At 55.4% G+C, this 110,776-nt stretch carries 115 protein-coding genes, 1 other RNA gene and 1 other annotated feature (2 of these 117 running past the window's edge); of the genes, 58 read left to right on the forward strand and 58 right to left on the reverse strand.

Going from position 1 to position 110,776, the window contains the following annotated elements; translation table 11 throughout:
• The 3 genes from ACNQ0T_RS08445 to phoP all read right to left on the reverse strand — a co-directional run.
• Positions 1 to 525: the beginning of a cupin domain-containing protein gene (locus tag ACNQ0T_RS08445; RefSeq protein WP_022647767.1), read on the reverse strand. It extends 597 nt beyond the left edge of the window; the window shows 525 of its 1,122 coding nt (coding positions 1-525); its start codon is at positions 523 to 525; its stop codon lies beyond the left edge, outside the window.
• A gap of 91 nt (positions 526 to 616) precedes the next feature.
• The gene (gene phoQ / locus ACNQ0T_RS08450; protein ID WP_320679217.1) at positions 617 to 2,080 is read right to left on the reverse strand and encodes a two-component system sensor histidine kinase PhoQ; all 1,464 of its coding nucleotides are present in this window, start codon (positions 2,078 to 2,080) and stop codon (positions 617 to 619) included.
• Entirely contained in the window at positions 2,081 to 2,752 is a 672-nt protein-coding gene (gene phoP, locus ACNQ0T_RS08455; protein WP_026094318.1) for a two-component system response regulator PhoP, read from the reverse strand.
• 475 nt (positions 2,753 to 3,227) lie between these two features.
• Between phoP and ACNQ0T_RS08460 the strand changes: the two genes are divergently transcribed.
• Positions 3,228 to 3,620 (forward strand): hypothetical protein, encoded by a 393-nt coding sequence (locus tag ACNQ0T_RS08460; RefSeq protein ID WP_022647769.1) that lies wholly within the window; start codon positions 3,228 to 3,230, stop codon positions 3,618 to 3,620.
• Between the two features lie 84 nt (positions 3,621 to 3,704).
• On the opposite strand, the gene purB is transcribed toward ACNQ0T_RS08460, so the two are convergent.
• From purB to rluE, 5 genes are read right to left on the reverse strand one after another with little or no spacing between them, the layout of a single operon-like run.
• Positions 3,705 to 5,075 (reverse strand): adenylosuccinate lyase, encoded by a 1,371-nt coding sequence (gene purB, locus ACNQ0T_RS08465; protein ID WP_058676827.1) that lies wholly within the window; start codon positions 5,073 to 5,075, stop codon positions 3,705 to 3,707.
• A gap of 19 nt (positions 5,076 to 5,094) precedes the next feature.
• Positions 5,095 to 5,724 carry a high frequency lysogenization protein HflD gene (gene hflD, locus ACNQ0T_RS08470; RefSeq protein ID WP_006809213.1) on the reverse strand — a complete coding sequence of 210 codons (630 nt, stop codon included), beginning with the start codon at positions 5,722 to 5,724 and terminating at the stop codon, positions 5,095 to 5,097.
• A gap of 27 nt (positions 5,725 to 5,751) precedes the next feature.
• Complete coding sequence (gene mnmA / locus ACNQ0T_RS08475) at positions 5,752 to 6,864, reverse strand: tRNA 2-thiouridine(34) synthase MnmA (RefSeq protein ID WP_032103856.1); 1,113 nt, start codon at positions 6,862 to 6,864, stop codon at positions 5,752 to 5,754.
• A 40-nt stretch (positions 6,865 to 6,904) separates the two neighbouring features.
• Positions 6,905 to 7,378 carry an NUDIX hydrolase gene (locus ACNQ0T_RS08480; protein ID WP_046618326.1) on the reverse strand — a complete coding sequence of 158 codons (474 nt, stop codon included), beginning with the start codon at positions 7,376 to 7,378 and terminating at the stop codon, positions 6,905 to 6,907.
• Positions 7,378 to 8,040: a 23S rRNA pseudouridine(2457) synthase RluE gene (rluE, locus tag ACNQ0T_RS08485; protein ID WP_022650805.1), complete on the reverse strand. Its 663-nt coding sequence runs from the start codon at positions 8,038 to 8,040 to the stop codon at positions 7,378 to 7,380. The genes ACNQ0T_RS08480 and rluE overlap by 1 nt, the downstream gene beginning before the upstream one ends.
• A 117-nt stretch (positions 8,041 to 8,157) precedes the next feature.
• Between rluE and icd the strand changes: the two genes are divergently transcribed.
• Positions 8,158 to 9,408 (forward strand): NADP-dependent isocitrate dehydrogenase, encoded by a 1,251-nt coding sequence (icd, locus tag ACNQ0T_RS08490; protein ID WP_003857898.1) that lies wholly within the window; start codon positions 8,158 to 8,160, stop codon positions 9,406 to 9,408.
• A gap of 76 nt (positions 9,409 to 9,484) precedes the next feature.
• A complete protein-coding gene (locus ACNQ0T_RS08495) occupies positions 9,485 to 9,730 on the forward strand; it encodes a DUF2543 family protein (RefSeq protein WP_022647773.1) in 246 nt (81 codons plus the stop codon).
• Positions 9,731 to 9,734: 4 nt separating this feature from the next.
• Here the strand turns inward: ACNQ0T_RS08495 and ACNQ0T_RS08500 are convergent, their stop codons facing one another.
• Together ACNQ0T_RS08500 and yncL (ACNQ0T_RS08505) are read right to left on the reverse strand one after the other, a co-directional pair.
• Complete coding sequence (locus ACNQ0T_RS08500; RefSeq protein WP_022647774.1) at positions 9,735 to 11,234, reverse strand: cyclic diguanylate phosphodiesterase; 1,500 nt, start codon at positions 11,232 to 11,234, stop codon at positions 9,735 to 9,737.
• A 123-nt stretch (positions 11,235 to 11,357) separates the two neighbouring features.
• Entirely contained in the window at positions 11,358 to 11,450 is a 93-nt protein-coding gene (yncL, locus tag ACNQ0T_RS08505) for a stress response membrane protein YncL (protein WP_071524166.1), read from the reverse strand.
• A gap of 371 nt (positions 11,451 to 11,821) precedes the next feature.
• On the opposite strand from yncL (ACNQ0T_RS08505), the gene ACNQ0T_RS08510 reads away from it, so the two are divergent.
• Positions 11,822 to 12,070, forward strand: a complete 249-nt coding sequence (locus ACNQ0T_RS08510; RefSeq protein ID WP_022647775.1) for a GlsB/YeaQ/YmgE family stress response membrane protein — start codon at positions 11,822 to 11,824, stop codon at positions 12,068 to 12,070.
• Positions 12,071 to 12,123: 53 nt separating this feature from the next.
• Here the strand turns inward: ACNQ0T_RS08510 and yoaJ are convergent, their stop codons facing one another.
• The 3 genes from yoaJ to ACNQ0T_RS08525 are packed head-to-tail and all read right to left on the reverse strand — an operon-like array spanning position 12,124 to position 13,371.
• A complete protein-coding gene (gene yoaJ, locus ACNQ0T_RS08515) occupies positions 12,124 to 12,198 on the reverse strand; it encodes a protein YoaJ (protein ID WP_071785224.1) in 75 nt (24 codons plus the stop codon).
• A complete protein-coding gene (locus tag ACNQ0T_RS08520) occupies positions 12,199 to 12,297 on the reverse strand; it encodes a YoaK family small membrane protein (RefSeq protein ID WP_015570793.1) in 99 nt (32 codons plus the stop codon). It lies immediately after the preceding gene.
• Between the two features lie 45 nt (positions 12,298 to 12,342).
• The gene (locus tag ACNQ0T_RS08525; RefSeq protein ID WP_022647776.1) at positions 12,343 to 13,371 is read right to left on the reverse strand and encodes a sensor domain-containing diguanylate cyclase; all 1,029 of its coding nucleotides are present in this window, start codon (positions 13,369 to 13,371) and stop codon (positions 12,343 to 12,345) included.
• 313 nt (positions 13,372 to 13,684) lie between these two features.
• Between ACNQ0T_RS08525 and ACNQ0T_RS08530 the strand changes: the two genes are divergently transcribed.
• Positions 13,685 to 13,939, forward strand: coding sequence for a DUF333 domain-containing protein (locus tag ACNQ0T_RS08530; RefSeq protein ID WP_022647777.1), 255 nt, complete (start codon positions 13,685 to 13,687; stop codon positions 13,937 to 13,939).
• 80 nt (positions 13,940 to 14,019) lie between these two features.
• The gene (locus ACNQ0T_RS08535; protein WP_023299820.1) at positions 14,020 to 14,325 is read left to right on the forward strand and encodes a hypothetical protein; all 306 of its coding nucleotides are present in this window, start codon (positions 14,020 to 14,022) and stop codon (positions 14,323 to 14,325) included.
• On the opposite strand, the gene ACNQ0T_RS08540 is transcribed toward ACNQ0T_RS08535, so the two are convergent.
• Positions 14,326 to 14,670, reverse strand: a complete 345-nt coding sequence (locus ACNQ0T_RS08540; protein WP_022647779.1) for a DUF488 domain-containing protein — start codon at positions 14,668 to 14,670, stop codon at positions 14,326 to 14,328. It abuts the gene before it with no gap.
• 150 nt (positions 14,671 to 14,820) lie between these two features.
• Here ACNQ0T_RS08540 and ACNQ0T_RS08545 point away from each other — a divergent pair, with 150 nt between their 5' ends.
• Entirely contained in the window at positions 14,821 to 15,528 is a 708-nt protein-coding gene (locus ACNQ0T_RS08545) for a CTP synthase (protein WP_022647780.1), read from the forward strand.
• Between the two features lie 31 nt (positions 15,529 to 15,559).
• Here the strand turns inward: ACNQ0T_RS08545 and ACNQ0T_RS08550 are convergent, their stop codons facing one another.
• A complete protein-coding gene (locus ACNQ0T_RS08550) occupies positions 15,560 to 16,747 on the reverse strand; it encodes a CynX/NimT family MFS transporter (RefSeq protein ID WP_105322653.1) in 1,188 nt (395 codons plus the stop codon).
• 99 nt (positions 16,748 to 16,846) lie between these two features.
• On the opposite strand from ACNQ0T_RS08550, the gene ACNQ0T_RS08555 reads away from it, so the two are divergent.
• Entirely contained in the window at positions 16,847 to 17,638 is a 792-nt protein-coding gene (locus tag ACNQ0T_RS08555; protein WP_048965702.1) for an AraC family transcriptional regulator, read from the forward strand.
• Here the strand turns inward: ACNQ0T_RS08555 and ACNQ0T_RS08560 are convergent.
• The 3 genes from ACNQ0T_RS08560 to ACNQ0T_RS08570 form a co-directional block, all read right to left on the reverse strand.
• Positions 17,622 to 18,068, reverse strand: coding sequence for a DUF441 domain-containing protein (locus tag ACNQ0T_RS08560; protein ID WP_003857881.1), 447 nt, complete (start codon positions 18,066 to 18,068; stop codon positions 17,622 to 17,624). The genes ACNQ0T_RS08555 and ACNQ0T_RS08560 overlap by 17 nt on opposite strands.
• Before the next feature lie 106 nt (positions 18,069 to 18,174).
• Positions 18,175 to 20,211 (reverse strand): TIM-barrel domain-containing protein, encoded by a 2,037-nt coding sequence (locus tag ACNQ0T_RS08565; RefSeq protein ID WP_199134275.1) that lies wholly within the window; start codon positions 20,209 to 20,211, stop codon positions 18,175 to 18,177.
• Between the two features lie 15 nt (positions 20,212 to 20,226).
• Positions 20,227 to 21,558, reverse strand: a complete 1,332-nt coding sequence (locus ACNQ0T_RS08570) for a glycoside-pentoside-hexuronide (GPH):cation symporter (protein ID WP_023305891.1) — start codon at positions 21,556 to 21,558, stop codon at positions 20,227 to 20,229.
• A 285-nt stretch (positions 21,559 to 21,843) separates the two neighbouring features.
• On the opposite strand from ACNQ0T_RS08570, the gene yoaI reads away from it, so the two are divergent.
• Positions 21,844 to 21,945 carry a small membrane protein YoaI gene (gene yoaI / locus ACNQ0T_RS08575; protein ID WP_017384693.1) on the forward strand — a complete coding sequence of 34 codons (102 nt, stop codon included), beginning with the start codon at positions 21,844 to 21,846 and terminating at the stop codon, positions 21,943 to 21,945.
• Between the two features lie 20 nt (positions 21,946 to 21,965).
• On the opposite strand, the gene ACNQ0T_RS08580 is transcribed toward yoaI, so the two are convergent.
• The 3 genes from ACNQ0T_RS08580 to yeaG all read right to left on the reverse strand — a co-directional run bounded on the left by ACNQ0T_RS08580 (position 21,966) and on the right by yeaG (position 25,873).
• Entirely contained in the window at positions 21,966 to 22,466 is a 501-nt protein-coding gene (locus tag ACNQ0T_RS08580; protein ID WP_022647787.1) for a YbaK/prolyl-tRNA synthetase associated domain-containing protein, read from the reverse strand.
• A 99-nt stretch (positions 22,467 to 22,565) separates the two neighbouring features.
• Complete coding sequence (locus ACNQ0T_RS08585; RefSeq protein ID WP_017384692.1) at positions 22,566 to 23,849, reverse strand: YeaH/YhbH family protein; 1,284 nt, start codon at positions 23,847 to 23,849, stop codon at positions 22,566 to 22,568.
• 89 nt (positions 23,850 to 23,938) lie between these two features.
• Entirely contained in the window at positions 23,939 to 25,873 is a 1,935-nt protein-coding gene (gene yeaG, locus ACNQ0T_RS08590) for a protein kinase YeaG (protein ID WP_006809140.1), read from the reverse strand.
• Between the two features lie 432 nt (positions 25,874 to 26,305).
• Between yeaG and ACNQ0T_RS08595 the strand changes: the two genes are divergently transcribed.
• Positions 26,306 to 27,052: a MipA/OmpV family protein gene (locus tag ACNQ0T_RS08595; protein WP_032676322.1), complete on the forward strand. Its 747-nt coding sequence runs from the start codon at positions 26,306 to 26,308 to the stop codon at positions 27,050 to 27,052.
• A gap of 66 nt (positions 27,053 to 27,118) precedes the next feature.
• On the opposite strand, the gene ACNQ0T_RS08600 is transcribed toward ACNQ0T_RS08595, so the two are convergent.
• Both ACNQ0T_RS08600 and gapA read right to left on the reverse strand, forming a co-directional pair.
• The gene (locus tag ACNQ0T_RS08600) at positions 27,119 to 28,003 is read right to left on the reverse strand and encodes a D-hexose-6-phosphate mutarotase (protein ID WP_022647789.1); all 885 of its coding nucleotides are present in this window, start codon (positions 28,001 to 28,003) and stop codon (positions 27,119 to 27,121) included.
• A gap of 74 nt (positions 28,004 to 28,077) precedes the next feature.
• Positions 28,078 to 29,073, reverse strand: coding sequence for a glyceraldehyde-3-phosphate dehydrogenase (gapA, locus tag ACNQ0T_RS08605; protein ID WP_006809136.1), 996 nt, complete (start codon positions 29,071 to 29,073; stop codon positions 28,078 to 28,080).
• 341 nt (positions 29,074 to 29,414) lie between these two features.
• Here gapA and msrB point away from each other — a divergent pair, with 341 nt between their 5' ends.
• Positions 29,415 to 29,828: a peptide-methionine (R)-S-oxide reductase MsrB gene (gene msrB, locus ACNQ0T_RS08610; protein ID WP_022647790.1), complete on the forward strand. Its 414-nt coding sequence runs from the start codon at positions 29,415 to 29,417 to the stop codon at positions 29,826 to 29,828.
• A gap of 41 nt (positions 29,829 to 29,869) precedes the next feature.
• Complete coding sequence (locus ACNQ0T_RS08615) at positions 29,870 to 30,142, forward strand: YeaC family protein (protein WP_022647791.1); 273 nt, start codon at positions 29,870 to 29,872, stop codon at positions 30,140 to 30,142.
• A gap of 51 nt (positions 30,143 to 30,193) precedes the next feature.
• Here the strand turns inward: ACNQ0T_RS08615 and ACNQ0T_RS08620 are convergent, their stop codons facing one another.
• The 4 genes from ACNQ0T_RS08620 to sppA form a co-directional block, all read right to left on the reverse strand.
• Entirely contained in the window at positions 30,194 to 31,447 is a 1,254-nt protein-coding gene (locus tag ACNQ0T_RS08620) for a glycoside hydrolase family 18 protein (RefSeq protein WP_193132072.1), read from the reverse strand.
• 224 nt (positions 31,448 to 31,671) lie between these two features.
• Positions 31,672 to 32,313 carry a bifunctional nicotinamidase/pyrazinamidase gene (gene pncA / locus ACNQ0T_RS08625; protein ID WP_023305944.1) on the reverse strand — a complete coding sequence of 214 codons (642 nt, stop codon included), beginning with the start codon at positions 32,311 to 32,313 and terminating at the stop codon, positions 31,672 to 31,674.
• Positions 32,314 to 32,322: 9 nt separating this feature from the next.
• Positions 32,323 to 33,339, reverse strand: a complete 1,017-nt coding sequence (ansA, locus tag ACNQ0T_RS08630) for an asparaginase (RefSeq protein ID WP_023305945.1) — start codon at positions 33,337 to 33,339, stop codon at positions 32,323 to 32,325.
• A 62-nt stretch (positions 33,340 to 33,401) separates the two neighbouring features.
• Positions 33,402 to 35,258, reverse strand: coding sequence for a signal peptide peptidase SppA (sppA, locus tag ACNQ0T_RS08635; RefSeq protein ID WP_417929888.1), 1,857 nt, complete (start codon positions 35,256 to 35,258; stop codon positions 33,402 to 33,404).
• Positions 35,259 to 35,425: 167 nt separating this feature from the next.
• Between sppA and ACNQ0T_RS08640 the strand changes: the two genes are divergently transcribed.
• The 3 genes from ACNQ0T_RS08640 (at position 35,426) to ACNQ0T_RS08650 (ending at position 39,064) form a co-directional block, all read left to right on the forward strand.
• Positions 35,426 to 35,977, forward strand: coding sequence for an NAD(P)H nitroreductase (locus ACNQ0T_RS08640; protein WP_045621414.1), 552 nt, complete (start codon positions 35,426 to 35,428; stop codon positions 35,975 to 35,977).
• Positions 35,978 to 36,093: 116 nt separating this feature from the next.
• On the forward strand, positions 36,094 to 37,137 hold the full coding sequence (gene selD, locus ACNQ0T_RS08645; protein WP_155024219.1) for a selenide, water dikinase SelD: 1,044 nt from the start codon (positions 36,094 to 36,096) through the stop codon (positions 37,135 to 37,137).
• A gap of 4 nt (positions 37,138 to 37,141) precedes the next feature.
• Positions 37,142 to 39,064, forward strand: coding sequence for a DNA topoisomerase III (locus ACNQ0T_RS08650; protein ID WP_417929967.1), 1,923 nt, complete (start codon positions 37,142 to 37,144; stop codon positions 39,062 to 39,064).
• Between the two features lie 114 nt (positions 39,065 to 39,178).
• On the opposite strand, the gene gdhA is transcribed toward ACNQ0T_RS08650, so the two are convergent.
• Positions 39,179 to 40,522, reverse strand: coding sequence for an NADP-specific glutamate dehydrogenase (gene gdhA / locus ACNQ0T_RS08655; protein ID WP_022647798.1), 1,344 nt, complete (start codon positions 40,520 to 40,522; stop codon positions 39,179 to 39,181).
• A 225-nt stretch (positions 40,523 to 40,747) separates the two neighbouring features.
• Between gdhA and ACNQ0T_RS08660 the strand changes: the two genes are divergently transcribed.
• Positions 40,748 to 41,020 carry a YnjH family protein gene (locus ACNQ0T_RS08660; RefSeq protein ID WP_022647799.1) on the forward strand — a complete coding sequence of 91 codons (273 nt, stop codon included), beginning with the start codon at positions 40,748 to 40,750 and terminating at the stop codon, positions 41,018 to 41,020.
• Here the strand turns inward: ACNQ0T_RS08660 and ACNQ0T_RS08665 are convergent.
• Entirely contained in the window at positions 40,980 to 41,396 is a 417-nt protein-coding gene (locus ACNQ0T_RS08665; protein WP_022647800.1) for a pyrimidine (deoxy)nucleoside triphosphate diphosphatase, read from the reverse strand. The two genes, ACNQ0T_RS08660 and ACNQ0T_RS08665, sit on opposite strands and share 41 nt — an antisense overlap.
• Positions 41,397 to 41,471: 75 nt before the next feature.
• Here ACNQ0T_RS08665 and ACNQ0T_RS08670 point away from each other — a divergent pair, with 75 nt between their 5' ends.
• Both ACNQ0T_RS08670 and ACNQ0T_RS08675 read left to right on the forward strand, forming a co-directional pair.
• Positions 41,472 to 42,044: a carboxymuconolactone decarboxylase family protein gene (locus ACNQ0T_RS08670; protein WP_023299893.1), complete on the forward strand. Its 573-nt coding sequence runs from the start codon at positions 41,472 to 41,474 to the stop codon at positions 42,042 to 42,044.
• Positions 42,034 to 42,651: a CDP-alcohol phosphatidyltransferase family protein gene (locus tag ACNQ0T_RS08675; RefSeq protein ID WP_023299894.1), complete on the forward strand. Its 618-nt coding sequence runs from the start codon at positions 42,034 to 42,036 to the stop codon at positions 42,649 to 42,651. The genes ACNQ0T_RS08670 and ACNQ0T_RS08675 overlap by 11 nt, the downstream gene beginning before the upstream one ends.
• Here the strand turns inward: ACNQ0T_RS08675 and ACNQ0T_RS08680 are convergent.
• From ACNQ0T_RS08680 to xthA, 6 genes are all read right to left on the reverse strand, one after another.
• Positions 42,648 to 43,955, reverse strand: coding sequence for a sulfurtransferase (locus ACNQ0T_RS08680; RefSeq protein WP_161177319.1), 1,308 nt, complete (start codon positions 43,953 to 43,955; stop codon positions 42,648 to 42,650). The genes ACNQ0T_RS08675 and ACNQ0T_RS08680 overlap by 4 nt on opposite strands.
• Positions 43,956 to 44,028: 73 nt before the next feature.
• Positions 44,029 to 44,649, reverse strand: a complete 621-nt coding sequence (locus ACNQ0T_RS08685; protein WP_161177320.1) for an ATP-binding cassette domain-containing protein — start codon at positions 44,647 to 44,649, stop codon at positions 44,029 to 44,031.
• A complete protein-coding gene (locus ACNQ0T_RS08690; protein ID WP_161177321.1) occupies positions 44,649 to 46,178 on the reverse strand; it encodes a thiamine ABC transporter permease in 1,530 nt (509 codons plus the stop codon). Before ACNQ0T_RS08690 ends, ACNQ0T_RS08685 begins: the two co-directional genes overlap by 1 nt.
• Complete coding sequence (locus ACNQ0T_RS08695; RefSeq protein ID WP_192935506.1) at positions 46,151 to 47,320, reverse strand: ABC transporter substrate-binding protein; 1,170 nt, start codon at positions 47,318 to 47,320, stop codon at positions 46,151 to 46,153. Before ACNQ0T_RS08695 ends, ACNQ0T_RS08690 begins: the two co-directional genes overlap by 28 nt.
• 6 nt (positions 47,321 to 47,326) lie before the next feature.
• Positions 47,327 to 48,010, reverse strand: coding sequence for a TVP38/TMEM64 family protein (locus ACNQ0T_RS08700; protein ID WP_045621419.1), 684 nt, complete (start codon positions 48,008 to 48,010; stop codon positions 47,327 to 47,329).
• A 6-nt stretch (positions 48,011 to 48,016) separates the two neighbouring features.
• Positions 48,017 to 48,823, reverse strand: coding sequence for an exodeoxyribonuclease III (gene xthA / locus ACNQ0T_RS08705; RefSeq protein WP_023299900.1), 807 nt, complete (start codon positions 48,821 to 48,823; stop codon positions 48,017 to 48,019).
• A gap of 433 nt (positions 48,824 to 49,256) precedes the next feature.
• Here xthA and ACNQ0T_RS08710 point away from each other — a divergent pair, with 433 nt between their 5' ends.
• The 7 genes from ACNQ0T_RS08710 (at position 49,257) to ves (ending at position 56,836) form a co-directional block, all read left to right on the forward strand.
• A complete protein-coding gene (locus ACNQ0T_RS08710) occupies positions 49,257 to 50,477 on the forward strand; it encodes an aspartate aminotransferase family protein (RefSeq protein ID WP_022647809.1) in 1,221 nt (406 codons plus the stop codon).
• Entirely contained in the window at positions 50,474 to 51,508 is a 1,035-nt protein-coding gene (astA, locus tag ACNQ0T_RS08715; protein WP_022647810.1) for an arginine N-succinyltransferase, read from the forward strand. Before ACNQ0T_RS08710 ends, astA begins: the two co-directional genes overlap by 4 nt.
• Complete coding sequence (astD, locus tag ACNQ0T_RS08720) at positions 51,505 to 52,992, forward strand: succinylglutamate-semialdehyde dehydrogenase (RefSeq protein WP_417929894.1); 1,488 nt, start codon at positions 51,505 to 51,507, stop codon at positions 52,990 to 52,992. Before astA ends, astD begins: the two co-directional genes overlap by 4 nt.
• Complete coding sequence (gene astB, locus ACNQ0T_RS08725; protein ID WP_045307971.1) at positions 52,979 to 54,304, forward strand: N-succinylarginine dihydrolase; 1,326 nt, start codon at positions 52,979 to 52,981, stop codon at positions 54,302 to 54,304. The genes astD and astB overlap by 14 nt, the downstream gene beginning before the upstream one ends.
• A gap of 9 nt (positions 54,305 to 54,313) precedes the next feature.
• Entirely contained in the window at positions 54,314 to 55,279 is a 966-nt protein-coding gene (gene astE / locus ACNQ0T_RS08730; RefSeq protein ID WP_417929896.1) for a succinylglutamate desuccinylase, read from the forward strand.
• A 337-nt stretch (positions 55,280 to 55,616) separates the two neighbouring features.
• On the forward strand, positions 55,617 to 56,111 hold the full coding sequence (spy, locus tag ACNQ0T_RS08735) for an ATP-independent periplasmic protein-refolding chaperone Spy (protein WP_022647814.1): 495 nt from the start codon (positions 55,617 to 55,619) through the stop codon (positions 56,109 to 56,111).
• Positions 56,112 to 56,278: 167 nt separating this feature from the next.
• Positions 56,279 to 56,836, forward strand: coding sequence for an environmental stress-induced protein Ves (ves, locus tag ACNQ0T_RS08740; protein ID WP_022647815.1), 558 nt, complete (start codon positions 56,279 to 56,281; stop codon positions 56,834 to 56,836).
• Here ves and cho read toward each other — a convergent pair.
• Positions 56,814 to 57,692, reverse strand: coding sequence for an excinuclease Cho (cho, locus tag ACNQ0T_RS08745; RefSeq protein WP_074133504.1), 879 nt, complete (start codon positions 57,690 to 57,692; stop codon positions 56,814 to 56,816). The genes ves and cho overlap by 23 nt on opposite strands.
• Before the next feature lie 115 nt (positions 57,693 to 57,807).
• Positions 57,808 to 58,635: an ammonia-dependent NAD(+) synthetase gene (nadE, locus tag ACNQ0T_RS08750; protein WP_022647817.1), complete on the reverse strand. Its 828-nt coding sequence runs from the start codon at positions 58,633 to 58,635 to the stop codon at positions 57,808 to 57,810.
• A 231-nt stretch (positions 58,636 to 58,866) separates the two neighbouring features.
• Between nadE and osmE the strand changes: the two genes are divergently transcribed.
• The 7 genes from osmE to chbG all read left to right on the forward strand — a co-directional run bounded on the left by osmE (position 58,867) and on the right by chbG (position 64,718).
• Positions 58,867 to 59,211: an osmotically-inducible lipoprotein OsmE gene (osmE, locus tag ACNQ0T_RS08755; RefSeq protein ID WP_022647818.1), complete on the forward strand. Its 345-nt coding sequence runs from the start codon at positions 58,867 to 58,869 to the stop codon at positions 59,209 to 59,211.
• 275 nt (positions 59,212 to 59,486) lie between these two features.
• Positions 59,487 to 59,810: a PTS N,N'-diacetylchitobiose transporter subunit IIB gene (gene chbB / locus ACNQ0T_RS08760; protein ID WP_225303350.1), complete on the forward strand. Its 324-nt coding sequence runs from the start codon at positions 59,487 to 59,489 to the stop codon at positions 59,808 to 59,810.
• Between the two features lie 80 nt (positions 59,811 to 59,890).
• Positions 59,891 to 61,249 (forward strand): PTS N,N'-diacetylchitobiose transporter subunit IIC, encoded by a 1,359-nt coding sequence (gene chbC / locus ACNQ0T_RS08765; RefSeq protein ID WP_320684125.1) that lies wholly within the window; start codon positions 59,891 to 59,893, stop codon positions 61,247 to 61,249.
• Positions 61,250 to 61,296: 47 nt separating this feature from the next.
• Positions 61,297 to 61,644, forward strand: coding sequence for a PTS N,N'-diacetylchitobiose transporter subunit IIA (gene chbA / locus ACNQ0T_RS08770; RefSeq protein WP_022647820.1), 348 nt, complete (start codon positions 61,297 to 61,299; stop codon positions 61,642 to 61,644).
• A 2-nt stretch (positions 61,645 to 61,646) separates the two neighbouring features.
• Entirely contained in the window at positions 61,647 to 62,492 is an 846-nt protein-coding gene (chbR, locus tag ACNQ0T_RS08775) for a transcriptional regulator ChbR (RefSeq protein ID WP_255248587.1), read from the forward strand.
• A 109-nt stretch (positions 62,493 to 62,601) separates the two neighbouring features.
• Complete coding sequence (locus tag ACNQ0T_RS08780) at positions 62,602 to 63,957, forward strand: 6-phospho-beta-glucosidase (RefSeq protein ID WP_417929898.1); 1,356 nt, start codon at positions 62,602 to 62,604, stop codon at positions 63,955 to 63,957.
• 11 nt (positions 63,958 to 63,968) lie between these two features.
• On the forward strand, positions 63,969 to 64,718 hold the full coding sequence (chbG, locus tag ACNQ0T_RS08785; RefSeq protein ID WP_154848674.1) for a chitin disaccharide deacetylase: 750 nt from the start codon (positions 63,969 to 63,971) through the stop codon (positions 64,716 to 64,718).
• Between the two features lie 92 nt (positions 64,719 to 64,810).
• On the opposite strand, the gene katE is transcribed toward chbG, so the two are convergent.
• Positions 64,811 to 67,060 carry a catalase HPII gene (gene katE / locus ACNQ0T_RS08790; protein WP_417929900.1) on the reverse strand — a complete coding sequence of 750 codons (2,250 nt, stop codon included), beginning with the start codon at positions 67,058 to 67,060 and terminating at the stop codon, positions 64,811 to 64,813.
• 201 nt (positions 67,061 to 67,261) lie between these two features.
• On the opposite strand from katE, the gene cedA reads away from it, so the two are divergent.
• Entirely contained in the window at positions 67,262 to 67,501 is a 240-nt protein-coding gene (gene cedA / locus ACNQ0T_RS08795; RefSeq protein ID WP_022647825.1) for a cell division activator CedA, read from the forward strand.
• Positions 67,502 to 67,549: 48 nt separating this feature from the next.
• Here the strand turns inward: cedA and tcyP are convergent, their stop codons facing one another.
• The 4 genes from tcyP to hxpB form a co-directional block, all read right to left on the reverse strand.
• Positions 67,550 to 68,941 (reverse strand): cystine/sulfocysteine:cation symporter, encoded by a 1,392-nt coding sequence (gene tcyP / locus ACNQ0T_RS08800; RefSeq protein WP_022647826.1) that lies wholly within the window; start codon positions 68,939 to 68,941, stop codon positions 67,550 to 67,552.
• 127 nt (positions 68,942 to 69,068) lie between these two features.
• Positions 69,069 to 69,659, reverse strand: coding sequence for a metal-dependent hydrolase (locus ACNQ0T_RS08805; RefSeq protein WP_015570742.1), 591 nt, complete (start codon positions 69,657 to 69,659; stop codon positions 69,069 to 69,071).
• A gap of 95 nt (positions 69,660 to 69,754) precedes the next feature.
• Positions 69,755 to 70,516, reverse strand: coding sequence for a 2-dehydro-3-deoxy-D-gluconate 5-dehydrogenase KduD (gene kduD / locus ACNQ0T_RS08810; protein ID WP_022647827.1), 762 nt, complete (start codon positions 70,514 to 70,516; stop codon positions 69,755 to 69,757).
• Positions 70,517 to 70,644: 128 nt separating this feature from the next.
• On the reverse strand, positions 70,645 to 71,316 hold the full coding sequence (hxpB, locus tag ACNQ0T_RS08815) for a hexitol phosphatase HxpB (protein ID WP_022647828.1): 672 nt from the start codon (positions 71,314 to 71,316) through the stop codon (positions 70,645 to 70,647).
• A 141-nt stretch (positions 71,317 to 71,457) separates the two neighbouring features.
• Here hxpB and ACNQ0T_RS08820 point away from each other — a divergent pair, with 141 nt between their 5' ends.
• The gene (locus tag ACNQ0T_RS08820) at positions 71,458 to 71,994 is read left to right on the forward strand and encodes a YniB family protein (RefSeq protein WP_015570741.1); all 537 of its coding nucleotides are present in this window, start codon (positions 71,458 to 71,460) and stop codon (positions 71,992 to 71,994) included.
• 32 nt (positions 71,995 to 72,026) lie between these two features.
• Here ACNQ0T_RS08820 and ACNQ0T_RS08825 read toward each other — a convergent pair whose 3' ends face one another.
• The 3 genes from ACNQ0T_RS08825 to pfkB form a co-directional block, all read right to left on the reverse strand.
• Entirely contained in the window at positions 72,027 to 72,887 is an 861-nt protein-coding gene (locus ACNQ0T_RS08825) for a fructosamine kinase family protein (protein ID WP_022647830.1), read from the reverse strand.
• Between the two features lie 105 nt (positions 72,888 to 72,992).
• A complete protein-coding gene (gene ghoS / locus ACNQ0T_RS08830; protein WP_003857822.1) occupies positions 72,993 to 73,283 on the reverse strand; it encodes a type V toxin-antitoxin system endoribonuclease antitoxin GhoS in 291 nt (96 codons plus the stop codon).
• Between the two features lie 91 nt (positions 73,284 to 73,374).
• Positions 73,375 to 74,307: a 6-phosphofructokinase II gene (pfkB, locus tag ACNQ0T_RS08835; RefSeq protein ID WP_022647831.1), complete on the reverse strand. Its 933-nt coding sequence runs from the start codon at positions 74,305 to 74,307 to the stop codon at positions 73,375 to 73,377.
• 17 nt (positions 74,308 to 74,324) lie between these two features.
• Between pfkB and ACNQ0T_RS08840 the strand changes: the two genes are divergently transcribed.
• From ACNQ0T_RS08840 to ACNQ0T_RS08850, 3 genes are all read left to right on the forward strand, one after another.
• Entirely contained in the window at positions 74,325 to 74,597 is a 273-nt protein-coding gene (locus tag ACNQ0T_RS08840; RefSeq protein WP_022647832.1) for a hypothetical protein, read from the forward strand.
• Between the two features lie 5 nt (positions 74,598 to 74,602).
• Positions 74,603 to 75,361: a DUF481 domain-containing protein gene (locus ACNQ0T_RS08845; protein WP_022647833.1), complete on the forward strand. Its 759-nt coding sequence runs from the start codon at positions 74,603 to 74,605 to the stop codon at positions 75,359 to 75,361.
• Positions 75,362 to 75,625: 264 nt separating this feature from the next.
• The gene (locus ACNQ0T_RS08850) at positions 75,626 to 75,859 is read left to right on the forward strand and encodes a hypothetical protein (RefSeq protein WP_032622263.1); all 234 of its coding nucleotides are present in this window, start codon (positions 75,626 to 75,628) and stop codon (positions 75,857 to 75,859) included.
• 149 nt (positions 75,860 to 76,008) lie between these two features.
• Here ACNQ0T_RS08850 and yniD read toward each other — a convergent pair whose 3' ends face one another.
• Both yniD and yncL (ACNQ0T_RS08860) read right to left on the reverse strand, forming a co-directional pair.
• Positions 76,009 to 76,116 carry a small membrane protein YniD gene (yniD, locus tag ACNQ0T_RS08855; protein WP_003857815.1) on the reverse strand — a complete coding sequence of 36 codons (108 nt, stop codon included), beginning with the start codon at positions 76,114 to 76,116 and terminating at the stop codon, positions 76,009 to 76,011.
• Between the two features lie 98 nt (positions 76,117 to 76,214).
• On the reverse strand, positions 76,215 to 76,307 hold the full coding sequence (gene yncL / locus ACNQ0T_RS08860; protein WP_071785204.1) for a stress response membrane protein YncL: 93 nt from the start codon (positions 76,305 to 76,307) through the stop codon (positions 76,215 to 76,217).
• A gap of 323 nt (positions 76,308 to 76,630) precedes the next feature.
• Here yncL (ACNQ0T_RS08860) and thrS point away from each other — a divergent pair, with 323 nt between their 5' ends.
• From thrS to selO, 14 genes are all read left to right on the forward strand, one after another.
• Entirely contained in the window at positions 76,631 to 78,559 is a 1,929-nt protein-coding gene (gene thrS, locus ACNQ0T_RS08865) for a threonine--tRNA ligase (RefSeq protein WP_006809077.1), read from the forward strand.
• A 3-nt stretch (positions 78,560 to 78,562) separates the two neighbouring features.
• Positions 78,563 to 79,105 carry a translation initiation factor IF-3 gene (infC, locus tag ACNQ0T_RS08870; RefSeq protein ID WP_059443439.1) on the forward strand — a complete coding sequence of 181 codons (543 nt, stop codon included), beginning with the start codon at positions 78,563 to 78,565 and terminating at the stop codon, positions 79,103 to 79,105.
• Between the two features lie 97 nt (positions 79,106 to 79,202).
• Complete coding sequence (gene rpmI / locus ACNQ0T_RS08875) at positions 79,203 to 79,400, forward strand: 50S ribosomal protein L35 (protein WP_001124225.1); 198 nt, start codon at positions 79,203 to 79,205, stop codon at positions 79,398 to 79,400.
• A gap of 50 nt (positions 79,401 to 79,450) precedes the next feature.
• Positions 79,451 to 79,807 carry a 50S ribosomal protein L20 gene (rplT, locus tag ACNQ0T_RS08880; RefSeq protein ID WP_000124850.1) on the forward strand — a complete coding sequence of 119 codons (357 nt, stop codon included), beginning with the start codon at positions 79,451 to 79,453 and terminating at the stop codon, positions 79,805 to 79,807.
• Between the two features lie 117 nt (positions 79,808 to 79,924).
• Positions 79,925 to 80,049 (forward strand) — a sequence feature (Phe leader region).
• Positions 79,930 to 79,974, forward strand: a complete 45-nt coding sequence (gene pheM, locus ACNQ0T_RS08885; RefSeq protein WP_001386830.1) for a pheST operon leader peptide PheM — start codon at positions 79,930 to 79,932, stop codon at positions 79,972 to 79,974. (Overlaps the previous feature by 45 nt.)
• Positions 80,050 to 80,111: 62 nt before the next feature.
• On the forward strand, positions 80,112 to 81,095 hold the full coding sequence (gene pheS / locus ACNQ0T_RS08890; protein WP_022647837.1) for a phenylalanine--tRNA ligase subunit alpha: 984 nt from the start codon (positions 80,112 to 80,114) through the stop codon (positions 81,093 to 81,095).
• A 15-nt stretch (positions 81,096 to 81,110) separates the two neighbouring features.
• Entirely contained in the window at positions 81,111 to 83,498 is a 2,388-nt protein-coding gene (gene pheT / locus ACNQ0T_RS08895) for a phenylalanine--tRNA ligase subunit beta (RefSeq protein WP_417929901.1), read from the forward strand.
• 4 nt (positions 83,499 to 83,502) lie between these two features.
• Positions 83,503 to 83,802, forward strand: coding sequence for an integration host factor subunit alpha (gene ihfA, locus ACNQ0T_RS08900; RefSeq protein ID WP_003857805.1), 300 nt, complete (start codon positions 83,503 to 83,505; stop codon positions 83,800 to 83,802).
• A 103-nt stretch (positions 83,803 to 83,905) separates the two neighbouring features.
• Positions 83,906 to 84,886 carry a vitamin B12 ABC transporter permease BtuC gene (btuC, locus tag ACNQ0T_RS08905; RefSeq protein ID WP_023305965.1) on the forward strand — a complete coding sequence of 327 codons (981 nt, stop codon included), beginning with the start codon at positions 83,906 to 83,908 and terminating at the stop codon, positions 84,884 to 84,886.
• 33 nt (positions 84,887 to 84,919) lie between these two features.
• Positions 84,920 to 85,471 (forward strand): glutathione peroxidase, encoded by a 552-nt coding sequence (locus ACNQ0T_RS08910; RefSeq protein WP_417929902.1) that lies wholly within the window; start codon positions 84,920 to 84,922, stop codon positions 85,469 to 85,471.
• Complete coding sequence (btuD, locus tag ACNQ0T_RS08915; RefSeq protein ID WP_417929904.1) at positions 85,471 to 86,226, forward strand: vitamin B12 ABC transporter ATP-binding protein BtuD; 756 nt, start codon at positions 85,471 to 85,473, stop codon at positions 86,224 to 86,226. Before ACNQ0T_RS08910 ends, btuD begins: the two co-directional genes overlap by 1 nt.
• 72 nt (positions 86,227 to 86,298) lie before the next feature.
• Positions 86,299 to 86,763 (forward strand): NlpC/P60 family protein, encoded by a 465-nt coding sequence (locus ACNQ0T_RS08920; protein WP_015570730.1) that lies wholly within the window; start codon positions 86,299 to 86,301, stop codon positions 86,761 to 86,763.
• 292 nt (positions 86,764 to 87,055) lie between these two features.
• Entirely contained in the window at positions 87,056 to 87,769 is a 714-nt protein-coding gene (locus tag ACNQ0T_RS08925) for a cyclic di-GMP regulator CdgR (RefSeq protein WP_063149520.1), read from the forward strand.
• A gap of 61 nt (positions 87,770 to 87,830) precedes the next feature.
• Positions 87,831 to 89,273, forward strand: coding sequence for a protein adenylyltransferase SelO (selO, locus tag ACNQ0T_RS08930; protein WP_417929907.1), 1,443 nt, complete (start codon positions 87,831 to 87,833; stop codon positions 89,271 to 89,273).
• Here selO and ACNQ0T_RS08935 read toward each other — a convergent pair.
• From ACNQ0T_RS08935 to ppsR, 8 genes are all read right to left on the reverse strand, one after another.
• Positions 89,270 to 90,049: a heme ABC transporter ATP-binding protein gene (locus ACNQ0T_RS08935; protein ID WP_417929909.1), complete on the reverse strand. Its 780-nt coding sequence runs from the start codon at positions 90,047 to 90,049 to the stop codon at positions 89,270 to 89,272. The two genes, selO and ACNQ0T_RS08935, sit on opposite strands and share 4 nt — an antisense overlap.
• A complete protein-coding gene (locus ACNQ0T_RS08940; protein WP_023299913.1) occupies positions 90,042 to 91,034 on the reverse strand; it encodes a FecCD family ABC transporter permease in 993 nt (330 codons plus the stop codon). The genes ACNQ0T_RS08935 and ACNQ0T_RS08940 overlap by 8 nt, the downstream gene beginning before the upstream one ends.
• On the reverse strand, positions 91,034 to 91,852 hold the full coding sequence (locus tag ACNQ0T_RS08945; RefSeq protein WP_022647847.1) for a heme/hemin ABC transporter substrate-binding protein: 819 nt from the start codon (positions 91,850 to 91,852) through the stop codon (positions 91,034 to 91,036). The genes ACNQ0T_RS08940 and ACNQ0T_RS08945 overlap by 1 nt, the downstream gene beginning before the upstream one ends.
• A complete protein-coding gene (gene chuS / locus ACNQ0T_RS08950; protein WP_038417025.1) occupies positions 91,849 to 92,877 on the reverse strand; it encodes a hematinate-forming heme oxygenase ChuS in 1,029 nt (342 codons plus the stop codon). The genes ACNQ0T_RS08945 and chuS overlap by 4 nt, the downstream gene beginning before the upstream one ends.
• A gap of 35 nt (positions 92,878 to 92,912) precedes the next feature.
• Positions 92,913 to 94,895, reverse strand: coding sequence for a TonB-dependent hemoglobin/transferrin/lactoferrin family receptor (locus tag ACNQ0T_RS08955; protein ID WP_417929911.1), 1,983 nt, complete (start codon positions 94,893 to 94,895; stop codon positions 92,913 to 92,915).
• Positions 94,896 to 94,971: 76 nt separating this feature from the next.
• On the reverse strand, positions 94,972 to 95,160 hold the full coding sequence (gene hemP, locus ACNQ0T_RS08960; protein ID WP_022647850.1) for a hemin uptake protein HemP: 189 nt from the start codon (positions 95,158 to 95,160) through the stop codon (positions 94,972 to 94,974).
• A gap of 209 nt (positions 95,161 to 95,369) precedes the next feature.
• Positions 95,370 to 96,416 carry a 3-deoxy-7-phosphoheptulonate synthase AroH gene (aroH, locus tag ACNQ0T_RS08965; protein ID WP_063146063.1) on the reverse strand — a complete coding sequence of 349 codons (1,047 nt, stop codon included), beginning with the start codon at positions 96,414 to 96,416 and terminating at the stop codon, positions 95,370 to 95,372.
• Positions 96,417 to 96,566: 150 nt separating this feature from the next.
• Positions 96,567 to 97,400 (reverse strand): posphoenolpyruvate synthetase regulatory kinase/phosphorylase PpsR, encoded by an 834-nt coding sequence (ppsR, locus tag ACNQ0T_RS08970; protein WP_017384644.1) that lies wholly within the window; start codon positions 97,398 to 97,400, stop codon positions 96,567 to 96,569.
• Positions 97,401 to 97,735: 335 nt separating this feature from the next.
• Between ppsR and ppsA the strand changes: the two genes are divergently transcribed.
• The 4 genes from ppsA (at position 97,736) to ACNQ0T_RS08990 (ending at position 104,694) form a co-directional block, all read left to right on the forward strand.
• Positions 97,736 to 100,114, forward strand: coding sequence for a phosphoenolpyruvate synthase (ppsA, locus tag ACNQ0T_RS08975; RefSeq protein ID WP_046620285.1), 2,379 nt, complete (start codon positions 97,736 to 97,738; stop codon positions 100,112 to 100,114).
• Positions 100,115 to 100,349: 235 nt separating this feature from the next.
• Positions 100,350 to 101,750 (forward strand): MFS transporter, encoded by a 1,401-nt coding sequence (locus tag ACNQ0T_RS08980; protein WP_417929913.1) that lies wholly within the window; start codon positions 100,350 to 100,352, stop codon positions 101,748 to 101,750.
• Positions 101,751 to 101,753: 3 nt separating this feature from the next.
• Positions 101,754 to 104,129, forward strand: coding sequence for a glycoside hydrolase family 3 N-terminal domain-containing protein (locus ACNQ0T_RS08985; protein WP_417929915.1), 2,376 nt, complete (start codon positions 101,754 to 101,756; stop codon positions 104,127 to 104,129).
• 358 nt (positions 104,130 to 104,487) lie between these two features.
• The gene (locus tag ACNQ0T_RS08990; protein ID WP_022647855.1) at positions 104,488 to 104,694 is read left to right on the forward strand and encodes a hypothetical protein; all 207 of its coding nucleotides are present in this window, start codon (positions 104,488 to 104,490) and stop codon (positions 104,692 to 104,694) included.
• 186 nt (positions 104,695 to 104,880) lie between these two features.
• Here the strand turns inward: ACNQ0T_RS08990 and rprA are convergent.
• Together rprA and ydiK are read right to left on the reverse strand one after the other, a co-directional pair.
• An RNA gene (gene rprA / locus ACNQ0T_RS08995) (antisense sRNA RprA) lies at positions 104,881 to 104,988 on the reverse strand.
• 209 nt (positions 104,989 to 105,197) lie between these two features.
• On the reverse strand, positions 105,198 to 106,313 hold the full coding sequence (ydiK, locus tag ACNQ0T_RS09000) for an AI-2E family transporter YdiK (RefSeq protein WP_022647856.1): 1,116 nt from the start codon (positions 106,311 to 106,313) through the stop codon (positions 105,198 to 105,200).
• A gap of 199 nt (positions 106,314 to 106,512) precedes the next feature.
• On the opposite strand from ydiK, the gene ACNQ0T_RS09005 reads away from it, so the two are divergent.
• The 3 genes from ACNQ0T_RS09005 (at position 106,513) to ACNQ0T_RS09015 (ending at position 110,256) form a co-directional block, all read left to right on the forward strand.
• The gene (locus tag ACNQ0T_RS09005) at positions 106,513 to 109,569 is read left to right on the forward strand and encodes an FAD-binding and (Fe-S)-binding domain-containing protein (protein WP_417929916.1); all 3,057 of its coding nucleotides are present in this window, start codon (positions 106,513 to 106,515) and stop codon (positions 109,567 to 109,569) included.
• Positions 109,566 to 109,976 (forward strand): 1,4-dihydroxy-2-naphthoyl-CoA hydrolase, encoded by a 411-nt coding sequence (menI, locus tag ACNQ0T_RS09010; RefSeq protein WP_023305978.1) that lies wholly within the window; start codon positions 109,566 to 109,568, stop codon positions 109,974 to 109,976. The genes ACNQ0T_RS09005 and menI overlap by 4 nt, the downstream gene beginning before the upstream one ends.
• Before the next feature lie 85 nt (positions 109,977 to 110,061).
• Entirely contained in the window at positions 110,062 to 110,256 is a 195-nt protein-coding gene (locus ACNQ0T_RS09015; protein ID WP_003857766.1) for a YdiH family protein, read from the forward strand.
• Positions 110,257 to 110,302: 46 nt separating this feature from the next.
• Here the strand turns inward: ACNQ0T_RS09015 and ACNQ0T_RS09020 are convergent, their stop codons facing one another.
• Positions 110,303 to 110,776, reverse strand: partial view of a helix-turn-helix domain-containing protein gene (locus tag ACNQ0T_RS09020; RefSeq protein ID WP_108367686.1) — the 3' portion only. Its footprint extends 156 nt past the window's final position; only the last 474 of its 630 coding nucleotides appear in the window; its start codon lies off the right edge, out of view; it ends in the stop codon at positions 110,303 to 110,305.

Below are 110,776 nucleotides of genomic sequence, written 5' to 3' on the forward strand. Positions count from 1 at the left end.
TGGCTCCAGCTCTTCATCAATGATCCCTTCAAACGGATCAACCTGAAGCAGATCCGGGTGCGGGCAGTGCTGCTTCATTGGCACTTTTTCGCCCACTCGCCAGCGACGGCGACCTGTACCCTGAATGATAAACACGTCGTACTGATCAAGATGCGGACCCACGCCGCCACCGGGAACAGAGAAGGAGATCATCAGATCGTCCATTCGCCAGTCTGGGAGGGCGCGGAAGGGACGCATCAAGGCTGCGGTGGGTTCGTGCCAGTTGTTGACCGCCTGCACCAGTAAAGACCAGTTGCTTTCGCCCAGGTGATCGTAGCTTTCAAAGGGACCGTGGCTGACCTGCCATTTCCCGTCCTGATGGCTCACCAGACGGCTGTCTACCTCGTTTTCCATCGCCAGACCAGCGAGTTCGTCAGGAGATATAGGGTCGATAAAATTGCTGATCCCGCGTTTAAGAACGACCGGGCGTTTTTGCCAGTAACGTTCAATAAATTCGGGCCAGTTAAGCGTTAATTGATAATCCATATTTTTGTATTCCGCAGGCTCTTACTGAGACGGATTATAACGGAAGCACCGACCCCTGGCTGCGAGATCCGCGTATTTTTCACATTTCGGGTTAACTATCGTTCAATACGGGCTGTTGGCGGCCAAAAATGACTTCCATACGGGCACCGCCCAGCAGACTTTCGCCGGTTTCAATCTTGCCCTCGTACTGATCGACAATTTCCCGGGCGACGGATAATCCGACACCCTGGCCCGGGCGCAGCGTATCGGCGCGCTGACCGCGATCGAATACCACTTCGCGTTTATTATGGGGAATGCCAGGACCATCATCCTCAACGATAATATGCAGTTCGTTATCCGTTACGCGCGCGGACACCTCGACAAACTCCAGACAATATTTGCAGGCGTTATCGAGCAGATTTCCCATCACTTCCATAAAGTCATTCTTCTCGCCAACAAAGCTTATTTCCGGTGAGATATCCAGACTGATGTTTACCCCTTTACGCTGGTAAACCTTGTTCAGCGCAGAGGTGAGGTTATCCAGCAGCGGGGCTACCGGGTGCAGTTCACGGCTCAATAAGGCGCTTCCGGAACGCATGCTCGCGCGGTGCAGGTAATAACCAATCTGCTGTGAAATACGGCTGATTTGCTCCAGCATTACCGGCTCGGCGTCATCCACGCTCATTTTCGAACTGCGCATTGAACGCAGTGTACTTTGCATCACTGCCAGCGGGGTTTTCAGGCTGTGCGTAAGATCGGTGAGCGTCGTGCGATACTTGTCGTAACGTTCACGTTCGCTTTTCAGCAGGCGGTTGAGGTTGCGCACCAGGCTGGTCAGTTCGCGCGTAGTTTCAGGGTTAAGCTTCTCGCGGTGATGTTCCTCCAGCTCGCGCACCTCTTTGGCAAGGGATTCAATCGGGCGGAGGCTCCACCACGCAGCAACCCACAGGAGAGGGATCACCAGCAGCAGGTTGGCAGCCAGAACGTACACGAACCAGTTCCAGACCATATACGAACGTTTTAGCTCAACCGGTATGGTATCGATCACTACAATGGTCAGCTGCGGCATGTTCAGAGTGGCGGGATACAGGTTGATGGCCACCGAGTGGGTCATCTCCGTGTCGTCATCTTCAGCGCGGATCTCATTGAGCTTGTTCTGTAACGCCAGATCGTCTCGCAGCAGGATGCTGGTCGAGTTGAGGTCGGCTTCTATTTCGTGAAATCCGTTGGTTTTCAGCCATTCCGGACGGATGCGTTTTTTCAGCCAGGGAACATCACGCTGCGCCCACAGCAGTTTTCCTTTTTCATCGTAAATGAGTGCCAGCGTTGGGCTCTGCTGGTTCAGGTTTTCCGGCATCTCGACGGTGATTTGGTTGTTCTCCCATTTCGCCAGGGTATAGAACAGATTACTTTCGCCGCGAAGCAGGCGGAAGGTGGTTTTATCGAAGCTTACGCTGTACCCGACCAACGCCACCATTCCGTAAGAGAGGGACAGCACGAGCACGACGGCGGCGGTTGCCAGCAGAAAGCGAACCCGCAGTGAAAGGGGTAAAATGTGGCGCAAAATCCCTTTCATTTAGCGTAATTCGAACAGGTAGCCCTGACCACGCACGGTGGTAATCACGTCGTGCGGGTACTGTGCCTGAATTTTTTTGCGCAGGCGGCCCATCAGCACGTCAATGGTGTGGCTTTCGCGCAGTTCGGCATCCGGATAAAGCTGAAGCATCAGGGAATCTTTGCTCACCACTTTACCGTTGTTACGGATCAGCGTTTCCATGATGGTGTATTCGAATGCGGTCAGCTTGATTACTTCATCATTTATTGAAAATTCGCGGCGGGAGAGATCCACCTGGAACGGCGGCAGAGAGATCACCTGTGACGCCAGCCCGCTGTTGCGGCGCAGCAGCGCCTGCATACGCGCGGCGACTTCTTCAATATGGAAGGGTTTGGTCACGTAGTCATCTGCGCCTGCGCTCAACACTTCAACCTTGTCCTGCCAGCCTTCGCGAGCAGTCAGCACCAGTACCGGCAGGGAAACGTCATGGCTACGCCAGCGGCGGATAAGAGATAATCCGTCTTCATCCGGCAGCCCTAAATCGACAATGGCGATATCCGGCAGGTGTTCATTGAGATAATAATCGGCCTCTTTTGCGTCTTCAGCATCGTCCACCTGATGACCCATCTCCTGAAGTTGAACTTTCAGGTGATGACGTAGCAATGCGTTATCCTCAACAACCAGTACGCGCATCATCATTTCTCCCTTTATAAATGGTATGAATAGTTTAACGCTGATTATCCAGGTTGACACCAGCGTTATGAAATTAAATGATTTTTTTCATGCTTCTGAAGACAGGTGGCATTACGCCAGGCATCTGATTATTAAGTATGTTGACCTGATCCTGTTTCATATCGCCCACCCACCTCACATAAGCCTCATACGCCCCCAGAAGGCGCGGGTAATATAAACTGACTTGTTTTCGCACGCTTCCGCAATCCGGATAAAACATCCATCCGTTTATGAACGGTTGAAGGCGAGTCGCTTTTTTGACAGAACGGGCACGCCAGTTTTGTAAAGATTGCCCTTTTTTTTGTAAGGATGTTCTCACTATGTCTGTCTTTGTCTACGCTTATTTTATGGTGCGAAATTAGATTTGCATAAGATGTGCCAGAAAATCAGCATTTTTACACAACAAAACAGCAATATAGCGAGTAAAGAGGATTCTATGGAATGGAAGGTTGTTGAGACTATTGCGAGCCCGGAAAGTGGAACCATCTTTTGCAAAGTTGAAACACAATATGGCCTGAATTATATCCTTTGGCTAAAAGGGGATTATTACGTTCGTGCCGGTGAAATCATCACCACCTCAAACCAGGGTATCCTGATTAACGATCGGCGGCGTAGGGTATGGATAGCGCAGGCAATGCCCTATACATCAATAGGCTGGATGGGGTTCAAACAGAAAAACGCGTGTCCAGGTAACCGGCAGGAGATGGATCGTCCATGCACGGTTGAGACCCCGTGCCAGTTCAGGCTGTGCCCGTTCGGCTTAAAACGATATATTCCGGAAAGTTATTCCACGGCGAAAAATAACAACCAGCCTGACAACAGGTTGTAATCCCGGAAGAGCCTGTAACGGGGTGTGAACGTCGACACGATGATGAAAAGCAGCCCCCTTTCCGGGTGGAAAGGGGGAGGGTGATTACTTCAGCTCGTCAACCATTGTAATGGCGCGGCCAATATAGTTTGCCGGGGTCATCTCTTTCAGGCGCGCTTTTTCTTCTTCGGGCAGCGCCAGACCATCGATAAACTGTTTCATACCCTCAGCATCAACGCGTTTACCGCGGGTCAGCTCTTTGAGTTTCTCGTACGGTTTTTCGATGCCATAACGACGCATCACGGTCTGAATCGGCTCCGCCAGCACTTCCCAGTTGTGATCCAGCTCGTCCAGCAGACGGTCGCGGTTCACCTCCAGCTTGCTCACACCCTTCAGGGTGGACTGGTAGGCGATCAGCGCGTAGCCAATACCCACGCCCAGGTTACGCAGCACCGTGGAGTCAGTCAGGTCGCGCTGCCAGCGGGAGACCGGCAGCTTACTCGCCATATGCTGCAACACGGCATTCGCCAGGCCCAGGTTACCTTCGGAGTTTTCGAAGTCGATTGGGTTCACTTTGTGCGGCATGGTGGACGAACCGATTTCCCCGGCGATAGTCTTCTGCTTGAAGTGGTTCAGGGCGATGTAGCCCCAGACATCACGATCGAAGTCGATCAGGATGGTGTTGAAGCGCGCAATGCAGTCAAACAGCTCGGCGATGTAGTCGTGCGGCTCAATCTGGGTGGTGTACGGGTTCCACTGGATCCCCAGAGACGTCACGAACTCTTCACTGAACTGGTGCCAGTTCACTTCCGGGTACGCCGCGATGTGGGCGTTGTAGTTACCCACCGCGCCGTTGATTTTGCCGAGGATCTCAACCTGCTCCAGCTGACGATACTGGCGTTCCATGCGGTACGCCACGTTTGCCATCTCTTTACCCATGGTGGATGGGGTTGCTGGCTGGCCGTGAGTACGGGACAACAGCGGAATATCGCGGTACTCCACGGACAGCGCTTTCACCGCATCGATGATTTTACGCCAGTAAGGGAGTACCACCTCTTTGCGTGCAGTACAGAGCATCAGCGCGTGAGACAGGTTGTTAATATCTTCAGAGGTACAGGCAAAGTGAATAAATTCAGATACCGCGTGCAGGGCAGGGACGCCTGCCACTTTCTCTTTCAGGAAGTATTCAACCGCTTTCACGTCGTGGTTGGTGGTGCGTTCGATGGTTTTAATACGCGCGGCATCTTCTGCGCTGAACTCAGCAACGATTTTATCAAGGTAATCGTTTGCCTTTGCGTCAAAAGCAGGAACTTCCTTGATTGCTGTCTGGGCGGCCAGCTTTTGCAGCCAGCGCACTTCAACCTGAACACGGAACTTCAGCAGGCCATATTCGCTGAAGATCCCGCGCAGCGCGCTGACTTTATCGCCGTAGCGTCCATCGACAGGGGATACGGCGGTCAGTGAGGATAATTCCATAATTCGCAACTCCGGGAGGTTAACAATGAGCAAGAATTTGTTTTGCCTGAGTCGTCAGGCGATGACGAGAAAACATGAGCTGTAGGCGGCCACCGCCGACCTGTTGCCACAGCACGGCGGCACGGATACCTGCCAGCAGCGAAGCGCGTACCTTCGCCTGTACCTGTGGGCTTTGCAATACGGCAGGCGAACCGGTGACCTGAATACGCGGGCCGAGCGGGCTAATTACGTCGACGTAGATACCGGCCATCGCGCTCAGCAGGGTCTCAGACTGGAGGTCAAAGTGGTCGAGCTGGCGCTGTAGCCCGGCGATGCGATCGCCCAGGGTATTCATTGCGCCTTTCGCCGCGTTCAGCTTACGTTCCAGCACCATCAGGCTTAAGGTGTAGCGGGTCAGTTCCGCATTCAACCCCTGACGGTTACTGGCGTTGAGCACGCCGAGCAGGGTTTCAAGACCGAGACGAAGATTGGTTTCACTGCCGCCAAAGACGCCCAGCGTGGAGCCTGGGTTAAGATCGATAACGCTGTTGAGTGAAACGTGCAGGGCATCAGCGTCGCAATGACCCTGATGCGCCAGCTGTTGCACCAGACGGGCTGACTGGCAAATTCCCGCCAGCGCCAGGGTGATGTCGTAATAGTTCTTCGCCACACGGTCTCCTTTATGTGTGCAAACGGTTTAAACAGCAGGCAGCGGCAGGCGCTGTTCAATGATCCCACCGCCGAGGCAAATTTCGCCGCTGTAGAAAACAGCAGACTGGCCAGGGGTAACGGCGGAAACCGGTTCGTCGAAACGCACGTCAATGCGATCGTCATCCAGTGCGGTGACGGTGCAAGGGATGTCCGTCTGGCGGTAGCGCGTTTTCACGGTGCAGCGCAGCGTGCCTTTCAGCGGCTCGCGATCGACCCAGTGCAGCTGTTGCGCGATAAGTCCAACGGACATCAGGCGCGGATGGTCGTGACCCTGAGCCACCACCAGAATATTGTTTTCGACATCTTTGTCGACCACGTACCACGGATCTTCGCTGCCCTCTTTGGTGCCGCCGATACCCAGACCTTTACGCTGGCCGAGAGTGTGGTACATCAGCCCCTGGTGCTGACCAATCTCATCACCGTCAACGGTGACGATTTTGCCCGGCTGTGCAGGCAGGTAGCGCCCCAGGAACTCGCGGAATTTACGCTCGCCGATAAAACAGATACCGGTGGAGTCTTTTTTCTTCGCGGTGATCAGATCCAAATCTTCAGCAATCTTACGCACTTCCGGCTTTTCCAGCTCGCCGACCGGGAACAGACTTTGGGCAATCTGTTCATGGCTCAGCGTGTAGAGGAAGTAGCTCTGATCTTTATTGCCATCCAGACCGCGCAGCAGCTGGCTTTTACCATTCACATCCGCGCGACGCACGTAGTGGCCGGTCGCAATGTAGTCTGCGCCCAGATCTTCCGCGGCGAATTCCAGGAAGGCTTTGAATTTGATCTCTTTGTTACACAGGATATCCGGGTTTGGCGTGCGGCCCGCTTTGTACTCTTCGAGGAAGAGTTCAAAAACGTTGTCCCAGTATTCTGCGGCAAAGTTAACGGTGTGCAGTTCGATGCCGAGCTTATCGCACACGGCCTGCGCATCGGCGAGATCCGCAGCGGCAGTGCAGTATTCCTCGCCATCGTCTTCCTCCCAGTTCTTCATGAACAGGCCCTCCACCTTATAGCCCTGTTGCTGCAACAGGTAGGCGGAAACGGAGGAATCGACACCGCCGGACATGCCGACGATCACTTTTTTCTGGCTGTTATCTGACATGGAATACTCACGACATTGAACTTCAAGGCGGCGTATTCTATCACGCCCCCCCACCATTGACACCCTCTGTAAACGGCCAGTTAAATTCTGCAATGACATCCAGCGGCAGGCGCGCCGCAGACTGCCAGCAGCGGATGCTTTCCGCAACCAGCGGCGAGCGCAGGTTTGACGCGTTCATGATCTCGTCTGCGGTCATCCACAGGCAGCGATCGATATCGTCGTCGTGCGGTTCAGTGGCGCACGTTTCGTTAAGCTCAACGGCGAATAAAAAGCGCAGGAAAGGTGTCTGGTCAGGCGCTATCCACTGATGCATACGGATAAAGTGCTGCGGTTCGGCGCGGATACCCGTCTCTTCCCAGAGCTCGCGTTTCGCTGCCTGCAATAAGGTTTCGTTGGCTTCAAGATGCCCGGCTGGCTGATTCCAAAGCGCTTTGCCGTTGATGGTCTCTTCCACCACCAGGAATTTCCCCTGCGCGTGGACCACGCAGGCGACCGTAACATGGGGTTTAAACATCAGTTCTCCTTAGGGGTAACATCCCGCCATTCCCCGTTAGCCAGCGAGTCCAGCGTGTAGCTGCCCATGGCGTAGCGAATGAGTCGCAGGGTAGGGAAGCCCACATGCGCAGTCATGCGCCTGACCTGTCGGTTGCGGCCTTCATAAAGGGTGATTTTAAGCCAGCTGGTGGGAATCGATTTGCGCTCACGAATCGGCGGGTTGCGCGGCCACAGCCACTCGGGTTCATTCACGCGCTCAATACCAGCTGGCAGGGTAGGACCATCGTTCAGCGTTACGCCGTTGCGCAGCTTTGCCAGCGACGCGTCGTCCGGCTCGCCTTCAACCTGCACATAGTAAATTTTTCCGGTACGTTTGCCCGGCTGAGTAAGCCTGGCCTGGAGCACGCCGTCATTGGTAAGCACCAGCAGCCCCTCGCTGTCGCGATCCAGACGCCCGGCCGCGTAGACCCCCTGAACGGGGATAAAATCCTTCAGCGTGCTGCGCCCGGCCTCGTCGGTAAACTGCGGCAATACATCGTAGGGTTTATTGAACAGTATGACCCGCGTTGGCTGGGGTTCTGGCGTTCTTCTGGTGGCTTGTCGTGAGCTGAATCGCTCAACCCGGTGTTTTCTAAAAGAAGTTTTCGTCATGGTATTTTCAGGCGTTATCAATTGCCGCATTATAGCCTAATAACGAAGACCTTTCATGGCGTCGGACAATCAGGTACTATCGGAAGGCTCATTACAATTTATTAACATAAGATCAGTAACAACCAGAAGCGCTCGAAGGAGAGGTTAATGGAAAGCAAAGTAGTTGTTCCGGCGGAAGGTAAAAAGATCACCCTGCAAAACGGCAAGATTAACGTTCCTCACAACCCGATTATCCCGTTCATCGAAGGTGACGGTATCGGTGTAGACGTTACCCCGGCAATGCTGAAAGTGGTTGATGCCGCTGTTGAGAAAGCCTACAAAGGCGAGCGTAAAATTTCCTGGATGGAAATTTACACCGGTGAAAAATCGACTCAAGTTTATGGCCAGGACGTCTGGCTGCCAGCCGAAACGCTGGACCTGATCCGCGACTATCGCGTTGCTATCAAAGGCCCTCTGACCACGCCAGTTGGCGGCGGCATTCGCTCCCTGAACGTGGCGCTGCGTCAGGAACTGGATCTGTATGTGTGTCTGCGTCCGGTGCGTTACTACCAGGGCACTCCAAGCCCGGTTAAGCACCCGGAACTGACCGACATGGTCATCTTCCGTGAAAACTCTGAAGACATCTACGCCGGTATCGAATGGAAAGCGGATTCTGCTGATGCAGAAAAAGTGATTAAATTCCTGCGCGAAGAGATGGGCGTGAAGAAAATTCGCTTCCCTGAGCATTGCGGCATCGGCATCAAGCCGTGCTCCGAAGAAGGGACCAAGCGTCTGGTGCGTGCCGCCATCGAATACGCTATCACCAACGATCGTGACTCTGTGACCCTGGTTCACAAAGGCAATATCATGAAGTTCACCGAAGGCGCGTTCAAAGACTGGGGCTACCAGCTGGCGACCGAAGAGTTCGGCGGTGAACTGATCGACGGCGGCCCATGGCAGAAAATTAAAAACCCGAACACCGGTAAAGAGATCATCATTAAAGATGTGATCGCCGATGCGTTCCTGCAACAGATCCTGCTGCGTCCTGCTGAATATGACGTGATCGCCTGTATGAACCTGAACGGCGACTACATCTCTGATGCGCTGGCAGCGCAGGTCGGTGGTATCGGTATCGCCCCGGGCGCGAACATCGGTGACGAGTGCGCCCTGTTCGAAGCAACTCACGGTACTGCACCGAAATATGCAGGCCAGGACAAAGTCAACCCAGGCTCTATCATTCTGTCCGCAGAGATGATGCTGCGTCATATGGAATGGTTCGAAGCCGCAGACCTGATTGTTAAGGGTATGGAAGGCGCAATTAACGCGAAAACCGTCACCTATGACTTTGAACGTCTGATGGAAGGCGCTAAACTGCTGAAATGCTCAGAGTTTGGCGACGCGATTATCGCAAACATGTAATCCACTCGCTGGGTTAAATGACAACGGGAGCCTGAGGGTTCCCGTTTTTTATGCACACAAGACGGAAAACAACGCTATGACCCATGATATCCCGCTCAAGTATTATGACATCGTCGACGAGTATGCGACTGAAACGGCAAAACCGCCAGAAGAGGCGGAGCGTACGCCACTGGCACACTATTTTCAGCTGCTGCTCACTCGCTTATACAACAATGAGGAAATCAGTGAAGAGGCGCAGCGGGAGATGGCTGTCCAGGCGGAGATAGATGAAGCGCGCATTGACGATATTGCGAACTTCCTGAATCAATGGGGCAATGAATAACGCGTCATCGCGCTGAGTAAGCCAGCAGGCTGGCGAGGTCGTGCCGGGTTAGTGATTTTGAAAAGTACCAGCCTTGCACGAGGGCATCGGGGTATCTCTGCGCGATGAACTGATATTGCGTTTCGCTTTCGACTCCCTCAAACACCAGGGTTTTGTGCAGTTTAGCGAGCGCGTCGCTAAAGATCACCAGGATATCCTGTTTATAATGCTCGTTGATGCCATCCACTAACGACTTATCCACTTTGATTTCGTCATATTTGAGATTGGACAGCCTTGCCAGATTAGAGTTTTGCACGCCAAAATCGTCTATTGAAATTTTGACGCCTGCCGATTTGAGATCCTCACAAAACTCTTCAAGGATGGCCGAGGTGGAAACGCCATTCTCGGATAACTCAACTTTGATTAACGATAAGGGAATAGCGTTCTCTAAGCATGCATGACGTAATACCGCCAGAAATTTGCCGTCTTCAATTTCCGTCCGGCCAACGTTCAGTGAAATCATTAACTGATGTTCGGCCGCCAGAGCGGCAATTTCCGCCAGGGATTTCTTTATCATGTTCTGATAATAAACGTTATACAGACCAATTTTTTTAATTAACGGGATAAACAGCTCAGGAGAAACCTCTTTGTGATTGTTATCCTGCCATCTTGATAAGACTTCAACCCCGACGATTTTCTTATCAGCAACCCGAATTATGGGCTGAAAATGAACGCTGATAGTATTCGCTATCACCGCCTTGACCAGCGTTCGCTCAAGAGAAAGTCGATCTTCATAAAGTCGAAGAGAAAACAGCGTCAGGGATACCCAGATAAAGTATAAAAACAGGCACAGGAGCACCATCACTACGCGGGAGAGCGATGCCAGTCCGGCATTGTGGTGGGTGACGGTAACGCACAAATCCCAGCGCGTGCTGCACTGCGTCACGGTCTGCGTGAATAACAGTGACGACAAGCGGCTAAGGTTTTCTGTAGGTGACGTAACGGTAAAAAAGGTTCGGTCGAAATCTTTCGTGGTAGAACGAAGTGAATAGTTGGCGGTGACCGGAGAGAATTTATCGTAGGCTGAACGTGATGTGAAGATAATAAGATGGTTATAAATTGTCGCATTGCCTACAAAAAAATCTTTCTGTGAAAATTGCGCCAGACTGAATCCGTTCAGGGTGTTGTGAAGCTCAGAGGGAAGGGCGATGGGATTTGCCAGCTTGCCCCAAAATGCGGTGCAGGTGATTTTCCCATTTTCAATAAACCCCACATCGGCGAAATAGAGACTCTGCATCTTTAAATTACGGTAGACGTTCAGGCTGGCGCTATCGCATCCCTTCGCGGAGGTATTTTTAAGCGTACTGGCGATATTTTGCGTCAAGTCTTCGGAATAGCGTAAGAGCGTGTGGGAGATCTCCCTCTGCCGGTCCTTTTGCTGCTCAACGATAATGGCGTTAACCGCATACAGCGACAGGACGACCATAAAGGTTGAGATGATAGCAACGGCAATGGCCTTGTTCATTTTCCTGCTGTCCCGCCACGTCCTGAGGTGCAGGGATCTTAACACAGGTCATTAAAGCTACAAGTATGCGCGTTGAGCCCGCACGTGATTGAAAGGAAAGCCACCATGCCGACTCATTACATCTCAGAACCACTCAAACCGTGTTGAGAGCAGTAACAGTAGCGTACTGGCAGAAACAAGATTAAGGCAGATGACGAACTTGCTCGATACGTTCATGTTATCAGATTCACTTTGCTGTTCAGTAGCCACAGAGAATAGCGGTTCACCTCCTGGGAAAAAACGCCAGATTTTGGTGGGGTGAGGCAAAAAAAAAGCCCACTAAAAAGTGGGCAAGAAATACTGGAAGCAATGTGAGCAATGTCGTACTGAATACCTGAGTGATTTGCTCAACTATTCAGTAATGAGAAAGATAATCTTTCTCAGTAAAAGATGCAACCCCACGATGAGTGTGGAACGGCAATTTTTATTGCTCAGATTTTACTCAAACGAACCGTGTGATTCTTATCACAAATTTCCTTTCTCAGATCCTGTGCTATCCTTTTCTGTGTCGTTGATTTAATGACAAAAACCATACAGAGAGGAAAGCTATGGGAATTTTATCCTGGATTATCTTTGGGCTGATTGCGGGGATCCTGGCGAAGTGGATTATGCCGGGCAAAGATGGCGGCGGTTTCATCGTCACGATCGTTCTGGGGATTGTGGGTGCAGTCGTCGGTGGCTGGATCAGTACCCTGTTCGGCTTTGGCAGAGTTGATGGCTTCAACTTCGGCAGCTTTGTCGTCGCGGTGATTGGCGCGCTGGTTGTTCTGTTTATCTACAGAAAAATCAAAAGCTAAATCTGACCTGTGTTAAAAAAGGCTGCCTGAGGGCGGCCTTTTTACTTTGGGCGTTACCACCAGCCTAACTGCGTACCGGCGACGGCCACGATGGCGACAATCAGCATGATGAGGGTCGTTTTTCTCATTTATGCCCCCGGCGCGGCGTAACCGCCAAGGAAAAACCAGCCTAAAAACACGACTGCCGTGATAAAAATAACCACCGGAAAGAGGATCCCTATTCTCATGCCATCACCTGTTTGAGTTTGTATAAGGCCGTAGAGTGTACGGTTTTAATCTAACGCGACAAAGCCTGTTTTGTTTTTTCCTTTTTTATCCTGATACATCGCGAGGTCTGCGGTGCGCAGGGCACTATCTTCATCCGTGCAGTGAGGATCAACAATAACGACGCCATAGCTTGCACCGGGATAGAGAATAGTGACATTACCTAACCCATATTCACCCGCGATACGGCCGTTGAGGCGGGTTTTGATAGCGTTGACCTCTGTGCTGGCGTCGCCATCATCGCTGTGACTCAGGCTGGCAACCAGAAATTCATCGCCGCCGAGCCGGCCGATAATTTCGTCCTGCGTTTGCTGGTGAGTCAGTCGATTGCCGACCTGAACGAGGAACCGATCGCCCGCTTCATGACCGTACTGATCATTGATTCGCTTGAAATCATCGAGATCAATAAAGGCAATCATGACGTTGCGGTTAAGATGGCGCGCCAGTGAGAACAGGGTGGTAAGGTTTTCAAAAATGGCGCGACGATTCGGCAGGCCGGTAAGGGCGTCGGTGTAAGAGTGGGCAATGAGCGCCGCATTTGCTTCACGAAGCTGAAGCACAAGCGACTCTTTCTGAATGTACTGACCAATTAACCCGGCAAAGAGCCTGATCACCTGCTCGCCACGCTCGCTGAACTGTTTCTGTGCGGTGCTGGCAGCGCAAAGCGTGCCGTACAGAGAACCGTCAGCCAGGTGAACCGGCACGCTCATATAGGTTGTAATACCCAGTGCTTTTGCCGCTTCACACTCCGGCCAGCGGTCGGGCACCTCGTTACTGAACAAGGTGTCGCTATCCATGGCGCGCTTACAGAGCGTTTCGTCCCAGGGCACGCTGAACCCTTCCGGGATCTGCATTTGCTTGCTGTTACGGGCATATAAAATGTGCTGCAAACGCGCGTTGATATCGATTTTGGTCAGGTAGGTTGATTCCATATCCGTCACAATTTCCAGCATTTCCAGTAGCTGACGCACCAGACTGTCGAGAGATTGCTCGGTGGAGAGGGTTTCTGAAACACGGGCAAGAATGATATCTGACATGAGGCAGGTTGACTCCCATGCAGAAGACCTCTGTATCTGCATGTTATGCTGAAAATATAGACTCCGGTCATAGTAAAACATGAACAGGATTAATTTTATAGATTCTTCTGAAAGCGGATGAAGGAGAGGCTAAAAAAAAGCCCCGATGTTGAGATCGGGGCAAAACATCTTGATTACGGAATGATGTTCTCTGGTCAGAGTGAGAACAGACACCACTATAGGGATGAATCGTGCAGGTTTAATGGAGAAATCATGGAGAAAACGGCGATGACCCGTTACTCTGACGTTTTCAACACCCTGAAGGATCATGATAATGAAATATCTTCTCCTGGCGCTGGTTTTACCGCTGGCCGCATGCTCAACAAAGACACCTCCTCCCGATGCGCCTCAACCGCCGCACGCTATTGGTATGGCAAATCCGGCGTCAGTGTACTGTCTGGAGAAAGGGGGAGAGCAAATCCCTGTACAAAGCCCGCAGGGCGTACGTACCGAGTGCAAATTGCCAGGCGGGGAAGTGATCGATGAATGGGATCTCTATCGCCGCGATCACCCGCAACCGACCAGATGACAACGGCAATAAAACTGCGATACACTTCTCTTTAGGATTATTCTTAGCCAGTTTCTGGCGGTACGTTTGCGAGAAGAAGTATGTTTCAGTTAAAACCGGGCAGCATGGCGATAATTGTGGGTGCGCGTACGACGGCGGGCCGTCGAAATATCGGTAAATCCGTGGAGCTGTTTGGCCTTTGTCAGCCGGGCCAGCGTTTTGTGAACCCGGTTAACGGCGTCATGACGCATTTACCTGATACATCAGCGCGTGCGCTGTGGCTGGTCACCGGTGATGTTTACGCCTTTGATAATCAGCACGGTTTTGCGTTTGTTCGCCCGGAACATTTGATGCCGCTTACTCCTGACGAGATGCCACACAACGTGGATGAGCTGGCAATCGGTTAATCACAGTTCACGCAGCCAGTCCGCCAGTACCCGCGCGTGATTCTGCTCCGTATTTTTCGCCCCATAGAGTAGCGTCACGGTCTGCTGTCGGGCGAGGGCCGCCAGGCGTTTGCCTTCATCCTGCTGCTGCGCCAGCTCTTTACGATAGGCTTCACTGAACGCGGTGAAATCGATCGTTTCACTGTGAAAGGCTTTCCGCAGTTCGCTGGACGGCGTTAGCGCTTTACACCACTCATCACAGGCGAGGTCGGTCTTTTTTATCCCTCGCGGCCAGAGTCTGTCTACCAGCACCCGGTAACCATCGTCTGATGTTGCCTGTTCATAGACGCGCTTACATTGAATCATCCGTTTTCCTCCTACCGTGCGACGTTCGGCAAGAACACTATAGCACCCGGCGTTTAAGCACCCAATTTAAGGTATTGTGATAATTGCAAAAGATCGGTAGTCTGAGGTTCCTTATGTTATCTGAAAATCCTCCGGCATAAGGAATCTCTCATGGAACTCTCCCCGGTTAAAACGACGCTGCGCATTGCGCTGGTTGGTGATTACAATCCCGATGTTATTGCGCACCAGGCGATCCCGCTGGCGATTGACGACGCCGCTGCGGTTCTGGATCTCACCGCTGATTATGACTGGCTCGCCACGCCTGAGCTGACCAACCCCGAAGACCTGGTCGGGTACGATGCCATCTGGCTGGTACCGGCAAGCCCGTATAAAAACACCGAGGCGGCGTTTATTGCCGCGCGTTACGCGCGTGAAAACAGCATCCCTTTTCTCGGCACCTGCGGCGGGTTCCAGCATGCGCTGATTGAGTATGCCCGTAATGTGCTGGGCTGGCACGATGCAGGCCATGCCGAAACCGATACCGAGGGGAGGATGGTGATTGCGCCGCTGGCCTGCTCGCTGGTGGAAAAAACCGACGCGATTGAGCTGCGGAACAACACGCTGATTGCCAAAGCGTACGGCAAGCCGGAAATTCAGGAAGGTTATCACTGCAATTACGGCGTCTCGTCTGAGTTTGCCAGCCAGCTTGAGCGGGGCGACATGCGCGTAACGGGCTGGGACGAGCAGGGCGAGATCCGCGCGGCAGAGCTGCTGACCCATCCTTTCTTTGTCATCACCCTGTTCCAGCATGAGCGGGCTGCGCTTCAAGGGCGCCCAGTCGTGCTGGTGCAGGCCATGCTGCGGGCGGCGCAGGGATAAAAAAAGCAGACCGTCAGGTCTGCCTTGAATGTCAGCGGGGTGTGATCTCCCGGTCACGCCCGGCCAGCATGCCGCACAGGGCCATCACTACCGCAGCCAGCGCGCAGGCCAGCAGCGGAATGCGCCAGTCTCCGGCGGTATCGTGAATTTTCCCCATCAGCGGTGGGCCACAGGCCGCCAGCAGATAGCCAATCGACTGTGCCATGCCGGAGAGCGCGGCGGCCTGATGGGCCGAGCTGGCGCGCAGTCCGATAAACGTCAGGCCGAGGATCATGGTGGCGCCGGATCCAAAGCCAAACACCAGCGTCCAGACGACGGCCAGCCCCGGCGCGAACCAGAACCCGGCCGCACTGACGGCGCACATCAGAGCGACAAGCCCGGCTATGCCACGCTGATCGTTAAGACGGTGCAGGATCAGCGGAATGGCGAGACCGGGAACAGCGGTTGCCAGCTGGAGAAGTCCGTGCATGGAGCCAGCCTGCGTTTCGCTGTAGCCGTGGCTAAGTAAAATCGCGGGTAACCAGCCGATAATGACGTAGTAAATCAGCGAGTTGATGCCCAGAAAAAGCGTCACCTGCCAGGCGAGTGCGGAGCGCCAGATTGCCCGATTGTGCAACGCGCCCGCGCCGGTCAGGGTGGCGGCCGGCCTCTGGCGCCATTGCGGTAACCACAGCAGCAGCGCCACCAGCGGGAAGAACATCAGCATCAACAGCGCCCCGTGCCAGCCACCACTCCCCAGCGACAGCGGAACGATCAGCGCAGACCCTGCGGCAGCGGCGGCCCCCATCGTCAGCGAATAAGCCCCCGTCAGTTTTGCGACCTGGCCCGGAAAATCACGTTTGATTAATCCGGGTAACAGGACATTGCCCAGCGCAATCCCACAGCCCACGATCGCCGTACCGATAAACAGCAGCGAGGCCGACGGCAGCGAACGTACGCCAATCCCGATGCAAATCAGCAGCAGAGCGATAAAAAGGCTGCGCTCCATGCCCAGGCGCCGGGCGACGCCTGCGGCAAGGGGAGAGATAAAGGCGAAGGCCAGCAGAGGCAGCGTTGTGAGCAGGCCGGTTTGCGCCGTGCTTAAGCCATAGTCCTGTCGGATGGTGTCGAGCAGGGGGGCGACCCCGGTAAAGGTGACGCGCAGCGTCGTGGCGATCATCAGGATGCCTGCAACCAGCAGCGCGCCCTGTTTACCGGAAGGATGAATAGCAGTAGTCATTATTGTCTCTTACGTTCAGGCGAGCGCATACCATACCGATTTAAGTCGTGGTTGAAATCAGGCTAAAATGACAGTTTATCGCTAATATCGGACTACTTTATGTATGGACTGGGACTCGACGGCTACGATCCCGATAGCCAGCACGACGCGGCGGTGGCCTTTCGCATCCGCGTGGTGGCACAAGAACAATACATTCCGCTGCATCAGCACCGCAAAGGGCAGCTGATTATGGCGCTGGGAGGAGCGATCACCTGTGAAGTAGAGAACGCGATGCTGATGGTGCCGCCCCAGTATGCGGTGTGGATCCCGGGTCAAACGCCGCACAGCAACAAGGCGACGCCCGGCGCGCAGCTCTGCCTGCTGTTTATTGAACCCGGCGCGCTCGAATTGCCGACGCGTACCTGTACGTTGAAAATATCGCCCCTGGTGCGAGAGCTGGTGCTGGCGCTCGCGGACAGGTCACAGGAGGAACTGCCTCTTCCCGCTACCGGAAGGCTGGTTGACGTCCTGTTTGATGAACTGCCCCTGCAACCGCAGGAGCATCTCCAGCTGCCGGTATCTCCGCATCCGAAAATTCGTCTGATGAGTGAGACCATGGCAAACGAACCTGCCGCCTGGCAGACGCTGGCGCAGTGGGCCAGCCACTTTGCCATGAGCGAGCGCAATCTGGCGCGACTGGTGGTGAAAGAGACCGGCTTAAGCTTTCGCCGCTGGCGACACCAGCTCCAGCTGATTGTCGCATTGCAGTTTTTGATCGGCGGGAAGTCGGTCCAGCAGGCGTCGCAGGCGCTGGGGTATGACTCCACCACCGCCTTTATCACCATGTTCAAGAAAGGACTGGGACAGACGCCCGCCCGCTATATCGCCAGCCTGACTACGACTTCCCGATAAACAGCGAAACCAGTCCGGCAGCAATCAGCGGGCCAACCGGCACGCCACGAAATAGCGCCACGCCTAACACGGTGCCCACCAGCAGCCCGGCCACCAGAGAAGGCTGGCTGCTCATCAGCGTCACGCCGCGCCCGCCAAGCCATGAGACAAAAACGCCCACTGCAATCGCCACCAGCGATTTCCAGTTCACAAAGGAGTGCAGCAGCGTTGAGGCCGGTAGCGTTCCGCTGGCAATCGGGGCCATCACACCGATGGTCAAAATAATGATCCCGATGGTAAGCCCCTGTTTTTCTATCCACGGGAAGAAGGTGTTCAACGGTGTGACGCGAACGATGATCAGGACCAGAATGGAAATCGCGACGGTGGTATTGTGGCTGACAAAACCCAGAGCAGCCAGGGCCAGAAGTATGAGTAGTGTAGGGTCGAACATGACGGGATCCTTGCCAAAAATAGTAAGCCTGCTTACTTTACGCGCAAACGCGACGGCAGGCAGGCTTTACTGAAAAAATTGTCTATTTTTGGGCACTTGCCTGACGTCAGTCCACCAGTTGCTGGATAAGCGGACTCCCTTCGCGGATAAACACCGGGATGGTTTCCAGCGCCGCAGGCACCCGGATATGCTCCCCACCGGCGTAGCGCTCACCGTTGAGGGCGATCCAGCTATTGCCCGTCGGCAGCCAGACATCGCGCTCACGCTGACCGGCCTGCATAACCGGCGCCACCAGAAGATCTTCACCAAACAGATACTGATCTTCACACGCCCAGCTCTGCTTATCCTTCGGATAGTGCCAGAACAGCGGACGCATGAGCGGGTCTCCGTGCAGATGCGCCTGCTGGTACAGCGCGTCAATATATGGGCGCAGGGTTTCGCGCACGGTAAGCCAGTGCTGCATGATGGCGTAATTCTCTTCTCCGTAACTCCACAGCTCATTAGGCGAACCGCTGTTACACTGAGGAATGCCGTCACGGTAGCGCTCCGGGGGCTGGATCTGCGGTTCGCGATAGCCGTGCATGCGCAGAACCGGTGTAAACACCGCCCACTGGAACCAACGGATCAGCAATTCATGGAATGCCGGGTCGTTAACGTTCCCTCCCTGGAAGCCGCCGATATCGGTCGTCCACCATGGGATCCCCGCCAGCCCCATATTCAGTCCTGCGGCGAGTTGATTGCGAAAAGCATGGAACGAGGAGTGGACATCACCCGACCACGCCAGCACGCCGAAGCGTTGGCTGCCAGCCCAGGCGCAGCGTACCAGGTTAACAATGTCGGTTTCGCCGTTTGCCTGGAGCCCATCGTAAAAGCCCTGCGCAAAGTCACGCGGGTAGCGATTGCCCACTTCCAGTACCGGACCGGCGTGGTAGCGATAGTTGTCAAAATCATAGGCGCGGTATTCCGGCTCCGCTTCGTCCAGCCAGAACAGCTTAATGCCCATGTCGTAGTAATTTTTCTTCACCGTATCCCAGACGAATTTCCGCGCCTCAGGATGGGTCGCATCAAAGAAGGTGGTATTGCCCATAAAATCGAGGTTGACCTGCACGCCGCGCTCACTGCTGACAAGCCAGCCTTTGGCTTTCATCAGCGGGTAGAGGGGGCTGCGCGCCTCTACCGTTGGCCACACCGACACCATCAGCGCAATACCCATTTCGCGCAGCTCGTCGACCATGCCTTCAGGATCGGGCCAGTCTACGGGGTCGAAGCACCAGGTGCCCTGATTCGGCCAGTGGAAAAAGTCGATGACCATCACCGACAGCGGCAGATTACGGCGGCGATACTCCCGCGCAACCTCCAGCACCTCCTGCTGGGTGCGGTATCGCAATTTGCACTGCCACAGCCCGCTGATAAACGCCGGGGCGGGGGGCGGAGTACCGGTGGCTTTCACATACTGGCGGGTGATATCCGCCACCGTGTCAGCGGCGGTGATCCAGTAGTCCATCTCTCCTGTGACGCGGGCGCGCCATTCCGTCTGATTTTTTGCAAAGCTGGCTTCACCAATCGCCGGGTTGTTCCACAGCAGGCCATAGCCAAGGCTGGACTGCATAAAGGGCACGCTGGCCTGGGAGTTGCGCTGAGCCAGCTCCAGCGTACAGCCTTTCAGATCCAGCCACGGCTGTTGATACTGACCCATGCCATAGATGCGTTCATCCGGACGCGATTCAAACCGGACGGTGAGCTGATATTTGCCGCCCATCAGCGGTTTAAATTCGCGGCCATCCAGCTTCAGAGCGCTGACATATTTATCCTGACTCTTCTCGCTGGCACCGATACCCACCGTTGAACGCTGGCGCCACATCTCCTCCAGCAGCAGTTCGCCGCGCTGATTGTAGAAGGCCAGCTGACCTTTAAGGTTCAGGGTCGCGGTAATATTGCCGTTGCGCAGCGTCAGGCTTTCCGCTTCGGCGACAATCTCGGCCTTGCTAGGGGCGGCGGGTAACAGTGCCTGTAAGGCGTCATCAAATGCCGGGGAGCAGGTGGCCCTGACGCGAAGACTGTTTTCTCCCCAGGGTTCGATGCGCAGGATCTGGCGTTCAAAACGCCATTCGATACAGTTGGAATGTTGAATCAGCTCACTCATGGATAATGCGTCCTTCTAAACAGGATGTTTGGCGAGATGGATGGATTGCATTGTGCTGTCGTCGAGCTTGTACCAGCGCAGCGTGGCAAACGCGCAGAGCGACAAGATGCCAGGTACGACGGTGAAGAGGGCGATGATGCAGTACATGGCCGTGGTAGTTTGTTCCGGGGCATTGGCAACATAGCCGCTTAAGCCCAGCGTCCAGCCAACAATCGCGCCGCTGATCGCCATCCCCAGCTTGAGTACGGCGAGGAAGGTGGAGAAGATCACGCCGTCCATGCGTTTGCCCTGTTTCCATTCGCCGTAATCGGCGACATCCGCCATCATCACCCACATTAGCGTGGTGGTGGCCTGGTAAAGGGTGGAGACGATAAACGTCATGGGCACCAGAATAAGCACCGACTTAGGCGCAAAGAACAGGGCGATGCTGAGTACCCCCGCCAGTACGGAACAATATCCAAACATCTGCACTTTGCTGACGTTCTGCGTCAGACGTTTGGCCAGCGCGCTGCCTGCGGCTTTCCCGAGAATATGCGCCCCGAGCATCCACATAAAATAGCTTGCGCTACCGAGATAATAAGTGACGAAATACATCATTGCGCCAAGGCGAATAACGCCAAAACCAATATTGGTTAATACCAGGACGGCGACAACGCGCCATTGGTCGTTTCGTAATAAATCCCGCAGTTCCGCAAGATAATTATTGTGGGTGGCGGGAGCCTTAATACGTTCACGCGTATTCGCGAAGCAGATCCAGAACATGATGACCGCGACGGTCGCCATAATGGCCATCGCCCAGCGGTAGCCCAGTAATTTATCGTCGCCGCCTAAAAACTCTGCCAGCGGCATCATAAAGAATGTCGACAACGCGCCACCCAGCGTGGCAAGGAAAAAGCGATAAGACTGAAGGGAAATTCGCGCATCGTTGTCGGGCGTAATTACCGCGCCCATGGAGCAATAGGGAATATTGATTGCGGTATACATCAGCATCATCAGGGTATAGCTGACGGTGGCGAAAATCATTTTACCGTGCAGGTCGAGCGACGCCGGCACGGCGTAGGTCAGCAGACAGCTTGCGCCAAAGGGCAGCGCCAGCCACAGCATCCAGGGGCGGAATTTTCCCCAGCGGGTACGCGTCCTGTCTGCGATATAGCCCATCGCCGGATCAATTATGGCATCGGCGGTTCTCGCCAGAAGAAACATAGTGCCCACGAATGCGGCAGGTAACCCCACCACGTCCGTATAGTAAAACGTCAGAAAAATAATGACGTTATCCAGCCCAATATGGCTCGCCATATCGCCTAACCCATAACTGATTTTTTCTTTACGGGTAATTATCTCGGTCATTGTATTCACCTTGCCAGTGTAAGGTTTATTTATGAAGTGCTCCGTAAACAAGGTTAACCATCATGAAAAGGTTAACAATTGCGAGATCTGGCATCGGGGTTACGTAAATTTCTTTTCGTGATACCGGTAACAAATAAAGTATTTAAACAGTGACTTTATACGGGGGAGGGGAGTTAACAGCGAATCGTTTCAGCGAAAAATTGTCATTTCGCGGACGCGTCATTGTCATTTGACTGTCATTATGCGGGAGTAAAAAAAAAGGAAATGGGCAAGGCAGAGGGCATCATGAACGATCCTATGTTTGTCGAAACGCTGATTATCTCCTCATCGTTTTTTATCATCGCGATTATTTTGATTGCTTCCGTGCTGCTGCTGGAAAACGGCTGACCGTTAGCCAGCCTCTGTATTTATTGTTTACGGAACGACACCAGTTCAGGACGGGCGATACGCAGATAGTCCTGGGTATCCATAATCACCGATTTTTCCAGCAGACCGGCGTTAAAGGCGATCTCGTCAAAGCGCTCAAACAGCAACGGATCGGCGACAAGCGTCAGATCCGGGTGAAAGCTGAAGGGGGGAATGGCGCCGAAAACGCAGCCGGTAAGCGCATCCACTTCGGCCGGACTGGCGAGAGATGCCTTAAGCCCTCCGAAATGGCTGGCCAGCAGGCTCAGATCGGCCTGCCGATCGGCGGCGAGGATTGCCAGAATATGTTTCTTAACGCCGTTGCCTTTTACCTTACAGACCAGCGCTTTTGCACCCTGGCGGAGATCGGTCCCGCGAATTTCACTGACCGCTTCGCATTTCCCTACGGCCTCATGCGCCACCACACGAAAGTGCGCCTCCTGCTCGGTTAATAAGCTGATTAGCTGCTGATGGGTTGTCGTCCCGATCACGTCATCAGACATAACGATTTCACCTGTGATTAGCCAATACGTAGCTTGCTACATTAGCACGGGAGGGAGAGGGCTGAAAGAAAACAGCCAGCGGGAGCGCTGGCTGTTGATTCATGCGTTGCTGGTGGAAGACTGTTTCTGGAACAGTTCCCGGAAGACCGGATAGATGTCATCCTGGTCACGAATATGCTGCATCGCAAAGTTATCAAACATCGCTTGCAGATGCTCATACTCGCGCCACAGCGTCTGGTGGGCGCGACGGGTAATTTCAATGTAACTGTAGTAGCGCACCACCGGCAGGATCTTCTTCGCCAGAATTTCATGACACAGGGGCGAGTCATCCGCCCAGTTATCGCCATCCGATGCCTGGGCGGCGTAGATGTTCCACTGCGCCGGGTCGTAGCGCTCCTTCACCACCTCATCCATCAGCTTCAGGGCGCTCGACACGATGGTGCCACCGGTCTCCTGCGAGTAGAAAAACTCATGCTCATCCACCTCTTTCGCCTGAGTGTGATGACGGATGTAGACCACCTCCACGTTCTTATACGTTCTGCTCAGGAACAGATAGAGCAGAATATAAAAACGCTTAGCCATATCCTTGGTGGCCTGATCCATTGAACCTGACACGTCCATCAGGCAGAACATCACCGCCTGGCTGGAAGGCTCCGGACGTTTTTCGTAGTTCTTGTAGCGCAGGTCGAACGTGTCGATAAACGGTACCCGGTCGATCTTCGCCCGCAGTTCGGCGATCTCTTTTCGCAGGCGCTCCTCTTCCAGTAGTTGCGCCGGTTCGGTGTTTTCCACCACTTTCAGGCTGGTTTCCAGCTCGCGCAGTTCGCGCCGTTTGCCTGCCGTCATCGCCGTGCGTCGCGCCAGCGAGTTTTGCAGTGAACGCACCACGCTGATGTTGGCGGGCACCCCGTTTGCGGTATAACCCGCGCGATGGGTTTTGTATTCGTTGAGCTGACGGTGCTGATTCTTTCTCAGATTCGGCAGGGCCAGATCCTCAAACAGCAGGTCGAGATATTCGTCTTTTGAAATCTGAAAGACGAACTCATCCTGGCCTTCACCGTCCTGGCTGGCCTGTCCCTGACCGCTGCCAGAACCGCCGCCTCCGCCTTGTGGCCGCTCGATTCTGTCATTCTGGACGAAGTGGTCATTACCTGGGTGCACGCGATGGCGAAGACCGCCACGCCCCTGATGAAACATCGGTTCGCTGATGTCATCGTTGGGAATGGAGACGGATTCGCCGCTGTCGACGTCGGTCACCGAGCGTTTGTTGATGGCCTCGGAGATCGACTGTTTAATTTGCGCTTTATAACGGCGCAAGAAGCGCTGGCGATTCACCGTGCTCTTGTTTTTGCCGTTAAGACGCCGGTCAATAAACCAGGTCATATATCCCCCGTACTGCATTTGCCAACTTGCAGCGTCCGTAAGTGCCGGACATTTTGTTGGCCCGGTAAGCGCGTTACCGGGCACTTGTTTTAAGACGATTTACGCACGCGCAGATACCATTCACAAAGCAGGCGGACCTGTTTGCGCGTATAGCCTTTTTCCATCATACGGTCGACAAAATCGTCGTGCTTTTTCTGCTCGTCGGTTGAGGTTTTGGCGTTGAACGAGATAACCGGCAACAGCTCTTCCGTGTTAGAGAACATTTTCTTCTCTATAACCGTGCGCAGTTTTTCGTAGCTGGTCCAGTTTGGATTACGGCCGTTGTTATGCGCTCTGGCGCGCAGCACGAAGTTCACAATCTCGTTTCGGAAGTCTTTCGGGTTGCTGATCCCGGCCGGTTTCTCAATTTTTTCCAGCTCTGCGTTCAGGGATTCACGGTCAAACAGCTGGCCGGTATCCGGGTCGCGGTACTCCTGATCCTGGATCCAGAAGTCAGCGTAGGTGACGTACCGATCGAAAATGTTCTGGCCGTATTCGGAATAGGATTCCAGGTAGGCGGTCTGGATCTCTTTGCCGATAAACTCGGCGTATTTCGGGATCAGGTAGCCTTTCAGGAACTCCAGGTAGCGTTCAGCCTGCTCCTGTGGGAACTGTTCACGTTCAATTTGCTGTTCCAGCACATAGAACAGATGAACCGGGTTGGCGGCCACCTCCGCGTGGTCGAAGTTAAAGACGCGGGAGAGGATCTTAAACGCGAAACGCGTCGACAAACCGTTCATCCCTTCGTCGACCCCGGCGTAATCGCGGTATTCCTGGTACGATTTGGCTTTCGGGTCGGTATCCTTCAGGCTTTCGCCGTCATACACGCGCATTTTGGAGTAAATGCTGGAGTTTTCCGGCTCTTTCAGGCGCGACAGAATCGAGAAGCGCGACAGCGTTTCCAGCGTTCCCGGTGCGCAAGGGGCATGGACCAGCTCACTGTGGTTGAGCAGTTTTTCGTAAATCTTGATCTCCTCGGAGATCCGCAGGCAATAAGGCACTTTGACGATGTACACACGGTCAAGGAACGCCTCATTGTTTTTGTTGTTACGGAAGGTCACCCATTCAGATTCGTTCGAGTGGGCGAGGATAATCCCGTTAAACGGCAGGGCGGAAATACCTTCCGTCCCGTTGTAGTTCCCCTCCTGGGTGGCGGTCAGCAGCGGATGCAGCACTTTGATCGGTGCTTTAAACATCTCGACAAATTCCATAATCCCCTGGTTGGCGCGGCATAGCGCTCCGGAATAGCCGTAGGCATCCGGGTCGTTTTGCGCGTGATGTTCCAGCTTACGGATATCGACTTTACCCACCAGCGCCGAGATGTCCTGGTTGTTTTCGTCACCGGGTTCAGTTTTAGCAATGGCGATCTGCTCGAGGATAGACGGCCACACTTTCACGACGCGGAATTTGGTGATGTCCCCACCAAACTCGTGCAGGCGTTTTGCCGCCCACGGCGACATGATCGTACCGAGATAGCGATGCGGAATGCCAAACTCTTTTTCCAGAATTTGCGCATCCTCTTGCGGATTAAACAGGCACAGCGGATGGTCATTGACCGGGCTGCGCTCGCCGTTGGCGCTCAGCACATAGATCGGCACGCGCTGCATCAGCGCTTTCAGCCGTTCAGCCAGGGAGGATTTACCCCCGCCGACGGGACCCAGCAGGTAAAGGATCTGTTTCTTCTCTTCCAGCCCCTGAGCGGCATGCTTCAGGTAGGAGACGATCTGCTCAATGGCATCTTCCATACCATAGAACTCTTCAAACGCCGGGTATCGGGCGACTACCCGATTTGAAAAAAGACGGGAAAGCCGTGGCTCCAGGGCAGTATCAACCATGTTTGGCTCACCGATAGCCATCAATAGCCGTTCTGCCGCATTGGCATAGGCACTGCGATCTTGCCGACAAATGGTAAGAAACTCCTGCAGTGTGAACTCTTCGTCCTTGGCAGCTTCATAGCGCTGGCGATAGTGATCGAATATATTCATGGCATGCCGTCCTTTCGTTTTTTAGCACAGGATAAGAGCCGTTCGTATGAGTAGTGGAGGCTCCCGGAAGAGAATCTTTCGCACCTCACTGCCAGAGCAGCAACCTGTGTGCCAGGTCGAAGGCTATGAACCGCAGGGTGTTCAGCAAAACCTCTTCTTAAATTAAAGCGTAGATGGCAATTGCAAAACTTGCATACGGATAAAATCTACTTTCAATGACATATCAATAACTCATCCAAAAATTTCCACTGCGGTTATAAGCGAAAAGGGGGTTTTTCATTTATCGGTCACATAAATGAAAGCGGGATGTCATCTGAAAAATGAAAAATAACGGGTTAATCAAATGGATTCGCGCGCAAAAAATTTTGGGATGTACGGGAATGGCGGTTACACTTCACCCGCTGATTATTTGACTACAGGAAAGAATGGATTGTGACCAAACTCAAACTTCTGGCATTGGGCATCCTTGCCGCGACCGCAGCGAGCACCGTACAGGCTGAGAGCCAGTGGACTGTTGGCGCGGGTGCTGGCGTGATCAACAGCCCGTACAAGCAGTATGACCGCGACGTTTATCCTGTCCCCGTTGTCACCTATGAAGGCGATAACTTCTGGTTCCGTGGATTGGGCGGCGGCTACTATCTGTGGAACGATACGGCCGATAAGCTCTCCATCATGGCCTATTACGACCCAACGTACTTTAAACCAGGCGACAGCGACAGCAATGCGCTTCGTCAGCTGGACAAGCGCAGAAGCTCACTGATGGCCGGGCTTTCTTACGTCCATAATACCGAGTATGGCTTCCTGCGCACGGCGCTGGCGGGCGATACCCTGGACAACAGCAATGGCTTTATCTGGGATCTGGCGTGGCTTTATCGCTATACCAATGGCGCGGTGACCCTGACGCCGGGTATCGGTGTGCAGTACAGCAGCGAGAATTACAATGACTACTACTATGGCGTGTCTAAGGCTGAGTCTCGCCGCAGTGGTCTGAAGAGCTACAGCGCTGATGATGGCTGGGATCCGTACCTGGAACTCACCGCCTCGTATAACTTCCTCGGCGACTGGAACGTGTACGGTACTGGCCGTTATACCCGTCTGAGCGACGAAGTGAAGGACAGCCCGATGGTCGACAAGTCCTGGTCCGGCATCTTCTCCGTGGGTGTGACCTACAAGTTCTGACCAGAACGTGATGTATTAAAACGGGGCGCTTGCGCCCCGTTTGTTTTTTATGGTGCCTGATAAATATTAGCGCTTCACAATCTTGATCGTCTGGCCTAAGCGGGACGGTTTTTCTTCGCTGGTTTTCTGCGGGGCGGTCACGCACGCGGTTTCCACACACACGAAGGTCTTGTAACCGTCATCCGGGATATCTGCCATGCTGACGGAAAGGGCAGGGCCCGGGTTCCAGCCCACCACGTTGCTATGGTGGTGGTGAACCACGTCAATGCCGCGGTTCAACGCGCTGTCGTGGATGACGCTACAGGCTTCCGGGTGCAGATACACGCGGTCGGTACGGTCCGGGAAGCTCTGAACGCCGTCGTCCAGCCTGCCTTCTTTCGCGTTGTCCACTTTGTCGATAAAGGTATCGCCAAGTCCGCTCACCTTAACGGCCTGAATGTCGCCTACGTTGAAATAGGTGTGCAGGGCGGACGTTGTTTCGAATTCGCCGTGCGCTTCCAGTTCAATCTCGCAGGTTTTACCCAGCTTGAAGCGGGCATAGAGGGTGAATTCATGTGGCCACAGGGCGCGCGTTTCATCATTTGCCTGAAGTTCAAAGGTCAACACCGCGCCGTTATCATCTTCGTTGTGGGCTTTCAGCGTCCACTGCTGGTTACGGGCGAAACCGTGAGACGGCAATCCCTGCTGCGCTGACGGACCAAACCATGGCCAGCAGATCGGTACGCCGCCACGGATCGCCGCCCCTTTTTTGAACGAGGTGGCCTCGCTCAGCCACAGGCCTTCTTCTTCGCCTTCTGGTTTCCAGGAGAGCAGGTGGGCGCCATTGAGCGCTACGGAGGCTTTAACGCGCGGATGATCGACGACGATGATATCGGCGCCGTCAATCTGACGGCGGGAGAGCACAGGGGTAAGTTGTTCGACTACCGGAAGTGCAAAAATTTTATTAATCATTAAGCAATCCTCTGTCTAAAAACAATAAAAAAGGCGACCGAAGTCGCCTTTTAGGATCAAGCACTCATCTCAACTTATTTGGAGATGTGAGCGATCAGGTCCAGTACTTTGTTAGAGTAGCCAGTTTCGTTGTCGTACCAGGAAACCAGTTTCACGAAGTTGTCGTTCAGTGCGATACCTGCTTTAGCATCGAACACGGAAGTGCACACTTCGCCGTTGAAATCGGTAGATACAACGTCGTCTTCGGTGTAACCCAGAACGCCTTTCATTGGGCCTTCGGAAGCAGCTTTGATTGCTTTCTTAATTTCTTCGTAAGAAGCAGCTTTTTCCAGACGAACGGTCAGGTCAACAACGGATACGTTAGGAGTTGGAACGCGGAACGCCATACCAGTCAGTTTGCCATTCAGTTCTGGCAGTACTTTACCTACTGCTTTAGCAGCACCGGTAGAAGATGGGATGATGTTCTGAGCCGCGCCACGGCCGCCGCGCCAGTCTTTGTGAGACGGGCCATCAACGGTTTTCTGAGTAGCGGTGGTAGCGTGAACGGTAGTCATCAGACCTTCGATGATGCCGAAGTTGTCGTTGATAACTTTAGCCAGCGGTGCCAGGCAGTTGGTGGTGCAGGATGCGTTGGAAACGATGTCCTGGCCAGCGTAAGTTTCGAAGTTTGCACCGCGAACGAACATTGGGGTGTTGTCTTTGGAAGGACCAGTCAGAACAACTTTCTTCGCACCCGCAGTGATGTGTTTACGTGCAGTTTCGTCGGTCAGGAAGATACCGGTAGCTTCAGCTACAACGTCAACACCGATTTCGTTCCATTTCAGGTTAGCTGGGTCTTTCTCAGCAGTAACGCGGATGGTTTTGCCGTTAACAACCAGGTGGCCGTCTTTCACTTCAACGGTGCCGTCGAAACGACCGTGAGTTGAGTCGTACTTCAGCATGTACGCCATGTATTCAGCGTCCAGGAGATCGTTGATACCAACGATTTCGATGTCAGAACGTTTCTGAGCAGCACGGAAAACAATACGGCCGATACGGCCAAAACCGTTGATACCTACTTTGATAGTCATATATTCCACCAGCTATTTGTTAGTGAATAAAAGGTTGCCTGTAAAATTACAAAAACCTTACGCAGCGTCAAGCGGAATCGTGTCAATCATTGCGACAAATCAATCCTGTGACTAACGTTTGTGCGACTGACTCGCCTCACTTTCCCTTTGAGCTAGCAACCACATGGGGGCTGCGCCCGGAATTTTAAAGGCCTCGCAGGATTAAAATGTGAAATTGATCACAATTGCCTGACCGCCTTTTCGCGACACATAAGTTTAGATCAAAAGTGCACGCGCGGGTGTTAATGTTTTGTTAGAATCTGGGTTAAAAGATGTCTGTTTCAACAGCGAGATGTAAGCATATGTCGAACCAACATAACCCCGACGATTTGAAAAAAAACCTTACAGAGATGCAGTTTTACGTAACGCAAAATCACGGCACGGAACCGCCGTTTACCGGGCGTTTGCTGCACAATAAACGGGAAGGCGTCTACCACTGCCTGGTGTGTGATGCACCGCTGTTTAACTCCCAGACTAAGTACGATTCTGGCTGCGGCTGGCCAAGCTTTTACGAGCCTGTCAGCGATGATGCGATCCGCTATCTGACGGACTCCTCGCACGGCATGGTGCGCACCGAAATTCGTTGTGGGAATTGCGACGCCCATCTCGGGCATGTCTTCCCGGATGGCCCGCAGCCGACGGGGGAGCGTTTCTGCGTAAATTCGGCTTCGATGAGCTTTACCGATGACGAAAACGGCGACCAGACCAAGGGTTGAAAAAACGATTCAGCAAATTATTCCTTTGAAAGGGAGAGATCGTGAATATTGATGACATGATTGCAGGCATGACCCCGGAGGTTTATCAGCGCCTGGTGACGGCCGTTGAGCTGGGAAAATGGCCGGACGGTGTGGCGCTCACACCTGAGCAAAAAGAGAACAGCTTGCAGCTGGTGATGCTGTGGCAGGCGCGTCACAATACCAACGCCCAGCACATGACCATCGACACTAACGGTCAGATGGTGATGAAAAGTAAGCGCGAACTGAAAGAAGACTTCGGCATCACGCCGAAGCCGATTGCAACTTTCAAATAAAGCTCCCATGTAGGCCGGGTAAGGCGAAGCCGCCACCCGGCACACTACACCTTAGTGCGGGATCCCAAGCGACTCCGCCAGCTGCTTCGCTAACTGGTTGTTGTCATCCGCGCCATACTCCCAGAACATCGCCCCGGCGAGACCTTTCTCCTTGATGTAATCTGCTTTTATCGCCACGGAACGCGGGTTCTCATAGGAGATCGCAAACAGCGCCTTCCCGTCGGCGGATTTTACCGACAGCCACGGCACCTTCGCCTGTTCGTCCCAGTGCTCGGTAAAGCGGTTCTGCGGATCGTTTAGCAGTTTGCGGACGATATCGTTGTATTTCACGTAGGTATCTTTGGTCAGGTCATAGCCAAGCGATTTGAACAGGCCCAGTTCCTGCGGCCCGAAGTAGGGCTGGGTGACAGGATTGTTTTGCGCGTCCGGTTTACTCCAGTCGATACCCGGTTCAACGGCGCGCTTCGGTACACGACCGTAAAAACCGATTCCGAGGTTCATTTGCTGCGGCTTTAGGCCGGCGGCCAGATAGTTATTCACCACAAAATCAACGCTGTATTTGTCTGCGGCAGCCACCGTTGGCCAGGCGCTGGAGTCATACAGATTCGCGTTAAAATACTGCGTCCCGTACGCCATGTCGTAGGTCATCAGGTTGATGTAATCGAGCAGGGGGGCAATGGCCTTCACATCCACCCAGCTTTTCGGACTTTCTGCATTTGCGCCCACCGCAATCGTGACCAGTTTTTTCTTACCAAACGCGTCACGCATCTCTTTTAACAGCGCGGTGAAATTATCCCTGTCGGCTGGGGTGCTCTCGACCAGTCCCCACGCGCCGTTGACCGGGAACTCCCAGTCGAGATCGATCCCGTCCAGGCCGTATTGACTGACGATCTGCTGCGCGGAGCGGATAAACACCGCGCGGCTCTCTTTGGTAGCCGCTGCGCCAGAAAAACCACGTGCGCCCCAGCCGCCAACGGAAAGCAGCACTTTTAAATTCGGGTTTTGTTTACGAAGCCGAGGAAGTAACGCCAGGTCGGATGCCACCTTGGGTGATAACCAGATTTGATGCAGTTTTGCCGGATCTTTCAGTGCAGGGTTGGTTTCGTCTTTCTCGTTGTTATAGACCAGACCAAACGAGTAGTTGAGGTGTGTGATCTGACGGACATCGAGTTTATTGATATCGCCACCCGGTCCGGCGGTAACATCGCCACCGCCATTGAAGTAGCCCACGGACATCAGGGGCGCGGCGGAAGCCAGTGACGCGCAAAGCAAGGGTAATGCTGCCAGCAAGGGCAAACGTTTCATATAAGTTCCTCTTTGACTGAATAAAAATAACCACGCCACAGAAAAGGCGTGGCGAAAAAACAGCCTGAAGAGAATACCATCGCCGCTTCGCTTGTGATGCGAGGGAGTTCACTTTATGGGAGATCGGGGAGGGGGTTTTGCCGGGTGGCGCTGATGCTTACCCGGCCTACAAAACCAGAGAAAGTAGGCCGGGTAAGGCGAAGCCGCCACACGGCTAAAAAAGCTTACGCCTGCGTCTCCATCCAGTCAGCCAGCGTATACAGCGTTGCGCCTTCTGCGGCCATATCCATAAACGCCTGGGCGCTGTCATGCGGCTGAATATTCACCCCGCGACAGCCGTCGGTAATGACATTCACGGTATAGCCCAGCTGGAGCGCATCCAGCACGGTGAACTTCACGCAGTAATCCGTCGCCAGGCCCAGCACAATCAGCTCGGTGATCTCATGATGGCGTAACCATGCGTCCAGCGCCGTCTTCTGGCGGTGACCGTTATCGAAGAATGCGCTGTAGCTGTCGATGGTTGGGTTTTCACCTTTGTGGAACACCGCGTCGATGGCTTTCTGGTTCAGCAGCGGATGCAGCTCAGCGCCTTCCGTCTGCTGCACGCAGTGATCGGGCCAGAAGGTTTGCGCCAGTCCGTCCAGTTCGCCCTGGCTGTAAGGCTCAACGTTGTGCTGGCTGGCAAAGCTGCCGTGGTTTGCCGGATGCCAGTCCTGACTCGCCACCACCGCTTCATCACGAGCCTTACACCACTCAATCAGCGAATTCGCGACGTCGACGGTGCTGTCGCCTTCCGCGACGGCCAGCGCACCGCCCGCACAGAAATCATTTTGCAAATCGACCAGTAACAGGGCGCGTTGCTTCATGGGAACTCCTTATTCGTCCGGCGTCAGTTCACCGCGCAGGTTTTGCATCATGGCGCGGCGAATGGAATCAATATCCAGATCCTGACTCAATAAATAGTGAAGTTTAGTCAGCGTTGCCTCAACGGTCATATCGAAACCACTGATCACGCCAGCGTGCGCCAGGGCGTTGCCGGTGGCGTAGCCGCCCATATTGACCTTACCGGACATACACTGAGTGAGGTTCACCACCACAATCCCGCGATCGCTCGCCTCCTGAAGCTCTTTCAGGAACTCACCGTTCTGCGGGGCGTTACCCACACCATAGGAGCGCAGGATCAGCGCCTTCACCGGCTGGCGCAGGAAGTTGCGCACCACGTCGGCGGAAATACCCGGATAAATCGTCACCACGCCAATCGGCTGCGGGGTGATCGGGTGAACGATCAGCTCGCCTGCAGTATTTGGCGCGGGCGGCGTGCCCAGACGACGGATATGGATCCCCGCTTCCAGCAGCGGTTGCAGGTTAGGTGAGGCAAACGCGTCAAAGCCGTCAGCGTGCGCTTTAGTGGTACGGTTCCCGCGGTACAGTCGGTTGTTGAAGAACAGCGTTACCTCGTTGATCGGGTAATTAGCGGCCACGTACAGGGAGTTAAGCAGGTTGATCTGCCCGTCTGAACGCAGTTCCGCCAGCGGGATCTGCGAACCGGTCACGATGACGGGCTTGCCCAGGTTCTCCAGCATGAAGGAGAGCGCCGAGGCGGTGAACGCCATGGTGTCGGTACCGTGCAGGATCACGAAGCCGTCGTACTGGTCGTAATGGGCTTTAATATCGTCCGCAATATGCTGCCAGTCTTCCGGCGTCATGTCGGAGGAGTCCATCAGCGGCTCATATTCGTGGATGGTAAAGTCCGGCATTTCCGGACGGTGGAATTCAGGCATCAGCGCCAGCTGGCGCTGCAAGTGGCCAGAAACCGGAATATAGCCATTTTCTGAGCGCTGCATACCGATGGTACCGCCGGTATAGGCGACATATATTGATTTCTTCTGCATGGTAATGAGTTCTTGTTCTTCAAAAGAAAAAATCCCCTCTTAACGGGAAGAGGGGACGGTTTTTAACGCACGTTCGCACAGGTCAGGCAAAACGCGTAACGGCTTTGCGGATCGTTGAAAGTCGCGAGCTTATCGCTCTCCGCTTTCATGGCTTTAGCCGCCGTCGCCACCGGCGCCGGCAGATACGCCTGAAGCGCTTCCGGCAGCATGGCGCGGACGGAGCCGGACATGCTGTCCATGACCATATCGAAGAACGTCGGTTCGTCCTGATAATAGTCAACGTGCCACTGCTTGAGCTTCGCCAGTTCCGCCGCTTTCTTCACGGCATCGTCGAAGTCACCCAGGCTGTCTACCAGACCGTTGCTCTTCGCATCCTGGCCGGTCCAGACGTGGCCCTGCGCGATCTGGTCAATCTGGTCTGGCGTCTTTTTACGGGAATCCGCCACCAGCGTGATGAAGCGCTTATAGCCACTCTCAATGCTGAGCTGCATCATCTCGGACACCTCAGGCGGCAGAGATTTAGTCACGGACACATCCGCCAGCGGCGAGGTGGAAACGCCGTCGGTATGAACGCCGAGATAATCCAGGCTGTTCTCTACGGTGTTGATCACGCCGAAGATGCCAATCGAGCCGGTCAGCGTGCTTGGGTTAGCCACAATGTAGTTGGCTGGCGTCGAGATCCAGTACCCCCCTGAAGCCGCCATGCCCCCCATCGAGACCACGACCGGCTTGCCCGCGGCACGCGCGGCGGCCAGCTCAGCACGGATCACCTCGGAGGCGCTGACGCTGCCGCCAGGGCTGTTCACCCGCAGGACAATCGCCTTCACTTTCGGATCCAGACGCGCATCGCGGATCTGCGACGCGGTGGTGTCCCCGCCGACGTTCCCCGGCGTTTCTTCACCGTCCATAATGGCCCCGTTAGCAAACACCACGGCGATGCTGTCACCGCTGTCATCCGGCTTTTTCGCGGCGTAGTCATACATGCTGATGGCGCTGTAGTTCTTGTCCTCTTTACTCCAGCCGAACTGTTTGGTCAGCGCTTTTTCGATATCAGCGCTGGAACCCAGCCGATCGACCAGTTTGTTATCAAGCGCGTATTTCGCTGTATCGCCGTCCACTTTGCGCAGGCCCTCCAGCACACCGCGCGCGCCTGGGAAGACCTGCTCAGCGGTCATTTGACGGTTAGCGGCAATGGTGCCGAGATAGTTCTGCCACAGCTCGCCAATCCAGCGGCTGTCCGCTTCACGGGCGGCAGGGGACATATCATCACGGATAAACGGCTCCACGGCAGATTTATAGGTCCCGACGCGGAAGACGTGGGTAGTGACCTTCAGCTTGTCGAGCAGCGATTTGTAGTACAGACCATTTGTGGCGAAGCCATGCAGATCGACCGTGCCCTGCGGAGAGAGCCAGATTTTGTTAGTAAAGCTCGCCAGATAATATTGCCCCTGGGTGTAGCTGTCGCCGACGGCAATGACCGGTTTACCGCTGTCGCGGAATTCCCGCAGCGCTTTCCCGATGTACTGCATCGAAGGCTGATCGGCTCCGGCAAAATCTTTCAGATCCAGCACGATACCGGTAATGTTGCGATCGTCTTTGGCCTGACGGATCGTGTCGACGATATCAAACAGGGAGTTTTCCTGCAGGCGGTCTGAAGTCGCGCCGAACAGCTGGCGGCCAATCACGCCCAGACGATTGCTGGTCGATGGCTTATCAACAATCACCCCGGTGATATCGAGGAGCAGTGCGCCGCGCGTCGAATTCTGCGCCTGGCTGGCGCTGCTGAGATGCATCCAGATACCTGCGCATACCAGGACCAGGAAGATGAAGAAGATATTCATCACCAGGTTGCGGACGAAGTTGAGCAGTCGCCACGTCCATTTAAAGAAACCGGCAAAGATTCGCCAAAGGGTTCGCATGTATTCTCCCTAACCAGAAAAGGACTGTTTCCGTCGCCACAGGACGGTAATGTGCGGTTATCGTAATGACCCAACCGCCACTTGTCAGCAGGAATCGCCTGCCACGCTGTAACAAATTCTGCTGTCGTGTTAATTTTGTGAGTAAATTTCACGAAAGGAGTTAACCAATGGACGCACTTGAACTGCTTGTTAACCGTCGTAGCGCTTCCCGCCTGGCCGACCCGGCCCCCGTCGGCGAGCAGCTGGAAAACATTCTGCGTGCCGGAATGCGTGCGCCGGACCATGGCACATTGCAGCCGTGGCACTTCTTTATTATTGAAGGCGAAGGGCGCGACCGCTTCAGCCAGCTGCTGGAGCAGGGGGCGGTTGCCGCAGGCCAGGATGAGAAGGGGATTGATAAAGCCCGCAACGCGCCGTTCCGTGCGCCGATGATCATCGCGGTAGTCGCAAAATGCCAGGCCGACCATAAAGTGCCGGTCTGGGAGCAGGAGATGTCTGCCGGTTGCGCGGTAATGGCAATGCAGATGGCCGCCGTCGCGCAGGGCTTTAACGGCATCTGGCGTACCGGGCCGCTGACCGAGAGCGCCGCCGTGCGGGAAGGCTTCTCCTGCGGTGAACACGATAAAATTGTCGGCTTCCTCTATCTCGGCACCCCGCAGCTTAAAGCCTCCAGCACCATTAGCGTGCCGGACACCACGCCTTTCGTCAGCCGTTTTTAATTACACGCGCTAAACTGTCTGGATTCTGAGCATCCGCCGCAGAATTCAGATAGTCATACTTACCTCTTTATGGAATGAGCGCTACCATAGCGCGATTGAGATGACAGGAGACGTCCATGAGCGAGCAAACCATTCGTTTAACGCAATACAGCCACGGAGCCGGTTGCGGTTGTAAAATTTCCCCGAAAGTGCTGGAGACCATCCTGCACAGTGAACAGGCGAAGTTTGTCGACCCGAACCTGCTTGTCGGTAACGAAACGCGTGACGATGCAGCGGTTTATGACTTAGGTAACGGCACCAGCATTATCAGCACCACTGACTTCTTTATGCCGATTGTCGACAACCCGTTCGACTTCGGACGCATTGCGGCCACCAACGCCATCAGCGATATCTTCGCGATGGGCGGTAAGCCGATTATGGCGATCGCCATTCTGGGCTGGCCGATTAACACCCTCCCGCCGGAGATTGCCCGCGACGTGATCGAAGGCGGACGCTTTGCCTGCCAGCAGGCGGGTATTGCCCTGGCCGGTGGTCACTCTATCGATGCGCCGGAGCCGATCTTCGGCCTGGCCGTCACCGGCGTGGTGCCGACCGAGCGCGTGAAGCGCAACAGCACGGCGCAACCGGGCTGCAAACTGTTCCTCACCAAGCCGCTGGGCATTGGCGTACTCACTACAGCCGAGAAAAAATCCCTGCTGAAGCCCGAGCATATCGGTCTGGCAACGGAAGTAATGTGCCAGATGAACCTTGCCGGTGCGGCATTCGCCAGTATCGATGGCGTGAAGGCCATGACCGACGTGACCGGCTTTGGTCTGCTGGGACACCTCTCTGAAGTCTGTCAGGGCGCGGGCGTGCAGGCACAGGTCTGGTATCAGGATGTGCCGAAGCTGCCGGGCGTGGAAGAGTACATTGCTCAGGGCGCCGTTCCGGGCGGGACGCAGCGCAACTTCGCCAGCTACGGCCATTTAATGGGCGAAATGCCGGAAGCGTGGCGCAATCTGCTGTGCGATCCGCAAACCTCCGGCGGCCTGCTGCTGGCGGTGACGCCGGAAGCAGAAGCTGACGTTCAGGCAACGGCGGCCGAGTTTGGCATCACCCTGACGGCCATTGGCGAGCTGGTGACCGCCCGCGGTGGCCGCCCGATGATTGAGATCCGTTAATTCGATGCGGTTGTTTATTGCCGAAAAGCCGAGTCTGGCGCGAGCCATCGCCGACGTGCTGCCCAAGCCGCATCGCAAAGGTGATGGCTTTATCGAATGCGGTAACGGGCAGGTGGTCACCTGGTGTATCGGTCACCTGCTTGAACAGGCGCAGCCGGATGTCTACGACAGCCGCTACGCCCGCTGGAACCTCAACGATCTGCCAATTGTGCCGGAAAAGTGGCGTCTGCAACCGCGTCCTTCCGTCACCAAACAGCTCAACGTCATTAAGCGTTTCCTGCATGAGGCGACGGAAGTGGTCCACGCGGGTGACCCGGACAGGGAAGGGCAACTGCTTGTCGACGAAGTGCTCGACTACCTGGAGTTGGCACCGGAAAAGCGCCAGCAGGTGCAGCGCTGTTTAATTAACGACCTCAACCCGCAGGCGGTGGAGCGCGCGATTTCGCGCCTGCGCGCCAACAGCGAATTTATTCCCCTGTGTGTCTCCGCGCTGGCGCGTGCTCGCGCGGACTGGCTGTACGGGATCAACATGACCCGCGCCTACACCATCCTGGGACGCAATGCGGGCTATCAGGGCGTACTCTCTGTTGGGCGTGTTCAAACCCCGGTGCTGGGGCTGGTGGTGCGTCGCGACGAAGAGATCGAAAATTTCGTCGCCAAAGACTTCTTCGAAGTCAAAGCGCATATCGTCACGCCGAAAGACGAACGCTTTACCGCCGTCTGGCAGCCGAGCGATGCCTGTGAGTCATATCAGGACGAAGAGGGGCGGCTGCTACATCCTCCGCTGGCGGAGCACGTGGTTAACCGCATTACCGGCCAGCCCGCGATCGTTACCAGCTATAACGACAAACGGGAATCAGAGCCCGCACCGCTGCCGTTCTCCCTTTCGGCGTTGCAGATCGAGGCCGCGAAAAAGTTTGGCCTGAGCGCGCAGAACGTGCTCGATATCTGCCAGAAGCTCTATGAAACCCACAAGCTGATCACCTATCCGCGTTCGGACAGCCGCTATCTGCCGGAGGAACACTTCGCCGGACGCCACTCGGTGATGAATGCCATTGGTGTCCATGCGCCGGATCTGTTGCCGCAACCGGCGGTAAACCCGGATACCCATAACCGCTGCTGGGACGATAAAAAAGTCGATGCCCACCACGCGATAATCCCGACGGCGCGCACCAGCAACGTCAACCTGACCGACAACGAAGCAAAGGTCTATAACCTGATCGCGCGTCAGTATCTGATGCAGTTCTGCCCGGACGCGGTTTTCCGCAAGTGCGTTATTGAGCTGGAAATTGCCAAAGGCAAATTTATCGCCAAAGCGCGTTTCCTCGCGGAAGCGGGCTGGCGCACGCTGCTCGGCAACAAAGAGCGTGACGAAGAGAACGACGGCACGCCGCTGCCGGTCGTAGCCAAAGGCGATGAACTGCTGTGCGAAAAAGGCGAAGTGGTTGAACGTCAGACCCAGCCGCCGCGCCACTTCACCGATGCGACGCTGCTTTCGGCCATGACCGGGATCGCCCGTTTTGTGCAGGATAAAGATCTGAAGAAGATCCTCCGCGCCACCGACGGTCTGGGTACGGAAGCAACCCGCGCGGGGATTATCGAGTTGCTGTTTAAGCGTGGTTTTCTCGAGAAAAAAGGGCGCTATATCCATTCGACAGAGCCGGGCCGGGCGCTGATTCACTCCTTGCCAGAGCTGGCCGCCAGACCGGACATGACCGCGCACTGGGAGTCGGTGCTGACGCAGATCAGCGAAAAGCAGTGCCGTTACCAGGACTTTATGCAGCCGCTGGTGGGGACGCTTTATCAGTTGATTGATCAGGCGCGCAGCACGCCAGTGAAGCGATTCCGGGGGATGGTTGCCCCGGGTGGCGGGGCGAAGAAACCGTTCAAAAAGAAAAAAAGCGCAGCCAAAAATACCACCGCTTAAACCGTAGGCCGGGTAAGGCGAAGCCGCCACCCGGCAAAAAGCAGCTCTGCGGCCTGAAAAAAGCCCGGTGGCGCTAACGCTTACCGGGCCTGCAAGGGCGAGAATGCAGCGAAACTAAATCACACCCTGCCCGATCATCGCATCGGCCACCTTCACGAACCCGGCGATGTTGGCGCCGCGCACGTAGTTGGTCTGTGAAGCCTCACCGCCATACTCCACGCAGGCATGGTGAATATCAAGCATAATGTGGTGCAGACGGGCATCCACTTTCTCCGCCTTCCAGCCCATTCTCGCGGCGTTTTGTGCCATTTCCAGACCGGATGTTGCCACCCCGCCCGCGTTCGCCGCCTTGCCTGGCGCAAAGAGTACGCCTGCGTCCAGGAACAGATCGGTCGCTTCAATGGTGGTGGGCATATTTGCCCCTTCCGCTACCGCCTTCACGCCATTGCTAATCAGCGTCCGGGCGGCATCCACGTCCAGCTCGTTTTGCGTCGCGCACGGCAGGGCGATATCCACCGGCACACCCCACGGCTGTTTACCTTCCAGATAGGTCAGGCCAAACTCTCGGGCATAATCCGCCACGCGGCCGTCACGGCTGGCTTTGATTTCGCACAGACGCGCCAGTTTTTCTGCTGTGAAGCCAGCTTCATCCACCACGGTGCCGCTGGAGTCGGAGGCGGTCACTACGCGCGCGCCAAACTCCATCGCTTTCTCGATAGCGTACTGCGCCACGTTGCCGGAGCCGGAGACCGCCACGCGCATCCCCTCGAAGCTCAGCCCGTGACGCTTAAGCATCGCTTCAGTGAAATAGACCAGACCGTAACCCGTCGCTTCCGGACGAATCAGGCTGCCGCCAAACGACAGACCTTTGCCGGTAAAGACGCAGGCGCTGTTGTTGGAGAGCTTTTTCATCATCCCGGCCATAAAGCCCACTTCACGCCCCCCCACGCCGATATCCCCGGCAGGAACGTCGGTGTCCGGCCCAAGGTGGCGATAGAGCTCAGTGACCAGCGCCTGGCAGAAGCGCATCACTTCGCCTTCGCTCTTGCCTTTCGGATCGAAATCACTCCCGCCTTTACCGCCGCCCATCGGCAGGGTAGTGAGCGCATTTTTAAAGGTCTGCTCGAAGCCGAGGAATTTCAGAATCGACAGGTTCACCGAGGGATGGAAGCGCATCCCGCCCTTAAACGGCCCAATGGCGGAGTTAAACTGCACGCGCCACGCGCGGTTGACCTGTACCTGATTGCGATCGTCCACCCACGCCACGCGGAACTGGATGACGCGCTCCGGCTCCACCAGACGTTCAAGCAGCGCCATCTGGCGGTAGCGCGGATTTTCCTCAAGGAAGGGCCACAGGGTGGTCATGACTTCACGAACGGCCTGGGCAAACTCGCTTTGGTGCGGGTCGCGCTGCTGTACATGGGCAAGAAAGCTTTCCAGAGAGCGTGTCTGATCCATAGATATAAGAACCTCTTATAATAATTTATGCGTGTGGCGGAGATGTTTTGTGTCGTTTTTTTGACTATACCACCCGCACCGCTTTGAGAGGCAAGCAGAAATTTAGGCCGAAAGGGAAATTATTGACAAGCCGCGCGTCATAACCAAAAGCGATGACGAGATAAATTAAAGATCCCGTCAGGATCTACCGTTATAGATATAAACGATGCAAAGGAAATTAAGTCTATGAACCGTTTCGCAATGGCCGCGTTATGTTTGATGGTGTCCGCCGGGGCACAGGCTGATCGCATTCGCCCGGATGTCGAAGTTAACGTGCCGCCAGAGGTTTTTAGCGCTGGCGGCCAGCGTGCGCAGCCGTGTAATCAGTGCTGTATCTATCAGGATCAAAACTATTCCGAAGGCGCAGTGGTCAGGGCGGATGGCGTGCTGTTGCAGTGCCAGCGTGATGAACGCACCCTCAGTACAAACCCGCTGGTCTGGCGTCGCGTAAAAGAATAAACGCTTCCAGGAGCGGTATATCCGCCGGGGCTAAATCATACGTGAACGCGTCTTCTGGCGTGCACCACACCAGCGCCGAGTGGTAGTGCGCCTTCAGCTCGCCGCTAAATTCCGGCACGTGCCAGGCGTGGAGGTGGATCAGCCGCTGCGACACTTCCCGCTGGTGGCTTGCCACATACCGCGCGGGCACGGCTTCAATGCCGAGCTCTTCGCGTAGTTCGCGGATCAGCGCTTCCTGCTGGGTCTCACCGGCTTCAACCTTTCCGCCCGCAAATTCCCACATTCCTGGCTGATCGGCATGTTCGGGACGCTGCGCCAGCAAGATCTTGCCCTCTTTTTCGAGGATGGCCGCAACAACATCGAGTGTTTTCAGCATGTTCGTCAATAATTAATAGCGAAAAACGACATATTATCGTGCCCTGCCAAAGAGTCCAGTCATCAGGAGAATCAGGTGAAAGAGACAGCCGCCTGGGTTGCGCCCATGGAAACCCTTCCCGTCAGCCTCAAGCCCATTGCTGCCATGCAGAAAAAACACTTCGGCGCGGTGCTGAACCCCACGCGCTGGTGGGGGCGTATGCCGCGTCTTTTCTGGCTGGTAGCGCTATTTGTCGGCTATCTGGAGCGGCGCAAGGCGCGTTTGACGCCGGTTCTGCGTTCGTTACTAATGACGCGGGTCTCGCAGATCTGCCACTGCGCATTTTGTATTGATGCCAACAGCCTGCGTCTGGCCGAGCGGAGCGGGGCGCTGGATAAAGTGCAGGCCGTCAACGACTGGCAAAATTCCACCCTGTTCAGCGAAGAGGAGCGCGCGGCGCTGGCCTATGCGGAAGCGGTCACCGCCACGCCGCCTCAGGTGGATGAAAATATCAAAAACCAGCTGAAGCGCCACTTTAGCGAAGAGACTATCACCGAAATGACGGCTCTGATTGCCTTTCAGAACCTTTCCGCCCGCTTTAACGCCGCGCTGGATATCCCGGCTCAGGGCCTGTGTGCCACGTTTAAAGGTAAACCGCATGCTGGATAAACATCTGCATCCACGGCTGAAGCCCGGGTTAAATCAGCTGGCCGCCGCGCTGGATAAACCGTTTATTACGCCTGATGGGTTAACGCTCGCCGGGTTTGCGATTGGCGTACTGGCGTTACCGTTTCTGGCGCTGGGCTGGTATCTGCCAGCGCTGGTCGCCATTGTGCTGAACCGGCTGCTGGATGGTCTGGACGGTGCGCTGGCGCGTCGCCGTGGCCTGACGGACGCGGGAGGATTTCTTGATATCGCCCTCGACTTCCTGTTTTACGCGCTGGTACCGTTTGGCTTCGCGCTGGCCGCTCCGGCTGACAATGCGATCGCCGCCGCCTGGCTGCTGTTCGCGTTTATGGGGACGGGCAGCAGTTTCCTGGCCTTTGCCGCGCTGGCGGGGAAGCATAATATCGACAACCCCGGCTACGCGCACAAGTCGCTTTATTACATTGGAGGATTAACGGAAGGAACGGAGACCATCGCGCTGTTTGTGCTGTGCTGCCTGTTTCCGGCACACTTCACGCTGTTCGCCTGGGCGTTTGGCGCGTTGTGCTGGCTGACCACCACAACGCGCATCTGGAGCGGTTACGTGACGCTGAAGTCACTCCCCCGCTAGCGTGCGCTCTCCGGTCCACGCTCCCCGGTGGAGACCGGGTTCTTCGGATAACTGCTCCATTCGTACCAGCCGCCGTCGTAGACGGCAACGTTTTGCCAGCCCATGGCGCGGGCGTATATGAAGGCTTCAGACGCGCGCCAGCCGGTACCACAGTAGAACGCAACGTGCTGCTCCGGCAGGATATTCCACGTCTTCCACATGGCGGCGATGTCATCGGCGCTGCGCATGGTGCCATCCGGATTGTGGAAATCTTCCATGTGGGTCGCGTCGCTACCCGCATGGCCCCAGCGCGCACCGGCAATGTCACCTTTTGGCTTGATATAGCTGTAGCCGCTGGTTTCACCGATAAACTCTGGCCAGGAACGAATGCTCACCAGGGATGTATCCTGACGGTGCAGCATTCCCCGGGCCTGTTCCATATCCACCATCAGCCGGGGCTGGCCCGGGATCGGCGCGCCAAAATCAGGGGCTGGCTTCACGTTCTCAGGCGTTCCGCGCTCAACGGGCAGGCTGGCGTCTGACCATGCCTTCCAGCCGCCGTCCAGAATTCGCACATCCTTCACGCCCGCGTAGAGCATGATCTGCGCCACGCGCGCGGCGGCATATACGTCGCGACCGTACAGAATGACGGTGGTATCGTGACGGATCCCGTGCTTCGCCAGCATCGCTTTCAACTTTTCGTCAGCGACCTTATTCCACAGCGGTTCGCTTTCCACTTCATTGGTGTCGATGTAGCCCGCGCCGGGAATGTGGCTCAGGAGATAAAGCTTCGGCGCACCCCAGCCAGCCTCGATCACCTTCCACTCTCCGGCTGGTGCGGCAGTAACGGGTTTGCCCTGCTGCAACAGGTGGATCCACTGCGGATAAACCAGCTGTTCAAAATGTGCCAGACGTTGCAAACGGTCGGATTGTTGCAGGGCATCGCTCAGGATGGAAACGTGGGTAAAACCCGCTTTTTCCAGCCGCGTTTTGACGGTCTGGTTGTCATCATCGTTGCCATAGAGCGCAACCGGCATGTCGGGCGTAATCCGATGCTGTTTTGCCCAGCCGCTGAGCTGTTCATCGCTCATTGCCCCAAGCCAGCCTGCAGAGAGATTAAGCGCGGCGGGTTCATGCCCGGACGTTCCGCGCAGCGTCTGCGGCCAGCCGTTATAGAACGCACTGACGCGCGTATCAATTACCGCGCCGTTTTGCGCCCGGAGCTGGTCCAGCGTGAGGGAGTGGGGCATATCAGCCGCCATGGAGGAGAGTGAGGCGAGGCCGCAGATCAGAGCCAGCGCGGTCAGTTGAGAAACACGTTTCATCGAAAAACCTGACGTCATTAAAAGAGGGTGGCATTGTCGTCTCTCCTGAAGCCAAAAACATTGCGTTAGCACATTATTGCCAGCGAGAAATCTCAATCACCTCTCCGCCGGGCGGGATATCTTCCTCATCATGCGTAACCAGCACCACCGGGATCTTGCGCTGGCGAGTGGTTTCGAATACCCACACCCGGAATGAGGCGCGGAGCGTTTTATCCAGTCGGCTGAACGGTTCGTCGAGCAGCAATGCCTGCGGCTGGGCGAGAAGGGCGCGCAGCAGGCTGACCCGGGCGCGCTCGCCGCCGGAAAGGGTCGCCGGATCGCTGACATAGTGGTTTGCCAGCCCGGCAGATTCAAGAGCCTGCTCTACCGCGTCGCGCCGCGCGCGTCCGGCAATGTGCGCCGGCAACGCCAGCATCAGGTTTTGCCCCACGCTGAAGGCGTCAAACAGCAGGGCGTCCTGAAACAGAATGCCGATCCCGCGCGTTTCCACGGGGAGCATATCGCAGCGACGATCGTTCAGCCACAGCTCGCCGTGCGCCTTAAAATCAGCGGATAACGCGCCCACCATCCAGGCGAAAAGGGTCGATTTCCCGCTCCCGGAGGGTCCCATCAGCGTGAGAATCTCCCCTGCCGGGACGCGGAAGTTGACCTCACGTAAGAGTGGCGCAATGGTGAGATTTTTCACGTTCAGCATTAACGTAATCCTTGTCTGTGACGGCCCACGAGCCGGGCGAGCAGCGCGGCAAGGGCAAATACGCTGCTGGTTAACAGCAACAGACCCAGCGCCCGGCTGGCGAGGATCGGAACGCTGCCGCCGCTGCTGAGGGCGACCGCCTCCGTCGTCAGAGTAGTAAAACGACCCGCTCCCAGCCAGAGGGTGGGCATGTACTGGGCCATGCTCACGGAAAAGCCGGTGGCAAAGGCCAGCAGTGCCGGACGAACCATCAGGGGACATTTCACTAACCAGAAAATTTTCGCCTGTCGCCAGCCCAGCGTTCTGGCGGTGAGGATAAGCCGGGGATCGAGCCTGCGCCAGGCCGGTTGCAGCACCAGGAGCATCCACGGGAGAACCCAGAGCATATGGCTCCAGAGCACCGCAGCGTACTGGCCGTCGATGCCCAGCCACAGCGCCACGGCATACTGCCCGGACACGAGGGGCAGCGCCGGGAGGGCAAGCGGCAGCCAGATCCACACCGCGCCGCGCTGGGGTCCCCACTCAAGCCAGATCATGAGGATGGCCAGCGCTGTCAGGCTGGACAGCAGTCCCAGTGAAAGGCTGTCGCTGACGGGGCCGATGTCGCCCCGGCGTGCCAGCATCAGCAGAACCAGCGCACAGAGCACGCCGCATAGCGGCAGTAACCCGCCCAGCGTCCGTGCGGGCAACGCGGTATGCGAAGCGCGACGTACCCCCGAGACGTCAGGCTGGGCGCGCCGCCAAGCCGTCCAGAGGCTGTATCCCACCGCGGCAAGTGCGGCCAGCAGCAGGAGCAACACCAGACACAGCAACGTTCCTTTTGTCTGCTGCTGCGCATCGCCCTGCGTGAGCCACTGCCAGGCCAGCACCGCCAGCGTAGGTGGGTTGCCCGGCCCGAGCACGATCGCCACATCCACCACGGAAAGCGACCAGGCGAGCACCGCCAGCATCACGGCGCCCAGCGCGGGGGCGATAGCCGGGAGGACGAGCCAGTTAAGCGCCTGCATTCGTCCGTAGCCGAAGGTATGCAGGACAATTTTCTGCTGTGCGAGGCGCTTTTCAGGCAGTGCGGCGTAGATTGCCCACAGAACGAACGCGCTCTCTTTGACCGCAAGCGTCAGGCCAAGCCCGATACCGTAGCGGTCAAGCTGCGGCGAACAGACTGTACAGATCCGGTAAAACTGACCGCCTTCCGCAAACAGCAGCAGCGCGCTGGTGGCGAAGGCGACGTGCGGCACGGCTAACAGCCACGGCAGACGGGTGCTCAGGCGCTGCCAGCCATCACCCGGCCAGAGAAGCGCAAGCAGGCTCAGGGCGATAAACAGTGAACCCAGCGTCGCGATGAGGGTTGATACCAGCGTAGCGGCCAGCGCCTGCGGCAGCTGCGGGTCGGCAAACAGCGCCGCCCAGTTACTGAGAGAAAACGCCGGGGCCAGCAGCATGCCGCTGGCGGGAAGCAGTGGCAGATAGATGACCGCCATTGCCGCCCATACCAGCCCGCTTAGCGGGTTCCGTAGCGGCGAAGCCATTCCTGCTCCAGGGCGTTAACCCAGGCGGCGTGCGGTTCGGGAAGCACATCAGGCGTGCCTGAAGGGGTAAAGGCATGAAGCTGTTTTGCCGCTTTCGCAGGTAGTTTGGCACCATCCAGCACGCTCGGGTCACCCCAGACGGCAGGATCGGCTTTGCGGATCTGCGCCTGCGGTGACAGCAGGAAATTTGCCACCACTTTCGCCCCTGCGCTCGCACTGGCATTTGCCGGGATAGCGACAAAATGGACGTTGCCGATCATGCCTTTGAGAAAGCCGAAACTGTAGCTGTCGGCAGGCAGTTCACCGCTCGCCACCTTTTGCTGCGCGTGGGCGGGGTTAAAGGTGAGCGACAGGTTCAGGCTGCCGCTGGCCAGCAGCGTATCCATGCGCGCAGGCGATGGAGGAAAATCGTTCCCTTCGCGCCACAGCAGGGGATGCAGCGTATCAAGATAGTCCCACAGCGGCGCGGTGATCTCTGCAAAGGTGCCGTCCGGCGCGTTTTTTAACGCCTCCGGATGGGCGGTCAATGCCAGCAGAAGCTGTTCAAGAAACGCCGTGCCGGTAAAATCCGGCGGTCGCGGATAGCTCACCTTGCCAGGGTGCTGCTGAGCGTAAGCCAGCAGCGCGTGGGGATCTGCCGGAGGCGTCGGCGTACTCGCTTTACGAGCGATGAAGGTTAACTGCGCGCCGCCCCATGGGGATTCCGCCCCATCGGTCGGGATGGCAAAATCTTCCGTGACCGGTTTACGGGTATCGACGTAACGCCAGTTGGGCAGGGTTTGCGCCCAGCCGGTGAGCAGCAGGTTTGCCTCCTTCAGCGTGCGGAAGTTTTCCCCGTTAACCCAGAGTAGATCCACCGACCCGTTACTGCTGCGTCCTGCGGCCTGTTCCGTCTGGATCCGCTTCACCGCATCGGCGGCATCGGCCAGATGAACGATCTTCAGGTTAATGGCGTAGTGCGTTTTCATCTCGCCGCTCACCCAGTCGAGGTAGCGGTTAACGGCCTCGTCACCGCCCCAGGCGTTAAACCAGACGGTCTGCCCGGTGGCCTGTTGCTGAATGGATTGCCAGCTTTCTGCGGCGAAGGCAGAGGTTGCCAGCAGCAGACTCGTCAGAAACGCGCAAAAACGCACCCGGCGCATAATGCCTCACTTTTTAATCGAAGGGATGTAACGGGAAAACAGCCAGCGAGTGACCAGCGGTAATAACCCTAATAGTGTAAAGGCGAACAGCAGTCCCGGCGACAGAATATCGCGCAGCGTGGTGAGTTTTCCCAGCTCGCGTCCGGCGTTCAGATAAATGACGGTGGCAGGTAGCATCGCAAGCTGGCTGACCCACCAGTAGTGACGCACCTGGATACGGGTTAGCCCCATCAGCAAATTGACCAGAAAGAACGGAAACAACGGCATCAGGCGCAGGGCAAAAAGGTAGCGCGCGCCATCGCGAACCATCCCCACATCGATCGTGTTCATCTGTGCGGCAAAGCGCCGTTGCACCCAGTCACGCAGCAGATAACGGCTGACGAGCATGGCAAGCGTGGCGCCGAGCGTCGAGGCCAATGACACCAACAGCGTCGCCTCCCACAGGCTGAAAATCGCCCCGCCGAGCAGCGTCAGAAGCGCAGCCCCGGGTATCGACAGCGCAGAGACCAGAACGTAAACCGCAAAATAGATCAGCGCGCTCTGAAGGGGCGCCTGCTCCACACGATCGAGCAACGTTTGCTGGTGTATTTTTAGCGTGTCGAGGGAGAGCATGCCCGGAGGAAGCAAAACAACGATTAAAACAAATGCGCCCAGAAGGGCGCACAGGAGACTGATTTTTTTAATATTCACTGAGGATTACAGCTTGAACGTTGCCCATACCGGCGCATGGTCGGACGGTTTTTCCATGCTGCGAATATCATAGTCGATACCGGTTTCGATGCAGCGTTCGGCCAGGGGGGCGCTCGCCAGCAGCAGATCAATACGCAGGCCCCGGTTGTCATCGAAGCCTTTTGAGCGGTAGTCAAACCACGAGAAGCGATCCTGCGTCTCCGGGTTAGCGGTGCGGAAGGTATCCACCAGCCCCCAGTCAAGCAAGCGCTGCATCCACTCGCGCTCTTCCGGCAGGAAGGAACATTTCCCGGTGCGCAGCCAGCGCTTGCGGCTGTCTTCGCCAATGCCAATGTCCAGATCAGTCGGGCTGATATTCACATCCCCCATGATCAGCACCGGATTATCTTTGTTGAGTTCGGTCGTAAGGTAGTTTTGCAGATCCTGATAAAATTTGGCTTTGGCCGGGAATTTGGTCGGGTGGTCGCGGCTTTCACCCTGCGGGAAGTAACCATTAATCACAGTGATGTTACCCAGCGGGGAAGGCAGCTCAGCCATGATGAGACGACGCTGTGCTTCTTCACCGTCACCCGGGAAGCCACGACGTACCGACACCGGCGTATCTTTGGTCAGCAGCGCAACGCCGTAGTGGCCTTTCTGACCGTGGTAAAAAACGTTATAGCCCAGCTTCGCTACCTCTTCGAGCGGGAACATATCGTCGTGAACTTTTGTCTCCTGCAAGCCGATCACATCTGGCTGATGTTGCTCAACAATCGCTTCGAGCTGGTGAGGGCGGGCACGCAGGCCGTTGATATTAAAAGAGACAAATTTCATAGTCGCTGCCAATGCAAGGTGAATAGTGCAAGGATGGTAGCAGAATTTACGTCGTCTGTTATCCGCTTCGCCCAATTACTGCGACAGATAATGCCGACGGTGCAATATTTGCACCATTTCGACGCGTTTTGCCCTCGAACAGGGCGTAAAGGACCGATAAATTTCGCGAGCGATCACAATTCCAGAATTATATTTGGCATGTGCATACTCTTTCTTGTTTTCGTGCGGCAAAGCGCCGCTTGCTGTAAAAATATTCACTATTTATGCATTAATAGTGAATAACTCCATATTGTAACTCATTGATATTCTGTTACCCAAATCCGTTTATGCATTTTTATCGCTGGCTGGCACGAACGCTGCAATCTACATTCACAGTGCAAACACTCAATTATTTAACATTTAAACAACCTTTTATTTACCGGATGAGGTCGCTATGTCTCTGTCAGTTACGCGTGAAAATTTTGATGAATGGATGATGCCGGTATACGCTCCGGCGGCTTTTATTCCGGTACGTGGGGAAGGCTCTCGCCTGTGGGATCAGCAGGGCAAAGAGTATATCGACTTTGCGGGTGGGATTGCGGTGAATGCGCTGGGGCATGCAAACCCGGCGCTGCGGCAGGCGCTGAATGATCAGGCGGCGAAATTCTGGCATACCGGCAACGGTTATACCAACGAACCGGCGTTACGTCTGGCGAAGAAGCTGATCGACGCCACTTTCGCAGAAAAAGTCTTTTTCTGTAACTCCGGCGCGGAAGCGAACGAAGCGGCGCTGAAGCTGGCGCGCAAATATGCGCACGATAAATTCGGCCCGCACAAGAGCGGCATCGTAGCCTTTAAAAATGCCTTCCATGGCCGCACGCTGTTTACCGTCAGTGCGGGTGGTCAGCCCTCATATTCTCAGGATTTTGCGCCGCTGCCGCCGGATATCCGTCATGCGGCGTATAACGATTTACACTCTGCCAGCGAGCTGATTGACGACACCACCTGTGCGGTGATTGTCGAGCCCATGCAGGGGGAAGGCGGCGTCATGCCCGCCCAGAAAGCGTTCCTGCAAGGGCTGCGCGAGCTGTGCGATCGGCATAACGCGGTCCTGATTTTTGACGAAGTCCAGACCGGCGTGGGCCGCACGGGTGAGCTGTACGCCTACATGCACTATGGCGTGACCCCGGATGTGCTTTCAACAGCCAAAGCGCTCGGCGGCGGCTTCCCGGTGGGGGCGATGCTGACCACCGATACATTCGCCAGCGTGATGACCGTGGGCACCCATGGCACCACTTACGGCGGTAACCCGCTGGCAACCGCTGTCGCCGGACAGGTGCTGGATATCATCAACACTCCTGAGGTGCTTAGCGGCGTGAAGCAGCGTCACCAGTGGTTTGTTGAGCGTCTTACCGCCATCAATAACCAGACCGGCATGTTCAAAGAGATCCGCGGTCTGGGGCTGTTGATAGGTTGTGAGCTTGCCCCTGAGTTTGCTGGCAAAGCGAAGCTGATTTCACAGGAAGCGGCAAAGCAGGGCGTGATGGTGTTGATTGCCGGCGCTAACGTGGTGCGGTTTGCCCCTGCGCTGATCGTCAGTGAGGAAGAGGTCAGAACCGGGTTAGATCGTTTTGCGCTGGCCTGCGAACAGGTGAAGTCCGGGGTGTCATCATGATGGTCATCCGTCCCGTTGCGCACGGCGATCTCGCCGGGCTTATGCAGCTTGCCGGTAAGACAGGGGGCGGGCTGACCTCGCTGCCTGCCGATGAAAAAACGCTGTCGGCGCGCATTGAGCGCGCCCTGCAAACCTGGCAGGGGACGTTGCCAAAAAGCGAACAGGGCTATGTGTTCGTGCTGGAAGAGACCGACACGGGAACCGTGGCGGGGATTTGCGCCATCGAGGTGGCCGTCGGGCTTAACGATCCGTGGTACAACTACCGCGTCGGCACGATGGTCCACGCCTCGAAAGAGCTGAACGTCTACAACGCGCTGCCGACGCTTTTTCTCTGTAATGACCATACCGGCGCCAGCGAACTCTGCACCCTGTTTCTCGATCCGGACTGGCGCAAAGAGGGTAACGGTTATCTGCTCTCCAAATCGCGCTTCATGTTTATGGCCGCCTTTCGCGACCGCTTCAACGAAAAAGTGGTCGCGGAGATGCGCGGCGTAATTGATGAGACGGGCTACTCGCCGTTCTGGGAGAGCCTGGGCGAACGCTTCTTCTCCATGGAATTCAGCCGGGCGGATTACCTGTGCGGTACCGGTCAGAAGGCGTTTATCGCCGAGTTAATGCCGAAGCATCCTATTTATACCCATTTCTTAACGCCGGAAGCGCAGGCGGTGATCGGCGAAGTTCACCCGCAAACCGCTCCGGCCCGTGCAGTGCTGGAGAAAGAGGGTTTTCGCTACCGTAATTACGTCGACATCTTTGACGGCGGCCCGACGCTGGAATGCGATATTGACCGCGTACGCGCCATCCGAAAAAGCCGCCTGGTTGAGGTTTCAGAAGGCCAGCCCGCGCCGGGCGAGTGGCCAGCCTGCCTGGTCTCGAACGAGAATTACGCCAACTTCCGCGCCATGCTGGTGCGAACCAACCCAACATGCGAGCGTCTGGTACTGACGGCTGCGCAACTGGATGCCCTGAAATGTAACGCTGGCGACACGGTTCGCCTGGTGCGGCTCTGCCCTGAGGAGAAAACAGCATGACTCTATGGATTAACGGTGACTGGGTAACGGGCGAAGGTGATGCGCGGACAAAAACTAACCCGGTCGGCCAGGAGGTGCTCTGGTCGGGGAGCGACGCCAGCGCCGGGCAGGTTGAGCAGGCCTGCCAGGCTGCACGCCGCGCGTTTCCGGCATGGGCGAAACGGCCATTCTCCGAGCGCCAGGCGCTGGTTGAGAAATTTGCTGCGCTGCTGGAGGCCAATAAAGCAGAGCTGACCCGCATCATTGCCTGCGAAACCAGCAAGCCGCGCTGGGAGGCAACAACCGAAGTGACGGCGATGATCAATAAAATCGGTATATCGGTGAAGGCGTACCACGCCCGCACCGGTGAGCAGCATACCGGGATGCCGGACGGCGCCGCCACGTTGCGCCACCGTCCGCACGGGGTGTTGGCGGTGTTTGGCCCGTACAACTTCCCCGGGCATCTGCCGAACGGGCATATTGTGCCTGCGCTGCTGGCGGGAAATACCGTCATCTTCAAGCCGAGTGAGTTAACCCCCTTAACCGGAGAAGCGGTGGTAAAACTCTGGGAGCAGGCGGGGCTGCCGCCGGGCGTGCTGAATCTGGTGCAGGGCGGGCGTGAAACCGGTCAGGCGCTGAGTGCGCTGAGCGACATTGACGGTCTGCTGTTTACCGGCAGTGCCGGAACGGGTTATCAGCTGCATCGTCAGCTGGCGGGGCAGCCGGAAAAAATTCTGGCGCTGGAGATGGGTGGCAACAACCCGCTGATTGTGGAAGATCCGGATGATATCGATGCTGCGGTCCACCTGACCATTCAGTCGGCATTCATTACCGCCGGACAGCGCTGCACCTGCGCCCGCCGCCTGCTGGTTAAACGCGGCGCGCAGGGGGATGCGTTTCTTAAGCGTCTGGTGGAGGTGAGCGGGCGTCTGGTTCCCGCGAAATGGGATACCGAGCCGCAGCCGTTTATCGGCGGGCTGATCTCCGGGCAGGCGGCGCTGAACATGCTGAAAGCGTGGCAGGAGCACGTGGCGCGCGGGGCGAAAACCCTGCTGGAGCCGAAGCTGGTTCAGCCGGGCACATCGCTGCTGACGCCGGGGATTATTGAGATGAGTGCGACGAGCAACGTGCCGGATGAAGAGGTCTTTGGCCCGCTGCTGTGCGTCTGGCGCTATGACGATTTTGCATCGGCGATCGAGATGGCCAACAACACCCGCTACGGCCTGTCGAGCGGCCTGATATCCCCGCATCGCGAGAAATTCGACCAGCTGCTGCTGGAAGCGCGCGCCGGGATCGTGAACTGGAACAAACCGCTGACCGGCGCGGCGAGCACCGCGCCGTTTGGTGGCGTAGGGGCATCGGGCAACCATCGCGCCAGCGCCTGGTATGCCGCCGATTACTGCGCGTGGCCGATGGCAAGCCTGGAAACCCCGGCGCTGACGCTGCCGGAGACGTTGAATCCGGGGCTGGATTTTACAGAGGGTGACGCCCATGAAAGCGCGTGAGGTTAACTTTGACGGACTGGTGGGGCTGACGCACCACTATGCCGGGCTGTCGTTCGGCAATGAAGCTTCGACGAAGCACCGTTTCCAGGTCTCGAACCCGAAGCTGGCGGCCAAGCAGGGGCTATTGAAAATGAAGGCGCTGTCCGATGCCGGTTTCCCGCAGGCGGTGATCCCGCCGCAGGAGCGGCCGAACGTGGCCGTGCTGCGCCAGCTGGGCTTCAGCGGTACGGATGAACAGGTGGTTGAAAAAGCCGGTACGCAGTCCCCACAGCTGCTTTCCGCGGCCAGTTCAGCCTCTTCAATGTGGGTAGCGAATGCCGCCACCGTCGCGCCGTCGGCGGATACGCTGGACGGCAAAGTGCATCTGACTGTCGCTAACCTGAACAACAAATTCCACCGCGCCAGCGAAGCGGAGACCACCGGGCGCGTGCTGCGCGCCATTTTTAATCATGATGCGCATTTTGAGGTGCATTCGGCGCTGCCGCAGGTCGCGATGTTTGGCGACGAAGGGGCGGCAAACCACAACCGTCTGGGTGGCGATTACGGCGATCCGGGTTTGCAGCTGTTTATCTATGGACGGGAAGAGGGCGGCCACGCCGCGCCGGTTCGTTATCCGGCGAGACAAACCTTAGCCGCAAGCCAGGCGGTTGCACGGCTGAACCAGGTTAATCCTACTCAGGTGATTTTTGCCCAGCAAAATCCGCAGGTGATCGACCAGGGCGTTTTTCATAACGACGTGATTGCCGTTTCCAACCGTCAGGTGCTGTTCTGCCACGAGCAGGCGTTTGCCCATCAGGAAAAGTTGCTGGCCACGCTGCGCGAACGCGTGCCGGGATTTATGCCGATTCAGGTGCCCACGCAGGCGGTAAGCGTGCAGGATGCGGTCGAAACGTATCTGTTCAACAGCCAGCTGCTGAGCCGGGATGACGGCAGCATGATGCTGGTGCTGCCGCAGGAGTCCCGCAACCATCAGGGCGTCTGGCGCTATCTCAGCGAACTGGTGCAGGCGGATAACCCGATTGATGAACTGCGCGTGTTTGATCTGCGGGAAAGTATGGCCAACGGCGGGGGACCGGCGTGCCTGCGACTGCGCGTGGTGTTAACGCCGGAGGAAATGCAGGCCGTGAATCCGTCGGTGATGATGAACGACACGCTGTTCAATACCCTCAATGACTGGGTGGACCGCTACTATCGTGACCGTCTGGTTCAGGCCGATCTGGTTGATCCGCAGCTGCTGCGCGAAGGCCGCGAGGCGCTGGATGCATTATCGACCATCCTGCAACTGGGATCGGTTTATCCGTTCCAGCGCTAAGGAGACGATATGGAAAACTTTCTGGCGCTGACGCTGGCTGAAGAGACACCGGAGCGGCACGAGGGGGAAGGCCCTTCGTTCCACTGGCGATGGCTGGGGCCGGGCGTGCTTGAACTGACGCCGACGTGGCAATATAACCTGTCGCTGCTGCTTTCTACCGGCATTCACGGGAATGAAACCGCGCCCGTGGAGATTGTCGATCTGTTGCTGCGCGCGCTGTATCGCGCAGAGATCACGCTGCACTGCCGTCTGCTGGTGGTACTGGGAAATCCGCCTGCGCTGGCGCAAAACAAACGGTATCTCGTGAGCGACATCAACCGAATGTTTGGTGGCCGCTGGGCGCAATTTCCACAGAGTGATGAAACGACACGTGCGCAATGGCTGGAGAAGGTGGTCACGGCGTTTTTTGCCGGGGCGGGGGAGACGCGCTGGCACCTCGATCTGCATACCGCCATCCGCGCCTCGTACCACGTACGTTTTGGCGTGTTACCGCAGCGCCATCAGCCGTGGGATGAGGCGTTTCTGACCTGGCTTGGCGACGCGGGACTGGAAGCGCTGGTTTTCCACCAGACGCCGGGGGGCACGTTTACCCACTTCACCTGCGAGAATTTCGGCGCGCTGTCCTGCACGCTGGAGCTGGGAAAAGCGCTGCCGTTCGGGCAAAACGACCTGACGCGTTTTGCCCCTACGCATCAGGCGCTTCGGGCGTTGCTCGCAGGGGTTGCGCCGGAACCCACCCGGGAACCTGTCGTGCGCTATCGGGTCGTACAGCAGATCACGCGTCAAAGTGAAGCTTTCCAGCTTCATATGGCGCCCCATACGCTGAACTTCACGCCGTTTCGCCAGGGCGTCCTGCTGGCGGAAGAGGGTGAGACGCGCTATGCGGTACAGAACCCCACGGAATATGTTTTATTTCCTAACCCGTCAGTCGCGTTTGGTTTACGAGCCGGGTTGATGCTGGAAAAAATGCCCTGATCGTCTCCCCTCGCGCAGACCGGAGGGGAAACGAAGAATTAATTTCTTAACGTTAAAAGCGCTCTGGAAGTGTTTGCGGAATATTCCTGGAGAATTGCTTTATTATTAAACGGCACTTCGCTATACTCCTCCACAATCTCTTTAAAATCATCCTGTTGAATATTTTTGTTTCATCTCTCCACGCTTTTTCCTTAATTTCTCCATAATTGGCGAAAACGTGTTTTTTATACTTTCATTGTTTTACCGTTGCTCTGACTAATTGACGATAAACCCCGTAAAGTTAATCTCGTCAACACGGCATAGCGCCGAAGAATAACTGAAAGTAAGGAAAGACATTATGCGTAAATTAACTGCACTGTTTGTTGCCTCTACCCTGGCTCTGGGCGCTACCAGCATGGCGTTCGCCGCCGATACCGCGACCACTACCGCCGCGCCGGCAGAAGGCAAAATGATGATGCATCATAAAGGCAAGCCGGGTATGCATCATGAGATGATGATGTTTAAAGATCTGAACCTGACCGATGCGCAGAAGCAGCAGATCCGCGACATCAGGAAAAGTCAGCGTGACCAGATGAAACGTCCTCCGCTGGAAGAGCGCCGCGCGATGCATGACATCATTGCCAGCGACAGCTTCGACAAAGCAAAAGCAGAAGCGCAGATCGACAAAATGGCCGAGCAGCATAAAGCGCGCATGCTGGCCCACATGGAAACCCAGAACAAGATTTACAACATTCTGACGCCGGAACAGAAAAAGCAATTTAATGCCAATTTTGAGAAGCGTCTGACAGAACGTGCAGCGCCGGAAGGTAAAATGCCTGCACCAGCCGAATAATCGGTTCACTCTCTTAAGACCGCCGGGCTCCTGTCTACACAAGCGAAAACGCTGTGGACAGGACCGGCGGTTTTTCTTTTGCCCCATGCCTAAGGTCTGGCCTTACCGTTGCCGATAATACGTCTGTGAAAATGCCCTGGCGCACGGTGCGTCCTTCAGGAGTGGTCATGGAATTCTTTGATATCCGTAAAATACCCGTCAGTCTCTGGCGTAACGGCGCGGGCGAGACGCGTGAGATTTGCTGTTTCCCTCCCGCGACGCGGGATTTTTCCTGGCGGGCCAGCATCGCCTCCATCGCCAGTAACGGCGAATTCTCCGCGTTTCCGGGCGTTGACCGGGTGATTACGCTGCTGGAAGGCGGCGAGGTGACGCTGGATGCGGGGAGGGCGTTTTGCCATACCCTGAAACACCATCAGCCTTACGGCTTTGCGGGCGATTTGACGGTGAAAGCCGTGCTCACGGAGGGGCAGATGTCGATGGATTTCAATGTCATGACCCGACGGGAGCACTGCCAGGCAAAAGTGCGCGTTGCTACCCGAACGTTCACTACCTTCGCATCACGCGGTGGCGTGGCGTTCGTATTAAGCGGCGCCTGGCAACTGGGCGATAAATTACTGACCGCCGATCAGGGCGCCAGCTGGCAAGAGGGCAGCCATACCCTCCGTCTACTGGAAACGAAGGGGTCGCTGCTGTTCAGTGAAATTACCTGGCTGCCGGGTCATTGAGCATGACTATCTCATATTTACCGGTTAACAGCGGCTTACAGAGAATTTTGTAGCCATCCTGATCGAACCCGGCAGGTGTGCGCAGCAGGGCGGCAGCGTCATCCAGACTTTCAACCGCGCCAAGCCAGAGCCAGTTGCGGATGACGTGATAGTGCGTCATCGCATCGCGGGTCTCTTTCAACGCCACCGCGCCTTCCCACGGCCAGCAGTTGACGCTGATTGAGGCCAGGCCAGCCATAAACCGGGCATGATGTTCTTCAACGCTCTCTTTTCCACAGCACGCCCCGGCGCAGCGTTTCAATGCGGAGCGGAAACAGGCGCGACCGCGGGTAGTCGCTTCCAGTCCTAACAGGCCGTAACAAAGCTGTAATTCATCAGCAAGGGATTGCAGAGTTTGCAGTGCGGCACGTTTGTTGGCAAACAGACCGTAAAGATTCGGTTCATGCGAAAAATCCACTTCCCGGGCATAAACGACCTGCGGTTTTCCCGCGTTAACCTGCAAGGAACACAGCTGGCGGTTGCGGCGCAGACGTTTGTTAAACAGCGGCTGCTGTTCCTTGATGAGCCGGGCTTCGAGCAGAAGCGCGCCCAGTTCACCTGCCGTCTCGATCCAGGTGATCCGCCGGGACTGTCTGAGCATCGACGCTTCGTCCGGCGTACGCAGGTGCGACATCACCCGAGTGCGGATATTTACGCTTTTGCCGATATAGAGCGGCATGGTGTCGCTGTCGCCGTGGAAGAAATAGACGCCAGGCTGTTTAGGCAGCGCCTCAAGCCAGGGGCGAAGATGCTCGGGATATTCGTAGATAGCCGCCGCTTCAAACTCAAGACGCGGGGCGGATTGACGCCTGCTCACATACTGCTCCATATACTGTTCAGGCATACAGTGTAGCAGGTGTTTGGTGGTTAAAAAAGAGCCGGGTGGCGGCTACGCCTTACCCGGCCTGCAAAACTGAGTTACCGTTTTGCTTTTACTTTTTCCAGAAATCATCAAACACCGTAATGGGTGGACGGCGTTTGTGCTCGGTTTTCAGATACCAGCCTTCAATAATTTTTGCGGTACCTTCGTCGAGCGTTTTGCCTTCCAGATAATCATCGATGTTGTCATAGGTCACACCCAGCGCGGCTTCATCCGGCAGGGAAGGGCGATCGTCTTCCAGGTCTGCCGTTGGCGCCTTCTTATACAGGTGCTCCGGGCAGCCCAACGCCGCCAGCAGTTGCTTACCCTGACGCTTGTTCAGGCGGAAGAGGGGGTTGATGTCCGTGCCGCCATCGCCGTATTTGGTGAAGAAACCGGTGATGGCTTCCGCGGCGTGGTCGGTGCCGACGACGACCCCTTTGGTCATCCCTGCGATACTGTACTGCGCTTTCATGCGCTCACGGGCTTTCTCGTTGCCACGAACAAAATCGCTCAGTTCAATACCGGCTTCACGCAAGGCCTGCTCGCTTGCCAGTACCGAACCTTTGATGTTTACGGTAAGAACACGGTCCGGCTGAATAAAGGCGATCGCATCCTGACAGTCCTGCTCGTCGGCCTGCACGCCATACGGCAGACGTACGGCAATAAATTGCAGTGCGGTGTCACCGGTCTCGTCACGCAGCTCGGTGATGGCCATCTGGCTAAGTTTACCGGCCAGAGTGGAGTCCTGACCGCCGCTGATACCCAGTACCAGCGTCTTCAGGAAAGGGTGTGCGGACAGGTAAGCTTTCAAAAAATCAACGCTACGACGGATCTCTTCATTGGCATTAATCGCAGGTTTCGCGCCCAGCGCCTGAATAATTTCTTGTTGCAGAGCCATTACGCCCTCCCTATGCAGAACCAAACAGAAAGTGTGATCTGTTAAAACTAACCCTTTGTCGGGGAAACGACAAGGATCACAGTTTTGAGTGTACTGTTTTACAGCGATTTAGCAGCTTATCGTTGTTTTATTAGAATTTTCCGAAATTCGTCTGGCGTAACTCGTAAAGTTGAACAATAGTAATTTTTATCCCATGCTTAGTTAACACGCTGATAAACAAGAGGACGGAATATGAACAAGAACGTAGCAGGAATTTTAAGCGCAGCGGCGGTACTGACTATGCTGGCTGGGTGTACAGCTTACGATCGCACCACAGATCAGTTCACACAGCCAGTGGTAAAAGACGTCAAAAAAGGCATGACGCGCTCCCAGGTTGCAGCCATTGCCGGTAAACCTTCTTCAGAAGTCACTATGATCCACGCGCGTGGCACCTGCCAGACCTATATTCTGGGTCAACGTAATGGTAAGGCAGAAACCTACTTTGTCGCCCTGGATGATACCGGTCACGTGATCAATTCGGGTTACCAAACCTGCGCTGAATATGACACCGATCCACAGGCACCTAAGGCGCAGTAACCGCGCTTGCCTGAAAGTGTTAACAAACCGGCCTGATGGCCGGTTTTTTTATGCATACGTAAATCTTATTTCTTAGCGCGAAATATTTGCCTGAAATGTGAAGGTAGTCAACAAGCCAGGTCAATGAGAGACAATTTGAGTCTATCCAGAATTATCCCCTCCCTGTACCATTGCGTATACTCACTTCAACGACAAACAATGTTCAGCACACTGCCCGTCAGCCAGGATAGCGAGTCGAGTGATAGCGCGACGGCGGTCAGACCAATAAGAGGGAAATTATCATGGAAAAGAAACATATCTACTTGTTCTGCTCTGCGGGCATGTCCACTTCGCTGCTGGTTTCAAAAATGCGCGCGCAGGCCGAAAAATATGAAGTCCCTGTGGTGATTGAGGCGTTTCCGGAAACGCTGGCGGGCGAAAAGGGTCAGACAGCAGATGTAATTTTACTCGGGCCGCAAATCGCTTATATGCTGCCAGAAATTCAACGTTTGCTCCCTAATAAGCCGGTCGAAGTGATCGATTCCGTTTTATACGGCAAGATTGATGGTTTAGGTGTATTAAAAGCTGCTGTTGCGGCGATTAAAAAAGCTGCTAATTAATTTTTTATTTTTCCCGTCAAAGAGTTATTTCACACACAATACGCCGTAACGGTCGTTGCGGCATTTAAGGGTATTTTCCTATGAGTAAAGTCATCGCTTCACTTGAAAAGGTACTCCTTCCTTTTGCTGTTAAAATAGGAAAGCAGCCTCACGTTAATGCCATTAAGAACGGCTTTATTAAATTAATGCCGTTGACATTAGCCGGGGCAATGTTCGTTTTAATTAACAACGTTTTTCTCAGCTTTGGAGAAGGTTCCTTTTTTTATTCATTAGGAATTAGGTTAGATGCTTCCACTATTGAAACCCTTAATGGTTTAAAAGCCATTGGCGGCAACGTATACAATGGTACGTTGGGTATTATGTCGCTAATGGCGCCTTTCTTTATTGGAATGGCGCTGGCGGAAGAGCGTAAGGTGGATCCGCTGGCGGCAGGCTTACTGGCCATTGCCGCGTTTATGACCGTCACGCCGTACAGCGTGGGCGACGCTTACGCCGTGGGCGCCAACTGGCTGGGTGGGGCAAACATCATTTCCGGTATTATTATCGGACTGGTGGTGGCCGAAATGTTCACCTTTATTATTCGCCGCAACTGGGTTATCCGCTTGCCGGATAGCGTTCCGGCCTCCGTTTCTCGTTCATTTTCCGCGTTGATACCGGGCTTCATTATTCTCTCCATCATGGGGATTATTGCCTGGGCGCTCTCTCACTGGGGGACTAACTTCCACCAGATCATTATGGACTCTATCTCAACGCCGCTGGCGTCGATGGGTAGCGTGGTCGGTTGGGCGTATGTCATCTTTACCTCCCTGCTGTGGTTCTTCGGCGTGCATGGTTCACTGGCACTGGCGGCGCTGGACAGCGGTATTATGACCCCGTGGGCACTGGAAAACGTCGCGCTTTACCAGCAGTACGGCTCCGTCGATGCGGCGCTGGCGGCCGGTAAAACCTTCCATGTGTGGGCGAAGCCGATGCTTGACTCCTATATCTTCCTGGGCGGTACCGGGGCGACGCTGGGTCTGATCATCGCGGTCTTTATTGTCTCTCGCCGCGCCGACCATCGTCAGGTTGCGAAGCTGGCCCTGCCGTCAGGCATCTTCCAGATTAACGAGCCGATCCTGTTTGGTCTGCCAATTATCATGAACCCGGTGATGTTCATTCCATTCATCCTGGTTCAGCCGCTGCTGGCCGCGATTACGCTGACGGCATACTACCTGGGCATTATCCCGCCGGTGACCAACATTGCGCCGTGGACGATGCCAGCTGGTCTGGGCGCGTTCTTCAACACCAACGGTAGCGTGGCCGCCTTCCTGCTGGCGATATTCAACCTCGGGATTGCAACCCTGCTCTACATGCCGTTCGTGGCGATTGCGAACAAGGCTGCAACGGTTATCGATGAAGAAGAGAGCGAAGAGGATATCGCCCTCGCACTGAAATTCTAAAATTGCACGGCGCGGGGCAGCCCGCGCCAGCGTAAAGGAGCTTAAAGATGTTAGATTTAGAGAGTATCGTTGCCGAAGAAACCGCAGTGAACGATTTGGAAGAGGTGGTGATGGGGCTCATCATCAATTCCGGGCAGGCGCGAAGCCTGGCGTATGCGGCGCTTAAGCAGGCTAAGCAGGGCGATTTTGTTGCCGCGAAAACCATGATGGAGCAGTCCCGTACGGCGTTAAACGAAGCGCATCTGGTGCAGACGAAACTCATCGAAAGCGACCAGGGCGAAGGAAAGATGAAAGTGAGTCTGGTGCTGGTACATGCGCAGGATCACCTGATGACCTCCATGCTGGCGCGCGAGATGGTAGCGGAGCTCATCGAGCTTCACGAGAAGATGCAGTAAGTCTGAACAGGCACCAGGAGGTCAGCACGATGGAAATCAAAACCGCACATGAGCAGCAGCTGTTTAATGGCAAGAATTTTCACGTGGTGATTTACAACAAAACGGAGAGCGCCAGCGGTCTGCACCAGCATGACTACTACGAGTTCACGATTGTTCTGACCGGCCGCTACTATCAGGAGATTAACGGTAAGCGCGTCCTGCTTGAGCGTGGCGATTTCGTCTTCCTGCCGATGGGGTCCTATCACCAGAGCTTTTATGAGTTTGGTGCGACGCGCATTCTTAACGTAGGGGTGAGCAGGCGTTTCTTCGAGAAGCACTATCTGCCGCTGGTTCCGTTCTGCTTTGTGGCGTCACAGGTGTATCGCGTTAAAAATGAGTTTATGACCTGGATTGAAACGGTTATCGCCTCGCTGAATTTCCGCGACAATGAATTTGATGAATTTATTGAAACCGTGACGTTCTACGTCATGAACCGTCTTCGCCATCACCGTGAAGAACAGCAGGTGGTGGATGATATTCCTCAGTGGCTGCGCAGTACCGTGGAGCTGATGCACGACAAAGGACAGTTCAGCGATAACGCCCTGGAAAACATGGTGGCGCTGTCGGGTAAATCGCAGGAATATTTAACGCGCGCCACGCAGCGCTATTACCGTAAAACGCCTGTTCAAATTATTAATGAAATCCGCATCAATTTTGCCAAAAAACAGCTGGAAATTACTAACTACTCTGTCACCGATATCGCTTACGAATCGGGTTACAGCAGCCCCAGCCTGTTTATTAAAACCTTTAAGAAAATGACTTCATTCACACCGAACAGTTACCGCAAAAATTTAACGGTAATTAATTAACTTTCGGCGGTTTATCCGCCAGGAATATTGACGTAATGGCTTGCCCAAATAGCGGGAAGAGTACGCTATACCTTGCAGGCGATTACCCTGATAAGCTAAGGGAGAGTTTATGCAAAAGAAATTAAAAGTCGTAACCATTGGTGGCGGCAGCAGCTATACCCCGGAATTACTTGAAGGTTTCCTGAAACGTTATCATGAATTACCGGTCAGCGAATTATGGCTGGTGGATGTTGAAGAAGGTCAGGAGAAGCTAAATATTATTTTTGAACTGTGCAAACGCATGGTTGAAAAAGCAGGCGTGCCTTTAACCGTGCATAAAACGCTGGATCGCCGCCTGGCGCTGAAAGATGCTGACTTCGTGACCACCCAGCTGCGCGTCGGCCAGCTGAAGGCGCGTGAGCTGGACGAGCGTATTCCGCTGAGCCACGGTTATCTGGGCCAGGAAACCAACGGGGCAGGTGGCCTGTTTAAAGGTCTGCGTACTATTCCGGTCATTTTTGACATCATTAAAGACGTGGAGGAGATCTGCCCGAACGCTTGGGTGATTAACTTTACCAACCCGGCCGGGATGGTCACCGAGGCAGTCTATCGTCACACCGGTTTCAAACGCTTTATCGGCGTCTGCAATATTCCGATCGGCATGAAGATGTTCATCCGCGATGTGCTGGCGCTAACCGATAACGATGAATTGTCCATTGACCTGTTCGGCCTGAACCACATGGTCTTTGTCAAAGATGTGATTGTGAACGGGCAATCGCGCTTTGCGGAGCTGCTTGATGGCGTTGCCTCTGGTCGCCTGACCGCGGCCTCGGTGAAAAACATCTTCGATCTGCCGTTCAGCGAAGGGCTGATCCGCTCCCTGAATCTGCTGCCGTGCTCGTATCTGCTTTACTACTTCAAGCAGAAAGAGATGCTGGCGATTGAAATGGGCGAATACTACAAAGGTGGCGCACGCGCTCAGGTTGTACAGAAAGTAGAGAAGCAGCTTTTTGATTTGTATAAAGATCCGAACCTGAACGTCAAACCGAAAGAGCTTGAGCAGCGCGGTGGGGCATACTATTCAGATGCCGCGTGTGAAGTGATCAACGCCATTTACAATGACAAGCAGGCCGAGCACTATGTGAACGTTCCGCATCATGGGCACATCGACAATATCCCGGCAGACTGGGCCGTGGAGATGACCTGCATCCTTGGGCGCGAGGGTGCAAAACCGCATCCCCGCATTACCCACTTCGACGATAAGGTGATGGGCCTGATTCACACCATTAAAGGCTTTGAAGTGGCGGCGAGCAATGCGGCCCTGAGCGGCGAGCTGAATGACGTGCTGCTGGCGCTGAACCTGAGCCCGCTGGTGCATTCTGACCGTGACGCTGAAAAACTCGCGAGTGAGATGATCCTGGCGCATGAGAAATGGCTGCCAAACTTTGCTGCAACGGTTGAGAAACTGAAACTCACACACCGTTAAGAGGAGGCGCGATGGAAAACCTGCTGATCGTCAATGCCGATGATTTCGGCCTGTCAAAAGGGCAGAACTACGGCATTATCGAAGCCTGTCGCCAGGGCGTCGTGACCTCTACAACAGCGCTCATCAACGGTGAGGCGGTGGAACATGCGGCGCAGCTAAGCCGTGAGTTGCCCGAACTGGGCGTGGGCATGCACTTTGTGCTGACGCTTGGGTTGCCCCTTTCACCGATGCCGGGGCTGACGCGCGACGGGCAACTGGGTAAATGGATTTGGGAAATGGCGGAGCAGGACGCTTTACCGCTTGATGAGATTGCCCGCGAGCTGGACTGCCAGTTTAACCGCTTTGTGGATGTGTTTGGCCGCGAGCCCACCCATATCGACAGTCATCATCATGTGCATATGATCCCGGCGATTTTCCCGCTTGTGGCAGAATTTGCCCAACGTAAAGGCGTGGCGATGCGCGTGGATCGGGAGGTGCGCGGACTGCCGGACGTTGCGGTGACGTCAACGGAGGGGTTCAGCAGCGCATTTTATGGCGACGATATCGACGAAGCGCTGTTCCTGAAGGTGCTGGATGCCTCCGCCGCAAAAGGGGAGCGCTCGCTTGAGGTAATGGCGCATCCGGCGTTTGTCGATAACATCGTACGTAAGAGCGCCTACTGCTGGCCGCGTCTGGCGGAACTGGACGTGCTAACGTCGGCGTCGTTGAAGTATGCGATTGCCGAGCGTGGGTATCGTCTGGGGACGTTCAGGGATTTGTGAGCAAAATAAAGCCCGGGGACGGCTTCGCCTTACCGGGCCTACAACATCAGTCGAAATATAGGCCGGGTAAGCGTAGCGCCACCCGGTTTTTTTTACGCCGGTATCTGGTCAATCTTGCTGCTGCGCGACCACACGCGGTGCGCGGCGAGCAGGTCAAACAGCCGGGTCATAAACGCATCGTCAATGTTATCACCTTCGACAATGCCTTCTTCCCCTTGATCCGGTACCTTCAGCAGCGATTTAAACTTCCGCGCATCGCCTGCGAGGGCGATTGGCTTCAGGTGCTTATAGGCTTCCAGCAGATAATAGGCGGCATCACCGTTACCGAGCAAACTCTCAACGTCGCCGCACGGCATAATCACCGCATCAACCGTCAGGGACGGTGCCCCGGCGAAGGTCGCAGCAATCGGCAGGACGGAGCCATCATCGGCCGTCACTTCACCCATGCGTGAGTAAAGCAGTTTGGCATGTACGCCCTGAGTCTTGAGCGCCCTCATGATCCCCAGCACGTCGCTGGCGCGCGGTTTATCGTTCAGCAGGATAGCCACTACGCGGCCTTTGATCGACCCGCCAGGTACCGCGTACAGGCTCAGGGACGGATCCTTCTTCAGCCCGTTCACGTCTTTAGGCGGTGCAGCATGGCATTGCTCGTCAGTCAGCGTAATGCCGAGATTATTCGCCACGCCCTGAGCAAGCTGGATATCAATATGCGCCAGATGGTCGACCACGCGCTCGCGAATGTAGGTACGCACCACTTTGCTCAGCTCGAAGCTGAAGCCGCCGATAATGTGCTGCTGTTCGATCGGGGTCTGGCTGTTCCAGAACAGGCGAGGCTGAGCGTAATATTCGCCGAATGACGGGCTGCGCTCGCGAATTTTTGTTCCGTCCACGCGCTCCTGATACGACTCGAATCCGCCACGTTTTGGCCCCGGCGGGGTTTCACGCGGCCAGTTATCGTTAATGGAGTTCGGCTCGTAGTTCGCCGGGTTGGTATCGATATCCTGGCGATGCATCCCGTCACGCTGGAAGTTATGGTACGGACAGGTCGGACGGTTGATTGGGAGCTCATGGAAGTTAGGTCCACCAAGACGGCTGATCTGCGTATCGGTGTAAGAGAACAGACGACCCTGCAGCAGCGGATCGTTGGTGAAGTCCAGCCCCGGCACAATATGGCCCGGGTGGAACGCTGCCTGCTCATTTTCCGCGAAGAAGTTATCCGGGTTGCGGTTAAGCACCATTTTACCCACCAGCTGAACCGGCACCAACTCTTCAGGAATAAGCTTGGTCGGGTCGAGCAGGTCGAAGTCGAATTTGAACTCGTCTTCTTCCGGGATCAGCTGTAATCCCAGCTCGTATTCCGGGAAATCACCGGCTTCAATGGATTCCCACAGTTCGCGACGGTGGAAGTCCGGATCGCGTCCAGTCAGCTTCTGCGCTTCATCCCACACCAGGGACGCTTTCCCCGCGACCGGTTTCCAGTGGAAACGCACAAACGTCGCTTTACCTTCAGCGTTAATCAGACGGAAGGTATGAATACCAAAGCCTTCCATAGTGCGATAGCTGCGTGGGATCCCCCGGTCAGACATCGCCCACATCACGTTGTGAAGGGTTTCCGGTTGCAGGGAGACGTAGTCCCAGAAAGTGTCATGCGCACTTTGTCCCTGCGGTATGGCCCAGTGTGGTTCTGGTTTTACCGCATGGACAAAGTCAGGGAACTTATGCGCGTCCTGTATGAAGAAAACCGGGGTGTTATTCCCGACGAGGTCGAAAATGCCCTCTTCGGTATAGAATTTGGTGGCGAAGCCGCGGATATCACGCACCGTGTCGGCCGAACCCGCGCCGCCCTGTACGGTAGAGAAACGCACAAACACCGGTGTGATTTTGTTCGCATCGGAAAGGAAATCTGCTTTGGTGAGCTCCTTCAGGCTCTTGTACGGCTGGAAATAGCCGTGCGCCGCGGAGCCGCGAGCGTGGACGATACGCTCAGGGATACGCTCATGGTCGAAATGGGTGATTTTTTCGCGCAGGATGAAATCTTCCAGCAGCGTCGGGCCGCGCGTTCCGGCGCGCAGGGAGTTCTGATCATCGGCAATGCGAACGCCCTGGTTCGTGGTCAGCGCATGGCCTTCACCGCCCTTGCGGTGAGGATCGAGCGATTTCAGCTTTTCGTTTTCCGTTTCCGGGGCTTTCATGCTGCCCGGGGCGGTAGGCTGTTCACCCGGTGCGGAAGGACCCGGTGATGGTTTGTGTGAGCCGTCGGCTGGGGCAAGTGAGTCCATTCCCGGTTGAGATTCTTCAGTCCCATGAATGGGTGACTGATGTGGTTTATCATTGTTCGACATTGCACGCTTCTCCTTTGTTCATTCCTAAAAACCCTATTAAGGATAGAACAATGTTAAGAATTAGCAGGCGAACTAAGCGTTTTCAGATATTGATTAGCGAAAGGAGCCATCTGCGATACGTCAGGCGCGACGGGCGGGGGGAGAATCGGCTATGATAGAAATTTCCTGCTTTAAGAATTTGCTTTAGTGAACCCGTCGCTTATGAAACCTCTTCGTCAACAAAACCGCCAGGTTATTAGCTATGTACCCCGCGTTGAGCCCGCGCCGCCAGACCATGCCCTGAAGGTGGATGGTTTTCGCGATGTCTGGATGCTGCGGGGTAAATACGTTGCCTTCGTGCTGATTGGCGAGCACTTCCGTCGCTCCCCTGCGTTTACGGTGCCGGAATCGGCGCAGCGATGGGCAATGCAGACCCGCCAGGATGAAGAGGTTGAAGAATAACAGCCATAAAAAAACCGCCCGATGGCGGTTTTTTTATTTCAGCAGTGATTAACGATGTGCCAGTTCGGCATCATCTTCACTGTCGAGAATCGTTTTGTCGGTCTGCTTCAGCCACTGGCTGGTCAGGGTACCGGCGGTCATTGAACCACTCACGTTCAACGCGGTACGACCCATATCGATCAGTGGTTCAACAGAGATCAGCAGGGCAACCAGCGTTACCGGCAGCCCCAGCGCAGGCAGAACGATCAGCGCAGCGAAGGTCGCGCCGCCGCCCACGCCCGCAACACCGGCGGAGCTAATGGTCACGATACCGACCAGCGTCGCAATCCAGACCGGATCCAGCGGGTTAATACCTACGGTTGGGGCAACCATCACGGCCAGCATCGCCGGGTAGAGACCCGCACAGCCGTTCTGCCCGATGGTGGCGCCAAAGGAGGCCGAGAAGCTGGCGATAGACTCGGGTACGCCCAGACGACGTGTCTGTGCTTCCACGTTCAGCGGAATCGATGCCGCGCTGGAACGGCTGGTGAAGGCGAAGGTCAGCACCGGCCAGACTTTGCGGAAATATTTCAGCGGGCCAACGCCGTTCACCGCCAGCAGGATGCCGTGCACAACAAACATGATGCCCAGACCGAGGTACGAGGCAATCACAAAGCTGCCAAGCTTGATGATGTCTTGCAGGTTAGAACCTGCCACGACTTTGGTCATCAGCGCCAGGACACCGTACGGCGTCAGCTGCATGACCAGACGCACCAGCTTCATTACCCAGCTTTGCAGGGTATCGATGGCAGTCAGAACCCGCTCGCCTTTCGGCGCATCGTCCTTCAGCAGCTTCAGCGCAGCCACGCCCAGGAACGCAGCGAAGATCACTACGCTGATAATGGAGGTTGGGCTTGCACCGGTCAGGTCAGCAAACGGGTTTTTCGGAATGAAGGAGAGCACCATTTGCGGAACGGTCAGATCGGCCACTTTACCCACGTAGTTGGTCTCAATCGCCGTCAGACGCGCGGTTTCAGCGCTACCCTGCACCAGACCTTCAGCAGTCAGGCCAAACAGATTGGTAACCAGCACACCCACCAGCGCCGCAATCAGCGTGGTGAAGAGCAGGGTGCCAATGGTCAGGAAACTGATTTTACCCAGTTGAGAAGCATTATGCAGGCGGGCTACGGCGCTCAGAATTGAGGCGAATACCAGCGGCATAACGATCATTTGCAGCAGCTGTACATAGCCGTTACCGACAATGTTGAACCACTGAATGGAATCTTTCAGTACCGGGCTGTCGGAGCCGTAAATAGCGTGTAAGGCCAGGCCAAACACCACGCCCATGACCAGACCAACCAGTACCTTTTTCGCCAGGCTCCACTGTTTGTGGCGAGCCTGGGCGAGAAGCAATAGCAATACGACGAACACAACAATGTTCGCGATGAGTGGAAAATTCATCCCCGTTCTCCTGATTTATTATACGGTCGGTTTTTACCGAACCTGTTGGCGCAAGGTTATCAGAAGTGTGATGTGGCGCTTATATCCATATGGAATGGTTTATGACAAAAGTGATTATATTGTCGGTTTAATGTTCAATCTGGTGATTAATAAAACGATTGAACTGAAATTGCAGCGAGTTGATCATCTGCGATGACCAGCGCACTGCACCATTTTCGGGCAATGTCTGCGGCATCCAGACGGCATAGGCAAACAGCGCCATGCACAGAACGCGCTCCAGCTGGTTGCCTTTTTGCGGCACGAGGATTGGCAGGCGGAAACGCCAGCGGCAGGGCCAGAGCAGCGGAACGCCCGCTGGCGTCAGCATATCGGCGAGGATATGGCTTAAGTAGCCGAGCACCATGCCCTGAATGGCATCCGCCGGGACTATCCAACTCTCGGGAACCTTCAAATAGAAGAGTGTAAGCAGGCCAAATACGGCCAGTAGGCTGTGGGTAAACCCGCGATGACCAAAGGCTCTGGCGATGGGTTTTGAAATCCACTTCAGCCGCTGACCAAGGAATGATTTTGGATGGTCGATGTCCGGCAGCAGGCAGGTCAGCACGGCAGAAGGGACAATATGCCACCAGTCCCCCTGGGCCAGCACAGGGGTCAGTTCAGCGTTTTTAGCAAACACTGCACAGGCAAGTGAAAAAAGCAGGTGGCCTTCCGCCGTCATGATAAAACCCGGTAAACTGTCAATCCATACAGTATAGGGTTTTTATACAGTGTGTGAAAGAGGTGACGGTGTAACTCTTTGTCACAAACCGGCGGTTAGCGCGCCAGCCAGCCACCGTCTACGGCAAGGGTATGGCCGTTAACGTAATCCGACGCCGCCGAGGCCAGAAACACCACCGGACCCTGTAAATCCTCCGGAAGTCCCCAGCGGCCCGCCGGAATACGGTCGAGGATCGCCTGGCTGCGCTGCTCATCATCGCGAAGTTGTTGGGTGTTATTTGTCGCCATATAACCCGGCGCGATAGCGTTCACGTTAATACCTAGCGGCGCCCATTCGTTTGCCAGCAGGCGGGTGAGCCCGAGGACGCCGCTTTTCGAAGCCGTATAGGACGGCACCCGAATGCCGCCCTGGAAGGAGAGCATGGAGGCAATGTTAATAATCTTGCCGCCCTGACCCTGCACGATAAACTGTTTCGCTACTGCCTGAGAGAGGAAAAAGACCGATTTCAGATTGAGATCGATGACCTCGTCCCAGTCCTTCTCGCTAAATTCCAGCGCATCGCACCGACGAATGGTGCCGGCATTGTTAACCAGAATATCGATGCGGCCCATCTCTGTGATGGCGGTATCCACGACGCTCTGAATACTCTCATGCTTGCCGAGATCGGCGCGAATTGCGATAAAGCGCCGTCCCAGCGCCGTGACGCGCGCTGCCGTTTCGTCAGGAACCTTGCGGTTTACCCCCACGATATCGCATCCTGCCTGGGCGAGGGCAATGGCCATGCCTTGCCCCAGACCGGTATCGCACCCGGTCACCATCGCCACTTTTCCTGCCAGAGTAAAAGCATCCAGTATCATACGCGCCTCAGAAGTCAGGTTATTGTCATTCTGCACGTAAGGATAGGAGTCTGGAATGAGAAAAGCAAATAAAGTAAAACGTTGTTTTGATTTTGTGATACAGGCAGCCGAAGCTGCCTGAAAGAGCGTTACTCTCCGCGCAGATGGCGGGCAGTCAATTCTTCAAGAGACGTCAGCCTGACATCCGCGAGGGCAAAGCGGGGATCGTGTCGGCCTTCTTCAGCCGGCACAACGATGGAGCGCATACGTGCGGCTTTGGACGCCACCATGCCGTTAACCGAATCTTCCAGCGCCACACAGGTAAGCGGATCCAGCCCCAGTTTCGCGGCGCAGTCCATATACACCTGCGGATGTGGCTTGCTGTAAGGAAGCTTTTCGGCCGAGGCCAGCGCGTCGAAGCTGTCGCGCAGCCCGAACATCGTCAGCACTTTTTCCAGCATATGCAGAGGTGAGGCAGAGGCAAGCCCCACTTTCAGCCCTTGCGCCTTGCACAGGGCGATAGCGTCGCGTACGCCCGGTAACAGAGGCTTATTCTCTTCTACAAGGGAGATAGCACGGTTGATAATGCGCGCCGTAACTTCGTCGCGATCCGGGCCAACCCATGGCTGGTGGGCATACCAAAGGTCAACCACCATATCGATGCGCAGCCCCAGGGTATCGGGAAGCTCATTACGACGACTGATATCGACGCCGAGGCTGGCCATCACGTCCAGTTCAGCCCGATCCCACAGGGGTTCGGAATCAATCAACAATCCATCCATGTCAAAAATAGCGGCAAGTATCTGGCGCGGTGTCGACATTACAACATCTCCTTATCTTGGGGGTAAGACGAACGGTGCTAAGCACAAGCAATTTAGCATATTGCATTCAAAGATCGGGCGAAAATGACCGACAGCAGGTAGACTTAGGCACAAATAACGCGTCTTTATGAAGAGGAACTAATGACGTATCAACAAGCTGGACGCATCGCAGTCTTAAAACGTATTGCTGGTTGGGTTATTTTCATTCCCGCCCTGATTTCAACGCTGATCTCCGTACTTAAATTTATGTACGATCACAGCGAAAAACAGCCGGGCATTAATGCCGTCATGCTTGATTTTGCCCACGTCATGATTGAGATGATGCGGTTTAACACCCCATTCCTGAACGTCTTCTGGTTCAACTCGCCCACCCCGGATTTTCACCACCAGCTGAATGTCGGGTTCTGGATAATCTATGCGTTGATCTTTATCGCGATGGCGTTGCAGGCCTCCGGCGCACGCATGAGCCGCCAGACCCGCTTTTTACGCGAAGGGGTAGAAGATCAGCTGATACTTGAGAAGGCGAAAGGCCCTGACGGGATGAGCCGCGAGCAGATCGAATCGCGCATTGTCGTTCCGCGTCATACCATTTTTGTGCAGTTTTTCCCGCTCTATATCCTGCCGGTTATTATCATTGTGGCCGGGTATTTCTTCTTTACACTGCTCGGCTTCCTGTAATATCAAAGGGGGCGTATTGCCGCCCCCTCCCGCTATGCCGCCAGGATACGATCCAGCGCTCGCTGGGCATTCACCAGATGACTCCCGCCAAACAAAATCGCCCGGTTTAGCAAGGTGTACAGCTGATAAACCGGCTGACGTTCAAGGAAACCCGCAGGTAACGGCGAGACAGACTGATAGCCATCATAAATTTGCGGCGGCTGTTCAGGGTGCAACGGCAGCATCGCCAGGTCACATTCTCTGTCGCCCCAGTAGCAGGCCGGGTCAAATATATAGGGACCATCAGGCCCAAGCGCGCAGTTGTTCGACCATAAATCACCGTGCAGAAGGGAAGCCTGAGGCTGATGCGAAGCCAGACGCTGCTGAATGTGTTCAACAATCGCGTCGATGTTGCCGAACGCTAGTCCCTTTTCAGCGGCCAGCTCCAGCTGCCAGCCTATGCGCTGCTCGGCGAAAAAAGTCGACCAGCGGCGTTGCCACGCGTTTGGCTGTGGGGTGGTAGAGAGGTCGTTATCGAAATCGAGCCCAAACTGAGGTTGATCGCTCCACTGGTGCAAACGGGCGATCTGTTGGCCGAGAATAAAGGCGTTGTGCGCATCCAGAGGGCGCGCCGGAAGATAGTTCATCACCAGAAAGCTGTAGTCACGATCGCTGCCAACGGCTAAAACCTGTGGAACGTTGACTGTTTTACTGCGCGATAACAACTCAAGCTGATCGGCTTCGGCCGTAAAAATGGGGAGCAATTCGCGCTCATCACATTTCACGAAGAGATCGCGCCCGGCGTAACGTAAATGCCATGCGGCATGGATCTCTCCGCCTGGCAGTTCGTTACGCAGTTCAATTTCACCTTCACCCAGTTGCTCACTTAAAAGATGACTGATAGCCTGCCACATGATGTCTCTCCCATGTTGTCTGCCAGATCATAAAGTTAGCGCAAAACGGCTATAAAAAAACAGGAACTAACGCACAACTGAGCGGTTTAATTTTGTACAGGGCACTTATTGTTCTTTTTTATGCCAGTTTTCCCAGCTATCCACATCAATTTCCGTGGCTTTGTCAGTCACGCTTTCCACCAGGCTACTGGCCAGCGCCTTCACCTCCTCCTGACTCAGCGGGCTTATCAGGCCAAAGGCCAGCGAGCCGAGATCGTGAATATTGCCCTCATCGTCCGTCAGCGTGAGCAGAAAATTCGCCCGCGTGAAAGCGTTGTTGAGTTCATTCAGTTCGGTCAGCGATGCTTCATGAATATTGACGGTTACGACGTAGCGGGTGATATCACCACTGCTCATAATTCACCTCGTTGTTATCCTGAAAGTTTTCTTAGCATAGTCGATAAGCCATATTTGGCGACTTCCCCCTCCACGGGAAGGGGAAGCACGTTCAGCTTCTCGCCAGGTAATCGACAATTTTCTGAGTATCCGCAAGCGAACACAGACGGGTTCCCTGATTGATGGTGGCAGCGCTCCCTGCCGCGACGCCATAGCGTGCCATCTCCAGAAGCGAAGCGCCCTGCGCCAGCTTCAGCACCATCGCGCCAACCATACTGTCACCGGCACCCACGGTACTCTGACTTTTCATCGGCGGTGGAACAACCTGCACGCAGCCCGTCTTGTCGACGGCCAGCGCACCCTGAGGACCGAGAGAGACTACAACGCGATGCGCTTTGCCCGTGCGTACCAGCTCTTCTGCGGCAGTACGCACGTCATCAGGCTGGTTGAGCTCGCGATTGACAAGCGCACTGAGCTCTTTCTGGTTAGGTTTGACAAGTTCAAGTTGTCCGGGCTCTAACGCCGCCTTCAGGGCATCGCCTGAGCTATCGACAATGCAGCGGATGCCGCGCTGGAGCACCGCCTGAACCAGTGCCGTCAGCTTTTCTGTTTTGACGCCCGGCGGCAGGCTACCGCTGATCACCAGCAATGAGCCGCTTTCAATGGTCAGCACTTTCTCTTCCAGTTGACGAAACTCATCATCGCTCAACTTCGCCCCTGGCATCACAAAACGATATTGCTCGCCGCTGGATTCAACATGGACATGCAGGTTTTGCCGGGTCCAGTCTCTGGCGTCAACGGTATCTACGGCAACCTGTTCATCTGCCAGCAACGCAACCAGATGCTCACCCGTGGCGCCGCCAGCGGGGAAGATGGCGGTTGCTTTTCCGCCGAGATGGGTAATGGCGCGCGCCACGTTAATGCCGCCGCCGCCCGGCTCAAACACCGGCGCGCTACAGCGCAGCTTACCTTCCGGATAGATTTGCGGCGTCATGGTCGCAGAGTCGAGGGAAGGGGAGAGCGTCAGCGTGTAAATCGAAGCCATCATGACCTCCTTTTATCATGGGTTATTTTAAGCCTGGCACCGTTTGGCAGGAAGGCAACGTAAATAACAGTATGATTTTAAAAATGAATGCTGACAAAAAACCTTGGCCGGGTATATACATTAAATCGCGTTTTGGGATCGTTCTTATTCAAAAAATGAAAGAAGAAATTATTGCTATGTTATTTGCGGCTTTTTATAATTTGTTACCTTTCTATGGTCGCCTTGTCATTGATCCGCAAGAAAGTTTCCGAGACCGTGACGGTCTCTTTTTATGTTGTACGGACTCCTAAAATAAATGAAGCTTTTGAAGACAGTACCCGCAGCACTGATGCTGGCGGGTGGCGTATTTGCGTCACTGAATGCAACCGCCGATGATACCGTTTTTACTGTCATGGACGATCCCTCCACTGCCAAAAAACCCTTTGAAGGTAACGTGAATGCCGGGTATCTGGCGCAATCCGGTAACACGAAAAGCTCCTCCATGACCGCAGACAGCACCCTGACCTGGTACGGCAACACCACGGCCTGGTCGCTGTGGGGCAATGCCAGCAACACGTCTGCTAACGATGAACGCTCCTCTGAGAAATACGCGGTAGGTGGGCGTAGCCGTTACAACATGACAGATTATGACTACCTGTTCGGGCAGGCGAGTTGGCTTACTGACCGCTACAACGGCTATCGCCAGCGCGATGTCATGACTGCGGGTTATGGTCGTCAGTTCCTGAATGGACCGGTGCACAGCCTCCGTTTTGAATTCGGTCCGGGTGTCCGTTACGACGAGTACACCAACGGCGAAGATGAAACCCAGCCGCTGGGTTATGCATCGGGCACCTACGCATGGCAAATGACTGACAACGCTAAATTCACCCAGGGTGTGTCGGTGTTTGGTGCTGAAGATACAACGCTGAACTCTGAAAGTGCGTTGAACGTGGCTATCAACGAACACTTTGGACTCAAGGTGGCGTACAACGTAACCTGGAACTCTTCACCGCCTGATTCCGCGCCGGAACATACCGATCGCCGAACCACGATTTCTTTAGGTTATAAAATGTAATTTCTTTGGGCCGGGACTATTTTCGGCCTGTTTTTTATTTTTTGAAACTGTGCTTATTTATATTAAACGGCGTTTTGAAATAATAGGCATGGTTTCGTCTTCATAATTTCTCCATAATTAGGCGGCCAGGCCTTATTCAGTTTATTTGACACGATTTGATAAATAATTTGACTAGGCAAAAGTGTGATCCAGATCTACACTTACGGCACAGGCAAAAAACTCGCCTCAGGCATTTCTGCATTAATTAAGTATGAGAACAGAATTATGAAAAAAATCAAAACCGCTACAGCAGCGATGGTGCTTTCCGCACTTTCATTTGGCGTATTTGCTGCTGATAATATGACGCAACCTGCCAGTGACGTTAACAGCCCAGTCGGGATCGCTAAAGCCTCTGATGTTGAAGCAGGCTCCAACATTGCCCCTGGCTCCCAGTCTACCGGCCAGTCAATGAATGATGCATTTGATGTACACAAGCTGGTGGCGGGTGAGTGGTCCTGATATTTCAATTGCCACATGTGATGGAATATATACGCTGTCCCAGCCTGGCGAAAACCGGATTATGACGTACCGGTTTTGGACCATAAATTATCGTAAAGATAGTTAAGATTTATTCAGTAAATTCACGGCACGTTTTCGCTGACATAATATTAGCCCCAGATCATCGCGGCCCAACGCAGCAGCAACATCGCGCCGCAAATAGCGATTAACACCACGACCATTTTCCAGTGCTTAACGGCAAATCTTTTTGTTGGCATAACCCAATCCTTGTCAGTTGATACCCTTAGTCTACCAAAGTCTGCGCCAGAAAGCGCTTTACCCGGGACAACAGGTTATGCCAGAACAGCGGTTCGGCTTAAAACCAGTGGAATCTGTCGGCCAGTATCAATACCAGACCAGCAGCGGAAAGTAGATTCAATATCACAACGGTTCTGCTCGATACATTCATGTGATACCCCTTCGATGTTTAAGGACCAGATCAAGAATAGCTCAGCACTTTCGGATTGCGAGCCCCCGTCAACAAAAGTTCATGAACGCAGACATAAGAATGAGCGGTTCAAATCGGTCGCGGGAAGGTGCATTCGCCCTGTTAATAGTGTTACCATTACGCTGCTTGCCGTAAATCCGCATTTATCTGAATCGGCAGGTGCATGATGACGAACCAATTTGACGATTGTTGGTCAGATGGTTTCGTAATCTACTGTTTAATCACGATTATTTTCTTTGTATATGCTCTTATGTGTGGGGCATCACTGCAAATAAGGATATAAAATGCCTGTAATTACTCTTCCTGATGGCAGCCAACGCCATTTCGACCACGCTGTAAGCCCAATGGATGTTGCACTGGATATCGGTCCTGGACTCGCAAAAGCAACCATTGCAGGCCGCGTAAACGGTGAGCTGGTAGACGCGTCCGATCTGATTGAAAGCGATGCAACGCTTGCGATCATCACCGCGAAAGACGAAGAAGGTCTGGAGATCATTCGTCACTCCTGTGCGCACCTGTTAGGTCATGCTATTAAGCAGCTGTGGCCCAACACCAAAATGGCGATCGGCCCGGTTATCGACAACGGCTTCTACTACGACGTTGACCTTGACCACACCCTGACACAGGAAGATATCGACGCGCTCGAAAAACGTATGCATGAGCTCGCCGAAACGAACTATGACGTCATCAAGAAGAAAGTCAGCTGGCATGAAGCGCGTGAAACCTTCGTGAAGCGCGGCGAGAGCTATAAAGTCTCGATTCTTGATGAAAACATCGCTCATGATGACAAGCCTGGCTTGTACCATCACGAAGAATATGTCGACATGTGCCGTGGACCGCACGTGCCGAATATGCGCTTCTGTCATCACTTCAAACTGATGAAAATCGCAGGCGCCTACTGGCGTGGCGACAGCAACAATAAAATGTTGCAGCGTATCTATGGTACCGCGTGGGCCGATAAGAAAGCCCTGAACGCGTACCTGCAACGCCTGGAAGAGGCGGCTAAGCGTGACCACCGTAAAATCGGTAAGCAGCTTGACCTGTATCATATGCAGGAAGAAGCGCCGGGGATGGTGTTCTGGCATAACGACGGCTGGACAATCTTCCGTGAACTGGAAACGTTCGTGCGCTCCAAGCTGAAAGAGTACCAGTATCAGGAAGTGAAAGGCCCGTTCATGATGGACCGTGTGCTGTGGGAAAAAACCGGCCACTGGGACAACTACAAAGATGCGATGTTCACCACTTCGTCTGAGAACCGTGAATACTGCATCAAGCCAATGAACTGTCCGGGCCACGTTCAGATCTTCAACCAGGGTCTGAAATCCTACCGCGATCTACCGCTGCGTATGGCGGAGTTCGGTAGCTGCCACCGTAACGAGCCATCAGGTGCGCTGCACGGTCTGATGCGTGTTCGTGGCTTTACTCAGGATGATGCGCATATCTTCTGTACTGAAGATCAGGTACGTGATGAAGTTAACGCCTGTATTCGTATGGTCTACGATATGTACAGCACTTTTGGCTTCGAGAAGATCGTGGTCAAACTCTCAACGCGTCCGGAAAAACGTATCGGTAGCGATGAGACATGGGATCGCGCAGAGGCGGATCTCGCCGTGGCGCTGGAAGAGAACGGTATTCCGTTCGAATACCAGCTGGGCGAGGGCGCATTCTACGGTCCAAAAATTGAATTTACCCTGTATGACTGCCTCGATCGCGCATGGCAGTGCGGAACGGTACAGCTGGACTTCTCCCTGCCGCAGCGTTTAAGCGCCTCTTATGTTGGCGAAGACAACGAGCGTCAGGTGCCGGTTATGATTCACCGTGCGATTCTCGGTTCACTGGAGCGCTTCATCGGCATCCTGACTGAAGAGTTCGCCGGCTTCTTCCCAACCTGGCTTGCGCCAGTGCAGGTAGTTGTGATGAACATTACCGATTCTCAGGCGGATTACGTTAAAGAATTGACGCAGAAACTACAAAATGCGGGCATTCGCGTAAAAGCAGACTTGAGAAATGAGAAGATTGGCTTTAAAATCCGCGAGCACACTTTACGTCGTGTCCCGTATATGTTGGTCTGTGGTGATAAAGAGGTGGAAGCAGGCAAAGTTGCCGTTCGCACCCGCCGTGGTAAAGACCTGGGGAGCCTGGACGTAAGTGAAGTGATTGAGAAGCTGCAACAAGAGATTCGCAGCCGCAGTCTTCAACAACTGGAGGAATAAGGTATTAAAGGCGGAAAACGAGTTCAAACGGCACGTCCGAATCGTATCAATGGCGAGATTCGCGCCCAGGAAGTTCGCTTAACAGATCTTGAAGGTGAACCACTGGGGATTGTGAGTCTGAGAGAAGCGATCGAAAAAGCTGAAGAAGCTGGAGTAGATTTAGTTGAAATCAGCCCTAACGCCGAACCGCCAGTTTGTCGTATTATGGACTACGGCAAGTTCCTTTATGAAAAGAGTAAATCTTCTAAGGAACAGAAGAAGAAGCAAAAAGTTATCCAGGTTAAGGAAATCAAATTCCGTCCTGGTACCGACGATGGCGATTATCAGGTAAAACTCCGCAGCCTGATTCGCTTTCTGGAAGATGGCGATAAGGCCAAGATCACGCTGCGTTTCCGCGGTCGTGAGATGGCCCACCAACAGATTGGTATGGAAGTGCTTAACCGCGTCCGTGAAGATCTGAGTGAACTGGCAGTAGTCGAATCCTTCCCAACGAAGATCGAAGGCCGCCAGATGATCATGGTGCTCGCTCCTAAGAAGAAACAGTAAGGCCTTCAAGCAGCAAAATCTGTGGAGCCTTCGGGCCCCATAGGTTTTGTTCGCCTATGTTTCGTTTATTTAACAATGCGAAGTGGAAGTTATTAAAATGCCAAAAATTAAGACCGTACGCGGTGCTGCTAAGCGCTTCAAAAAAACCGGTAAAGGTGGTTTTAAGCACAAGCACGCTAACCTGCGTCACATTCTGACTAAGAAAGCTACCAAGCGTAAACGTCACCTGCGTCCAAAAGCCATGGTTTCTAAAGGCGATCTGGGCCTGGTCATCGCGTGCCTGCCGTACGCATAAGTCGTTAACGTTTAACTTTTTTAACTTAGAATAGATACAGGAGAGCACACATGGCTCGCGTAAAACGTGGTGTAATTGCACGTGCACGTCACAAGAAAATTTTGAAACAAGCTAAAGGCTACTACGGTGCGCGTTCACGCGTATACCGCGTTGCCTTCCAGGCTGTTATCAAAGCAGGTCAGTACGCTTACCGTGACCGTCGTCAGCGTAAGCGTCAGTTCCGTCAACTGTGGATTGCGCGTATCAACGCAGCAGCACGTCAGAACGGTATTTCTTACAGCAAATTCATCAACGGCCTGAAAAAAGCCTCTGTTGAAATCGACCGTAAGATCCTGGCTGACATCGCAGTATTCGACAAAGTAGCGTTCACCGCTCTGGTCGAAAAAGCGAAAGCAGCACTGGCATAAGCCAGTTGAAAGAGGGGGCTTTGCTCCCTCTTTTCATATCGCCTTATCAGAAGATTGACATTTACCCGTCCAGGCTTTTCAATAAGGTCTTAACGGTTTTTACCCTACAAGGTAACGCAAGCATGAATGCTGCTATTTTCCGCTTCTTCTTTTACTTTAGCACCTGACTTCAGGAGGCTAGCGCGTGAAAGATGAAACGAAAAACAGCGCCAGATAAGCCTCCCGATGGAGGCTTTTTTTGTGCCTGAATTTGAGAGATTACGTCCAACAATTCGGTGTCTGCACCGACATAATGAGGAAAACCATGTCACATCTCGCAGAGCTGGTTGCCAGTGCAACGGCCGCCATTAACCAGGCCTCAGATGTTGCCGCGTTAGACAATGTCCGCGTCGAATATCTGGGCAAGAAAGGGCATCTGACCCTTCAGATGACTACCCTGCGTGAACTGCCAGCAGAGGAGCGCCCGGCAGCAGGTGCAGTGATTAACGAAGCCAAAGAGCAGGTACAACAGGCGCTGAACGCACGTAAAGCCGAGCTGGAAAGTGCAGTACTGAATGCGCGTCTGGCGGCAGAAACGATTGACGTTTCTCTGCCGGGTCGCCGTATCGAAAACGGCGGTCTGCATCCGGTTACCCGTACTATCGATCGTATTGAAAGTTTCTTCGGTGAGCTCGGCTTTACCGTGGCGACTGGCCCGGAAATTGAAGATGACTACCACAACTTCGATGCCCTTAACATTCCTGGCCATCATCCGGCACGCGCTGACCACGACACTTTCTGGTTTGACGCCACCCGTCTGCTGCGTACTCAGACTTCTGGCGTTCAGATCCGTACCATGAAGGAGCAGGCTCCACCGATCCGCATCATCGCGCCGGGTCGCGTATACCGTAACGACTACGATCAGACCCACACCCCAATGTTCCACCAGATGGAAGGTCTGATTGTTGATAAAAACATCAGCTTCACCAACCTGAAAGGCACACTGCACGATTTCCTGAACAACTTCTTTGAGGAAGATTTGCAGGTTCGTTTCCGTCCGTCCTACTTCCCGTTCACTGAACCTTCTGCGGAAGTTGACGTGATGGGTAAAAACGGTAAATGGCTGGAAGTGCTGGGCTGCGGCATGGTGCATCCAAACGTACTGCGCAACGTAGGTATCGATCCGGAAGTATACTCCGGCTTTGCGTTCGGTATGGGCATGGAGCGTCTTACCATGCTGCGCTACGGCGTAACCGACTTACGTGCGTTCTTCGAAAACGATCTGCGTTTCCTCAAACAGTTTAAATAAGGGCAGGAAAGAACAATGAAATTCAGTGAACTGTGGTTACGCGAATGGGTTAACACCACGCTGGACAGCGACGCGCTTTCTAACCAGATCACCATGGCGGGTCTGGAAGTTGATGGCGTGGATCCTGTTTCTGGCGCCTTTACCGGCGTCGTGGTAGGTGAAGTGGTTGAGTGTGGCCAGCACCCTAACGCCGACAAACTGCGCGTAACAAAAGTCAATGTGGGCGGTGACCGTCTGCTGGATATCGTCTGCGGTGCGCCAAACTGCCGACAGGGCCTGAAGGTAGCCGTGGCGACCGTCGGCGCGGTACTGCCGGGCGATTTCAAAATCAAAGCGGCTAAGCTGCGCGGTGAGCCGTCTGAAGGCATGCTGTGCTCCTTCTCCGAGCTGGGCATTTCCGACGATCACTCCGGGATTATCGAGCTGCCGCAGGATGCACCAGTGGGTACCGATATCCGCGAATACCTGAAGCTTGATGACAACACCATCGAAATCAGCGTGACGCCAAACCGTGCCGACTGCTTAGGTATCATCGGTGTAGCCCGCGACGTGGCCGTTCTGAACCAGACCGAACTGAACGAGCCGGAGATCGCTCCGGTTGAGGCAACCATCAGTGATGTGCTGCCGATTCAGATTGACGCCCCTGACGCATGTCCGCGCTACCTCGGTCGCGTGGTGAAAGGTATTAACGTTAAAGCGCCAACCCCGCTGTGGATGAAAGAGAAACTGCGTCGCTGTGGTATCCGTTCTATCGACGCTGTGGTTGACGTGACCAACTATGTTCTGCTGGAGCTGGGCCAGCCAATGCACGCCTTCGATAAAGATCGTATCGAAGGGGGTATTATTGTGCGCATGGCGAAAGAGGGCGAAACCCTGGTTCTGCTGGACGGCAGCGAAGCGAAACTGAACGCCGACACTCTGGTAATTGCCGATCACAACAAAGCGCTGGCGATGGGCGGGATCTTCGGCGGCGAGCACTCTGGCGTCAACGACGAAACGCAAAACGTCCTGCTGGAATGCGCGTTCTTCAGCCCGCTCTCCATCACCGGCCGCGCACGCCGCCACGGTCTGCACACTGACGCTTCTCACCGCTATGAGCGTGGCGTGGATCCTGCGCTGCAATACAAAGCGATGGAGCGTGCGACTCGCCTGCTGATCGACATCTGCGGCGGCGAAGCGGGTCCGGTTATCGATGTGACCAACCAAGCGGCGCTGCCGAAGCGTGCGACCATTACTCTGCGCCGCAGCAAGCTGGATCGTCTGATTGGTCACCACGTTGCCGATGCGCAGGTGACCGACATTCTGACGCGTCTGGGCTGCGAAGTGACTGAAGGTCAGGATGAGTGGAAAGCCGTTGCGCCATCCTGGCGTTTCGACATGGAGATCGAAGAAGATCTGGTGGAAGAAGTGGCCCGCGTGTACGGCTACAACAATATCCCTGACGAGCCGGTGCAGGCGGGTCTGGTGATGGGCAGCCATCGCGAAGCCGATCTGTCACTGAAGCGTGTGAAAACCATGCTGAACGACAAAGGCTACCAGGAAGTGATCACCTACAGCTTCGTTGATCCTAAGCTGCAACAGCTGATCCACCCGGGTCAGGAAGCGCTGATCCTGCCAAGCCCGATCTCCAGCGAGATGTCAGCGATGCGTCTGTCCCTGTGGACGGGACTGCTGGGTACTATCGTTTATAACCAGAACCGTCAGCAGAACCGCGTGCGTATTTTCGAAAGCGGTTTGCGCTTTGTACCGGATACTCAGGCCAATTTAGGCATCCGTCAGGATCTCATGCTGGCCGGCGCCATTAGCGGTAACCGCTATGAAGAGCACTGGGACCTGGCAAAAGGGACGGTTGATTTCTACGATATGAAGGGCGATCTGGAAGCGATTCTCGATCTGACCGGTAAATTATCCGAAATTGAATTCCGCGCAGAAGCGATTCCAGCCCTGCATCCGGGCCAGAGTGCGGCGATCTATTTAGACGGCAAACGTGTTGGTTTTATTGGGGTTGTTCACCCGGAGCTGGAACGTAAGCTGGATCTGAATGGCCGTACCATCGTATTCGAGCTGGAGTGGAACCCGGTTGCAGACCGCGTCATTCCTCAGGCAAAGGACGTCTCACGCTTCCCGGCAAACCGCCGTGATATCGCGGTTGTGGTCGCTGAAAATGTGCCCGCAGCAGATATTTTGGCCGAATGTAAGAAAGTTGGCGTAAATCAGGTAGTTGGCGTAAACTTATTTGACGTGTACCGCGGCAAGGGCGTAGCAGAAGGTTTCAAGAGCCTCGCTATTAGCCTTATCCTTCAGGATACCAGCCGTACACTCGAAGAAGAGGAGATTGCCGCTACCGTCGCCAAATGTGTAGAGGCATTAAAAGAGCGATTCCAGGCATCATTGAGGGATTGAACCTATGGCGCTTACAAAAGCTGAAATGTCAGAATATCTGTTTGATAAGCTTGGGCTTAGCAAACGGGATGCCAAAGAGCTGGTAGAGCTGTTTTTCGAAGAGATCCGTCGTGCTCTGGAAAATGGTGAGCAGGTTAAACTCTCCGGCTTTGGCAATTTTGATTTGCGAGACAAAAACCAACGTCCGGGCCGTAACCCGAAGACGGGGGAAGATATTCCCATTACAGCCCGCCGCGTGGTGACCTTCAGACCCGGACAGAAGTTAAAAAGCCGTGTCGAAAACGCAACGCCCAAAGCAGAGTAATATGAACTAACTAAAAAGGCCGCTCACGCGGCCTTTTTTCTTTGCGCTATTTGCTAAACCCGCCGTAAAATCAATGATATCTCAACCGGATAACCTATCGTCTATGCTTGATCTTGCCCGTCTTCAGCACCGCTCCGATCTCCGCCGCCTGTGTCTGCTCGGGGTGCTGATGATTGTCGCCACCACCGTCAGCCTGTGTGCGGGCGATCGGTGGCTGGGACCGGAAAGCTGGTTTACGCCTGAGGGACAGCTCTTTGTCTGGCAGATCCGCCTGCCACGGACGCTGGCTGTGCTTTTAGTCGGCGCTGCGCTGGCGCTGTGCGGCACGATCATGCAGGCATTATTTGAAAACCCTCTGGCGGAACCCGGACTTCTCGGGGTGTCGAATGGCGCAGGCGTCGGGCTTATCGCCGCCGTGATGCTGGGGGGAGGCGAGCTCTCCGCCTGGGGGATTAGCCTCAGCGCTATCCTTGGCGCGCTGTTGATAACCCTTATCCTTCTGCGCTTTGCTCGTCGCCATTTATCCACCAGCCGGCTGCTGCTTGCCGGGGTAGCGTTGGGGATCATCTGTAGCGCGCTGATGACATGGGCCGTCTACTTCTCCACCTCTTTCGATCTGCGCCAGTTAATGTACTGGATGATGGGGGGATTTGGTGGCGTTGACTGGCGTCAGGGGTGGCTGATGGTGCTCCTGATCCCGGTCATCCTGTGGACGGCGTTCCAGGCGCAGCCGCTTAATATTCTCGCGCTGGGCGAAACGTCTGCTCGCCAGCTCGGGATGCCGATTGGCTTCTGGCGCAACGTGCTGGTTATCGCTATCGGCTGGATGGTGGGCGTAAGCGTGGCGCTGGCGGGGGCGATTGGCTTTATTGGGCTGGTGATCCCGCATATGCTGCGCCTGTGCGGTATTACGGACCACCGAACTCTGCTTCCGGCCTCGGCGGTTGCCGGGGCGGCAACGCTGCTGATTGCCGATATCATCGCCCGGCTTGCGCTGACGGCCGCTGAGTTGCCGATAGGCGTGGTGACCGCAACGCTGGGCGCACCGGTCTTTATCTGGCTACTATTAAAAGCTGGACGTTAAAACACAACCTGTAAGTCAACCTGAGGGAATGCTATGCAGTCTGATATTCTGAATACCGAAGTGACTACCATTGACGGCGAGAAAACCACGCTGGAAGGCTACAAGGGCAAGGTACTGCTCATCGTGAACGTGGCATCGAAATGTGGCCTTACGCCGCAGTATGAACAGCTGGAAAACATTCATAAAGCCTGGGAAAAAGACGGCTTTACCGTACTCGGCTTCCCGTGCAACCAGTTCCTGGGCCAGGAGCCGGGCAGCGAAGAGGAGATTAAGACCTTTTGCAGCAAAACCTATGGTGTGACGTTCCCGATGTTCAGCAAAATTGATGTGAACGGGGAAAATCGTCATCCGCTGTATGCCAAACTGGTGGCCGCGGCGCCGACCGCCGTTGCGCCTGAAGAGAGTGGTTTCTATGAGCGTATGGCGAGCAAAGGTCGCGCGCCGCTCTATCCGGACGATATTCTGTGGAACTTCGAAAAATTCCTGATTGGCCGTGACGGTCAGGTCGTGCAGCGTTTCTCGCCTGACATGACGCCTGAAGATCCTATCGTGATGGAATCAATCAAGCTGGCGCTGGCGAAATAATGACGCTGCTGATGCAGCTCACAGGCGTTGCCGGGAAGGGACGTCTTGAGCCTGTTACCGCCGCAGTCAACGCAGGTGAAATCCTTCACCTGGTTGGGCCTAACGGCGCCGGAAAAAGCACGCTGCTGGCGCGCATGGCGGGGCTGACCCGCGGGGAAGGGGAGATTACCTTTCTCGGGCAATCGCTCGTCAACTGGCTACCCTCTACACTCGCCTCCCGTCGAAGCTATCTGGTTCAGCAGCAGGTTCCGCCCTTTGCAATGCCCGTCTGGCACTACCTGACGCTGCACCTGCCTGATAAAAATCAGGTAGCATTGCTCCATGACGTTGCTGCGGCGCTCGGGTTAGACGATAAGCTCACCCGACAGGCCAGCCAGCTTTCCGGTGGCGAATGGCAGCGCGTGCGTCTGGCCGCCGTCATCCTTCAGGTTCATCCGGTGGGAAATCCTCACGGGCAGTTGCTGCTGCTGGACGAGCCGATGAGCGGACTGGACGTTGCCCAGCAGGCAGCGCTGGATACTCTGCTCAGCGCGCTGTGTCGCAAGGGCATCGCCATTGTGATGAGCAGCCATGATTTAAACCATACGTTGCGCCACGCGCATCAGGTGTGGTTGCTGGCGCGTGGCAAACTGATTGCCAGCGGAACGCGCGACAGCGTGCTGACGGCCCCCAATCTTGCGAGTGCTTACCACATGTCGTTCCGGAGGCTGGATATTGAAGGCCACAAGATGCTCATTTCCACGACGCAGGAGTAACCTTTCTTGCACAGCCGCATAGATGCACGCTAAATTACCGAAAGAACAAAAAAAGCAGAGGATTCGTCTGAAATGCGATTCTGGTTTCTCCTTGTTGCGGCGCTATTTCTTGCAGGATGCAGCAGCCATCGTGCACCTCCGCCTAACCCACGGCTTTCTGACTCCATTACGGTCATTGCCAGCCTGAACGATCAGCTCAGCAACTGGCGCGGCACCCCTTATCGCTACGGCGGGATGAGCCGGGGCGGGGTGGATTGCTCGGGATTTGTGCTAATGACTTTCCGCGATAAATTTGACCTACAGCTTCCGCGTGAAACGCGTATGCAGGCGAAAATCGGCACTGAAATTGATAAAGACGAGCTCCTGCCCGGCGATCTGGTCTTTTTTAAAACAGGTTCCGGTGAAAGCGGCCTTCATGTCGGCATTTATGACACCGATAATCAGTTCATTCATGCCTCGACCAGCCGCGGCGTGATGCGCTCCTCTCTCGATAATGTTTACTGGCGTAAAAATTTCTGGCAGGCCAGGCGTATTTAACCGCTGCATAAAGATGCAGTGCGGAGGGCCTGGCGGTGGAAATAGACGTCAGGCTTTTCTTGCGGGTGGATTAAAGTAAAATTTTTGCCCACTTATTTTTGTCAGCATGTGCCTGTTTTATCTAAAACTGGCTATTATTCATTAACCAGGATAAGATTATTTTAGATTCAGGGAAAAATCTGAAAATTAATACGGAAAGAATGAAATTAATCTTATTAAAATCAAGACAGTGGAATTGTGCCTGCAATTGCTCCAGGATGTTCTCTCTCATCTTTAATGCAGGACAAGGGCGATGATTATTACGCTAGATAATGCTTACCAGTCTGAACTTTTACTCCTTCCGGCGCGTGATAGTGCAGGTTTGCTTAAAGGTTTAGAGATTTTGGTTAACTTTACTGGCGTGGGTACGGACGTACGAATCCCGACTGAACTGGTTATCCCTCATCTTTCTCAGGAAGATGAATTAGTGCTGTTTCAGGAAAAACTGCAATTACTCGATACCTGTAAGCTATTTTTTATTCAGCATCAGTTAATTGCATGGATCAATATTACACCTGCAATTGTTGAGTTTTTATTAACTAATGAGAACGCTGTTTCAATCCTTGATCGTTATCCGTTTCTTGAGTTTACTGTTAATGAGAACTATCCAGGTTTAAATAACGGGAAAGACGATCTGACGCTTGCAAGAATGGCGATCCATTTCCCCTTAGTGCTGGCTAACTTTGGTGCAGGGGCTGCATCCCTTAAACCGGTTTATGATGGTCTGTTCAAACGGGTGATTCTGGATAAATACTTTATTCATCAGCGCGTCTCGGCGCTCTCTTTCGAGCCATTTATGCGCGCCATTCTCTGGCAGATCGCGCCGCATTGTCAGTCGGTCATGGTCTCGGGAATTGACGATCACGGCATCTTACAACGCGTGCTGCCCTTCAATTTTGGCGCAATGCAGGGAACCCTGTGGCCTGCCGTCCCGGCAGAACGCGTAACGACCCTCGTTCAGCAATAACCCCTTTCTTCGCCCGTGTTTACGTCAAGGGAAACCCTCTACACTTAAAGCAGGAGGACTTATGACCCTGTCTTTTACTGCTCACTGGCACGATGAATTACCCGGCTTTTACACCGCGCTTAAGCCCACGCCTTTACAGAACGCGCGTCTTATCTGGCATAACGATGCATTAGCGGATTCGCTTGGCATCCCTTCGACACTTTTTCAGCCAGAAAAGGGCGCCGGTGTCTGGGGCGGCGAAACGCTGCTTCCGGGCATGAAGCCTCTGGCTCAGGTCTACAGCGGACATCAGTTTGGCGTCTGGGCGGGACAGCTCGGCGATGGTCGCGGCATCCTGCTGGGTGAACAGGTTCTACCGAATGGCGAAACGCTCGACTGGCACCTGAAAGGGGCAGGGTTAACACCGTACTCACGCATGGGGGATGGCCGCGCGGTGCTGCGTTCAACCATTCGTGAGAGTCTGGCTTCCGAGGCGATGCATGCCCTGGGGATCCCCACCTCACGCGCGCTGTCCATTGTCACCAGCGACACGCCGGTGGCCCGCGAGACGATAGAGCAGGGGGCGATGCTGATCCGCGTGGCGGAAAGCCATCTGCGTTTCGGTCATTTTGAACACTTCTACTATCGCCGCGAGCCGGATAAAGTCCGCCAGCTTGCCGATTACGCCCTTCGACGTCACTGGCCGCACCTGCAAAACGAACCGGACCGCTATGTTCTCTGGTTCCGTGATATTGTCGCGCGCACCGCCTCAATGATTGCCCGCTGGCAGGCCGTCGGCTTTGCCCACGGGGTGATGAATACCGACAACATGTCCCTGTTAGGGCTGACGTTTGACTACGGTCCGTACGGCTTCCTTGATGACTATCAACCGGGTTACATCTGTAACCATTCGGACTATCAGGGGCGTTACCGTTTCGACAACCAGCCTGCGGTGGGGCTGTGGAACCTTCAGCGGCTTGCGCAAAGCCTGTCGCCGTTTATCGACGTCGATGCCCTGAACGATGCGCTCGACACCTATCAGGAGGTCTTGCTGCGGGAATATGGTTTGTTAATGCGCAACAAGCTGGGGCTGATGACGCAGGAAAAAGGCGATAACGCGCTGCTGAATGGGCTGTTTGCCATCATGGCGCGTGAAGGCAGCGACTATACCCGAACCTTCCGTATGCTAAGCCAGACTGCGCAGCAGAGCGCCGCTTCACCGCTGCGTGACGAGTTCATCGATCGACAGGCGTTTGATGACTGGTTTGCCGCTTACCGGGCGCGTTTACAGCAGGAACAGATTGATGACGATACCCGCCAGGCGCGGATGAAGGCGGTTAACCCGGCGATGGTGTTGCGCAACTGGCTGGCGCAGCGGGCTATTGAGCAGGCAGAGCAGGGGGATTATGCCGAGCTGCATCGGCTGCATATCGCCCTGCGCACGCCGTTTGCTGACCGGGAGGATGACTATGTCAGCCGCCCGCCGGACTGGGGCAAGCGACTGGAAGTGAGCTGCTCAAGCTAAGGGGCGAGAAAAACCTGCGGCGCGGCGTGCGCCGGATGTCTGCCGACGTGCACCTGCGCACCGTACCAGCGCGCCAGCGCGTCGGCCTGCAATACCGTCTCCGGTATGCCCTGAGAAACAATCCTGCCGTTGTGTAACAGCAGGATCCGGTCCGACCATAACGCGGCGAGATTAAGATCGTGCAGCACCACGCAGACGTGAAGATGACCCAGACGGGTCAGCGATTTCAACAGGCGCAGCAGATGCTGCTGGTGGTAGAGATCCAGCGCTGAAGTGGGTTCGTCGAGAAACAGCCAGCCGCGCGGCGTTCCCTCACGCCACAGCTGCGCCAGGGCGCGGGCGAGCTGGATGCGCTGCTGCTCGCCACCCGAGAGGGAATGATAACGTCTGCCAGCCAGCGGCAGGCAACCGGTCAGCTGCATCACCTCACGCACAATCGACGGTTCAGGTTGACGCGACCAGGGCGCACGCCCCATTCCAACGATCTCCTCCACCAGCCAGTCAAATCCAGGCTGAGTATGCTGACGCATCACTGCCCGATAGCGGGACAGCGTCTCCGGGTGCCATTCATCCAGCGCTTTCCCCGCCAGCGAACAGCCGCCGCTGTCGGGTTTCAGGTAGCCGGTCAGCAGTCGCAGCAGCGTGGATTTCCCCGCGCCGTTGGGACCGATCAATGTAACCAGCTCTCCCTGCGACAGTGACAGCGAAACGTTATCTGTCAGCGTGCGGCCAGACCGGGTAAAAGTCAGATTTTCAGCCGTATAACGTTCAGCCATGCTGTTCTCCACGACGAAAAATGAGCCATAAGAACCAGGGGGCGCCAAGGATGCTGGTGAGCAACCCGACCGGCATTTCTGCCGGGGCGACCAGAGTGCGGGCTACCGTATCCGCCACCAGCAGCAGAAAAGCGCCCGCGAGAACCGTGCCGGGGAGGGTTGCCCGGTGATCGGCGCCCAGCCACATGCGCATCAGGTGTGGCACCACGAGTCCGACAAAGCCAATCACGCCGCTGACGGCGACAGCCGCAGCGACCAGCAGAGCGCTGCATAGCAGTAATATTCGCTGTACAAGGGCAACGTCCACGCCGAGGTAATGCGCTTCCTCTTCACCCAGTTGCAGTAAATTTAACGCGCTGGCACAACGCCAGATCGCCAGAGCGGCAGGCACCATCAGCGAGATCACGGCGAGCAGCGTTGACCACTGCGCCTGACCGAGACTTCCCATTCCCCAGAGTGAAAGCTGACGCAACTGGGCGTCATTGCTGACCCACGAAAGCACACCCACTGCCGCACCGCACAGGGCATTGATGGCGATACCCACCAGCAACAGACGTGACAGAGAGGTGTCACGCTGCTTGCTGAGCAGGAAGATCACGCCTGTGGCTGCCAGCGCCCCAAAAAATGCCGCCAGCATCGGGGCATAAAGCATCACCAGCGCGGGCAGCGAGAGCGGGAGCACCACCCACAGGGCGACGGCCAGCGCCGCACCGCTGCTGATCCCGAGCAGGCCCGGGTCGGCCAGCGGATTGCGAAACAGCCCCTGCATGACGCAGCCGGCGAGCGCCAGCGACCCGCCAATCACCAGCGCCAGCAGCACGCGGGGCAGACGGATGGTGAGCCAGATCTGGCGTAGCGTCTCATCGCTGCCGCTCCACAGCACGTTCACCGGCAGGCGTAACGCCCCAAAACCGGTAGCCATGAACGTCATGACGGTAAGCAACCCCGCCAGAAGCCATAACGATAACGTGATGCGCCGGGACATCAGGGCAGTTGCTCCGCTCTGGCACGCAGTTGTTGTATGGCTTTCGGCGTGCGGACGCTGAAGCCCAGCAGGGCCATGTCATCAATAGCCAGCACCTGCTTGCTTCGCCCCGCTGGCGTTTGCGCCAGGCCGGGCAGTTTCCACAGATTTTGTTCGCCGCCCAGCGCGTTAAGGCCGTCCTGCGAAATCACCACCAGATCCGGCTGGCTGGCCATTACCCCCTCCTGGGAGAGCGGCTGATAGCGGGTAAAGCCCTGCATGGCGTTCTGCAACCCGGCGGCGCGTATTGCCGCATCCGCGCCGGTCTGTTGCCCGGCCGCCATTGCGGTCATTCCGCCGTGGCTGAGGATAAACAGCACCCGCTTGTTGAGCGGTGTTGAGGGCAGAGCCGCCAGCGCCTGACGCAGCGAGTTGCGCAGGGTTTCCCCTTGCACCTCATGATGCGTCGCCTGAGCTATCACTCGCACTTTTTCGTCAATCGTGCGCAGGTCAGGCGTGCCGGGAACGGTAACTACCCGGACGTGGCTCTGTTCAACCTGTTTCAGCGCCAGAGAGGGTTGCGCCTGGTCGCTTGCCAGCACCAGCGTCGGGCGTACGGACAGAATTCCCTCCGCATTCAGCTGGCGGAGATACCCCACGTCAGGCAGCGCGTTTGTCGCCTGCGGCCACTGGCTGGTACTGTCGCGCGCAACCAGAGAAGACTCCGCGCCGAGGGCGTAGACGATCTCCGTCACGTCGCCGCCGAGGGCGACAATTCTCTCCGGCGCGGCGACGGTGACCAGCGGCAGGGCGCAGAGCAGGGCAAACCAGTTTTTCATGCGGCCAGCCCTTCTGGCGTCAGAGCGTCAATCTGGCGGCGCCACTGGCTCTGCTCCGGCTCGCCTTCGGTACGCTGCCCATAGAGCTGGGCGATCTGAGTTCCATCCGCAGCAAACAGCTCCAGGCTGGTAACGTGTCCGTCTGCCGTGGGCTTACGCGTAACCCACGTCTCCGCGATAGTCTCCTCCAGCAGATGCAGGGTAAAGGTTGGGTTGAAGATGTTCAGCCAGCCCTTCATGGGCGTCAGTTTTTCCACCACACCGGTGAAGATCTGCACGCAACCGCGGTTGCCGACGAAGATCATGATTTCGTTTCCGTCCTGTTGCGCCCTCTCCAGCAGTTGTGCCAGCGCGCTGTTATCCACCTTACAGGCCAGATCGTCACTCACCAGACGAAACGCCTGCTGGCGGCTCAGGTTATGGCGCTTCAATAAGCTAAAGAATTGATGCACGTCGGTCATGGCGCGCCACTCTTTCTCCACCGAGCCTGCATCTGCACCGTCGGAATGCGCGGGGGCTTCGACAGCCTTCAGCGCCAGAGCGGGGTTATCGGCAATGATAAAACGGGTCAGCACGTCGCCCCAGGCGGCAACGTCGGTGTGATCCGTGGTGTAGACCTTCAGTAAAGCGTCGCCCTGATGATCGAAGAACTGAATGCTCTGACGTTCGCCGCGGGAGGTCGTTTCGCTAATGTGAAACGCGCTCGCCCACTGGTTGAGGAACAAACGCAGATCCAGCGCGCGCGGATTCAGCACCAGCCCGGCATGACCGCCGAGGTGCTGGTGAGTAAACGCTCCAACCTGTTCGTGAACGGCGTATTCGTTACGGCAGATGCATTTGGTTTCCCCCACGGACTCCAGCGCTGCCAGAATCTCGCGGATTTCACCGCGCAGCCGCCAGGCGTCGTGTCCAACGCGCGCAAATGCCAGCTCTGCTTCGCTGATGTGCATTAATCCGGCGATATCACGGGCGTACTTACCCGGATGTTCTTCTTTAAGCTCAAGCCAGCGTGTGTAGTGACCCATAATCTTATCCTTCTGAATCGTTGCCCCGAAGGGAATTACCATTGATAACTGACGAAGATCTTGCCGTTGCGGCCATCCTGCGGGATGCCCTGCGGTGACCAGTAGGCTTTGTCGAAGGCGTTCCCCAGCACGAGGGTGGTGGTGATGCCTTTGAACTGCTGCTGGCCTTTATAGCTGACGTAGAAATCATTTACTGCGTAGCCAGGCTGCTCGCTGTAGCTGCTGCTGATGTGCGTTGAACGTTCGACGAAGGTGCCGATCCAGCCCACGGAGAAGCCGCTTTGCGCCACCGGTATATCCAGCTTGCTGGTGACGGTGTCCGGGTTGATGCTGGAGATATATTCACCCGTGTCGGTATCTTTCCCGCGCGTGCGGTTGTAGGCCACGTCGAGGTTGAACAGGCTGGTCGAGTAGGTCGCCATCATGTCCCAGCCCCAGATTTTGGCATTTGGTACGTTATAGGACATGGTAGTGGCCGCCGCAAAATCGACGGTGGTAGAGATGTAATCTTTTGCTTTGGTGTCGAAGTAGCTGGCTTTGAACTCCAGCGCGTCGTTGGCGAGTAGCAGATCGTCAAAACGCAGCCCAAAACCGAACTCCTGGGTTTCGTTGGTCTCCGGACGCAGGTTCGGGTTCGGCACCCAGTAGTTAGTGTAGAAGCTGCCGATAGAGAAGTGCTTTGAGTCGTTATACATCTCGCCCATCGTTGGCGCGCGGAAGGCCTGGGCGTAAGAGCCGAACAGCATCAGCCAGTCGGTTGGACTCACGGTTAACCCGGCGCGTGATGACCATTTATCCGCATCCACGTCGTCGTAACCGTCGCTGCTGCCGCGGTAGTTGTCGTAACGCGTCCCGCCGAGAAGCGTTACCGGCAGGTCGCGCAGGGTGATCTCATCCTGCAACCAGCCGGAGCTGAAGTCGATTTTAGCGTCCGGGAAGCCGGTGGTCGCGCCGCCAGGGTGTTGCTCCTGACGGTAGTATTCCCCGCCGTAGGTCAGCAGGTGCGAGGCGAAGGAGTCGCTGAACAGGCGGGTGCGGTTTTCCACTTTGCCGCCTTTGGTGGTCTGCTTACGGAACTCGCCGCTGGCGTCGATGTTCTGGGCGTTGATCCGCGCTTCGGACCAGTAAATTTTCGCATCGGCGTTCAGCCAGTCGTTTCCGGCTGGCGCAATGCGGTAGCCAAGCTGGGCATCGCGCTGAATGGTGGAACGATCGGTCATCGGGTTACTGCTGCTGGCATCCGTGGTCTGCGGATTTTTCGGCTCCTGCGCGTCGTTGTTGTAGTAGCGCAGGGATCCGCTCAGCGTCTGAGCCGGATCAATTTTCCAGCTGCCTTTCGCCAGCATATTGTTGATGGATTCGTCGTTTGGCGCCCTCGCGCCGTCACTCTGGCGAATGTCGCCGCGATCGCGGCTGGACCAGGAGACCACACCGTCCAGGGTATCGGTGCAGCCATAGGCGCTGGCGCCCATCCCGATGCTGTGATCGCCCGTTGCACCGGTAGCAAATACGCGATAGCCGCTATTTTTACCTGCGTCCAGCAGATCGCTGGCGTCGACGGTGTCATATGAAATTACGCCGCCCAGCGCGCCGCTGCCGTACAGCAAGGCGGAAGGGCCACGTACCACTTCGATACGTTTGATCAGCGCCGGATCGAGGAACGTACTGTTCAGGTGTCCGGTATCGGTGCCCTGGCGTACGCCATCCACCAGCACCAGCACGCCACGTCGGTCGTAACCGCGCAGGTTAACGTCCTGACCGTTGGTGCGCCCGGTGCCGTCCAGCGTCAGGCCGGGCACCTTGCGCAGCAGGTCGGCGGCGGAGCTGGCGGTCTGGTTTTCCGGCGCGGTGGCGTCAATCACGCTTACCATCATGGGGGCTTCGAAGGCGCTGCGGGCGTTGCCGGTGGCGGTAACGGTGATATCGTCTGTGGCGGCAAACGCAACGCCCGGCAGGGTGCTGACAATTGCCAGCGCCAGAAGAGACGGGCGTAAAGACGCGGATTGCAGGTGTGGCATAGCAACTCTCCATAAGAATTGAAAAGCGCTGGCTGCCTGGGGATCACCTGGGTGGCTGGCGAATGTGTTGTCTGGATTATTTAGTCAGGATCAGTTTTCCTGCATTGGTCTGGCGCAGCAGGTAGTGCTGGCCGTCATGCTCGATAATGACCCGTCCCTCCTCACCCAACAGGCTTTTGCTGTCGATTCGGCGATCGGTGGGAGCAGGGGACGGCGCTGTGTGTGTTTTTACTGGCGTTGCCGCGCTGTTATCGGTCGGTGACATAATGTTTATAAATAACAATCAATGTAACAATGATAATCATTATCAATAAACTGCAAATTCACGGCAAGCGTTTTTATGAAAATTGTGTGACGGGATCAAATTTGGGGGAGAGGTGCGGTCTGATGCCCTCACCCCGACCCTCTCCCACGGGGAGAGGGAGAAGGGCACGTACCGTAGGCCGGGTAAGCGCAGCGTCACCCGGCAGGATTTTAAAATCGCGTGTCCACGGCTGAAGCCAGCTTCTCCAGCAGCAGCTCGCTGTCTTCCCAGCTCAGACACGGGTCGGTGATCGACTGGCCGTACACCATTTGCTGTCCGGCGACGATCTTCTGCGTGCCTTCTTTGATAAAGCTCTCCGCCATAATTCCTGCAATGGCGGTCGAGCCGCTGCGGATCTGCTGGCAGACTTCATCGCAGACGTCCAGCTGGCGGCGGTGCTGTTTCTGGCAGTTGCCGTGGCTGAAATCCACCACCAGATGCTCCGGCAGGTCAAATTCCGCCAGCGTTTCGCAGGCGGCGGCAATATCTTCTGCATGGTAATTCGGTTTTTTACCGCCACGCATAATGATATGTCCGAACGGGTTGCCGCTGGTCTGGTAGATGGTCATCTGGCCGTTTTTATCCGGGGAGAGGAACATATGGCTGGCGCGTGACGCGCGGATGGCATCAACGGCGATGCGGGTATTGCCGTCCGTTCCGTTTTTGAAGCCCACCGGGCAAGAGAGCGCCGACGCCATTTCACGGTGGATCTGGCTTTCGGTGGTACGCGCGCCAATCGCGCCCCAGCTAATGAGGTCGGCAATAAACTGTCCGGTCACCATATCCAGAAATTCGGTAGCGGTCGGCACGCCCAGCTCGTTAACCTGTAGCAGCAGCTTACGCGCCAGCGCAATGCCGTGATTCACCCGGTAACTACCGTTCAGATCGGGATCGGATATCAATCCTTTCCAGCCCACGACAGTACGCGGTTTTTCAAAGTAGGTACGCATCACGATCTCCAGGCGATCCTGATACGTGCCGCGCAGCGTCTGAAGGCGTTGTGCATAATCCATCGCCGCGTCCAGGTCGTGGATGGAGCAGGGGCCAATTACTACCAGAAGACGTTTGTCTTCACCATTGAGAATTTTTTCGATGCGGCGACGGGAGGCCGTCACATGGTCCGCCACCTCGTCGGAAACGGGGTGCAGCCGGGCCAGTTCAGCCGGGGTGACCAGGCTATCAATGCGCGCGGTGCGCAGTTCGTCGGTTTTGTTCATGGAATGTCTCAGAAATTTTTTGCTTCATCGGCAGACTACCGGGAAGTGATGGGCATCACCTTAAACCAATCCCTGCTGATTTCAAGTTCGGGGCACGTCGCCCCGAGGATGGCATGATAATAACTGAAACTGGATTAATGTACTAGCATATTAGTACATGCGGCGATTCAGTCCCATGATATCGAGGATCTTGGTGGCAATTTCTTCTACTGAATAGTTGGTACTGTTCAGCCAGGGGATCTGATTTTTCCGGTACAGCGCTTCGACTTCGGAGACTTCCATTCGGCACTGGCGCATTGAGGCGTAGCGGCTGTTCTCGCGACGTTCTTCGCGGATCGCCGCCAGTCGTTCCGGGTTGATGGTCAGCCCAAATAGCTTATGCTGAAGCGGCTTGAGCGCGGCAGGCAGCACCAGGTTGTCCATATCATCGGCAATAAAGGGGTAGTTGGCGGCGCGAATGCCAAACTGCATTGCCAGGTAAAGGCTGGTGGGGGTTTTACCGCAGCGCGACACACCTAGCAAAATGACCTGCGCCTGGTCCAGATTGCGCAGCGAGATCCCGTCGTCGTGCGCCAGAGTGTAGTCAATGGCGGCAATACGCGCATCGTATTTGGTCAGGTTGCCGGGATTCAGCCCGTGGGTACGGTGAGCGATCGGCGTCGGGTCGAGCTTCAGCTCGCTTTGCAAGGGAGCAACCAGCGCCTGCACGATGTCCTGACAGAAGCCCTCGCTTTGCAAAATGATGTTGCGGATCTCAGGGATCACAATGGAATAGAACACCAGCGGACGAACGCCGGTCTGCTGGTAAATGGCGTCGATCTGGTCCTTGACCGCTTTGGCCCGGCTCTCATTTTCCACGAACGGCAACGTGATGCTGTTTATCGATACCGGAAACTGCGACATCACCGCGTGTCCCAGCACCTCGGCGGTAATCGCCGTCCCATCAGAAATATAAAAAACGTGGCGATCGACAGCATTATCCATTTTATCCACCCTGAATAGCGTACGTAATTGCCTGAAAGCATAAATTAAAAAAGTTAATTGCACAGCAAAGAACTTATCTGAATTTAAAATGAAATGGTGTTTTTGATTTTCCTGAAAAGTGGATTTCATTTTCTGATTAGCGGCGTTATTTCTATGGTTTTTGCCGGAATCTATAGGAATCATCGGGTTAGCGAGTGCGGGGAAACTGTCCGAAAAGTTGAAAATTTAAATTGCTTACACGATTCACCGTTTTTTTAGCGGAAATAAATATGCCAGTATAAATACGTAGTCAGGTGTTTCTTACTCCGATCAAATATCACAAAAGGATTGTTTCGATGTCCAACAATGGCTCGTCACCGCTGGTGCTTTGGTATAACCAACTCGGCATGAATGATGTAGACAGAGTTGGGGGCAAAAATGCCTCCCTGGGTGAAATGATTACAAATCTGTCCGGTATGGGTGTCTCCGTACCAAACGGGTTTGCCACAACCGCCGATGCGTTTAACCTGTTTTTAGACCAGAGCGGTGTAAACCAGCGCATTTACGACCTGCTGGATAAAACGGATATTGATGATGTCACCGAGCTTGCCAAAGCCGGGGCGCAAATCCGCCAGTGGATTATCGACACACCTTTCCAGCCGGAACTGGAAAAAGCCATCCATGACGCCTACAACCAGCTCTCCGCTGACGACGCGCAGGCCTCCTTTGCCGTGCGCTCTTCCGCTACCGCGGAAGATATGCCGGATGCCTCTTTCGCCGGACAGCAGGAAACCTTCCTCAACGTCCAGGGTTACGAGGCGGTACTGGTGGCGGTGAAGCATGTGTTTGCTTCCCTGTTCAACGACCGCGCCATCTCCTATCGCGTGCATCAGGGCTATGACCACCGCGGCGTCGCGCTCTCCGCAGGCGTACAGCGCATGGTGCGCTCCGACGTAGGCTCTTCCGGCGTGATGTTCTCTATCGACACGGAATCCGGCTTCGACCAGGTGGTGTTTATCACCTCCGCGTGGGGTCTGGGCGAGATGGTGGTGCAGGGGGCGGTGAACCCTGACGAATTCTATGTGCACAAGCCTACGCTGGCGGCTAACCGTCCGGCAGTGGTACGCCGCACCATGGGCTCGAAAAAAATCCGCATGATCTATGCCCCGACGCAAGAGCATGGCAAGCAGGTCACCATTGAAGATGTGCCGCTGGAGCAGCGGGATCGCTTCTCGCTCACCGACGCCGAAGTGGAAGAGCTGGCGAAGCAGGCGGTGCAGATTGAAAAACACTATGGCCGTCCGATGGACATCGAGTGGGCCAAAGACGGACACACCGGCAAGCTGTTTATCGTGCAGGCGCGTCCGGAAACCGTCCGTTCGCGCGGTCAGGTCATGGAGCGCTACACCCTGCACGCGCAGGGCAAAATTGTCGCGGAAGGCCGCGCAATCGGCCACCGCATCGGTGCCGGTCCGGTGAAAGTGATCCACGACATCAGCGAGATGAATCGCATTCAGCCTGGCGACGTGCTGGTGACCGACATGACCGACCCGGACTGGGAGCCGATCATGAAGAAAGCGGCTGCTATCGTCACCAACCGCGGTGGCCGTACCTGCCACGCGGCTATTATCGCCCGTGAGCTGGGGATCCCGGCGGTGGTCGGCTGCGGTGACGCGACCGAACGCATGAAGGACGACCAGAACGTGACGGTCTCCTGTGCCGAAGGCGATACCGGTTACGTGTATGCCGATATCCTCGACTTCAGCGTGAAGAGCTCCAGCGTGGATACCATGCCGGACCTGCCGCTGAAAATCATGATGAACGTCGGTAACCCGGATCGCGCGTTTGACTTCGCCTGCCTGCCGAACGAAGGCGTGGGCCTGGCGCGTCTGGAATTCATCATCAACCGCATGATCGGCGTTCACCCGCGTGCGCTGCTGGAGTTTGACGACCAGGACGCGAAGCTGCAAAACGAAATCCGCGAGATGATGAAGGGTTACGACTCGCCGAGAGAGTTCTATGTCGGCCGCCTGACGGAAGGCATCGCCACGCTCGGCGCGGCCTTCTACCCGAAACGCGTGATCGTGCGTCTGTCGGACTTTAAGTCCAACGAATATGCCAACCTGGTGGGCGGCGAACGCTACGAGCCGGAAGAAGAGAACCCGATGCTGGGCTTCCGCGGCGCCGGACGCTACGTGTCGGAAAGCTTCCGCGACTGCTTCGCGCTGGAGTGCGAAGCGGTAAAACGCGTGCGCAACGACATGGGGTTGACCAACGTGGAAATCATGATCCCGTTCGTCCGTACCGTGGATCAGGCGAAAGCGGTCGTGGATGAGCTGGCGCGTCAGGGGCTGAAGCGCGGCGAGAACGGGCTGAAGATCATCATGATGTGTGAAATTCCGTCCAACGCCCTGCTGGCCGAGCAGTTCCTGGAGCACTTCGACGGCTTCTCCATTGGTTCGAATGATATGACGCAGCTGGCGCTCGGCCTGGACCGCGACTCCGGCGTCGTTTCTGAGCTGTTTGATGAGCGTAACGAGGCGGTGAAAGCGCTGCTCTCCATGGCCATCCGTGCGGCGAAGAAACAGGGTAAATATGTCGGGATCTGCGGGCAGGGTCCCTCTGACCATGAAGACTTTGCGGCCTGGCTGATGGATGAGGGGATTGATAGCCTCTCCCTGAACCCGGACACCGTGGTGCAAACCTGGCTGAGCCTGGCAGAGCTTAACAAGTAAAACCTGCATAACCTGAAAAAGGCGAGGATATCTGTCCTCGCCTTTTTTTATTTTCCTGCGAATATGCTCACCATCACAAATAAAGCAAAAAACCAAATATCATAATTTATCTGTTAATTTAGACAATTGTTAGTGGGCAGGGCGTTGCTAATACTTGAGCCTTACCGTGTACATCCGTCGGGATGATGCGCGACTGGTTGAAATACGTTTTAACCTGATAAAAAGGCAAATAACAATGACAATCTCCTCTGTATTACGTACCAAAGATAAAATAGGTTATGGCCTCGGTGATATGGCCAGCGCGCTGGTCTGGCAAACGGCAACGTTATTTCTCGCGTTTTTCTATACGGACGTATTCGGTTTGCCGGCGGCCATTATGGGCACCATGTTTTTAGTGGTGCGCGTGATCGATGCGTTTGTCGATCCGTGCATTGGCGCGCTGGTGGACCGTACTCAGACCCGCCACGGTCGTTTTCGTCCCTGGCTGCTCTGGTTTGCCATTCCGTTTGGCGTGAGCTGCCTGATTACCTTCTACGTACCGGATGCCGGGCAGACGGCGAAAATTGTCTATGCTTGCGTAACCTATGCCATCCTGAGCCTGATCTACTCCGCGATTAACGTTCCATACTGCGCCATGCCCGGCGCGCTGACGCTCGACCCGCGCGAGCGCCACTCGCTGCAATCCTGGCGCTTTGGCCTGTCGTTTATCGGCGGGTTGATTGTAACGGTCATCGCGCTGCCGCTGGTCTCATTATTAGGTCAGGGGAATGTGCAAAAAGGTTATTTCTATGCCATGAGCCTGATGGGGCTGCTGGGTATTATTTTATTCTTCTGCTGCTTCTTTATGACCCGGGAGCGTTACTCGCCACGCAATGACACCTCCGGCTCGATGCTGACGGATTTAAAACTGCTGGCCGCCAACAGCCAGTGGCGAATTGTTTTTCTGTTTAATATTTTACTGTTAACCGCCGTCGTGACGCGTGGCTCTGCGACCATGTATTACGTTAACTATGTTCTGTTACGCCCTGAACTGGTCTTTGCCTTTATTGTTTCCGGCATGGTGGCATCCTTAAGCGGCGCATTATTATCTGAACGCCTGCTGGGGAAATTTGATCGCGTACGTGCCTATCAGTGGACCATTATTTCTTTCGTTATTTTTGGCGCGTTGATTTTCTTCATTCCTCCTTCGCAGGTGTGGCTGATATTCGGTCTGAATATTGTGTTTAGTTTTATTCAGAACCTGACCACGCCGCTGCAATGGACCATGTTCTCCGATGTGGTGGACTACGAAGAACACCGCAGCGGCCGCCGTCTGGACGGGCTGGTCTTTTCTACCGCCCTGTTTGCCATCAAGTTTGGGTTGGCGCTGGGTGGGGCGGTAGTCGGTTGGGTGCTGGGCATGGTGGATTACGCGCCCGGACAGGCAAACCAGGCGCCTCACGTCCTCGCAACCATCAATGCCCTGTTCACCCTGATCCCCTGCGCGCTGTTCCTCTGCATGGTGGCGCTCCTTGCTATCTACAAACTCAACAGCCGACTGGTGGATTCCATTGCCCGTGAGCTGGCCAGCAAGCGAGACATTCGAAACGATGCGGGGCAGCTCAGCCCGGTAACCCAATCCGCACTACAGGAGTAAACCATGACTGTGATCTACAAGGACGCGGGACGTCCCGTACACGAACGTGTCGCTGATTTACTGGCGCGTATGACGCCGGAAGAGAAATTTGCCCAGATGCACGCGTACTGGCTGATCCTCGATGAACACGGCAACCACCGCGAACGCAGCGATTTGAGCGATGAGTTCGCCGGCGTGAGCGAACAGGCGTCCCTCAGCGAAAGGCTGAAGCTGGGCGTCGGGCAGATCACCCGTCCGCTCGGCACGCACATTGTTGATGCAAAAACCGGCGTGCGTGCCGCTAACCGCCTGCAACGTATGATGATGGAGGAGACCCGGCTCGGCATTCCGGCGCTGTTTCATGAGGAGTGTCTGGTGGGGCTGCTGTGCAAAGATGCAACCCTGTTCCCGTCGTCGCTGAACTACGGTTCCACCTGGGACCCGGCGCTGGTGCAGCGCGCGGCGGAGCAGATTGGCAACGAGGCCCGGTCTGTCGGGTGCCAGCAGGGGCTGGCCCCGGTGCTGGATGTCTCGCGCGATGTGCGCTGGGGACGGACGGAAGAGACCTTTGGGGAAGATCCGTGGCTGGTAGGGGTGATGGCGACGGCGTACGTGAAGGGGTTGCAGGGCGATAAGCGCGATCTGCTGGCGACCCTGAAACATTACGTGGGGCACTCCTTCAGCGAAGGGGCGCGCAACCATGCGCCGGTCCATCTGGGTTTCAGCGAGCTAAACGATACCTTCCTGCTACCGTTTGAGATGGCGGTGAAGCTGGCCAACGCCGGTTCGGTGATGCCAGCCTATCATGACATCGATAATCAGCCAGGGCACAGCGACCATTTCCTGCTCACCACCGTGCTGCGTGATCAGTGGGGCTTCGACGGCATTATTGTCGCGGATTACGGCGGCGTCAGCCTGCTGCACCAGCACCACGGGATTTCTCACGATCCAGCAGAATCGGCGGCGCTGGCGTTTAACGCCGGGCTGGACGTGGAATTGCCGAAGGATGACTGCGCGCGTCATCTGGCGGAAGCGGTAGAGCGTGGGCTTATCTCAATGGCGAAAGTGGATGAGATTGTGGCGCGCGTGCTAAGTGAAAAATTCCGTCTCGGGCTGTTTGAAAAACCGTACGCCGACGAAAAAGGTATCGATTTGCAGAATGAGGCGACCCGGCAGGTGGCGCGCGAGGTGGCAACAAAATCGATCACGCTGCTGGAAAATAACGGCATTTTGCCCCTCGGCGGAAAACCCCGTGTAGCGGTAGTGGGGCCGACGGCGGACGATCCGCTGGCGTTGCTGAGCGGCTACAGCTTCCCGGTTCACCTGATCATCAGCGATATGGTTGAAGAGACCTCGCAGGTGACAACCCCGCGCGCGGCGCTGGAACAGTACCTTGGTGCATCGCAGATACGTTACGCCAAAGGGTGCCACATTATCGAAAAACGGATGGCGGGTGCGCCGGTGTTCCCGGACGACAGCGGCGGTAAACCGATGCAGCAATCGCCGGTTTCACAACGCACGGATTTGATCCCCGAAGCCGTGAGCGCGGCAAAAGAGAGTGACGTGGTGGTGGCCTGCGTGGGCGACCTCGCCGGGCTATTCCAGAGCGGCACCGTGGGGGAAGGATCGGATACCGATTCGCTGAATCTGCCGGGCGTGCAGCAACAGCTGCTGGAGGAGCTGGTGGCAACCGGCAAGCCGGTAATTGTCGTCATGACGGGCGGGCGTCCTTATAACCTTCAGGGGCTGGAAGAGAAGGTGGCCGCGCTGATGATGGCCTGGGCGCCGGGGCAGGAAGGGGGCTGGGCGATTGCCGATATCTTAACCGGCCGCGCGGAGCCGCAGGGCAGGCTGGTAGTCAGCGTGCCGAAAAACGCCGGGGCGATGCCGTACTACTATAACCACAAGCTGAAAAGCGGCGGCACGCCGTTTGCGTTCCATTTCGGCGCACTTTACCCGTTCGGTTACGGTCTTGGCTGGACGCAGTTTCGCTGGAGTGCGGCGCGTCTCGCTGAAAGCCACGTCCCGGTCGACGGAGAGGTGGTGTTAAGCGTCGAAGTCAGCAACATCGGGGAGCGCAGCGGCAGCGAAGTAATACAGGTGTACGTGCGTGACAAAGTCGCGACGCAGGTTCGTCCGCTTCAGGAGCTGAAAGCGTTTCAACGCGTTACGCTTTCACCGGGAGAAACCGCCACCCTGACCTTTACCTTGCCGGTGGAGATGTTTAATTTCACCCGCCGGGACGGGAAGCGAATTGTCGAGCCAGGTGAATTTGAGCTACAGGTTGGCGCGTCCTCGGCGGATATTCGCGAGGTGGTGAACGTGCAGGTGACCGGGGAGACGCGGGTGCTGGAGGGGGAATGGCAGATGTTGAGTAGGAGTGAAATTTGTAAAAATTAATATTCAGGACTCGCCTGGCCACAAAGGCGAGTCCTCTTTCAAGCAATTAAAAGAAGAAAATGAACTTACAAAGCACTAATAACTTAAAAAAATAGTTCGCATAAGAATAGTCTTAGCCGCCTTGCTCTGAGCCTGGAACTGATATAGCTACTCCTCACCGTCTGCTGGTTGCAGGACTGCGCCAGATAGCCTGATAGGTTTGATGAGCTATAAAAGATGAAATTTAAATGAAGATACGGACTCTGTCTGATTTAAGTTCCCTGTGCAACGGCTACATGACAACGCAATGCAGGGAAAACGAAGACCTACAGTGCATAGCGTCAGAACTCAGGATTCAATAAGTAACTGGAGAGGTTAAGTGGTTGTAGATATTTCGGTGTTATTCATCATTCTTTTAATGATTGTGTGCGCCCTGATTTATCGCCTTTCTGTCATGGAAGATAAGTTGTTAGCAATGGAGTTAAGACACGCTACGGAAGTCAACGCAGCGCGTAGAGAAGGGTATATAAACTGCATGAATCTTCATGCTCAGGTTGAAAAAAGTATAAAAGATAAAGCTAAATGATGGCGTTTTTAGGAACGCCAATTGGCTGTTGGTACGAGAAAGATATTCAGTTGATAGTGAAATGGCATATGCTTATGACGAATGGAACTAAACAGTAAAACTCTTTCATCGCTATTCATCCGTCTGTAATGAACGGTTGTTTCGTTTAAAACACGCCTAAATCCTGTGCGCTCAGCATAAGGTAAATAAAAAAAAAGCCCATCGTGGGAGATGGGCAAAGACTACACACAGCAATTCGTTGTTTCACTCAGGGGATTTCCATGCTTATAAATCAAGGTGTTGATTTATAACCGTGTCTTAATAGTAGGCATGCCAACTTTATGAGTCGATCGGATTCGTCTCAATAGTTAAAGGGAGGTAAAGATTTCTTGAAGAGAATGACGGTTTTAGGCATGAAAAGGCGGGTCTGACCAGTGCGCAGAGAATAAATAGTTTAGCAACGTTTAAGTATTCCTGCGAAGAGTGTAGGCCGGGTAAGCGTTAGCGCCACCCGGCAAAGGTTATTACTGCGCGTTCTTATCTTCCAGCTCTTCAAGTTCGCTTAAGATGAGGTCCGGATCGGTTCCGGGTGGCGGCACTTCATGCACCCAGGCAGAGAAGAGACGCCAGGTTACCGCAAGCAGCACCGGACCGATAAACAGGCCAATCATGCCGAAGGCAATCAACCCCCCGATCACCCCGGACAGGATCAGAATCAGCGGCAGATCAGCGCCCATGCGGATGAGGAGAGGACGAATCACGTTATCCATGGTGCCCACCACGCAACTCCAGACCAGCAGCACCGTGCCCCAGGTCGTGTCCCCCGTCCAGTAAAGCCAGATAATGCAGGGAACCAGCACCAGCAGCGGACCAAGCTGTGCCAGACAGGTCATCAGCATGACAACGGTGAAAATGGTGGCATAAGGTACGCCGGAAACCGCCAGCCCGATACCGCCAAGCACCGCCTGCACCAGCGCTGTGACCACCACGCCGAGCGCCACCGCGCGAACGGCCTGGGCTGCCAGCAGCACGGCCGCATCGCCGCGTTTACCTGCCAGCCGGGTGGCGAAATGGCGTACCCCCAGCGCAACCTGCTCGCCGCGCCAGTACAGCAGGGCGCTGAAGACCAGCATCAACGTACAGTGCATCATGAAGCGACCAATATGTGCAGCCTGCCCGACAAACCAGGTGGTGGTTGTGCCGATGTACGGGCGCACTTTGGCCATCAGGGCGCTACCGCCCATCTCCAGCAGGCTGTGCCAGCCGCTGTATAGTTTTGCGCCCACAACAGGAATGCTGTTCAGCCACGCGAGATCCGGCAGCGTCATGTCACCGCTGGTGACCGCGCGAATAACCGGGCCGCTGCTGTCAACCAGGCTGTTAACCAGCAGCGCAATGGGAATAATAAACAGCAGGAACAGCAGCAGCGTCATCACCAGCACGGCAAGGCCGCGGCGACCAAACAGCAGTTTCTGCAAACGTAAGAGTAAAGGCCAGGTTGCGACCACGACGGTCGCGGCCCAGGCAAATCCGAGCACGAAAGGACGAACAATCCACAGACACGCAATAATCATAATGGCTAAGAACAGCACCGACAGCAGTATCTGTGCGACATCCCTGGGCTGACGAAGATTGACCATAAACGAAACTTTCCTTAAATGAACACCAGCAAGGCTGATGGGAATATAAACCGCATCTCTCTAATCATTAGTGATTTCAGCGATTTTTGACAGGCGGATTTTGCCCGTAATTCTACGAAGCACATAAGAAAAAAATGTGATAAAACTTTCCAGACACAACGCAAACGATTTCACACTATTCTCATTAGGGTCGACAGCAATGATCCCACAGATTTCTCAGGCACCGGGCGTCGTTCAACTGGTGCTTAATTTTTTGCAGGCACTGGAGCAACAGGGTTTTACAGGTGATACCGCCACCGATTTTGCCGACAGGCTGACGATGGCAACCGATAACAGTATTTACCAGCTTCTTCCCGATGCTGTCGTTTTTCCGCGCTCTACCGCCGATGTGGCCCTCATCGCCCGTCTGGCGTCGCAGGAGCGTTTCAGCTCCCTGGTCTTTACCCCGCGCGGCGGCGGGACGGGCACCAATGGGCAGGCGCTGAACCAGGGCATCATCGTTGATATGTCCCGCTATATGAATCGCATCATTGAGATCAACCCGGAAGAGGGGTGGGTGCGTGTGGAAGCGGGGGTAATCAAAGATCAGCTGAATCAGTTTTTAAAACCGTATGGCTATTTTTTTGCGCCCGAGCTTTCCACCAGTAACCGCGCAACCCTTGGCGGGATGATCAACACCGATGCCTCAGGGCAGGGCTCGCTGGTCTACGGCAAAACCTCCGATCACGTCATGGGTGTGCGGGCGGTGCTGCTGGGGGGCGATATTCTCGATACCCAGCCGTTGCCGGTCGAACTGGCTGAAACGCTGGCAAAAGAGAGCACCACCAGCGGACGGATTTATCGCACCGTGCTGGAGCGCTGCCGCGAAAATCGCGAACTGATCCTCGACAAATTCCCGAAGCTCAATCGCTTCCTGACGGGCTACGATCTGCGCCATGTCTTTAATGACGATCTGAGCCAGTTCGATCTTACCCGCGTACTGACCGGGTCAGAAGGGACGCTGGCCTTTATCACCGAAGCGCGTCTGGATATCACCCCGCTGCCGAAGGTGCGCCGTCTGGTGAACGTCAAATACAACTCCTTTGACTCCGCGCTGCGTAATGCCCCGTTTATGGTGGAGGCGCGGGCGCTGTCGGTGGAAACCGTTGATTCAAAAGTACTGAACCTGGCCCGGGAAGATATTGTCTGGCATTCGGTGAGCGAACTGATTACCGACGTGCCGGATAAAGAGATGCTCGGTCTGAACATCGTCGAGTTCGCCGGGGATGACGCAGAGCTGATTGAGAGCCAGGTGAGCACGCTCTGCCAGCGTCTGGATGAGCTGATTGCACAGGGGGAAGGCGGCGTCATTGGCTGGCAGCTGTGTAACGACCTCTCCGGCATCGAGCGAATCTACGCGATGCGTAAAAAGGCGGTGGGGCTGCTCGGTAACGCGAAAGGGGCGGCGAAGCCGATTCCCTTTGCGGAAGATACCTGCGTGCCGCCGGAGCATCTGGCGGATTATATTGTGGAGTTTCGTGCGTTGCTCGACAGCCATGGTCTGAGCTATGGCATGTTCGGGCACGTTGACGCGGGTGTGCTACACGTGCGCCCGGCGCTGGACATGTGTGATCCGCAGCAGGAGATCCTGATGAAGGAGATCTCCGACGAGGTCGTGGCCCTTACGGCCAAATATGGCGGTTTGTTATGGGGAGAGCATGGCAAAGGATTCCGCGCCGAGTACAGCCCGGCGTTTTTTGGCGAACAACTCTACGCCGAGCTGCGTAAGGTGAAAGCCGCTTTTGATCCTGATAACCGTCTTAACCCGGGTAAAATCTGCCCGCCAGAGGGCGTTGATGCGCCGATGTTGCAGGTAGACGCCGTCAAGCGCGGCACCTATGACCGACAAATTCCGATTGCGGTACGCGCTTCCTGGCGCGGCGCGATGGAGTGCAACGGCAACGGGCTGTGCTTCAACTTCGATGTGAAAAGCCCGATGTGTCCGTCGATGAAAATCACCAGCAACCGCATCCACTCCCCAAAAGGACGTGCGACGCTGGTGCGCGAATGGCTGCGCCTGCTGGCCGATCGCGGCATTGACCCGCTCAAGCTGGAACAGGAGCTGCCGGAAAAACGCGCCAGCCTGCGCGGGCTCATCGAACGGACCCGCAACAGCTGGCATGCGAATAAAGGCGAATACGATTTCTCGCATGAGGTGAAAGAGGCGATGTCCGGCTGCCTGGCGTGCAAGGCGTGTTCAACCCAGTGCCCGATTAAAATTGACGTGCCGGAATTCCGTTCCCGCTTCCTCCAGCTGTACCACACGCGTTATCTGCGCCCGATGCGCGATCATCTGGTGGCAACGGTGGAGAGTTACGCGCCGCTAATGGCTCGTGCGCCAAAAACCTTTAACTTCTTTATCAATCAGCCGCTGGTGCGCAAACTGTCTGAAAAACATATCGGCATGGTGGATCTGCCGCTGCTGTCGGTGCCATCGCTCCAGCGTCGGCTGGTGGGGCACCGCTCGGCGAACATGACCCTGGAACAACTGGAAGCATTAAGCCCTGAGCAGAAAGCGAAGGTGGTGCTGGTGGTGCAGGATCCGTTTACCAGCTATTACGATGCGCAGGTGGTGGCTGATTTTGTCCGTCTGGCAGAGAAAATTGGCTACCAGCCGGTGGTACTGCCGTTCTCGCCGAACGGCAAGGCGCAGCACATTAAAGGTTTCCTGACCCGCTTCGCGAAAACCGCGCAGAAAACTTCAGATTTCCTGAATCGCGTGGCGCAGCTCGATATGCCAATGGTGGGCGTCGATCCGGCGCTGGTGCTCTGTTACCGGGATGAATATAAGCAGACGCTCGGCGATAAGCGTGGTGATTTTCAGGTCTTACTGGTGCATGAGTGGCTGCCTGCGGTGCTGAAGCAAACGGCCCCTCAGGAGGTCAGCGGAGAATCCTGGTACCTGTTTGGGCACTGTACCGAAGTGACCGCGCTGCCGACGGCGCCTGCCCAATGGGCTTCTATCTTCGCGCGCTTTGGCGCGAAGCTGGAAAGCGTCAGCGTGGGCTGCTGCGGTATGGCCGGAACCTACGGTCATGAAGTCAAAAACCACGCTAACTCGCTCGGCATTTACGAGCTGTCGTGGCACCAGGCAATGCAGCGCCTGCCGCGTAACCGCTGTCTGGCGACGGGCTACTCCTGCCGCAGCCAGGTGAAACGGGTGGAAGGTAACGGCGTTCGCCATCCCTTGCAGGCTTTACTGGAGATTATCGGATGATCTGGAAACGTGCGGTCACTCTGCAGGCCTTAAATGCCATGGGTGCGGAAAACATGGTCGGTTTGCTGGATATCCAGTTTACGCGCATTGGCGATAATGAACTTGAAGCGACGATGCCAGTAGACAGTCGTACTCATCAACCGTTTGGCCTGCTGCACGGCGGTGCGTCCGTCGTGCTGGCCGAAACGCTGGGGTCGGTCGCGGGTTACCTGTGTACGGAAGGGGAGCAGAAGGTGGTCGGGCTGGAGGTCAATGCCAACCACATCCGCTCCGTTCGCAGCGGGCGCGTGCGCGGTGTTTGCCGCGCACTGCACGCCGGAAGTCGTCATCAGGTGTGGCAGATTGATATTCTGGACGAGCAGGATCGCCTGTGTTGTTCATCCAGACTGACGACGGCCGTTGTGTAAAGTTTCCGAATGTCTTGCTTTTGGTCAAAAATTAGCCGTCTGATTGTGATATACTGGTCACGTTTTGAACATAAGCGAGGACATCATGGATACTGAAATAACCCCAACACAGCTGGCAATTGAATATTTACGTCGCGATAAAAGCAATCTGTCTCCGGCGCAGTACCTGAAAAAGCTGAAACAACTTGAGCTGGAATTTACGGATTTGCTGGCGCTCTCTTCAAACGAGCTGAAAGAAGAGATCTACTTTGCCTGGCGGTTGGGCGTTCACGTCCATTGAGCAGTGAAGAAAAGGCCGCCCGCGCGGCCTTTTTTGTGTCTGAAAATCAGTATTTGGCAGGCAGCTTGTTAATTTTAATGAGCCGGCCTTCTTCCATTTCGATGAACCCGCCCGTTTTCAGGTCAGCCAGTATCCGCATTACGCCGCTGCGGGAAAGCCGGGTTTTATCCCGGATGTACCTTTCCGCCGTCACGCTGCGTCGGTAGCTGTCATCTTCCTGCATCAGCATCATGAGCTGCTGACGAATCATCTCGTAAGCCGTTGGCGCACCTTTCGGCATGACGTTATGATAAAGGCGGTTATAGACAAACATCAGATGATTAGAAAGCAGCCCCCATAACGCCTTCTCTTTGATAACTTCTGCCACCCGATCGGTTGCTAGCACGCCGATCAGGCATGGCGTCACCGTTTTGAGATAATCGTTAAAATATATGTCCGTCAGATTAGCGAGACCAAACAGGGCGGGACTGCGCGCGGTGGTAAGCATCATGTCGTCGCTTCTTCTGTATATCGCGATTGT

This window comes from Enterobacter cloacae complex sp.6700776, from assembly GCF_048284255.1.
GTDB classification, from domain to species: Bacteria; Pseudomonadota; Gammaproteobacteria; order Enterobacterales; family Enterobacteriaceae; genus Enterobacter; species Enterobacter intestinihominis.

What these genes read in the sequence shown, in the direction of transcription:
- phoQ (WP_320679217.1), bottom strand. Translation starts at nt 2,080, where the DNA reads ATGAAAGGGATTTTGCGCCACATTTTACCCCTTTCACTGCGGGTTCGC.
- phoP (WP_026094318.1), bottom strand. Translation starts at nt 2,752, where the DNA reads ATGCGCGTACTGGTTGTTGAGGATAACGCATTGCTACGTCATCACCTG.
- ACNQ0T_RS08460 (WP_022647769.1), top strand. Translation starts at nt 3,228, where the DNA reads ATGGAATGGAAGGTTGTTGAGACTATTGCGAGCCCGGAAAGTGGAACC.
- purB (WP_058676827.1), bottom strand. Translation starts at nt 5,075, where the DNA reads ATGGAATTATCCTCACTGACCGCCGTATCCCCTGTCGATGGACGCTAC.
- mnmA (WP_032103856.1), bottom strand. Translation starts at nt 6,864, where the DNA reads ATGTCAGATAACAGCCAGAAAAAAGTGATCGTCGGCATGTCCGGCGGT.
- ACNQ0T_RS08480 (WP_046618326.1), bottom strand. Translation starts at nt 7,378, where the DNA reads ATGTTTAAACCCCATGTTACGGTCGCCTGCGTGGTCCACGCGCAGGGG.
- rluE (WP_022650805.1), bottom strand. Translation starts at nt 8,040, where the DNA reads ATGCGGCAATTGATAACGCCTGAAAATACCATGACGAAAACTTCTTTT.
- icd (WP_003857898.1), top strand. Translation starts at nt 8,158, where the DNA reads ATGGAAAGCAAAGTAGTTGTTCCGGCGGAAGGTAAAAAGATCACCCTG.
- ACNQ0T_RS08495 (WP_022647773.1), top strand. Translation starts at nt 9,485, where the DNA reads ATGACCCATGATATCCCGCTCAAGTATTATGACATCGTCGACGAGTAT.
- ACNQ0T_RS08500 (WP_022647774.1), bottom strand. Translation starts at nt 11,234, where the DNA reads ATGAACAAGGCCATTGCCGTTGCTATCATCTCAACCTTTATGGTCGTC.
- yncL (WP_071524166.1), bottom strand. Translation starts at nt 11,450, where the DNA reads ATGAACGTATCGAGCAAGTTCGTCATCTGCCTTAATCTTGTTTCTGCC.
- ACNQ0T_RS08510 (WP_022647775.1), top strand. Translation starts at nt 11,822, where the DNA reads ATGGGAATTTTATCCTGGATTATCTTTGGGCTGATTGCGGGGATCCTG.
- ACNQ0T_RS08520 (WP_015570793.1), bottom strand. Translation starts at nt 12,297, where the DNA reads ATGAGAATAGGGATCCTCTTTCCGGTGGTTATTTTTATCACGGCAGTC.
- ACNQ0T_RS08525 (WP_022647776.1), bottom strand. Translation starts at nt 13,371, where the DNA reads ATGTCAGATATCATTCTTGCCCGTGTTTCAGAAACCCTCTCCACCGAG.
- ACNQ0T_RS08530 (WP_022647777.1), top strand. Translation starts at nt 13,685, where the DNA reads ATGAAATATCTTCTCCTGGCGCTGGTTTTACCGCTGGCCGCATGCTCA.
- ACNQ0T_RS08535 (WP_023299820.1), top strand. Translation starts at nt 14,020, where the DNA reads ATGTTTCAGTTAAAACCGGGCAGCATGGCGATAATTGTGGGTGCGCGT.
- ACNQ0T_RS08540 (WP_022647779.1), bottom strand. Translation starts at nt 14,670, where the DNA reads ATGATTCAATGTAAGCGCGTCTATGAACAGGCAACATCAGACGATGGT.
- ACNQ0T_RS08545 (WP_022647780.1), top strand. Translation starts at nt 14,821, where the DNA reads ATGGAACTCTCCCCGGTTAAAACGACGCTGCGCATTGCGCTGGTTGGT.
- ACNQ0T_RS08550 (WP_105322653.1), bottom strand. Translation starts at nt 16,747, where the DNA reads ATGACTACTGCTATTCATCCTTCCGGTAAACAGGGCGCGCTGCTGGTT.
- ACNQ0T_RS08555 (WP_048965702.1), top strand. Translation starts at nt 16,847, where the DNA reads ATGTATGGACTGGGACTCGACGGCTACGATCCCGATAGCCAGCACGAC.
- ACNQ0T_RS08560 (WP_003857881.1), bottom strand. Translation starts at nt 18,068, where the DNA reads ATGTTCGACCCTACACTACTCATACTTCTGGCCCTGGCTGCTCTGGGT.
- ACNQ0T_RS08565 (WP_199134275.1), bottom strand. Translation starts at nt 20,211, where the DNA reads ATGAGTGAGCTGATTCAACATTCCAACTGTATCGAATGGCGTTTTGAA.
- ACNQ0T_RS08570 (WP_023305891.1), bottom strand. Translation starts at nt 21,558, where the DNA reads ATGACCGAGATAATTACCCGTAAAGAAAAAATCAGTTATGGGTTAGGC.
- yoaI (WP_017384693.1), top strand. Translation starts at nt 21,844, where the DNA reads ATGAACGATCCTATGTTTGTCGAAACGCTGATTATCTCCTCATCGTTT.
- ACNQ0T_RS08580 (WP_022647787.1), bottom strand. Translation starts at nt 22,466, where the DNA reads ATGTCTGATGACGTGATCGGGACGACAACCCATCAGCAGCTAATCAGC.
- ACNQ0T_RS08585 (WP_017384692.1), bottom strand. Translation starts at nt 23,849, where the DNA reads ATGACCTGGTTTATTGACCGGCGTCTTAACGGCAAAAACAAGAGCACG.
- yeaG (WP_006809140.1), bottom strand. Translation starts at nt 25,873, where the DNA reads ATGAATATATTCGATCACTATCGCCAGCGCTATGAAGCTGCCAAGGAC.
- ACNQ0T_RS08600 (WP_022647789.1), bottom strand. Translation starts at nt 28,003, where the DNA reads ATGATTAATAAAATTTTTGCACTTCCGGTAGTCGAACAACTTACCCCT.
- gapA (WP_006809136.1), bottom strand. Translation starts at nt 29,073, where the DNA reads ATGACTATCAAAGTAGGTATCAACGGTTTTGGCCGTATCGGCCGTATT.
- msrB (WP_022647790.1), top strand. Translation starts at nt 29,415, where the DNA reads ATGTCGAACCAACATAACCCCGACGATTTGAAAAAAAACCTTACAGAG.
- ACNQ0T_RS08620 (WP_193132072.1), bottom strand. Translation starts at nt 31,447, where the DNA reads ATGAAACGTTTGCCCTTGCTGGCAGCATTACCCTTGCTTTGCGCGTCA.
- pncA (WP_023305944.1), bottom strand. Translation starts at nt 32,313, where the DNA reads ATGAAGCAACGCGCCCTGTTACTGGTCGATTTGCAAAATGATTTCTGT.
- ansA (WP_023305945.1), bottom strand. Translation starts at nt 33,339, where the DNA reads ATGCAGAAGAAATCAATATATGTCGCCTATACCGGCGGTACCATCGGT.
- sppA (WP_417929888.1), bottom strand. Translation starts at nt 35,258, where the DNA reads ATGCGAACCCTTTGGCGAATCTTTGCCGGTTTCTTTAAATGGACGTGG.
- ACNQ0T_RS08640 (WP_045621414.1), top strand. Translation starts at nt 35,426, where the DNA reads ATGGACGCACTTGAACTGCTTGTTAACCGTCGTAGCGCTTCCCGCCTG.
- selD (WP_155024219.1), top strand. Translation starts at nt 36,094, where the DNA reads ATGAGCGAGCAAACCATTCGTTTAACGCAATACAGCCACGGAGCCGGT.
- ACNQ0T_RS08650 (WP_417929967.1), top strand. Translation starts at nt 37,142, where the DNA reads ATGCGGTTGTTTATTGCCGAAAAGCCGAGTCTGGCGCGAGCCATCGCC.
- gdhA (WP_022647798.1), bottom strand. Translation starts at nt 40,522, where the DNA reads ATGGATCAGACACGCTCTCTGGAAAGCTTTCTTGCCCATGTACAGCAG.
- ACNQ0T_RS08660 (WP_022647799.1), top strand. Translation starts at nt 40,748, where the DNA reads ATGAACCGTTTCGCAATGGCCGCGTTATGTTTGATGGTGTCCGCCGGG.
- ACNQ0T_RS08665 (WP_022647800.1), bottom strand. Translation starts at nt 41,396, where the DNA reads ATGCTGAAAACACTCGATGTTGTTGCGGCCATCCTCGAAAAAGAGGGC.
- ACNQ0T_RS08675 (WP_023299894.1), top strand. Translation starts at nt 42,034, where the DNA reads ATGCTGGATAAACATCTGCATCCACGGCTGAAGCCCGGGTTAAATCAG.
- ACNQ0T_RS08680 (WP_161177319.1), bottom strand. Translation starts at nt 43,955, where the DNA reads ATGAAACGTGTTTCTCAACTGACCGCGCTGGCTCTGATCTGCGGCCTC.
- ACNQ0T_RS08685 (WP_161177320.1), bottom strand. Translation starts at nt 44,649, where the DNA reads ATGCTGAACGTGAAAAATCTCACCATTGCGCCACTCTTACGTGAGGTC.
- ACNQ0T_RS08690 (WP_161177321.1), bottom strand. Translation starts at nt 46,178, where the DNA reads ATGGCTTCGCCGCTACGGAACCCGCTAAGCGGGCTGGTATGGGCGGCA.
- ACNQ0T_RS08695 (WP_192935506.1), bottom strand. Translation starts at nt 47,320, where the DNA reads ATGCGCCGGGTGCGTTTTTGCGCGTTTCTGACGAGTCTGCTGCTGGCA.
- xthA (WP_023299900.1), bottom strand. Translation starts at nt 48,823, where the DNA reads ATGAAATTTGTCTCTTTTAATATCAACGGCCTGCGTGCCCGCCCTCAC.
- ACNQ0T_RS08710 (WP_022647809.1), top strand. Translation starts at nt 49,257, where the DNA reads ATGTCTCTGTCAGTTACGCGTGAAAATTTTGATGAATGGATGATGCCG.
- astA (WP_022647810.1), top strand. Translation starts at nt 50,474, where the DNA reads ATGATGGTCATCCGTCCCGTTGCGCACGGCGATCTCGCCGGGCTTATG.
- astD (WP_417929894.1), top strand. Translation starts at nt 51,505, where the DNA reads ATGACTCTATGGATTAACGGTGACTGGGTAACGGGCGAAGGTGATGCG.
- astB (WP_045307971.1), top strand. Translation starts at nt 52,979, where the DNA reads ATGAAAGCGCGTGAGGTTAACTTTGACGGACTGGTGGGGCTGACGCAC.
- astE (WP_417929896.1), top strand. Translation starts at nt 54,314, where the DNA reads ATGGAAAACTTTCTGGCGCTGACGCTGGCTGAAGAGACACCGGAGCGG.
- spy (WP_022647814.1), top strand. Translation starts at nt 55,617, where the DNA reads ATGCGTAAATTAACTGCACTGTTTGTTGCCTCTACCCTGGCTCTGGGC.
- ves (WP_022647815.1), top strand. Translation starts at nt 56,279, where the DNA reads ATGGAATTCTTTGATATCCGTAAAATACCCGTCAGTCTCTGGCGTAAC.
- nadE (WP_022647817.1), bottom strand. Translation starts at nt 58,635, where the DNA reads ATGGCTCTGCAACAAGAAATTATTCAGGCGCTGGGCGCGAAACCTGCG.
- osmE (WP_022647818.1), top strand. Translation starts at nt 58,867, where the DNA reads ATGAACAAGAACGTAGCAGGAATTTTAAGCGCAGCGGCGGTACTGACT.
- chbC (WP_320684125.1), top strand. Translation starts at nt 59,891, where the DNA reads ATGAGTAAAGTCATCGCTTCACTTGAAAAGGTACTCCTTCCTTTTGCT.
- chbA (WP_022647820.1), top strand. Translation starts at nt 61,297, where the DNA reads ATGTTAGATTTAGAGAGTATCGTTGCCGAAGAAACCGCAGTGAACGAT.
- ACNQ0T_RS08780 (WP_417929898.1), top strand. Translation starts at nt 62,602, where the DNA reads ATGCAAAAGAAATTAAAAGTCGTAACCATTGGTGGCGGCAGCAGCTAT.
- chbG (WP_154848674.1), top strand. Translation starts at nt 63,969, where the DNA reads ATGGAAAACCTGCTGATCGTCAATGCCGATGATTTCGGCCTGTCAAAA.
- katE (WP_417929900.1), bottom strand. Translation starts at nt 67,060, where the DNA reads ATGTCGAACAATGATAAACCACATCAGTCACCCATTCATGGGACTGAA.
- cedA (WP_022647825.1), top strand. Translation starts at nt 67,262, where the DNA reads ATGAAACCTCTTCGTCAACAAAACCGCCAGGTTATTAGCTATGTACCC.
- tcyP (WP_022647826.1), bottom strand. Translation starts at nt 68,941, where the DNA reads ATGAATTTTCCACTCATCGCGAACATTGTTGTGTTCGTCGTATTGCTA.
- ACNQ0T_RS08805 (WP_015570742.1), bottom strand. Translation starts at nt 69,659, where the DNA reads ATGACGGCGGAAGGCCACCTGCTTTTTTCACTTGCCTGTGCAGTGTTT.
- kduD (WP_022647827.1), bottom strand. Translation starts at nt 70,516, where the DNA reads ATGATACTGGATGCTTTTACTCTGGCAGGAAAAGTGGCGATGGTGACC.
- hxpB (WP_022647828.1), bottom strand. Translation starts at nt 71,316, where the DNA reads ATGTCGACACCGCGCCAGATACTTGCCGCTATTTTTGACATGGATGGA.
- ACNQ0T_RS08820 (WP_015570741.1), top strand. Translation starts at nt 71,458, where the DNA reads ATGACGTATCAACAAGCTGGACGCATCGCAGTCTTAAAACGTATTGCT.
- ACNQ0T_RS08825 (WP_022647830.1), bottom strand. Translation starts at nt 72,887, where the DNA reads ATGTGGCAGGCTATCAGTCATCTTTTAAGTGAGCAACTGGGTGAAGGT.
- ghoS (WP_003857822.1), bottom strand. Translation starts at nt 73,283, where the DNA reads ATGAGCAGTGGTGATATCACCCGCTACGTCGTAACCGTCAATATTCAT.
- pfkB (WP_022647831.1), bottom strand. Translation starts at nt 74,307, where the DNA reads ATGGCTTCGATTTACACGCTGACGCTCTCCCCTTCCCTCGACTCTGCG.
- ACNQ0T_RS08840 (WP_022647832.1), top strand. Translation starts at nt 74,325, where the DNA reads ATGGGTTATTTTAAGCCTGGCACCGTTTGGCAGGAAGGCAACGTAAAT.
- ACNQ0T_RS08845 (WP_022647833.1), top strand. Translation starts at nt 74,603, where the DNA reads ATGAAGCTTTTGAAGACAGTACCCGCAGCACTGATGCTGGCGGGTGGC.
- ACNQ0T_RS08850 (WP_032622263.1), top strand. Translation starts at nt 75,626, where the DNA reads ATGAAAAAAATCAAAACCGCTACAGCAGCGATGGTGCTTTCCGCACTT.
- yniD (WP_003857815.1), bottom strand. Translation starts at nt 76,116, where the DNA reads ATGCCAACAAAAAGATTTGCCGTTAAGCACTGGAAAATGGTCGTGGTG.
- yncL (WP_071785204.1), bottom strand. Translation starts at nt 76,307, where the DNA reads ATGAATGTATCGAGCAGAACCGTTGTGATATTGAATCTACTTTCCGCT.
- thrS (WP_006809077.1), top strand. Translation starts at nt 76,631, where the DNA reads ATGCCTGTAATTACTCTTCCTGATGGCAGCCAACGCCATTTCGACCAC.
- rpmI (WP_001124225.1), top strand. Translation starts at nt 79,203, where the DNA reads ATGCCAAAAATTAAGACCGTACGCGGTGCTGCTAAGCGCTTCAAAAAA.
- rplT (WP_000124850.1), top strand. Translation starts at nt 79,451, where the DNA reads ATGGCTCGCGTAAAACGTGGTGTAATTGCACGTGCACGTCACAAGAAA.
- pheS (WP_022647837.1), top strand. Translation starts at nt 80,112, where the DNA reads ATGTCACATCTCGCAGAGCTGGTTGCCAGTGCAACGGCCGCCATTAAC.
- pheT (WP_417929901.1), top strand. Translation starts at nt 81,111, where the DNA reads ATGAAATTCAGTGAACTGTGGTTACGCGAATGGGTTAACACCACGCTG.
- ihfA (WP_003857805.1), top strand. Translation starts at nt 83,503, where the DNA reads ATGGCGCTTACAAAAGCTGAAATGTCAGAATATCTGTTTGATAAGCTT.
- btuC (WP_023305965.1), top strand. Translation starts at nt 83,906, where the DNA reads ATGCTTGATCTTGCCCGTCTTCAGCACCGCTCCGATCTCCGCCGCCTG.
- ACNQ0T_RS08910 (WP_417929902.1), top strand. Translation starts at nt 84,920, where the DNA reads ATGCAGTCTGATATTCTGAATACCGAAGTGACTACCATTGACGGCGAG.
- btuD (WP_417929904.1), top strand. Translation starts at nt 85,471, where the DNA reads ATGACGCTGCTGATGCAGCTCACAGGCGTTGCCGGGAAGGGACGTCTT.
- ACNQ0T_RS08920 (WP_015570730.1), top strand. Translation starts at nt 86,299, where the DNA reads ATGCGATTCTGGTTTCTCCTTGTTGCGGCGCTATTTCTTGCAGGATGC.
- ACNQ0T_RS08925 (WP_063149520.1), top strand. Translation starts at nt 87,056, where the DNA reads ATGATTATTACGCTAGATAATGCTTACCAGTCTGAACTTTTACTCCTT.
- selO (WP_417929907.1), top strand. Translation starts at nt 87,831, where the DNA reads ATGACCCTGTCTTTTACTGCTCACTGGCACGATGAATTACCCGGCTTT.
- ACNQ0T_RS08935 (WP_417929909.1), bottom strand. Translation starts at nt 90,049, where the DNA reads ATGGCTGAACGTTATACGGCTGAAAATCTGACTTTTACCCGGTCTGGC.
- ACNQ0T_RS08940 (WP_023299913.1), bottom strand. Translation starts at nt 91,034, where the DNA reads ATGTCCCGGCGCATCACGTTATCGTTATGGCTTCTGGCGGGGTTGCTT.
- ACNQ0T_RS08945 (WP_022647847.1), bottom strand. Translation starts at nt 91,852, where the DNA reads ATGAAAAACTGGTTTGCCCTGCTCTGCGCCCTGCCGCTGGTCACCGTC.
- chuS (WP_038417025.1), bottom strand. Translation starts at nt 92,877, where the DNA reads ATGGGTCACTACACACGCTGGCTTGAGCTTAAAGAAGAACATCCGGGT.
- ACNQ0T_RS08955 (WP_417929911.1), bottom strand. Translation starts at nt 94,895, where the DNA reads ATGCCACACCTGCAATCCGCGTCTTTACGCCCGTCTCTTCTGGCGCTG.
- hemP (WP_022647850.1), bottom strand. Translation starts at nt 95,160, where the DNA reads ATGTCACCGACCGATAACAGCGCGGCAACGCCAGTAAAAACACACACA.
- aroH (WP_063146063.1), bottom strand. Translation starts at nt 96,416, where the DNA reads ATGAACAAAACCGACGAACTGCGCACCGCGCGCATTGATAGCCTGGTC.
- ppsR (WP_017384644.1), bottom strand. Translation starts at nt 97,400, where the DNA reads ATGGATAATGCTGTCGATCGCCACGTTTTTTATATTTCTGATGGGACG.
- ppsA (WP_046620285.1), top strand. Translation starts at nt 97,736, where the DNA reads ATGTCCAACAATGGCTCGTCACCGCTGGTGCTTTGGTATAACCAACTC.
- ACNQ0T_RS08980 (WP_417929913.1), top strand. Translation starts at nt 100,350, where the DNA reads ATGACAATCTCCTCTGTATTACGTACCAAAGATAAAATAGGTTATGGC.
- ACNQ0T_RS08985 (WP_417929915.1), top strand. Translation starts at nt 101,754, where the DNA reads ATGACTGTGATCTACAAGGACGCGGGACGTCCCGTACACGAACGTGTC.
- ydiK (WP_022647856.1), bottom strand. Translation starts at nt 106,313, where the DNA reads ATGGTCAATCTTCGTCAGCCCAGGGATGTCGCACAGATACTGCTGTCG.
- ACNQ0T_RS09005 (WP_417929916.1), top strand. Translation starts at nt 106,513, where the DNA reads ATGATCCCACAGATTTCTCAGGCACCGGGCGTCGTTCAACTGGTGCTT.
- menI (WP_023305978.1), top strand. Translation starts at nt 109,566, where the DNA reads ATGATCTGGAAACGTGCGGTCACTCTGCAGGCCTTAAATGCCATGGGT.
- ACNQ0T_RS09015 (WP_003857766.1), top strand. Translation starts at nt 110,062, where the DNA reads ATGGATACTGAAATAACCCCAACACAGCTGGCAATTGAATATTTACGT.